The sequence below is a fragment of the Sorangium sp. So ce381 genome, from assembly GCF_051473845.1.
Lineage (GTDB): Bacteria > Myxococcota_A > Polyangia > Polyangiales > Polyangiaceae > Sorangium > Sorangium atrum.
In genome coordinates, this window is record NZ_CP150336.1 from 3,715,172 (window position 1) to 3,830,514 (window position 115,343).

At 71.1% G+C, this 115,343-nt stretch carries 74 protein-coding genes (2 of these 74 running past the window's edge); 36 read left to right on the forward strand and 38 right to left on the reverse strand.

Annotation, left to right across the window (positions count from 1 at the left end; genetic code table 11):
• Positions 1–141, reverse strand: the start of a protein-coding gene (locus WMF29_RS14150; RefSeq protein WP_437329323.1) for a sigma-70 family RNA polymerase sigma factor. It extends 420 nt beyond the left edge of the window; only the first 141 of its 561 coding nucleotides appear in the window; the start codon lies at positions 139–141; its stop codon lies off the left edge, out of view.
• 333 nt (positions 142–474) lie between these two features.
• On the opposite strand from WMF29_RS14150, the gene WMF29_RS14155 reads away from it, so the two are divergent.
• From WMF29_RS14155 to WMF29_RS14165, 3 genes are all read left to right on the forward strand, one after another.
• Positions 475–753 (forward strand): hypothetical protein, encoded by a 279-nt coding sequence (locus tag WMF29_RS14155; protein ID WP_437329324.1) that lies wholly within the window; start codon positions 475–477, stop codon positions 751–753.
• A gap of 194 nt (positions 754–947) precedes the next feature.
• Positions 948–1,424 (forward strand): single-stranded DNA-binding protein, encoded by a 477-nt coding sequence (locus WMF29_RS14160; RefSeq protein ID WP_437329325.1) that lies wholly within the window; start codon positions 948–950, stop codon positions 1,422–1,424.
• A gap of 735 nt (positions 1,425–2,159) precedes the next feature.
• The gene (locus WMF29_RS14165; RefSeq protein WP_437329326.1) at positions 2,160–2,846 is read left to right on the forward strand and encodes a hypothetical protein; all 687 of its coding nucleotides are present in this window, start codon (positions 2,160–2,162) and stop codon (positions 2,844–2,846) included.
• 111 nt (positions 2,847–2,957) lie between these two features.
• On the opposite strand, the gene WMF29_RS14170 is transcribed toward WMF29_RS14165, so the two are convergent.
• Together WMF29_RS14170 and WMF29_RS14175 are read right to left on the reverse strand one after the other, a co-directional pair.
• Positions 2,958–3,722, reverse strand: a complete 765-nt coding sequence (locus WMF29_RS14170; protein WP_437329327.1) for a hypothetical protein — start codon at positions 3,720–3,722, stop codon at positions 2,958–2,960.
• A gap of 99 nt (positions 3,723–3,821) precedes the next feature.
• Positions 3,822–4,265 (reverse strand): ferritin-like domain-containing protein, encoded by a 444-nt coding sequence (locus WMF29_RS14175; RefSeq protein WP_437329328.1) that lies wholly within the window; start codon positions 4,263–4,265, stop codon positions 3,822–3,824.
• 308 nt (positions 4,266–4,573) lie between these two features.
• Here WMF29_RS14175 and WMF29_RS14180 point away from each other — a divergent pair, with 308 nt between their 5' ends.
• The gene (locus WMF29_RS14180; protein ID WP_437329329.1) at positions 4,574–4,837 is read left to right on the forward strand and encodes a hypothetical protein; all 264 of its coding nucleotides are present in this window, start codon (positions 4,574–4,576) and stop codon (positions 4,835–4,837) included.
• Positions 4,838–5,070: 233 nt separating this feature from the next.
• On the opposite strand, the gene WMF29_RS14185 is transcribed toward WMF29_RS14180, so the two are convergent.
• The 6 genes from WMF29_RS14185 to WMF29_RS14210 all read right to left on the reverse strand — a co-directional run bounded on the left by WMF29_RS14185 (position 5,071) and on the right by WMF29_RS14210 (position 14,287).
• Positions 5,071–6,837 (reverse strand): metallophosphoesterase, encoded by a 1,767-nt coding sequence (locus WMF29_RS14185; RefSeq protein ID WP_437329330.1) that lies wholly within the window; start codon positions 6,835–6,837, stop codon positions 5,071–5,073.
• 96 nt (positions 6,838–6,933) lie between these two features.
• The gene (gene mfd / locus WMF29_RS14190; RefSeq protein ID WP_437329331.1) at positions 6,934–10,749 is read right to left on the reverse strand and encodes a transcription-repair coupling factor; all 3,816 of its coding nucleotides are present in this window, start codon (positions 10,747–10,749) and stop codon (positions 6,934–6,936) included.
• Between the two features lie 493 nt (positions 10,750–11,242).
• Positions 11,243–12,166 (reverse strand): transposase, encoded by a 924-nt coding sequence (locus WMF29_RS14195; RefSeq protein WP_437329332.1) that lies wholly within the window; start codon positions 12,164–12,166, stop codon positions 11,243–11,245.
• 185 nt (positions 12,167–12,351) lie between these two features.
• Positions 12,352–13,128, reverse strand: coding sequence for a hypothetical protein (locus WMF29_RS14200; RefSeq protein WP_437329333.1), 777 nt, complete (start codon positions 13,126–13,128; stop codon positions 12,352–12,354).
• A 92-nt stretch (positions 13,129–13,220) separates the two neighbouring features.
• On the reverse strand, positions 13,221–13,820 hold the full coding sequence (locus WMF29_RS14205; RefSeq protein ID WP_437329334.1) for a hypothetical protein: 600 nt from the start codon (positions 13,818–13,820) through the stop codon (positions 13,221–13,223).
• Positions 13,817–14,287 carry a hypothetical protein gene (locus WMF29_RS14210; RefSeq protein WP_437329335.1) on the reverse strand — a complete coding sequence of 157 codons (471 nt, stop codon included), beginning with the start codon at positions 14,285–14,287 and terminating at the stop codon, positions 13,817–13,819. The genes WMF29_RS14205 and WMF29_RS14210 overlap by 4 nt, the downstream gene beginning before the upstream one ends.
• A 68-nt stretch (positions 14,288–14,355) precedes the next feature.
• Between WMF29_RS14210 and WMF29_RS14215 the strand changes: the two genes are divergently transcribed.
• Together WMF29_RS14215 and WMF29_RS14220 are read left to right on the forward strand one after the other, a co-directional pair.
• Positions 14,356–15,168 carry a TetR/AcrR family transcriptional regulator gene (locus WMF29_RS14215; RefSeq protein ID WP_437329336.1) on the forward strand — a complete coding sequence of 271 codons (813 nt, stop codon included), beginning with the start codon at positions 14,356–14,358 and terminating at the stop codon, positions 15,166–15,168.
• A 286-nt stretch (positions 15,169–15,454) separates the two neighbouring features.
• Positions 15,455–19,630, forward strand: coding sequence for a hypothetical protein (locus tag WMF29_RS14220; RefSeq protein ID WP_437329337.1), 4,176 nt, complete (start codon positions 15,455–15,457; stop codon positions 19,628–19,630).
• A 24-nt stretch (positions 19,631–19,654) separates the two neighbouring features.
• Here WMF29_RS14220 and WMF29_RS14225 read toward each other — a convergent pair whose 3' ends face one another.
• The 6 genes from WMF29_RS14225 to WMF29_RS14250 all read right to left on the reverse strand — a co-directional run bounded on the left by WMF29_RS14225 (position 19,655) and on the right by WMF29_RS14250 (position 28,645).
• On the reverse strand, positions 19,655–21,010 hold the full coding sequence (locus WMF29_RS14225; RefSeq protein WP_437329338.1) for a hypothetical protein: 1,356 nt from the start codon (positions 21,008–21,010) through the stop codon (positions 19,655–19,657).
• Between the two features lie 233 nt (positions 21,011–21,243).
• Entirely contained in the window at positions 21,244–22,347 is a 1,104-nt protein-coding gene (locus tag WMF29_RS14230; RefSeq protein WP_437329339.1) for a hypothetical protein, read from the reverse strand.
• A 290-nt stretch (positions 22,348–22,637) separates the two neighbouring features.
• A complete protein-coding gene (locus WMF29_RS14235) occupies positions 22,638–24,236 on the reverse strand; it encodes a thrombospondin type 3 repeat-containing protein (protein WP_437329340.1) in 1,599 nt (532 codons plus the stop codon).
• A 23-nt stretch (positions 24,237–24,259) separates the two neighbouring features.
• On the reverse strand, positions 24,260–25,714 hold the full coding sequence (locus WMF29_RS14240; protein ID WP_272103595.1) for an SBBP repeat-containing protein: 1,455 nt from the start codon (positions 25,712–25,714) through the stop codon (positions 24,260–24,262).
• A complete protein-coding gene (locus WMF29_RS14245) occupies positions 25,714–26,781 on the reverse strand; it encodes a hypothetical protein (RefSeq protein ID WP_437329341.1) in 1,068 nt (355 codons plus the stop codon). Before WMF29_RS14245 ends, WMF29_RS14240 begins: the two co-directional genes overlap by 1 nt.
• Before the next feature lie 211 nt (positions 26,782–26,992).
• Complete coding sequence (locus WMF29_RS14250) at positions 26,993–28,645, reverse strand: FAD-dependent oxidoreductase (RefSeq protein ID WP_437329342.1); 1,653 nt, start codon at positions 28,643–28,645, stop codon at positions 26,993–26,995.
• An 814-nt stretch (positions 28,646–29,459) separates the two neighbouring features.
• Between WMF29_RS14250 and WMF29_RS14255 the strand changes: the two genes are divergently transcribed.
• Complete coding sequence (locus WMF29_RS14255) at positions 29,460–31,145, forward strand: PE-PGRS family protein (RefSeq protein ID WP_437329343.1); 1,686 nt, start codon at positions 29,460–29,462, stop codon at positions 31,143–31,145.
• A 66-nt stretch (positions 31,146–31,211) separates the two neighbouring features.
• Here the strand turns inward: WMF29_RS14255 and WMF29_RS14260 are convergent, their stop codons facing one another.
• On the reverse strand, positions 31,212–31,598 hold the full coding sequence (locus WMF29_RS14260) for a KGG domain-containing protein (RefSeq protein ID WP_437329344.1): 387 nt from the start codon (positions 31,596–31,598) through the stop codon (positions 31,212–31,214).
• A 577-nt stretch (positions 31,599–32,175) separates the two neighbouring features.
• Between WMF29_RS14260 and WMF29_RS14265 the strand changes: the two genes are divergently transcribed.
• Positions 32,176–32,517 carry a hypothetical protein gene (locus WMF29_RS14265; protein ID WP_437329345.1) on the forward strand — a complete coding sequence of 114 codons (342 nt, stop codon included), beginning with the start codon at positions 32,176–32,178 and terminating at the stop codon, positions 32,515–32,517.
• A gap of 60 nt (positions 32,518–32,577) precedes the next feature.
• Complete coding sequence (locus tag WMF29_RS14270; RefSeq protein ID WP_437329346.1) at positions 32,578–33,603, forward strand: phosphatase PAP2 family protein; 1,026 nt, start codon at positions 32,578–32,580, stop codon at positions 33,601–33,603.
• A gap of 86 nt (positions 33,604–33,689) precedes the next feature.
• Here WMF29_RS14270 and WMF29_RS14275 read toward each other — a convergent pair whose 3' ends face one another.
• Complete coding sequence (locus WMF29_RS14275) at positions 33,690–35,630, reverse strand: ABC transporter ATP-binding protein (protein WP_437329347.1); 1,941 nt, start codon at positions 35,628–35,630, stop codon at positions 33,690–33,692.
• A 416-nt stretch (positions 35,631–36,046) separates the two neighbouring features.
• Here WMF29_RS14275 and WMF29_RS14280 point away from each other — a divergent pair, with 416 nt between their 5' ends.
• Both WMF29_RS14280 and WMF29_RS14285 read left to right on the forward strand, forming a co-directional pair.
• Positions 36,047–39,121, forward strand: a complete 3,075-nt coding sequence (locus WMF29_RS14280) for an ATP-binding protein (protein WP_437329348.1) — start codon at positions 36,047–36,049, stop codon at positions 39,119–39,121.
• A gap of 85 nt (positions 39,122–39,206) precedes the next feature.
• Positions 39,207–39,587: a response regulator gene (locus WMF29_RS14285; protein WP_437329349.1), complete on the forward strand. Its 381-nt coding sequence runs from the start codon at positions 39,207–39,209 to the stop codon at positions 39,585–39,587.
• 135 nt (positions 39,588–39,722) lie between these two features.
• On the opposite strand, the gene WMF29_RS14290 is transcribed toward WMF29_RS14285, so the two are convergent.
• The gene (locus tag WMF29_RS14290; RefSeq protein ID WP_437331118.1) at positions 39,723–40,682 is read right to left on the reverse strand and encodes a DUF1259 domain-containing protein; all 960 of its coding nucleotides are present in this window, start codon (positions 40,680–40,682) and stop codon (positions 39,723–39,725) included.
• A 77-nt stretch (positions 40,683–40,759) separates the two neighbouring features.
• Positions 40,760–41,137: a hypothetical protein gene (locus WMF29_RS14295; protein WP_437329350.1), complete on the reverse strand. Its 378-nt coding sequence runs from the start codon at positions 41,135–41,137 to the stop codon at positions 40,760–40,762.
• Positions 41,138–41,305: 168 nt separating this feature from the next.
• Between WMF29_RS14295 and WMF29_RS14300 the strand changes: the two genes are divergently transcribed.
• Positions 41,306–42,508 (forward strand): chromate transporter, encoded by a 1,203-nt coding sequence (locus WMF29_RS14300; RefSeq protein WP_437329351.1) that lies wholly within the window; start codon positions 41,306–41,308, stop codon positions 42,506–42,508.
• A gap of 53 nt (positions 42,509–42,561) precedes the next feature.
• On the opposite strand, the gene WMF29_RS14305 is transcribed toward WMF29_RS14300, so the two are convergent.
• A complete protein-coding gene (locus WMF29_RS14305) occupies positions 42,562–43,668 on the reverse strand; it encodes a bile acid:sodium symporter family protein (protein WP_437329352.1) in 1,107 nt (368 codons plus the stop codon).
• Positions 43,669–43,867: 199 nt separating this feature from the next.
• On the opposite strand from WMF29_RS14305, the gene WMF29_RS14310 reads away from it, so the two are divergent.
• The gene (locus WMF29_RS14310) at positions 43,868–45,232 is read left to right on the forward strand and encodes an MFS transporter (protein ID WP_437329353.1); all 1,365 of its coding nucleotides are present in this window, start codon (positions 43,868–43,870) and stop codon (positions 45,230–45,232) included.
• A gap of 104 nt (positions 45,233–45,336) precedes the next feature.
• On the opposite strand, the gene WMF29_RS14315 is transcribed toward WMF29_RS14310, so the two are convergent.
• On the reverse strand, positions 45,337–46,245 hold the full coding sequence (locus WMF29_RS14315) for a chromate resistance protein ChrB domain-containing protein (protein WP_437329354.1): 909 nt from the start codon (positions 46,243–46,245) through the stop codon (positions 45,337–45,339).
• Positions 46,246–46,524: 279 nt separating this feature from the next.
• Positions 46,525–49,059, reverse strand: coding sequence for a hybrid sensor histidine kinase/response regulator (locus WMF29_RS14320; RefSeq protein WP_437329355.1), 2,535 nt, complete (start codon positions 49,057–49,059; stop codon positions 46,525–46,527).
• A 571-nt stretch (positions 49,060–49,630) separates the two neighbouring features.
• Here WMF29_RS14320 and WMF29_RS14325 point away from each other — a divergent pair.
• Genes WMF29_RS14325 through cheB form a run of 7 tightly spaced genes read left to right on the forward strand, consistent with a single transcriptional unit; the run spans position 49,631 to position 59,348 of the window.
• On the forward strand, positions 49,631–50,014 hold the full coding sequence (locus WMF29_RS14325) for a response regulator transcription factor (RefSeq protein WP_437329356.1): 384 nt from the start codon (positions 49,631–49,633) through the stop codon (positions 50,012–50,014).
• Positions 50,011–52,149 (forward strand): chemotaxis protein CheA, encoded by a 2,139-nt coding sequence (locus WMF29_RS14330; RefSeq protein WP_437329357.1) that lies wholly within the window; start codon positions 50,011–50,013, stop codon positions 52,147–52,149. Before WMF29_RS14325 ends, WMF29_RS14330 begins: the two co-directional genes overlap by 4 nt.
• A complete protein-coding gene (locus tag WMF29_RS14335) occupies positions 52,146–52,583 on the forward strand; it encodes a chemotaxis protein CheW (RefSeq protein ID WP_437329358.1) in 438 nt (145 codons plus the stop codon). Before WMF29_RS14330 ends, WMF29_RS14335 begins: the two co-directional genes overlap by 4 nt.
• Positions 52,573–55,122: a methyl-accepting chemotaxis protein gene (locus tag WMF29_RS14340; RefSeq protein ID WP_437329359.1), complete on the forward strand. Its 2,550-nt coding sequence runs from the start codon at positions 52,573–52,575 to the stop codon at positions 55,120–55,122. Before WMF29_RS14335 ends, WMF29_RS14340 begins: the two co-directional genes overlap by 11 nt.
• On the forward strand, positions 55,119–57,476 hold the full coding sequence (locus WMF29_RS14345; protein ID WP_437329360.1) for a HEAT repeat domain-containing protein: 2,358 nt from the start codon (positions 55,119–55,121) through the stop codon (positions 57,474–57,476). The genes WMF29_RS14340 and WMF29_RS14345 overlap by 4 nt, the downstream gene beginning before the upstream one ends.
• A gap of 10 nt (positions 57,477–57,486) precedes the next feature.
• Entirely contained in the window at positions 57,487–58,317 is an 831-nt protein-coding gene (locus WMF29_RS14350) for a CheR family methyltransferase (protein ID WP_437329361.1), read from the forward strand.
• Complete coding sequence (gene cheB / locus WMF29_RS14355) at positions 58,314–59,348, forward strand: chemotaxis-specific protein-glutamate methyltransferase CheB (protein ID WP_437329362.1); 1,035 nt, start codon at positions 58,314–58,316, stop codon at positions 59,346–59,348. Before WMF29_RS14350 ends, cheB begins: the two co-directional genes overlap by 4 nt.
• A gap of 54 nt (positions 59,349–59,402) precedes the next feature.
• On the opposite strand, the gene WMF29_RS14360 is transcribed toward cheB, so the two are convergent.
• Complete coding sequence (locus WMF29_RS14360; protein WP_437329363.1) at positions 59,403–60,605, reverse strand: putative sensor domain DACNV-containing protein; 1,203 nt, start codon at positions 60,603–60,605, stop codon at positions 59,403–59,405.
• A gap of 72 nt (positions 60,606–60,677) precedes the next feature.
• Positions 60,678–61,628: a Ku protein gene (locus tag WMF29_RS14365; RefSeq protein WP_437329364.1), complete on the reverse strand. Its 951-nt coding sequence runs from the start codon at positions 61,626–61,628 to the stop codon at positions 60,678–60,680.
• A 266-nt stretch (positions 61,629–61,894) separates the two neighbouring features.
• Between WMF29_RS14365 and WMF29_RS14370 the strand changes: the two genes are divergently transcribed.
• The gene (locus WMF29_RS14370) at positions 61,895–62,494 is read left to right on the forward strand and encodes a cysteine hydrolase family protein (RefSeq protein WP_437329365.1); all 600 of its coding nucleotides are present in this window, start codon (positions 61,895–61,897) and stop codon (positions 62,492–62,494) included.
• Positions 62,495–62,578: 84 nt separating this feature from the next.
• On the opposite strand, the gene WMF29_RS14375 is transcribed toward WMF29_RS14370, so the two are convergent.
• The 3 genes from WMF29_RS14375 to WMF29_RS14385 form a co-directional block, all read right to left on the reverse strand.
• On the reverse strand, positions 62,579–63,124 hold the full coding sequence (locus tag WMF29_RS14375) for a DUF3341 domain-containing protein (protein WP_272103636.1): 546 nt from the start codon (positions 63,122–63,124) through the stop codon (positions 62,579–62,581).
• Positions 63,125–63,155: 31 nt separating this feature from the next.
• Entirely contained in the window at positions 63,156–63,599 is a 444-nt protein-coding gene (locus tag WMF29_RS14380; protein ID WP_437329366.1) for a BON domain-containing protein, read from the reverse strand.
• A gap of 343 nt (positions 63,600–63,942) precedes the next feature.
• Positions 63,943–68,916: a sigma 54-interacting transcriptional regulator gene (locus WMF29_RS14385; protein WP_437329367.1), complete on the reverse strand. Its 4,974-nt coding sequence runs from the start codon at positions 68,914–68,916 to the stop codon at positions 63,943–63,945.
• A 125-nt stretch (positions 68,917–69,041) separates the two neighbouring features.
• Between WMF29_RS14385 and WMF29_RS14390 the strand changes: the two genes are divergently transcribed.
• The 11 genes from WMF29_RS14390 to WMF29_RS14440 all read left to right on the forward strand — a co-directional run bounded on the left by WMF29_RS14390 (position 69,042) and on the right by WMF29_RS14440 (position 89,390).
• The gene (locus WMF29_RS14390) at positions 69,042–69,767 is read left to right on the forward strand and encodes a hypothetical protein (protein ID WP_437329368.1); all 726 of its coding nucleotides are present in this window, start codon (positions 69,042–69,044) and stop codon (positions 69,765–69,767) included.
• Between the two features lie 142 nt (positions 69,768–69,909).
• Positions 69,910–71,028 (forward strand): Kazal-type serine protease inhibitor family protein, encoded by a 1,119-nt coding sequence (locus tag WMF29_RS14395; RefSeq protein WP_437329369.1) that lies wholly within the window; start codon positions 69,910–69,912, stop codon positions 71,026–71,028.
• A 119-nt stretch (positions 71,029–71,147) separates the two neighbouring features.
• Entirely contained in the window at positions 71,148–72,857 is a 1,710-nt protein-coding gene (locus WMF29_RS14400; protein ID WP_437329370.1) for a hypothetical protein, read from the forward strand.
• Positions 72,854–74,992 (forward strand): SWIM zinc finger family protein, encoded by a 2,139-nt coding sequence (locus WMF29_RS14405; RefSeq protein WP_437329371.1) that lies wholly within the window; start codon positions 72,854–72,856, stop codon positions 74,990–74,992. Before WMF29_RS14400 ends, WMF29_RS14405 begins: the two co-directional genes overlap by 4 nt.
• Before the next feature lie 286 nt (positions 74,993–75,278).
• Entirely contained in the window at positions 75,279–76,901 is a 1,623-nt protein-coding gene (locus tag WMF29_RS14410; protein ID WP_437329372.1) for a reverse transcriptase family protein, read from the forward strand.
• Positions 76,902–77,325: 424 nt separating this feature from the next.
• Positions 77,326–78,762 carry a hypothetical protein gene (locus tag WMF29_RS14415; RefSeq protein WP_437329373.1) on the forward strand — a complete coding sequence of 479 codons (1,437 nt, stop codon included), beginning with the start codon at positions 77,326–77,328 and terminating at the stop codon, positions 78,760–78,762.
• Positions 78,759–80,966: a hypothetical protein gene (locus WMF29_RS14420; protein WP_437329374.1), complete on the forward strand. Its 2,208-nt coding sequence runs from the start codon at positions 78,759–78,761 to the stop codon at positions 80,964–80,966. Before WMF29_RS14415 ends, WMF29_RS14420 begins: the two co-directional genes overlap by 4 nt.
• 353 nt (positions 80,967–81,319) lie before the next feature.
• Positions 81,320–82,021, forward strand: a complete 702-nt coding sequence (locus WMF29_RS14425; RefSeq protein ID WP_437329375.1) for a hypothetical protein — start codon at positions 81,320–81,322, stop codon at positions 82,019–82,021.
• Positions 82,022–82,051: 30 nt separating this feature from the next.
• Complete coding sequence (locus WMF29_RS14430; RefSeq protein ID WP_437329376.1) at positions 82,052–83,122, forward strand: hypothetical protein; 1,071 nt, start codon at positions 82,052–82,054, stop codon at positions 83,120–83,122.
• Between the two features lie 323 nt (positions 83,123–83,445).
• The gene (locus tag WMF29_RS14435; protein ID WP_437329377.1) at positions 83,446–88,878 is read left to right on the forward strand and encodes a trifunctional serine/threonine-protein kinase/ATP-binding protein/sensor histidine kinase; all 5,433 of its coding nucleotides are present in this window, start codon (positions 83,446–83,448) and stop codon (positions 88,876–88,878) included.
• 14 nt (positions 88,879–88,892) lie between these two features.
• Positions 88,893–89,390, forward strand: coding sequence for a response regulator (locus tag WMF29_RS14440; RefSeq protein WP_437329378.1), 498 nt, complete (start codon positions 88,893–88,895; stop codon positions 89,388–89,390).
• On the opposite strand, the gene WMF29_RS14445 is transcribed toward WMF29_RS14440, so the two are convergent.
• Positions 89,391–91,304, reverse strand: a complete 1,914-nt coding sequence (locus WMF29_RS14445; RefSeq protein WP_437329379.1) for a PAS domain S-box protein — start codon at positions 91,302–91,304, stop codon at positions 89,391–89,393. It abuts the gene before it with no gap.
• A 184-nt stretch (positions 91,305–91,488) separates the two neighbouring features.
• On the opposite strand from WMF29_RS14445, the gene WMF29_RS14450 reads away from it, so the two are divergent.
• Both WMF29_RS14450 and WMF29_RS14455 read left to right on the forward strand, forming a co-directional pair.
• Positions 91,489–93,591 carry a hybrid sensor histidine kinase/response regulator gene (locus WMF29_RS14450; RefSeq protein WP_437329380.1) on the forward strand — a complete coding sequence of 701 codons (2,103 nt, stop codon included), beginning with the start codon at positions 91,489–91,491 and terminating at the stop codon, positions 93,589–93,591.
• Positions 93,592–93,868: 277 nt separating this feature from the next.
• On the forward strand, positions 93,869–94,639 hold the full coding sequence (locus WMF29_RS14455; RefSeq protein WP_437329381.1) for an FG-GAP repeat domain-containing protein: 771 nt from the start codon (positions 93,869–93,871) through the stop codon (positions 94,637–94,639).
• A gap of 966 nt (positions 94,640–95,605) precedes the next feature.
• On the opposite strand, the gene WMF29_RS14460 is transcribed toward WMF29_RS14455, so the two are convergent.
• Positions 95,606–96,751, reverse strand: coding sequence for an FAD-binding oxidoreductase (locus WMF29_RS14460; protein WP_437329382.1), 1,146 nt, complete (start codon positions 96,749–96,751; stop codon positions 95,606–95,608).
• Positions 96,752–96,771: 20 nt separating this feature from the next.
• On the opposite strand from WMF29_RS14460, the gene WMF29_RS14465 reads away from it, so the two are divergent.
• On the forward strand, positions 96,772–96,903 hold the full coding sequence (locus tag WMF29_RS14465; protein ID WP_437329383.1) for a hypothetical protein: 132 nt from the start codon (positions 96,772–96,774) through the stop codon (positions 96,901–96,903).
• A gap of 318 nt (positions 96,904–97,221) precedes the next feature.
• Positions 97,222–97,887 carry a hypothetical protein gene (locus tag WMF29_RS14470; RefSeq protein ID WP_437329384.1) on the forward strand — a complete coding sequence of 222 codons (666 nt, stop codon included), beginning with the start codon at positions 97,222–97,224 and terminating at the stop codon, positions 97,885–97,887.
• A 115-nt stretch (positions 97,888–98,002) separates the two neighbouring features.
• On the opposite strand, the gene WMF29_RS14475 is transcribed toward WMF29_RS14470, so the two are convergent.
• The 9 genes from WMF29_RS14475 to WMF29_RS14515 all read right to left on the reverse strand — a co-directional run.
• Entirely contained in the window at positions 98,003–98,827 is an 825-nt protein-coding gene (locus WMF29_RS14475) for a hypothetical protein (RefSeq protein ID WP_437329385.1), read from the reverse strand.
• A gap of 191 nt (positions 98,828–99,018) precedes the next feature.
• A complete protein-coding gene (locus tag WMF29_RS14480; protein ID WP_437329386.1) occupies positions 99,019–100,386 on the reverse strand; it encodes an MFS transporter in 1,368 nt (455 codons plus the stop codon).
• 446 nt (positions 100,387–100,832) lie between these two features.
• Entirely contained in the window at positions 100,833–101,315 is a 483-nt protein-coding gene (locus WMF29_RS14485; RefSeq protein ID WP_437329387.1) for a CoA-binding protein, read from the reverse strand.
• Positions 101,316–102,178: 863 nt separating this feature from the next.
• The gene (locus tag WMF29_RS14490) at positions 102,179–102,454 is read right to left on the reverse strand and encodes a hypothetical protein (RefSeq protein ID WP_437329388.1); all 276 of its coding nucleotides are present in this window, start codon (positions 102,452–102,454) and stop codon (positions 102,179–102,181) included.
• A gap of 251 nt (positions 102,455–102,705) precedes the next feature.
• A complete protein-coding gene (locus WMF29_RS14495) occupies positions 102,706–102,993 on the reverse strand; it encodes a hypothetical protein (protein WP_437329389.1) in 288 nt (95 codons plus the stop codon).
• Between the two features lie 566 nt (positions 102,994–103,559).
• Entirely contained in the window at positions 103,560–104,093 is a 534-nt protein-coding gene (locus WMF29_RS14500; protein WP_437329390.1) for a hypothetical protein, read from the reverse strand.
• 319 nt (positions 104,094–104,412) lie between these two features.
• Positions 104,413–106,365 (reverse strand): metallophosphoesterase, encoded by a 1,953-nt coding sequence (locus tag WMF29_RS14505; protein ID WP_437329391.1) that lies wholly within the window; start codon positions 106,363–106,365, stop codon positions 104,413–104,415.
• Positions 106,362–113,306, reverse strand: coding sequence for an eIF2A-related protein (locus WMF29_RS14510; protein ID WP_437329392.1), 6,945 nt, complete (start codon positions 113,304–113,306; stop codon positions 106,362–106,364). Before WMF29_RS14510 ends, WMF29_RS14505 begins: the two co-directional genes overlap by 4 nt.
• Before the next feature lie 112 nt (positions 113,307–113,418).
• Positions 113,419–115,343, reverse strand: the 3' portion of a protein-coding gene (locus WMF29_RS14515) for a hypothetical protein (protein ID WP_437329393.1). It continues 433 nt past the right edge of the window; 1,925 of the gene's 2,358 nt are visible here — the last part of the coding sequence; the start codon falls outside the window, past its right edge; it ends in the stop codon at positions 113,419–113,421.

A 115,343-nucleotide genomic window follows, 5' to 3' on the forward strand; every position in this document is an offset into this window, starting at 1 on the left:
GTCGCGCCGGTCGCGTCGCGGGATGCCGGCCAGCGTCGCTAGGACGATTCCACGCTCGGCCATGATCGCCTCCATCGTCGGCTTCTTCCGGGGATGTCGTGCGGCGGGCGGGCGTCCGGCCCCCTTCCGCCGGGGCTTCATCCGCTCCTCCCGCAGACTGTAGCGAGGGGTGCGCGGAGGTAGCGCGCCACGGGAGCGCGCCAGGAGCGGGCGGCGGGCAGCAAGAGCGCGGGCGAGCTGCGAGCGACGCCGACCAGCGCCCGCGGCGGGTGGGTCTCGGGCTCTATAAGGAGGAGGGAGGCGGGCGAGCGGCGGCGCGCGGGCGCGCCGCTCCCTTGGCCCGCGGACGGCGGGCGAACTACGGTCAGCATGTCGGACCTCGCGAGAACGGGGTTCGGCCACGCGGCCCGGGGTGCTTCCAACACCCGCGGGCCGCACTGTTTTGGCGGTCAACAAACCGTAGGTCCGCACAAGATGGCTCCTCCGTTCCGGGAAGCTGAGTTCGACATCCGGTGGGGAGCGGGCATCGACGGCGCGGCGGATCTCATCGACTTCGCCTGCCAGATCGGGGTCGTCGAGAAGAGCGGCGCGCACCTGTCGTTCGCGGGCGAGCACATCGGGCAGGGGAGGGAGCGCGCCCGCGAGGCGCTGCTCGGCAAGCCGACGCTCGCCACGTCGCTCCGCGCCGCCGTCGATGCGGCGGCGCCGGTGCGCGCTAACGGTGGCAACGGCGGCGCGGCGATGGATGCATGAGCCCGAGCAGGCGGCGCGCCGGCGGCCCGTCGCCGCCGGGCGCCGCTCGTCCTTCTGAACCACCCTCGGGGACGACATGGCCTGTCGCGGGCGGGGATGAAACGGCCGCAGATGTCGTTGGTGACAGCGATTGACGCTCTCGAACGACAGTAGACGATGGCAGATGACAACAACGTGGTGAACTGGAGCACATCATGACTGACGGACTGAACAAGGTAATTCTCATGGGCAACCTCGGCTCGGATCCGGAGCTGCGCTACACCGGCAATGGCACGCCGGTGCTCCAGCTGCGTATGGCGACGAACGAGTCGTTCGTCGACAAGAACAAGGAGCCGAAGGAGCGCACGGAGTGGCACAACATCGTGTTCTGGGGGCAGCGCGCCGAGGCGCTCGCGAAGGTCCTGTCCAAGGGAGACGGTGTGCTCATCGAGGGCGGGCTGCGCACGTCGAGCTACGAGAAGGACGGCATCCGGCGCTACCGCACCGAGGTGATCGCGCGGGATCTCCGCTTCACGGGGCGGCGGGGCGTGGCGCAGGCGCTGCCGGGTCCGGACGACGACGGCGAGGCGACGCAGCCCGGGGTCGAGGTGCCGACCACCGCGCGGCTCGGGAAGAACGGCGCGCGGGGGCGGCCGCCGGAAGTCCCAGCGCTGGATGAGCTGCCGTACTGACGGCGGGGTAGCGACGAGCGAGGCGGCTGGGAGAAGCCGCCTTGCGGCGCCCCTCGCCCCCGCGGGCCCCCGCGCGACGCGGCCGGAGGCTGCCGATGAATGCGCGCCCGTGCGGCGCCTGGGCGTGCTCCTGGCAGCCGCGCACCCCGTCGGGTCGCCTGGCATGTGCCAGCTCGTCGCCGCGCCAGCAACGCGAACCATTCTCCCAAGGACGGCTCGATTGCTCTGCTCGTGGGCCATCGGTCGTCGACCGTCCGGCCATTTGGCGCAGCACGATTCTTCGCCAACCACCTGTCGCTCCTCGCGCGTCCTGGGCGCCACCCGTCGCAGCGCCATTGGGCCGCTGAGCTCGGCGTGTGGCGTGTTGCTGGATTCCAGTGATACGGGTCTCCGGGGGTCAATCTCTCCTCGCGGCTATTCGTCACGGAGCCGTTGGCGCGTGGCGTCAGCTGCAGATGGCTGAGTTAATCATTCGAGGAGGCCATCAAGCGGTAGACATTATCCGGCGGTGCCGGCTGAAGAGCTCTCGTGTCCTACATGGGCCCAGAAAAGTGATTCGTTGAGTCGATGGGATGTTCGAAGTGTGTTGACGGATGCATTGTATTGGGAGTAAACATTGGATGCTAGGCTCGACGCGACCAGGTGCGATTCTATCGCTGTACACGATCGGCCTCCTCTACCGAATCTGCTCGGCCTGCAGAACGGCAACGTGGTAACCGTTAACCGAGGTAATTCATGCTCAGCAATATGGCTCGTTTCCTGATGGTGTCTGCTGCTGCTTCTTTCGTCGCGCTTGGCTCTGCCCCGGCCGATGCGTGCGTCGATATTTCCGACACCGCGCTCGATCTCATCGCTGATACCACACCGGTGGCGAGCGGCGCTGTGTTCTTCACGGCGGTCCAGAAGGCGGCTTTCGGATACACGAGCACAGACATCGCCGTCCTCTGGGGCAACGTCAGCCCGAACTCGGCGCTGTACTTCGACAACTTCTTCGCGGTTGCCCCCGCAACAAGCCACTTCACAGAGATCACGAACGTCGCCAACATTGCTGCGGGCGACGTCCTCATCATCGACGCGACGGAGTCGTACTCCGGGCACACCGCGATCATCACGGGCCCAGTGACGCAGGTCTTGCCGGCGCTGTCCCCGGTCTACGGGACCACGAAGCAGTGGGCGTTGCCGATCGCCGACTCCACCTCCTCGAAGCACGGCTGCAGTGTGGCCTATCCTGACAGCCGGTGCGTTGGCGGCGTGTTCACGGCTGGGGAGGGGACGGCCTATATGCGTCTCTACGCCAATGATCTCACGGGAGTCCCGGGAGGCCACACATGGAGCGTCGCTTCGGTCGGTACAAGCAGCTATTACTCGATCTCGGACCGGCCCTTCAAGATCGGCAGGCTGACGCCGTGCCCTCCGCTCTGATCTGAGCTCCGGCTCGATGTCCTGAGAGGCCCCGCGCGCGCTCGCGGCGCCGTGGCCGCCAGGCGATCCTGAGGGCGCTTGCTCTCAGGATCGCCCTCTCCCCTTCGGCGTTTACGGCGTTCCGCCCTTCTCGGCCGCCGCGGGCACGCGGCAGAGCTGGGCGATGCCCTTCCCGCTCAGCTTCTCGCGGGTCAGCTCGAACTGCGGCACGTACATGCAGAAGCGGCCGCCCTTCTCGGTCGCGATGCTCGTTCGACGCGAGATCATCTCTTCGAGCTCCGAGCGGCTGACGGCCTTGTCCGTCTTCAGCGTGTCCGAAACCTTGAGATCGACCGCGTTCGGGCAGCTGACGCTGGCGGCTACGGTGAGGTTGGGCTTCACCTTCTCCTGACCCTCGCGATAGTCAGCACCTGGCCCCGCCTGGCCGCCCCCTTCAGCCCTGCCGGCCTGTGCGCCTGCGCTGGGCTGGCTGCCGCCTTGAGCGCCGCCGGCATGAGCCTGGGCCCGGCTGCCGTCGGTATGGCCCTGCTCTCCGGCGCCGCCCCGTCCCAGGTTGCCGCCGCCGGTCTGGCCGCCCGACGGCTGCTGCGACTTGCCTGCGGCGACGGGCTCGATCCGACCGTTCACGGAGGCCGTGTAGGTGCACCCTTCCTCGACCGGGAACGAGATCTGTTCCTGGAGCTTTATCGCCTGTTTCTTCTGACCCTGCTGCTGCTGCTGCTGCCCGCGCTGTGCGCCGCTCGGGCTGGGCTTGTCGCCCTGATGCTGCGCACCGCCCTGCGCCGCTCCCGGCGTGCCCGATTCGCGTTGCTGCGGCGTGCTCTTGCCGCCCGTCTGAGCAGCTGCGAGCGCCGGCACGACCGCGAGCGCTCCCATGGCGAGCGCAAGTTGGATGGACCGATTCGATTTCATATTACCCCCAACCGTAGAATCTGCTTCCGATCGTACTCATCACCGCCGCGGGCCGACCGCCCACTAGGCGGCTTGTTCCCAGACCTTCCTTGACAGCGCGTCCTTGATCCACGCGAGGTGCCGCTGCTCATCGGCGTAGTTGCGCTCGACGATCGCGCGCGCCTCGGTCGTGAGCGACTCGTCCAGCGCGGCCTGGTACTGCCGGTTTGTGAGCTCCTCGTTGCCGCGCATGGCGAGGAGCGCGCTCTGGTCTCCCTGGCTCGTGATCGCCGTGAATCCTTCGATGAGCTTGCCCTTGAGGTCGCGGGTCTGTGCCGCGACGCCGCCGAGCGACGTCACATGCGCGGTCAGATCCACCACGTGGCGCGCGTGATCGTCCCTGAAGCTCGCGAGCCTCTCCTTGGTATGAGCGTGCTCGCACGCCTCGATGGCGCGGTCATAAGCGGCGATCGCGTCGCGATCGAGCTGGATGAGGTCGTTGAACACCTCGAAGACGTCTCTCGCCATGATGGACACTCCTTCCGGGATCGCGCTCCGCTCGGACCCCCCCGCCCACCACCTGGGGCATTTGCGTGGGGGCGCAAGCCATGCGCACGTCGTCGCAGGAACTTGTGGTCACCGTCGGCGCGCTCGGCTCGGCCGGCGCTCGCGCGGCCGCTGGCGGCCGCGGCGGGCGGCCCGGCATCCCGATCGGCCCGGCAACCTCGACCTGGCACGGACCGTGAAAGCCGTTGGAAGGTGGGAGATGGGAAACCCTACAGCTTTCGTGGACTGGCGCCGCCAGCGCAGGCGCCGCGGGGAGATGGGATGTGCCTATGAAATGCTCTCTTGGCTGCTCGATGCGAGCCGCGCTCGCGCTGCTCCTCGTCGCCTCCGCGGCCTGCGCCGAGGGGCTCGCGAGCGCGCCCAGCATCAACCGCGAATGGACCCCGGACGACCGTGGGCAGGACGCCATCGCGAATGGCCCGCGCTCCTGCCCGAGGGAAGGCCCCGATCCGCTCTCACCCCCGGGTGAGCTGCGCGATATCTGTCCCAAGGTCGCTCCGCCGAGGCTGCCCAACGCCGCCGCGTCGCCCTGAGCGCAGCCGGTTCGCGCAAGCAAACCTCGCTGCGTCCTCTGGCCTCACGCTCGCGCGCGCAGGAGCTCGCGGCGGGCTCCGCACGCAGGAGGTCCTTCTGCGGTCGACCGCGTCTACAATTACAATCGACCACCCGGATGCGGCTGTGCCTGCCAGCGCAAAGGCAGAATGTCCCGGCTGAGGCGAACTGCCTCATGCAGGAGGGACGATCGCCCGGACTCCGGTGTGCGCCTCTACGGCTCGGGCGCGCCAGCTCCCGCCGCGGCGCCCGCTGCGGCGGGGCGACTCCGCCGCTCGCCCGCAGGGCACTCGTGGAGCCCGGCGCCCGCTGCGTCGACCGTGAGCTGGGCTGTCCGGCGCTGCCGCGCGATCGGGATGGTGACGGGCTCCTCGATGAGCTCCGGCGCCAGCGCGCCGCGGGCGGGGATGAAGCGCGGCTCGCCGGGCTTGCGATCCTCGGCCACCGTCCACGCGCGCGGCACCTTCCTCAGCCCGATGGGGTAGAGGGTGAGCCCCTCGCGGTGAACGTGAATCCGCAAGAAGTTCTTGTAGTCCTGGATCCGGAGCGCCGAGAACGCTTCGTTGCCGTGGCGCCGCGCGACGTTGAGCGAGATCAGGAGGTAGAGGCCCATGATCGTCGACCCGACCACGGCGCCGGTGGCGCCGACGAAGAGCGTCACGCCGAGGAGGCTCCACATGGACGGGAGGTCCTGGACGTCGACACCGAGCAGCGCGCCGCCGAGGTGCGCGAGCCCCAGCGCCGCCGCGAGGTGCGCGAGCGCGTGGAGCGAGCCCGCGAACCGGCGATACCATGTCTTGTAGGTGTCCGTGAAGACGATGAACACGAGCACGACGACGAGGACCCACCCCACGGCCCCCGGCCCGGGACGGGGCAGCGTCAGGGAGGAGAGCATGTAGACGAAGGCGGCGGCAGGCCAGAAGCCGAGGTTGTGCCGAGCGAACGAGAGGTTGCGCCAGGCGAGCCGGCGCGACTCCGACTCTGAAGGAAACGAGGCACGCAACATATAAGGGCGCTGGTCGGTGCCCGCGCCGGAGCGGACGACGGTGACGGGCTCGCCGTGGGTCGGGTGCAGGAACGCGCCGCCGCCGCCGGCGATGATGTTCTGCCGGCCATCCGCGGACTCGTGGCGGCGATAGTGGTGCAGATCTCCCGCGATGCGCGCGACGATCTCGACCCCGGGCCGCGCGTCGGCGAGCTGCTTCTCGAAGAAAGCGAGGTTGCTCTGGAGCTCTGGGTTGTAGATGGCGCCTTTCACCCAGTCGGGCTCGGCGGTGCAGAGGATCACGCGGTCGCCGTCGCGCATGTCGTGCGTCGCCAGCTTGCAGAAATACTCGATCTGCGGCTGATCGATGTCGGACTCGAGCTGGATGTCGACGCCGAGCAGCCAGAAGCCGTGGGGCAGCTTCAGCGCGAAGTAGCTCCGCGACTGGAACGTCTTCCAGGCGCCGAGCGTGCGCTTCTGGCCGAAGAGGCGCATGAAGCTCATCAGCCCGTCGTACCAGTCGTGGTTGCCTGGGATAGCGAACAGGTGCGGCGCCTCCGTCACATCGGCCTTCGGGAGCGCGGCCGCGTAGGGCTCGACGAGCCGCGTCCAGTACGCCTGACGCGTGGCCGAGGGGTACACCTGGTCGCCGCCCATGATGAGCACCTCTCCGCGCCTCGTCTCCCGGCCGCCGAGCGAGAGGACCGGTCGCGCGAGGAGGCTGGCGATCGCGTAGGTGGGGTTGAAGCCATCGCCCGTGTCCGCCACGTAATCGATCCAGAGCTCGTCGCGCGCGACGCCGTTTCGGACGGCATAGTCGAAGGGCGGCTGCGGCCCCGCGATCGCCTCGAGGAGGCGGAAATCGTCGCGCGCGCCCATCAGGCGGGAGACGGTCATGTCGAGCGCGGAGCGGGCCAGCTGGAAGGGGCTGTACCAGCAGGTCATGAGGCTCCGCTGGAGCGCCGCGAGCTGCTCGCGATCCGGGCGATCGATCATCCGTCCCTCCGCTCAAGGGAGGTTATCACCGCCGGAGCGCCGCGTCGCCTCGCCCGAGCGCCTCAGCGCGGCACGGCGACGTCGTGGGCACTCACGCTAGGCGAGATCACCGCCCTCCTTGAGGCAGCCGGCGAGCTCGCTGAGGAGCTTGTCGGTCGCCTCCAGACCGCTCGTGAAGGCTTCTCCCTCCTTGGCTCGGCGGGTGAGCCGCATGTCGGGCGAGAGTCGGTAAGGTGAGCTCTTCGGCTGGACCAGCTTGAGCACCTTGGCATGATCGAGCGGGGTGTCCTCGCGCAAGTGCAGCGTGACCCCCTTGGCGCTCGCCTCGCATGCGAGCGCCTTCAGGCGGCGCAGCTCGGTCTTGAGCCGCATGAGGTGCACGAACCGGCGCGCCTCGAGCGGAGGCGGGCCGAAGCGATCCTCCATCTCGACCGCGAGGTCCTGCACGTCCTCGGTCGAGGCGGCACCGGCGAGCCGCTTGTAGAGGGAGAGGCGTACGCCTACGTCGGAAATGTACTCTTCTGGCAGAAGCGCGTCGGCATCGAAGGAGAGCTCGGTGTCGACGTCGTGAACCACGGGCTCGCCGCGCAGCTCGTGGACGGCCTCGTCGAGCATCTGGCAGAAGAGCTCGAAGCCAACCTGGGCGACGGTGCCGCTCTGCTCGGCGCCGAGGAGGTCGCCGGAGCCGCGCAGCTCCAGGTCGAGCGAGGCGATCTGGAAGCCGGAGCCGAGCTCGGTGTGGCGCTCGAGGGCCTCGATGCGGGCGCGGGCCTCGTCGGTCATGGCGTTCGGGGGCGGGACGATGAGGTAGCAGTAGGCCCGCTCCTTGGAGCGGCCGACGCGGCCGCGCAGCTGGTAGAGCTGCGAGAGGCCGAACATGTCGGCGCGGTCGATGAGGATGGTGTTGGCGCGGGGGATGTCGAGGCCGCTCTCGATGATGGCGGTGGCGCAGAGGACGTCGTAGCGCCCCTCGACGAAGTCGAGCATCGCCTGCTCGAGGTTCTGCTCGCTCATCTGGCCGTGGGCGACGCAGATGCGGGCGCTCGGGACGAGCTCGGCGAGGCGGGCGGCGCGCTCGTAGAGGCCCTCGACGCGGTTGTAGACGTAGAACACCTGGCCGCCGCGGCCGAGCTCGCGGAGGACGGCCTCGCGGAGGACGGCCTCGTCGTGGCGGGTCACCACGGTGCGGATGGCGCGGCGATCGATCGGGGGGGTCGTGATGATCGACATGTCGCGGAGGCCGGAGACCGCCATCTGGAGGGTGCGGGGGATGGGGGTGGCCGAGAGCGTGAGGACGTCGACGTTGGTCTTGAGGGCCTTGATGCGCTCCTTGTGGGTGACGCCGAAGCGCTGCTCCTCGTCGACGACGAGCAGGCCGAGCCGCTTGAAGTGGACGTCCTTGGAGAGGAGGCGGTGGGTGCCGATCACGACATCGACGCTGCCGTCGCGGAGGCCGCGGGAGACGTCGTCCTGCTCCTGCTTGGTCTGGAAGCGGGACATGGCGCGGACCTCGATGGGGTAGGAAGCCATCCGCGAGCGGAAGCTGAGGTAATGCTGCTGCGCGAGCACCGTGGTTGGGCAGAGGACGGCGACCTGCCTGCCGGCGTTGGCGGCGCGGAAGGCGGCGCGGATGGCAACCTCGGTCTTTCCGAACCCAACATCGCCGCAGACGAGGCGGTCCATCGGGCGGCCGGACTCGAGGTCGGCCGCAACCTCGGTGATCGCCCGGGCCTGGTCGGGCGTCTCGTCGAAGGGGAAGGTCGCCTCGAAGGCGCGGTAATCGTCGTCTGGCGGAGGGACGGGCTCCGCCGTGGCGGCGCGGCGCTCGGCGTAGAGGCGGAGGAGCTCGTCGGCCATCTTGCGGACGCTCTTCTCGACCCGCGCCTTCGTCTTGGCGAATGTCTGCCCGCCGAGCCGGTCGAGCTTGGGGGCGCCCTCGCCGCCGCTGAATTTCTGGATCTGGTTCAGGCGGTAGACCGGGAGGTAGAGCTTGTCGCCCCCGGCGTACTCGACGGCGATGAGATCGACCGTGGTTGAGCCGACCTGCTTGTGGACGAGGCCAAGATACCGCCCGATGCCGTGCTCTACGTGGACGACGTAGTCCCCGACGCCCAGATTGCGGAGGTCCTCGAGGAAGGCCTGCGACGGCTTCGTGGAGGAGGAAGCGGCGCGTGCGGCGCGGCGGTGAGCGCGGGCACCGAAGATTTCCTCCTCCGTGACCAGCGCGAGCCCCTCGGCAGGAGCGATGACGCCGCGCGCAAGCGAGCCCGTTACGACGAGGGCCGTGTCGCGCGGAGACGCGGAGCTGCTGCCATCGAAGAACGCGGGGTCGAACGGACCGAGGTTGGCCTTCACCCGCACGTCGCGATGGCGGAGCAGGGCGACGAGGCGCTCAACCTGGGTTTGCGCGCGTGCGGCGATGAGCACTCGTAGGCCCGCTTCTTGCCATGCGACCACGCGACGAACGAGCGGGTCGAGGGCGCCGTGCTTGCCGCGTGAAGCACGGGCGATCTTGATCGCGCGCTCGAGGTCCGACTGATCGCGCGCCGCGAGCGATGGGACGTCCTCAGGGACGACCTCGAAGCGCTCCAGCGAGTTCCGATTTTCCGCAGCACCCTCAACCCCGGTGCGGTGCAGGGCAAGCACCGTACGGGCGCCGAGCCACGAGGCAATGTGCACCTCGTCCTCGTAGAAGGCGGGCAGCGGGAAGTGCGGCTCACGGTCCTTGTGGCTCTGATCGGCCGCGGCGCGACCGAGCTCGTCGCGCACGGCGGCGGTGACGGAGGAGGGGTCCTCTAGGACGATGAGCGCGTCGTCGGGCAGGTACGACGTGAAGGAGACGAGGTCGATGAAGGCAGGCAAGTAGCCTTCGGCCCCGAAGAAAGCGCGACCGCTCGCGACGTCGTCGACCAAGGCGCGCGCCTTGGTCGAGGGGAAGTCGATGACGTCACACGCGGCGCGCACCCGCTGGCGGGCTCGCTCGACATTTGCAGGCGTGAGGATCGCCTCGCGCGCCGGCGGGATCCAGACCTCCTTCACATCGGCGACCGTGCGCTGGTCGTCGGGGTTGAAGGTCTTGATCGATGCGACGATGTCTCCGTAAAAGTCGATGCGCACCGGCAGCTCGGCGGAGGGCGCCCAGACATCGAGGAGGGCGCCGCGGACGGCGAATGTCCCGGGATCTTCTACCAGGGGGCTGCGGACGTAGCCGGATGCACCGAGGCGGGCCGAGAGCGCGTCGCGATCCATCTCCTGCTCGGCGATGACGAGCTCGGCGTGTTCGGTGATCTCGTCCCTGGGTACGACCTTGCGGGCGAGCGCGGTGATGGGGCAGACGAGGACCGACCAGGGAAGGTCCATGCCGAGGTGGAAGAGCGTGGCGAGGCGTGTCTGGGCGCCCCGGCGGTCCGGGTTGACATCCGCGTAAGGGCTGGCCTCGTTCGGCAAGTAGAGAAGGACGCGGCCGAACGTGGTCGAGCCGGCGGCCTCGGCGTCATCGGCGTCCCGGTCGACCAGCAGGAACGACGCGTCGGCTGCCAGAGCGCGGGCGCTGTCGACGTCGGGGGTGAGGGCGATGATCCGGCGCCCGGCGGCGGCCGCGACGAGGCGACGGATGACGAGTGCGCCGGCCGAACCGGCCGAGCCTGTGACATGACGGGTGCCAGGTGGCGCCGCGGCGAGCTCTGCGGCGAGCTCACGGGGCGTGATGACCCGGCGGTCTGCCGGGAGGTCGAACGACGGGAGCGGCTCGAAGTCGGCCGGCGTGGAGGCGGGCGGGCCGCTGGTAGCGGTATCGTTCGAAGCACTGTCGTCGATGTGGCCTGAGAGCTCGGCGATCGTGGCGCTGAGCGGGGAGCTCGAGGTGGAGGTGAGGAAGCGCTCGGGGGGCATCGGCGCAGCGCGGTCTAGCATGGGCGGAGCGATTCGACCCGCCGTTGTTTTCGCGACCTGACCGTGGTTCGCGCCGCGCAGGTGCCACCCTGCCGTGCTGCGGCCGGGAGCGCAACCACAGCGTGCTGGGAGTGTATCGCGTGGACGTCGTAGGAGGGGGCGCTACACGACGGGTACTTCAGATCGGCCCCGGTCCTGAATGGCTTCTAGTCACGACGGTAATGTCGACTATCGACTCCACGCCGGCATTTCGACCGCTCGGACTCTGCTCACGCCGAGCCTGGTATCATCGAGCGAACCGAGCTGGCGAGCCGGCGCGCCTGCCGGCCAGCCGAATCGCCCGACGTAGTGCATGAGTCAAGCCCTGGAGGAGGACGAATGTGTGGTCCTGCCGTTGCCTGCAATAACGCCGTGTCGTATTCAGGTCTCGGTAGTAGTGTGCGGCGGACGAGCTGATATCCCATGTTTCGGCTTTTGTGAACTGCTCTGGTGTCAATGTGTGCTGGTCCTGCATCTATGTCGCCGCTGGCTCGCCCTCGTTAACGGTGACACCGTGGAACACGCGCATCCACCACGTTCCCGCAGGGAAGGTTACGCTGCGAACACCTGCGCGCCATTGATTGATCGAATGTCGGTATGCGATGCGAAAGGCGTGAACGGCAGCGATGGCGGCGTTCTGTGCGCCTGCCTGTCTGCGGCCGACCGCGAATGTTGGATTGAGATCGCGAAGAGGCTCGACGCTCGTTGCTCGCTTGTAAGGAGAAATATTCCTCGCGCGCGCAGCCCCCAGGAAGCCAAGCCTTTGTCGTTGCAGGGTAGTGCGAGCCTGTCTCTCGTGCAGATCGATCCTTTCGGTGATCTCGTGGCGAAATTTGTCAGCGTCGCAGTCGTTGATTGACGGCGGAAGTGTGATCGCAAGTGCTGCGTCGGTTGGCCATTCGTGGTTCCGTGGATTGAAGTATATTTCAGGCCTTTGGACCCGCAGCACGCCGCGGCCGATGTCGCCGACGAGCACCTTGGCTCCTGGCCACTCATGCGCATGCTGTACGAGACCAGCAGCGACCGGATTGGCGAGTGTGTAAGCGATCTTCTCCACGAGAGCGTCCCGTGTTGTTAGCCGTACCACGCTGGTTGCTCGATGGTCCCACACCGGCCCTTCCCACGCGCGCAAGATCTTGGTCCCGAGAGCGACAAGTCGATGGAATCTCTGTAGAAATCGTGGGAGCTCGCCGTGCGTGTCTGTGACAACGATATGAATGTGCGTGGACATTACGCAGAGGGCGTGTATGAGGATACCATAGCGGTGGGCCGAGACCGCCAGGGTATAGATCACGAGCCGTGTGATCGCGGAGTCGGGGCGGAAGAGAAAGTGCCTTCGCAGTACACGGCGGGTGAGAAGATACGTAGCGCCGGGGACGATCGCACGAGGCTGGCTCATGTCCGACGGGTATGTCAAGCGCCGTGCCGGACTCGAAGTCCGCCGATTTTTGAAGATTTGGGTGATTGAATGGGTGGCGGCCGCCATCCACTCCGCCACCTTCCGCCACCCAGTGGTCAGGTCGGGGGGGGGGCAGGGCAGAGTGCAACGTAGCTCGGTAGACGGAAAACAAGAGCTCAACAGCTCTACAGGTGGACCCCGCCTCCTAGCGATACCCCCCACGTTGTTGCCCCTCGCTGCCCGGTCACCCCGGACGGCGCATCCAGGTTGACGGCAACCTGGGAGCGTACGAACACCGGCTCTAATTCCACATTCGCATACAAGGTTGCTGCCCACTGTGAGAAATCTCGCCCTGCGAGCGGCGCCGACTGTGCGAGCATCTGCACCCGCACTCCGGGGGTCAGCGGGCCCATCCGCAAGCCGGCGTGAGCGGCGGCCACGACCGCCAGCCGAGACGGATTGGCGTTTACGGAAACGAGCACGGCTGGATCCAGCTCAGCGCCGACGATCACCGGCATGGACAGCTCCGCCCGGCTGCGGAGCAACAGCGCGATCGGGATCGCGTTCGGTGCCCACATCCAGTAATCCGCGAACCCGCGCGCGGCCGTAGCTACGGCGTAATTGTATTCGACCTCCGTATTTTCCGGGATGGTGCCAGGGAACGTCGTCACCGGCGGTGCAACCCCGACCCCGGCATAGATCGAGCGGTTTTGCTCCTCGAGCAGCGCCGCCTGCACGGTCACGAACGGATTCCCGAACCGGAACGCCGAGCGCCGCGCCTCGCTCTCGATCCGAAACGTAGTCCAGGCCGAGGTGACGTCCGTGGTTGCGAGCAGCCAGCTGTTCAGGCGAACGCCCGCCGCCACCTGCGCCGCGACATGAATCGTATTCAGCGCCCGGTCCTGCGGCGAGGCCGTGAAGATACCGTACAGCGCAATATGACCGCGGCCGCCAGGTCGCACCGGAATGTCCCCCGTCGTCTGTGCCCAGCTTGGCGCCGCCCCCGCCGACGCAACCACGGTGACCGTGAGCGCGAGCCCGAACGCCCGCCTCCTCACTTCGTCCTCCGGAATTTCTGCACGCCGCGACCCCTCAGGCTGGTGACGTAGACGCTGCCGTCGTGCCCCACGGCGATCCCGTGCCCCCAATCGATCTCCCCGGGACCGTCCCCCGATGTGCTCCACCGGTCCACAATCTTCCCGTCGAGGCTCATCCGCAGCACATGCCCCCGCGGCCGCTCCGGATCCTGATCGCCTCCGTCCACAACGTAGACGTGCCGATCGGGTCCGAAGGCGATCGCCCACGGTCGCCCCAGCGCGGCGCTCTTCCACTGCGCCAGATAGTCGCCGTTCGCGCTGAAGACCTGAACACGCGCGTTCTCCCGGTCCGCCACGTAGACGCGCCCCTCGTCGTCGGTGACGATGCCGTGAGGCGTGTCGAGTTGTCCCCGCCCGAAGCCCTTCTCGCCCCACTCCATGACGAACTCGCCGTCCTCGGAGAAGCGCGCGATCCGCGCATGGTTGTAGCCGTCCGCCACATAGACATCGCCGTCCAGGCCGAAGGCCACGTTGGTGGGCCGGTCGAACTGCTCCGGGCTCGCCGCGCACCCGATACCCGCGAGCAATACGAGGATCCACACACCGATGCCCTTCATGGCACCTCGCCGAGGGTCATGACCACATCCCCCTCCGCCGTCAGCTTGAACACCCGGTTCTGCTCGGAGTCCGTCACCCAGACGAAGTCGTTGCGATCCACCTCGATCCCGTGCGGATAGAAGAACAGCCCCTCTCCCCACGCGTCGAGCAGCTCGCCCGTCTCTGGATCGAAGACCAAGATCGTGGGTTCGCTGATCGGCGCGTCGTTCCCTGACGTGCGCCCGGCCGCATGGCTCACCAGCACGCGCCCCCGCGCGTCGACCGCCACGTCAAGCGCCGGGCCGAACACCATCCCGTCAGGGACACGCGGCCACCCGTCCGCCACCGCGTACGGCGCTACAGGCGCGTCGTCCGCCGCCGGAGGTCGCGACGTGCACGCCCCCGCGAGCGTCAACCCTACCAGCCAGCGGCGGCCCCCGCGCTGCGCACAGGAGACCGACGTTGCGTTGCGAAGCAGCCATCCCATGACCAAGGATAACAATGTTATCCTGATGGCGTCAACGGGCGAGGCGCGGACGTGGCAAGATGGTGGGCATGGGTGTGATGGATGCCGATGAACCGGTGGAGCGCGTGTTCATGGCGCTCTGCGAGGGACGGTTGACGCGCGACGATCTGACGGCCCGCAAGATCGCCGCGTTCCTGGGCCAGACGACGATGGTGCTGTATCACCACTTCGGCTCGCTCGATGGATTCCTCATCCGCGTCGATGGCCTCGGGTGGCGGCGGCTCGCCGAGCGCCTCGACGCGCGGGCGCGCGGCGGCGCCGACGCGCGGTCGCTCGCCGTCGGTTACGTCGAGTTCGCGCTGTGCCATCCGGACCTGTACTGGCTGATGGCCGAGCGCCGCTTCGACCGCGCCCGCCTGCGCGAGCAGGGGCGCCTGCGGCTCGCGCGCCCTCTTTGGAGCTCATTCGTCGAGCTCTTGCGCCATCATGGCAGCAGGCAGCCGGAGGAGGATACCCACGTGCTCTTCGCGGGCCTCCATGGCATCGCGATGCTCGCACTGAGCGGGCGCTCCAACCTGAGCGGGCGCTTCAACCTGGGTGAGGTTTCTTCCTGGAAAAATCCTTCCACCCTGGTTTCTTCCAGCCTGGGTGGGACCCCATTCAACCCGGGTGAGGAGCCGAACCTGGGTGAGAGGCCCGCCAGGGGTGAGGAACCGAACCTGGGTGAGGGGTCCACCGCCAACCCAGGTGAGGGCCCCGCGGGTGAGGGCCCCGCCGCAGATACGGAGGTGGCCTTCGCCGCGGCACGCCGTCTCGCGGACCTCGTCCTCCCCGTCCGTCCCCCCGAGCCGACCGCCTCCCAGGCGGGCCACGACCGCGGCGGCCCCGGGCGCAGCGCCTGAGCCGTCCGCCCAGGCGCGTTCAGGCGCCAGAGCGCTTGCAGGACGCTCCGCGCGCGACGCACCGGCTCCTGGCGCACGGCTCGCCGGCGAGGACGAAAGGGAAAGCGCGTCGGCGCGCGCCTTCGCGCCGGGCGCATACCTCGCGCGGCGCGGGGCTTGCGCTGGAATTGTGCGAGACCGAGACCGACCCCAGCACATCGCGCCCGTTCGCCGGCCAGGCCGCCCAATGTCGGGGAAATCGGCACGTCCTGCGAGCTCGCGGCATCTATCTGGGTTCGGAGGTGTTATGCGCGCGCGACGCACGGTCGCTTGGTTGCTCAGCGGGGGGCTCCTCACCGCCGGCGCCGGTTGTGGCAGCGACGAACCGGAGACGCTCGGCTCGGCGCGGCTCGCGGCCGCCGCGAGCGCCGACCGCACCGTGCACGCGCCCGATGCGCTCGGCGCCCAGCACCAGGCCGCGATCGCCGCCAACGCGGACGCGAGCATCCTCGTCGCGACCTACACCGATCCGCGCGGCGCCCTCGCAGATCCGATCAGCCTGTCCGGCGTCGCGCGCTCCGCCGACGGCGGCAGATCCTTCGCCGAGGTCCTCGGCCCGAACGGCGTGGGCGCGCTGCCCTCGGCCGCCGGCGGGCGGGTGCTCGGCGCCCCCCGCGTCGTCCACGATCCGACCCGCGACGTGTTCGTCAGCTCCTCCACCTACGTCCGGCCCACCGACGGCCTCCAGGGCCTCTGCATCCATGGCTCGAACCCCGGCAGCACGGCCGGCTCCTCGTGGTCTGCACCGGTCGAGGTGGCTCCCGCGTTCGTCGCGGGGGAGAGCGCCGAGCAGGCCTCCATCGACGTCAACGCGGCGACCGGGCGCCTCTCCGTCACCTGGGTTCAGCGCGGCGGAGCGTCTCCGAGGATCCTCTACAGCCACTCCGACGATCTCGGCCACACCTGGTCGCCCGCGGCCACGATCGCCCAGGCGCCTGCAGGCGGCGATCTCGACGGGCCGAGCGCGCGCATCCTCCCCGGAGCGACCGACCGGGACTCGGTCGTCTACGCCGTCTTTCGCGCCATCGAGCCGGGGACCTCGCTGCGCAACATCGGTTGCCGCCGGTCCATCGACGGAGGCGTCACCTGGGAGCCGCTCACCCACCTCGACGAGGCCAGCTACCCCGCGGAAGACCAGATCCTCGGCGTCGACCAAGGAAGGAGCGCCCCGTCGATCGACGTCGACCAGGCCACGCGGCAGGTCTACGTCGTCTATCAGCGGAGCGGCGCCCGCGGGACAGGGGACATCGCGCTGCGCTCCTTCACGGAGCAGTGCACCGCAGGCCCCGCTGTCCTCCTCAACAGCAATCCAGGGCGCGATCGGGCCCAGTTCTTCCCCTTCGTCGCCGTCGACCGAACGACCGGCACGGCGCACGTCGTCTACTACGACCAGGATGTCGAGAGCTCGGGCGACATGACCGAGATCGTCCACACCGCGTCGAGCGATCAAGGCGCCTCCTTCAGCCCACCTGCGGCGATCTCGGACCACCCCTTTCACGCGGGCCACGGCAACGACGCCTCCCGGCAGAACCTCGGCGACCGCATCGGCGGCGTGGCGCTCGCCGGCGAGCTCTACAGCGTCTTCAGCATGACGGCCACCCCGCCGAGGTTCGACGAGGGGCAGCCGTCGTCGACATCCCTGATCGCGCCCAACGTCCACCTGGACGTCCTCGACGAGCTCGCGCGCGTCCCGCCGCTGCGCGCGGCCGGCACCCGGATCGCGGACACCGCGTGCGGCGCCCTCGCGAACGAGCGCATCGATCCGGGGGAGCTCGTCGACGTCGGCGTCTACCTCGAGAACTACCTCGCCAACCCGATCTCCGGCAGGACGACCGTCTCGCGGATCACCGCCACGCTGTCGACGGAGACGCCCTCCGTGACCATCGTGAGGGCGAGCGCGCTCTACCCCGATATCGAGCCCCTCCGCACCGTCGCGGGCGACGCGCCGTTCGTCCTCAGGACGGCCCGGGACTTCGTTCCGGGAACGCCGATCGACCTGACGCTCACGGTGAGCTCGGCTCAGGGCACGGTCGAGCTGCCGATCCAGCTCGAGACGGGCTCGCCGGGCGCCGCGGAGGTCCTCCTCCGCGAGGATTTCAACGCCGCGAGCGCGCCCGCGCTCCCCTCCGGCTGGCAGTCGGTGCGCGCCGGCGGGTCGGCCTCCGCCTCGCCGTGGACCGTCGCGCAGACGCTGACGCCCGGAAACAACGCGGCATTTCACGACGAGGAGGCGGCGACGTCGCTCGTCGCGCTGGTGTCGCCCGCCGTGACCATCCCGGAGAGCTCCGGGAACTCCTACGTCACGCTCGACTTCGATCTCACCTACGAGCTTGAGGACGATCCGCAAAAGCTCATCCAGGCGTTCGACGGTCTGACGCTGCGCGTGGAGGATCTCACGGCTGGCGCCGCGCCCCGGACGGTCCTCGCGGAGGCGTTCGCCGAGCGGATCACCACCGGCGGGAGCCACCACTTTCCCAAGCACCTTCCGGCCCGCGACGACCCGGACTACCTCGAGGATAACGCGGTATGGTCCGGCAGCTCCAGCGGGAGCAAGCACGTGTCGATCCGCTTCCCTGGCGCGGGGTTACGCGGGCGGACCGTGAGGCTCCGATTCGACTACACGCAGGACGACAGCCGGGTCTGCACGGATATCGGGCGCCCCGGGCCGTGCGGCGTCGCTGTCGACAACATCGCGCTCGCGGCGGTGCCGGTCGTATCCGGGGCCTGCGGGGCGGACCTGGCCATCACCCAGGAGGCCGCGCCGGATCCTGTATCGCCGGGCGCGCAGTTCACCGTGACGATCGACGTCGCCAACGAAGGGCCGGGCGACGCGAGCGACATCGTCGTGACGTCCGCGCTGCCCGCCGGGGCGAGCCTCGTCAGCGCCTCGGGGACCGGCTGGACGTGCGATCCGGCCGGCGAAGAGCTCGTGTGCCGGCGCGCCTCGCTCGCCGCACGGGAGAGCTCGTCGATCGCGGTCACCCTGGTCGCGCCCACGCTCGCGCCACACACGGTCAACGAGGAGATCGAGAGCACGGCGAAGGTGAGCTCCAGCGACTACGATCCGGCGCCGGAGAACAACGAGAGCGATATGCGCATCGACGTCTCCGTGCCAGCGCGCCTGATCTGCTATCTCACCGTCCTCAGCGAGCGCGTCCCCGGCGAGGATGTCGCCTACACGGCGCTCATCAGCAACACGGGTGGGCGCGTGCAGCACGACAACGCAGGGTTCGAGTTCGTTGACGTGATCCCGCCCGAGCTCCTGCTGGAAGGCGCGTTCGCGGACAGCGGCGCGGTCTCGGCCGATCCCACCACCAACACGGTGGGCTGGGACGGCGAGGTCGAGCCGGGGGAGTGGGTGGTGCTCACGATCGAAGCGATCCTCCTTCACCTGACCGATGGACTCGTCGTCACGAACCAGGGCACGCTCTTCTTCGACGCGGACTCGGACGGCGTCAACGAGTCGAGCGCGATGACAGACGAGCCCCTGTTCGCCGGCACGGCCGATCCGACGGTGCTCACGGTGAGGCCCGCCATCTGCGGCGATGGCGAGCTCGGGCTAGGCGAGGAGTGCGACGATGGCAACCTGCACAACGGGGATTGCTGCTCGGATCTCTGCACCGCCGAGCCGCCGACCACGCTCTGCCGCATCGCGACCTCGCTGTGCGATCCCGGGGAGTATTGCGACGGCGCAGGGAGCTGTACCGCGGACGTGAGGCTGCCGGACGGCGCCAGCTGCGATGATTTCGATGTTTGCAATGGCAGCGAGGTCTGCTTCCAGGGACTCTGTCTGAGCGACATCCCGCTCGACTGCGATGACGGGGATCCGACGACCACGGACGAGTGCCATCCCTTCTTCGGCTGCCGGAACCTGCCGAGCAGCGCCACGGTGGGAGGGGTCGGAGGCGGCGGCGACCCGGGCGGCGACCCGGGGGGCGGCGACCCGGGCGGCAGCGGAGCGGGCGGCAGCGGAGCGGGCAGTAACGGCGCAAGCGGCGGTGGCGCGGGTGGTAACGGCGCAGGCGGCGGTGGCGCGGGCGGTAGCGGCGCAGGCGGCGGCGTCGCGGGCGGTAGCGGCGTAGGCGGCGGCGGCGCGGGCGCCGGCGACGCCGGAGGACCGGCCGAGGGCGCTGGAGGCAGGAGTGACGGCGCCAGCGGCGATTGCTCCACCGATGCCGGCGGGGCGGGCGGCGCTGGGGTCGGCGGTGGCCGAGATGCGGCGGGCGGGGGTGGGGAAGGGGGAGGAGGCCAATCCGACGGAGGAGCGCCTCCGGGCCACTGCTGCTGTTTGAGCGTCAGCTGCGCGTATGCGGCCATGGGCGGTGAGACCGGGCACGCGCCAGGAGCGGCCCGCGCGCTCGCGCTGTGCGGCGTCCTCGTGGCGCTCGGCAGCGCGCGCCGCGCTCGCCGCCGTCGCTGCTGACGGCGGCGCCCGCGCGCCCTGCGATCACCTGTAGACGAAGACCCCCTTCAGGTCCTCGGTCTGCGAGATGGGCGTGCCGTCCTTCTTCGAGGTGGTCCTGAACTGGTAGATCATCCCGGGGATCAGCGCGGGACCGTCGTACTCGACAGAGACGGTCTCGCTCCCCGTCACCCTGGGCACCTCCAGGTTCTCCCAGATCTTCGCGCCGAGCGCGTCGAACAACCGCACCTCGTACAGATCTTCGCTGGAGTCGTCCTCGAAGACGAACATCGGTGTCCCGCTCACCTCCTCCAGCGTGCTCGCGCCGGGCGAGACCACGCCGAGCGCGCCCGTCACCTTGAACGACTCCTGGACCATCAGGTCCTGGCCGGAGACCGTGATGCGCACGATCTCGGTCCCGCCAATCGACGTGTCAGGATCGCGCACGAGCGCATCGTCCTCGAACGCGGCGAGGACCACGTAATCGCCATCGGGCACCCCGGCGATAGAGAACTCGCCGGTGACGTCGCCTTGCCGGAGCCCTCGCGGGGTCTCGCCGCGCGCGGTCGCCTCGTCAAATGTATCGGCCACGACGAGGATGACCGAGGTCGCGCTCCCGCCTGGAGCATTCACGATCTCGACCTTGCCGCTCACCACCGCCGTGGCGTCTCCGGTCGCGTGAAGATCCACGCCCGTCGTCTCCTTGCCGGCGCTGACGGTCGCGCTCGCCGTGTCGAGCGCGAGGCCAGCGGCATAACCGTTCACCGTCACGTCGCCCGCAGCCACGTTGTAGATGGTGTAGCTGCCGTCGAGATCGGCCGCGCCGGTGGCGCCGCCCGCGACGAGCAGCGTCCCGCCGGGCTGGTCGGCGTGGACGACCCCGGAGATGGAACCGAGCCCATCGCTGTCCGAGAGCGGCAACAGCGAGATCTCTGTCGCCGCCGACTCGATCGCGAGCGGTTTGCCCGCCGCGGTGGAGAGGTCGATGGGCAGCGCGACCCGCGGCGCCTTCGGGAACGTCTCGTAAGCCTGCGCGTCGGCGCGCAGCGTGATGTTGGCCTCGACCGGAGCGCCGCTCAGATCGCGCCGCGCGGGCACGACGAGCTCATAGGTCCCGTCGGCTCCGGTGACCGCCACCCGGGAGATCACCGCGTCGCTCGGGTCCCGGGCGAGCACGCGCGCGCCAGCGACGGCCTTGTCGTCGAGCGAGTCGTAGACGCGCCCCCTCAGGGTCACCGGCTCGAAGCAAGCGGGCTGGGCGCCCTCCACCTCCTCGCACACCTGCGGCGCGGCGCACCCTGTCTGTTCGGCCACCGAGCAGCTCTGCGGCTGACCCTCGTCGTCGCCGCCGCACCCCATCCCCATCAAGGCGCACAGCAATCCAACAGATATCGAGCGCATCACCATCGACTCGTCTCCTTTCGAACCTGTCTTGTCGCCGCAGGCACAGCTCCTCGGCCCGTGAGCGGCCAGCGCCGCGGCCTGCGATCTCGTCGCCGCTTCAAGCAGGGGCAGTGAATCACGCAGGCGCAGCGCGCGCCGAGCAGGGCGAATACCAAACCCCCGGTTCTTCTATATCTTTCGTGGTTCTATCCCTGTCCTCCAATCCAGGGAGAACCCGGGCCGGCGCTGGGCTAGTTCAGGATGACCTGGCAGCAGCCGGTGATACAGTAGTAGCCTGCCGCACAAGGCTCCTGGCCGGCGAGCCCGCACGGCTGGACCCCCGTCACGCACTGGCCTTGGGGCTCGCCGGTGGGCCCGCCACCGCTGCCGGTCGCGTCTCCGCCGCCGCCTGTCGCGGCTCCGCCGCCTCCACCGCCGACGCCCGCTCCGCTGGTGCCGTTCTCGAAGCAGTCGTCTGGCAGCGTGTCCTTGCCAAGGCACAGCTCGCAGTGGCCGCACTCGTTCAGGCAAGCATCCACGGGCGTGCAGGGCTCGCAGCGGGTCGGGTCGGACTCGTGGCCGCGCGAGCAGGAGCCTTCACCGGTGCCATCGGCGTCGGAGCCGAGCCAGACGTACTTGCCGCCGCCCGCCGGCAGCTCGCAGCAGCCGAAGCAGTCGCAGCCGTTCGGCGTGAGAGGACCGCAGATCGTATGGCAGGTATCGGACTGCTCGTCGTTGAGATCGCTGCAGCTCTTGCCCGCTGCGCCCGGCGTCGAGGCCCGGCTGTCATAGGCGCACATCGTCCCGTTGATCGACTCGGGGTGAAACCCGGGTGCGACCTCGTGCTCATCGCACTTGTGGTTCCAGTGGCAATCGTCGTTGCCGGAGCCGGAGTCCTGGTCGAAATAACAGTCGACGGTGCACGCCGGCCCCGCCTGGCCGGGGATCCCGCCGTAGTAGCTGCCTTCGGTGTTGTCGCACGGGCCGAGGCAGTCCGGATCCTGCGCGTCGAGGAGCCCGTCGCCGTCGTTGTCGATGAGATCCCCGCACTCGTACGTCTTGCCCTGACACTCGACGATGCTCGTCGGGGTCGCCATGCCTCCGCCCGCAGCGCCGGTGCCGGCCCCGCCGCCGCTCGCGCTGCCGCCGCCGCTCGCGCTGCCGCCGCCGCTCGCGCTGCCGCCGCCGCTCGCGCTGCCGCCGCTCGCGCTGCCGCCGCCGCTCGCGCTGCCGCCTCCTCCCGCGCCGCCGGACGGGGCGGCGCCGTCAACGGTGCTGTCGCTGCAGCCGGCGCTGAGGGTGAGTCCAAACAGGGCGGTCGCCAACGAGAGCGAGAGAGAGAGAGCTAGGCGCATGGTGTCTCCAGAGGTGGCTCAGGCGCTCCCGTCCGCAGCGCGAGCTGCGGAGCGGGACTACCGGCGCGTTCATCCGGAGTAGTTCCGCCGCGGTCAGGTCACGGCTCAGAAAAATGACCGATCGCGAAAAAAACGCGGAGCCATCGTGAAGCCGGCGTGCGGTCGTGGGGTGATAACCCACGTTGTGCTCGCAGTTTCCGCTTCTCTTTCAGGTAGCCACCGAGCGGGCACGCTCGGCGTTCACATGGGGCCGCGTGGCCGCTGCGCCCCGGGACCGCGCGCAGCGGCGGTCACGCTGCGTGATCGCGCCGCCGGCGGGCGCCCAGGCCCAGCGCGCCGGCGAGGAGCGCCACGAGGCCGACGAGCGTACCGCCGCGCTCGCCTCGCTGCATCGCGCAGACCAGCCCGGACGAGACCTCCGGCTCCGTGGACCCGCCGCCGCTGCTACCCGCACCACCGCTGTCGTCGCAGGCGTCGCCGACCCCGTCGGCGTCGCCATCCCCCTGATCCGCGTTGGCCGTGAGCGGGCAGTTGTCGTCGCCGTCCGGGACGCCGTCGTTGTCGTCGTCCGCGTCATCGACGTCGCAGGCGTCGCCTTGATAGTCCTCGTCGTTGTCGGCCTGATCCGCGTTGGGCACGGAGGTGCAGTTGTCCTGCTCGTCCGGGACGCCGTCGTTGTCGTCGTCTTCCTCGCAGGCGTCGCCCTGACCGTCGCCGTCGCTGTCGGCCTGATCGGGGTTGTACTCCTCGTCGCAGTTGTCCGCCGCGTCGCTCAGGCCGTCTCCGTCCACGTCCTCGCAAGCGTTGCCCACGCCGTTGTCGTCGGCGTCCGTCTGATCGGGGTTCGGCACGTGCGGGCAGTTGTCCGTCTCGTCCGGTATGCCGTCCCGGTCGCCGTCGACGTCGGCCCCGAGGTCGCAGGCGTCGCCGCGGCCGTCGCCGTCGCCGTCGGTTTGATCCTGGTTGGGCACGTGCGGGCAGTTGTCCTCCGTGTCCACGACGCCGTCGTTGTCGTCGTCGTCCTCGCAGGCATCGCCGGTGCCGTCGCCGTCCGTATCCTCCTGGAACAGGTTGGACACGACAGCGCAGTTGTCCTCCACGTCGACCACGCCGTCGTCGTCGCTGTCGGGATCGCAGGCGTCGCCGAGGCTGTCCCCGTCCGCGTTCTCCTGGCCGGGGTTCTGATCCGCAGGGCAGTTGTCCTCTGCGTTGCGCAGCCCATCGCCGTCGGCGTCGATGTCGGGCTCGCAGAAGTCGCCGATGCCGTTGCCGTCGCTGTCTTCCTGGTTCGGATTGCGCGTGGCAGGGCAGTTGTCGCAGAGATCGCCGATCTTGTCGTCGTCTCTGTCCTGCTGGAGCGAGTTCGGGACGTCGCGGCAGTTGTCGACGTCGTTGTCGATGCCGTCGCCGTCGTCGTCACCGGCCTCACAGACGTCGCCGGTGCCGTCTCCATCGGAGTCCGCCTGATCGTCGTTCGCCGTGAAAGGACAGTTGTCGTCGGCATCCAGGACACCGTCGTTGTCGTCATCGTCGTCGCAGGCGTCGCCGGTGCCGTCCGCCTCCGCATCCGACTGGTCCGGGTTCATCGCGACAGGGCAGTTGTCGCAAGCGTCGCCGACGCCGTCGGAGTCCGAATCCCGTTGATTCGGATTGGCGACGGACGAGCAGTCGTCGCACGCATCGCCGACCGCATCGCCGTCGGCATCCGCCTGGTCCGGATTCTGGGTCTGCACGCAGTTGTCCTGGGAATCCACGACCCCATCCAGATCGGTATCGGGGTCCTCCGCCCACCCCGTGGCCGGCAGGATCAGCCCGAACAGGCCCGCCAAGAGCCCCACCGACAACCGTCGCCCGCGCGACCGCACGCCCCTCGTCCCCGCACGTTTCATCGCGCCTCCATCCTTCATGGCCTTCATGGCGACAGCTTGGTCACGAACACGTCCGTGCCCTCGCCTCCCTCGATCCGCTTCTCGCCGAACGTCACCTTCCCGGTGAACGCGCCGGTCACGTAGACCTGCCTGTCGCTGTCGATGGCCACGCTCGTCGCCCGGTCCGCGCCAGCGCCGCCGAAGCGGTGGCTCCACTGGTAGCCGCCGTCCGGATCGAGCTTGGCCACGAACACGTCGTCGTCTCCCGCGCTCGTCACCGAGCCGTCCGCCAGCGTCGTGTCTCCGCGGAACCCCCCCGCCACGACCACGTACCCCGCGCCGTCGACGAGGAGCTGACCCAGCGACGCGCCGTCCTCGCCGATCACCCGGCTATAGATGTGCTCGCCCTTCGAATCGAGCTTGGCCACGAACACCGCCGGGTGCTCTCCGGCCGTCCGAGGGCCCCCGCCGAGATCGATCGTCGCGCCGAACTCCCCGCCCACGATCACGTTGCCCGCCCCGTCCACCGCGACCGCCTTGGCCCGCTGCGGCCCCGCGTCGCCGAAGCGCTTGCTCCAGCGGTGCTTGCCGAGCGCGTCGAAGCTCGCCACGAACACGTCGAAATCCCCGGCGCTCTCCAGCGGATCGCCCCCGAGATCGAGCGTGCCGGCGAAATCTCCCACCACGATCGCGTTGCCGCGCTCGTCCATCGCCACGGCGCGGGCCTGCTGATCGAAGCCGTCGCCGAACCGCTCGCTCCAGAGCGGCGCGCCGTCGGCGTCGAAGCTGGCCAGGAACACGTCGCTGCCCCCGGCGCTCTCGAGCCGGTCCTCGCCGACGTGCAGCGCGCCCGAGAAGCGCCCGGCCACGACGAGGCGCCCCGTCGCCGTCGTCGCCACGCTCGTCGCCGCCTGGAAGCCGATGCCCCCGAGCGGCTGCAGCCACAGCTCCTGCCCCTCCGCGTCGAGCCTCGCGACGTAGCCGTCTCGCCCGCCGGCGCTCGTGCGCGGCTCGCCGCCGAACTCCAGCGTGCCGGAGAACTCCCCCGCGACCAGCAGGCCCTCGTTCCCGTCCGGCACGAGCGAGTTCACCGTCTGCGGATCGAACGCACCGAAGCGCTTCAGCCCGAGCCCCGACCCGTCGCTCGCCGAGAGCCGCGCCCAGAAGACGTTCTCCTCGCCGATCGGGGTCACGCTCTCGTCGTCGAGGGCCACGTCCTCCGCCTTCGTGAGCCTGCCGAGGAGCGCCGCGGTGCGGTCGTCGGCGACGGCCACGTTCGCCCCCGCACGCTCTCCGTCGCCCCCGAGCGCGCGCGCCCACTGCACCTCGCCGCCCGACTGCGGCGCGCCGCCGCCCTCGCCGCCGGCCCCCGCGGGGGTCGACAGGCTGAGCTCGGGAGCGCAGCCGAGCGCCGCAGCGCCGAGCGCCGCAGCGCCGACCATCACGACGCCGAGCGCCGCGCCGGCTGTCGTTGCCGGGTAGAACCACCGCACCCTCATCAGAACACCCCCTGCCACACCACGCCCTGCGCCGTGGGCGTCGCGATCGGAACGAGCGACGACGCCCGCTCGCCGCCCGCCCTGGGCCGCAGGAAGATGCCGCCCAGCGCCGCGCCCACGCCGGCGATGCCGACCGCGCCGAGGGTCACCGAGAGCCCCAGGCTGCGGTTCCACCGCGCTCGGAGCGCCTCCATGCTCTCGAAATCGTGGACGGTCCGGTCGCATACGGACCCGGGGCACTCCTCCTCGACCCGAGCCCGCGCGGCCATGTGGTCGACAGCGAACACCGCGCTGCCCGCGAGCGCCGCGAGCCCCACGCCGCCCGCCGTCCATGCCCACAGCGGTACCGGCGCGCGGGGCTCCGCCGGCGCATCCGCGGGCGGCAGCTGCCCGCCGCCCACGTTTGCACCCATGCTCCCACCTGCGGCCGCGCCTGCCTTCGGCTCGGTCGAGGGCCCTGGCACGAGGCGGATGCGGACCTCCACCGGCGCGCGCTCCGCCTGCTTCAGCGTGACCTCGCGCCGCCCCGTCTGGAAGCCCGGCGCCGTCACCACCACCTCGTGGCGACCGGGGTTGAGCTTGCGCGGGTAGGGGAGCGCCGCGCGGGGGATCGGCTGGCCGTCCACGCGCGCCTCGATCTGGTCCAGCGGCGCGCCCTCGACCCGCAGCTGGAGCGACGGGATGCGCGCCTCGAGCTGCTCGACCATCGTCGCGGCGGCCGCCCGCGCCTGCGTGAACACCGGCGGCTCGTCGCTCCCGAGGGGCAGGTGGACGACCTCGTACGCCGTCTCCCGGGCCTCGATCAGGCGACCGAGCGCCTCGTCGGCGCGCGCGAGATCGAGCCCCGTCGTGGGGGCGCGCACGAGCGCATGGGCCGCCTGGAAATCCTCGCGGGCGCCGGCGACGTCCCCCGCGTCGCGCTTCTTGCGCCCCTCGATGAGGAGCGTCCGCGCGGTCTGACGATCCGCCGCCGAGGGCTCGGCCCGCGCCGGAAGCGCCCCGGCGACCGAAAGGACAGCCAGGGCTATGCCTGCGGCGCGGGAGGCACGGGGGCGCAACAATTTCATCTCATCACCAAGCCGCCCGGGACTGTCCCGGACTACTCGATCATGATCGCACGCCGCTCGCGCGGGGGTCAACTACGCCAGCGCGCGCGCATCGTGCTCATGGGCCCATGGCGCGCGCATCGCGTATGGCGTCGATCACGTCCATCACGTCGATCACGTCCATCCACATCCATTGCGCTCACCGGTTGTTGGCGTTCGCGACTCGCTCCGTTCACGTGGCCGGGCGACTCTGCGGCAGCGGCACGGCGGGCGTCGGGCCGGCGACCCCCTCCCGCTCCTTCGGCGGCGAGATGGATCCTCCTGCGCTGAGCGGCGCCTCGCTCGGCGCGATCGGCGCGAGATCGGCCGTCGCCGGGCCTCGGAGGACGCGGCCCACGGCGTCGAAGCGGGCGCCGTGACAGCGGCAGTCCCAGCTGCGCTCCGCGGAGTTCCACGAGACCACGCCGCCGAGGTGCGTACACATCGCCGACATCTCGTGGAGCTGCCCTTGCGGATCCCGGTAGACGGCGAGCTTCTTCAGGCCCCTGCGCACGACAGCGCCGGCGCCGGGCGCGATCTGCGCCACGTCATCGACATCGCCCTTGCCGAACCATGAGGCGTACTGGCACGCGACATTGAGGTTCTCCTTCGCGTACTCGGAGACGGCGGCCAGGCGCAGGTTGACGCGGGTGGGATCGAAGAGCGACGCCATCCGGCTCTCGCGGCCCTGCACGAGGTCGGAGATCACGAGGCCTGCGATCGTCCCGTGCGTCATGCCGTTGCCACAGTCGCCCGTGGCGATCAGGATCCTCGATCCCTTCTTGACGCGACCGATGTACGCGAGGCCGTCGACCGTCTCCATCACCTCGCCGGACCAGCGGTGCAGCACCTCGCCGGCCTGCGTGAAGCGCTCTCTCGCCCACGCCTCGAGCCGCGCGTGGCGCTGGTCCGCGTCGCTGGCCTGTCCGGTCTTGTGGTCCTCTCCTCCCACGAGGAGCACCTCGTCCGGGCCGTCCGCGCCGTTGATGTTGGCGAGGCGGACGTAATGGAACGGTTCGGCCGTGTCCCAGTAGAGCCCCGGCGGGACGGCGCCCCGGGGGATGCGCAGGCCGACGACGTAGGTCCGGTAACCGGCTTGCTTCAGGTGCACGGCGATGCGCGGAATGAAGGGGGAGTTCGTGGCGAGCACGGCCTCGCCGGCGATCACCCGGTGCCCGCGGGCCGTCCTGACGACGACCTCGTGAGGCACGGCGCCCTCGTCGACGTCGACCACGTGCGCGAGCGTGTAGAGCTTGCCGCCGTCGCGCTCGATCGCCCGCGCGAGCCCCGCGAGGTACCTGCGGATATGAAACTGCGCTTGATCGGGGAAGCGGACCGCGGGCCCCGTATCGAAATCGAGCAGCGGCGCGCGGTCGACGTAATGAGTGGAGCCGAGCCCGGCGCGCTGCGCGGCCTCGAGCTCGTCCCGGAGGGTGGCCGGGGGTGACCCCGGGGCCGCGAAGAGATAGCCGTGGACGCGCCGGAACTCACAGTCGATCTTCTCTTCCGCGACGATCCGCTCGATCGTCTCGATGGCCGTCGTGTGGCTCCTTGCGGCGAGGCGCAGGCGGCTCCTGCTATGGAGCTTCGTGAGCGAGGCCCAGCGCCGATCGAGCGCGTGCGTGATGTGCGCGGTGGTGAGCCCCGATTCGCCCCCGCCGACGGCGCCGTTGTCGAGGACGACGACGCTCTTGCCGGCCTTCGCGAGGAGATATGCCGTCGTCAGCCCGGCGATCCCCGCGCCGACGACGCACACGTCCGCCTCGTGGTCGGTCGCGAGGGGGGTCATCGGAGGGATGACGGCGTGGGTCCAGGCGGTGTTCTTATCGTAGGCTCGCTCTGTCATAGGCGCTCCGCGTCTGGAAGCCGAGGGCTTTCACCTGGCGCTTCGTCTCGGTGATCGGTCGTGTGGTCCGCTGCCCGGGAGGCGTGATGATCTGCGGCACCGGACGCCGCGGACATGGCCTCCATGGCCGCCGCGCCGCCGGCGCGCGCGGGGGGACGCGCGCCGGCGGCGCTCTTCGTTCGCGCGCGAACGCGCGCTCGGGTGAGCTCGTCAGGCCCCTGTCACTACGCCGACCTCCCGCGCGCCGCCGACGCTTGCCCGCGCGGCGCTTGTCGCCGGTGCACGCGACGCGCGCGAGCGCAAAGAGAGTCGTGGCGCTCCGGAGCCAAGCCACCCACATCGCTCGCAGGACAATGCAGATCGCGTACCGCGCCCACCGCCGCTCGGCGCGGCACGTATGTCGGAGGTGCCGCGGGGTTCACGGTGAGGCATTCTGCCACGATGAGGCAAACGTGCGGCGCGCAGCGTGCGTCCGAGCCCATCGCGGCCAGCGTGCGAGAGAACTGTTGGTCCGCGGGGGCGCCGTCCCGGCGAGGCGCGCCGTCCAGGCGGGACGCGTCGTTCCGGCGGATCCACGGGGAGCCGATCGTTGCCACGAATCCGTCGCGACAGCTGCTTGATTCGATCCGCGCGCACGCGTACTTGACGTCCACGACACAGCAGATTGAGGACGTTCGACAGCCCACAGCGAGGGGGGGCCGGACCAGCCTTGGCTCCACCGAGCGCCCGTGGCGCGGGCTCTTCGTCGGGATATGGAGGATTGATGAAAGCGCACTTCGTGACGAAAGTGGCTCGGATTGCTCTTCTGACGAGCATGGGACTTCCCCTGGGCTGCGACGGCTGCGACTCGGAGCCCGAGGACGGCTCCACCTCGTCGGCGAGCGGCGTCGGGGGCGCCGGCGGGCAAGGCGGCGAAGGCGGCGCCGCCGGGCAGGGCGGGGCCGGAGCCGGCGGCGGGCAAGGCGGTGAAGGCGGCGCCGGCGGCAGCGGTGGAGTCGGAGGCGCCGGCGGGCAAGGTGGCGAAGCGGGCGCCGGCGCATCAGGTGGAGTGGGGGGCGCGGGAAGCGGCGGCGGCGGCGCGGGCGGCGGTGGTGGCGGCGAGCCTCCGGCGTTCCTCGGAGATGCCCTGTGGGGGCGCGGCGCCGGCGAGGCCAAGAACGAGCGAATCGAGGCCATCGCGGCGGATCCGCACGAGAACGTCGTCCTGGTCGGCGGCTTCGAGACGGCGATCAACTTCGGCGGTGAGGCGGACGCCCTCGTGAGCGAGGGTGATCTCGACCTCTTCGTCGTGAAGCTCGACGCAGCGGGGGGCCACGTCTGGAGCAGGCGCTTCGGCGACAAGTCCGAGCAGGTTGCGTTCGCGGTGGCCACGGATTCGATCGGCAACGTCGTCGTCGCCGGGGAGTTCGAGGGAACCCTCAACTTCGGCGCGGACCCGAGCACGGCGCTCGTGAGCGCCGGTGGGAAGGACCTCTTCGTCGCCAAGCTCGACGCCGACGGCAACCACGTCTTCAGCAAGCGCTTTGGCGGCGAGCTCGACCAGGGCGCCACGGCCGTGGCCGTCACCGAGGCGGGCGAGATCGTCGTCCTCGGCATGGTCGACGGCAGCATCAATTTCAGCGAGGATCCCGGGACCGCGCTCGAGGGGAGCGGCGGTCCCAACGTCGTCGTCGCGAAGCTCGACGCCAGCGGCGGCCACCTCTGGAGCCGGCGATTCGGGTCCGCGGAGAGCTGGCAGCGCTTCCGCAGCGTCGCGGTCGGCGAGTCGGCCCTTTACGCGGCCGGCGCGTTCGGCGGAAAGCTCGAGATCGACGGCCACGTCGTGGAGAGCGCCGTCGACGGCTCGCGCGACGGCGAGCCGATCTACGGCATCGATGGGCTCGTCCTGCGGTTCGATCTCGCATCGGGCGGCCTCGCCTGGGCTCGGTCGCTCGGCGCCGCCGGCGAGCAGTTCGCCAAGTTCGTCAGCCTCGGGCTCGACGGCCATCCGGTCGTCCTCGGCAACTACAGCGCTCCGTTCCGCGTCGGGTCCACGGACATCGAGCAGGCCGCGGTCGGGGAGTACGACCTCTACCTGGCCCGGCTCGACGCAGCGACGGGTGCGCCGCTCGCCGCCCGCGGGCTTCCCTCCGCGGGCGACGAGTTCGTCTGGGGCTTCTCGCAGGATCCCTGGGGCAACCACGTGCTGAGCGGTTACTTCACGGAGGCGCTCGAGCTCGGCGGGGCCCCGGTCGAGATCGAGCCGCCCGAGTCGGGCGATGCGTTCGTCGCGAAGCTCAGCCAGGACTTCTCCGAGGAGCTCTGGTCCGACGTCTACCGCGATGGGGTCTTCTGCTTCGCCACGGCCCAGGCCGTCACCGGCAGCGGGAACACCGTCGCCGCTGGCCTCTTCCACGGCGAGCGGATCGAGCTCGGCGGAGGCCTCCCCGCCATCGAGCACAGCGCGCCTGCGGGCGACCGAAGCAACGCCGACGTCTTCCTCGTCACCCTGTCGCCGTGACGGCAGATCGGGCGCGCAGGCATCCCTGCGCGCCCGATCACCGACGCCGGCGAGCCGCAGCGCCGCTCAGTTGGCTTCGTGGCGCTGCTGGTCGGCGCGCTGCGCGGTGCTGCCGCCCTGCTCGCCCTCGCGCTCGCTCTCACCCTCACCCGGCGCGCCGCCCTGTCCGTCGCCGCGCGACTCGCCGCCCTTGCGGCCGATCTGCGCCATGTGGCCGCGGTTCTGGCTCACGGCCGCGCCGCCCTTGCGGCCGATCGCGGCCATGTGCTCGCGATTCTGGCTCACACTCGCGCCGCCCTTGCGGCCGGCCGCGCGGGCCTCCTCGGAGCTGAACTCGTGGGCCGTGCCCTTCTCGTGCGCGGCCTTGCCGCCCATGCTCGCGATCGCGCGTTGCTGCTTCTGGTCCATCGCGGCGAACCCACGACTGCTGCTCTGACCGTGTTGCTGTGACATGAGTCGTCTCCTTGGTGTCTGGGCGCATCGCTTCAGCACCCGCACGGGCGACCCAGGCGTCGTGCCCTGTGGGATCGTCGCTGAACGATGTCGGCTCCTCCGGGGGATTGCAACGTGAGTGCCATGAAGAGGGATCCATGGACACTCGACGTCACCGGCGCGGATCCAAGGGGCATCCGTGGATTCTCGCGAGAGCTCGGGAGCGTCCAGGGTGCGCTCCAGCCGGGTGAGGCTACGGCGACGCTTCGCGCGCACCCGGGGGAGGACGCGGTTTCTGCGCCGACGCGCGCACCGCCGATTGCATCGCGTTGCGTCCAGCGTCGCTCAGCCCGGCCGAGACCGGCGTTCCAGCGGACGGCCCGCCGCGCGGCAGACTGCCCCACCGGTCGTGAGCGGGCGGGCCATCGCGCCTCGTCCTCGGCGCGCGGTCGAGATCCAAGCGCCCTCTCGTGTGGACGACTCGGGCGCTCGCGACGTCGCCGACGTCACGGCCGCCGGGCCGCCGCGAGGATCGAGCTCCGGTGCCCAGAGTGCTTGACGGCGCGCGTTCTCGAACACCATCGCCGACCCCGGCGTCGTGGGCGCAGCCGTCGCGCAGAGCCAGGGGCTCGCCGCCGCGCAGATTCTGCGCGGCGGCGAGCCCGGCAGCGCAACCTGGGACGCGACGGCAGCGTCGTGGCGACGCGTAGACCCTGCGCCGCTGCGTCGCCGCGTTCGCACGCGAGCGGCTCGCCGAGGCGGCGGTGGGCTGTCGCCTGGGCGCCGCGCCGGGGGCGCGGCGGCTCCTGCCGCCGTCGAGCGGCGCGAGGCGGCCCGTCAAAAACTCGACATCCGCGTGGCCCCCGAGTTGCTCAGCCTGTTGCCTCCCGGTCGCTGGAGCGTCACCGATGTCACGGTGACGCCACGCGCGAACACGTGATACAGAGCGGCCCGGCGTCAGTAGCCCATGCGCACCATGCCATCCCTGGAACGTCCCCGAATGCAAGAGAGGCTCACAACGGACTGTGACGAGGTCGCCGGCTCCGGCGGGCTGGTCGACGTCGAGCCCGAAGGCGCGCTGTTGAAGGACGCTCTGCGCGGCCTGGTCGGCGTGTTCGCTCTCCACGACGTGATCCTCATCGGCTATCTCGCCTTGACGACGGTCTTCCTGCTCGGGGCGCCGCCGACGGAGCTGCGAGCGCAGTCCATGAACCGCAATCTGGCGGGCATCGCCGCCCTGGTGTCCGTCTGTGTGCTCGTTCGTCGCGCCACGTTCCTGGCGCCCTCGCTGAGGAGCGTCCTTTACCGACTCTCGCTCGTCGGCGCCTTCCTCCTCAACTACCTGTCGCTCCGGACCCTCCTGCCGGCGGTCCGGAGCGACAGCGTCGACGCGGAGCTCCTCCACCTCGACCTCCTCGTCTTCCGCGTCGAGCCAGCGCTCTGGATGGAGCGCTTCAACACGCGCCCGATCGTGGAGTGGTTCTCCTTCTTCTATTTCAGCTACTTCTTGATCTGTTTCCTCTCGATGGTGCTGGCGGTCTGGGTCGCCCGCCCCGGCCGGGGGACGACGGAGTACGCGGTCGGCTCCACGATCGTCTACTGTGTTGGCCAGCTCGGCTACATGGCCGTCCCTGCGTACGGCCCCATCCAGGCGCTGAAGCACCTCTATCAGGGGCCGCTCGACGGCGGCTTCTTCTGGGGCTGCGTGAGCAGCGTCGTGCAGGCCGGCGGCGCGATGAAGGACGTCTTTCCCTCCTTGCACACGGCCGCGCCGCTCTGGTTCGCTCTCTACACGTTCCACCGCGCCCGCACCGACCGGCGCCTCTTCTGGCTGGCCGTGGTGGCCGCGTTCTTCTCCATGAACATCATCGTCTCCACCATGCTCCTCCGCTGGCACTATGCGGTCGACGTGGTCGCCGGCGCCGTCCTGGCGGTGGGCACGGCGTGGCTCACGCCGCGGCTCGTCCGCTGGGAGGAGGGCCTCCGCGCCCGCATGGGTCAGCCGCAGCCGTGGAGCTTCCGGTAAGCGCGCCTCTCCGGCGCCGGCGCGCTCTAGCCCCGTGACGCCCGCCGCGGGGCTGTAGTCGTCCAACGCGACCTTCTGGCGGCCGCTCAGGCGAGCGGTGCCTCCCACGCTTTCAGCGGAGTCCCCCGTGGGAGCTCGTCGGCGCGGTCAGCCGCCGGCTGGAGCCGCGGTGCTTCGTGCACGCGGACCGGCGGCGCCTCCATCGCCGCAGGCTCCTCGGCGGCGCTCACCGGCAGAAATCCGTCCGACTGTTTGCTCCAGAGCCGCTTGTAGGCACCGTTTCGCGCGAGCAGCTCGGCGTGGGTGCCGTCCTCGATGATCCGGCCGTTCTCGAACACCAGGATGCGGTCGAGGTGGACCACCGTCGAGAGGCGATGGGCGACGACGAGCACCGTCTTCTCCTTCATGACGTCGTCCAGCGTGTCCTGGATGGCCTGCTCGGTGATCGAGTCGAGGCTCGAGGTCGCCTCGTCGAGGAGGAGGATCGGCGCGTCCTTCAAGATGACCCGCGCGATGGCGATGCGCTGGCGCTGGCCGCCCGAGAGCTTGACGCCGCGCTCGCCGACCATGGAGTGATACTGCTCCTTCATCTGCATGATGAACTCGTGCGCGTGCGCCTTCCGCGCGGCCTCGACCACCTCTGCGTCGGTCGCGTTCAGCCGGCCATAGCGGATGTTCTCGAGGAGCGTCCGGTGGAAGAGGCTCGGGTCCTGCGGGATCAGGCTGAGCTGCGCGTGCAGCGCGTCCTGCGTCATGTCTCGGATGTCCACGCCGTCGATCAGGATGTGACCGGAGTCGATGTCGTAGAGACGCAGGATGAGGCTGACGAAGGTGGATTTGCCGGAGCCGGAGAAGCCGACGAGCCCGACGCGCTGGCCGCGCGGGATCGTCACGTTGAGGCCCTCGAAGATCGGCCGATCGGGCGTGTACCCGAAGGTCACGTCCCGGAGCTCGATCCGGCCGCGCTCGACCGTCGGGGCGACGGCCTCGGGGCGGTCGACGAGCTCGTGGGAGCGGACGATGGTGTTCACCCCGTTCGCGACGTTGCCGACGAACTCGAAGAACTCGAGGAAGCGGCGGCTGAGGTTGCGCGCCTCGTTGATGATGAGGAGCGACAGGCTCGTCGCCATGACGAACTCGGCGACGCCGATGTCGCCCCGCTCCCAGAGCCTGAGCGATTGGTAGAGCGTCCCCACCTTGAGCAGCGCGGCGGAGGCGAACTGGAACCAGCGCACGCGCTCGGAGTACCAGTTCGATCGGCGGACCGCGCGGAGCTCCTGCTTGAGCTGCTCGTCGAGGTACGCGCGCTCGAAGCCGAACCGGGCGAAGAGCCGCGCGCTCGTGAGGTTCGTGACCGAGTCGACGAGCTTGCCTGTGGTCTCGCTCCGCGCCGACGCGGCGCGCACCGCGTGGGGCTGGCACCGGGTCGCGAGCCAGTAGGAGATGCCGACGAACAGCACCGCCCAGGCCGAGACGACCGCGGCGAGCGCCGGGTGAGCGCGGTAGAGCAGCCCGATCGAGACCGAGAAGACGATGGCGATGGGCCAGAAGTCGAAGAGGATGGCCCACAGGGTCTGCGAGACCCCCATCGACGTCTCGCTGATCCGGTGGGCGAGCGCTCCGGCGAAGTTGTTGCTGAAGTAACGATGGGAGTGATGCTGGAGGTACGCGTACAGATTGCGGGTCACGTTCTGGCGCTGCCACGGCCCGACGAGGATCTGGCAGAGGCCGGCGATCCGGCTGAACAGGAACTCGCCGGCGATGAGCGCGACGAACAGCGTCAGCGCGTCGCGCAGCCGCCCGCTCAGCGCGGCCCGGCCAGCGCCCGACGCCTGCGTGACCCCCTGGATGACCTGCCCGATGGCGTACGGGATCATGATCCCGCACGAGGCGTGGGCCGACTCGAACACGAACATCGCCAGGTACCAGGCGCGGTAACGACCGACGAAATGAAGGATGAAGCGGAAGGGCGTGTCCGGGAGCACCGGAGCGCCGGGGGCGCGCTGCAGAGATGTCTTTGGTTCCACCGAGATGTCCTGGGCGCCCAGCGCGCCCTCATGAGCTGACGGTTATTGCGCGCTCCGCCCCCCGCCCTCCGCCCGCAAATGCACTAACCGGGCCAACTCTGCCTCGACCGTGACCGTGGAGGCACGGTGGGAGGGGGCTGCTGCCTCAGCAGCAGCCGGTGGTGATCGGCTGCTGCGGCGCACGCAGGGGGCCCTGCGCTCGAACGATCCGGATCCACGCGCGGGCCCCCGTGGAAGTTCAAGGTGGCTGTCGCTCGGCCCTTGCGTGGTCGGCGATCTCCGCTAAGCGCATCAGGATGAGCTGTTCTCTGTCTCGAGCAGCCGCGAGCGTGATGCGAGAAGGGATGAAACAGCGGTCGAGCGAGGAACGCGCAGAAGGGCGCGACTTCATCGAATGCCTGGAAGACCTCGCGATCGTGCGACCTGTGGATGACTCGGAAGAACATCTCCTCTGGGACACCGAGCTTCTGAAGCAGGAGCTCGCCCGCGCGAGCCCTGGTCGTGAGTCGGGGCTGATGCGGCTCCTCGCGGCGCGGGTCGCGATGAACAGCTCTTTCCAGTTCTTCGGCTTGCTCGACGCCCACGGTACGAGCTGGGAGTCGAACCATACATCGACCCGCGGCGCCGGCGTGGAGCGGAGGGAGGTGCATGGCGTGCCCTTCTGGGAGTGCCGCTGGTGGCAGGGCTCGCCGGAGATCCAGGAGCGCCTGAAGGACGCGGTGCGGCGCGCGGCGCGCGGCGAGTTCGTCAGGTACGACGTGGATGTCCTCGGGGGCAACGAAGGTGAGCGGCGCATCACCATCGATTTCAACCTGAACCCCGTCAAGGATCGGCAGGGCAAGGTCGTCTTCATGATCGCCGAGGGGCGGGACGTCACCGAGCAGCGGCGGCTCGAGCGCGAGGTCGCGCAGCACCGGGACGAGCTCGCGACGCTCGACCGCCTCAAGACGGAGTTCGTGGCCAACGTGAGCCACGAGTTCCGCACCCCGCTCACCCTCATCCTCGGGCGCGTCGAGGACGCGCTGTCGAGCCAGGCGAGGTCGCTCTCGGGCGACGGCCTCTCCGCGGCCCACAGGAGCACCCTCCGGCTCCTCCGGCTCGTGAACACGCTGCTCGATTTCTCCCGCATCGAGGCGGGGCGCCTCCAGACGTCGTTTGCGCCCACCGATCTCGCGCGGCTCACCGCGGAGCTCGCGAGCTCCTTCCGCTCGCTGATCGAGGGCGCGGGCCTGTCGCTCGTCGTGGACTGCCCGCCGCTGCCCGAGCCCGTCTACGTCGACGCGGCGCAATGGGAGAAGGTCGTCATGAACCTCCTCTCGAACGCCTTCAAGTTCACGTTCGAGGGGGAGATCGGGGTCTCGCTGCGCGCCCACCCGGACCACGTCGAGCTGACCGTGCGCGATACCGGCACCGGGATCCCCTCGGAGGAGCTCCCGCGCATCTTCGAGCGGTTCCACCGCGTGCAGGGCGCGCGCAGCCGGAGCATCGAGGGCACCGGGATCGGGCTCGCCCTCGTCCAGGAGCTCGTCAAGGCGCACGGGGGCTCGCTGCGCGCCTCGAGCGCGGTGGGGCAGGGGAGCGCGTTCACCGTGGCGATCCCGAGGGGCCGCGCGCACCTGGCGCCGGAGCGCGTGGTCGCCGCCGCGGAGCCGGCACCCTCGGCGGCGAGCGCGAACCTCCACGTGCTCGAGGCGTCCCAGTGGTCCTCGCGCGGGCGCGAAGGCGCGGCGCCGACGGGCCCGGGGTCGCGCGCCGACGCCGCGCCCGCGCAGGTCACCCCGGGGGGCGGAGAGGGCCGGATCCTCGTCGCCGACGACAACGCGGACATGCGCGAGTACCTCATCCACCTGCTCACGCCGAGGTGGAGCGTGGAGGCGGCCTCGGACGGGCGGGCGGCCCTCGAGGCCGCGCTCGCGCGCCCGCCCGACCTCGTGGTGAGCGACGTGATGATGCCCGAGCTCGACGGCGTGGCGCTCCTCCGGGAGCTCCGGGCGGACCCGAGGACGAGCAGCGTCCCCGTGGTGCTCGTGTCCGCTCGGGCGGGGGAGGACGCCGTCGTCGAGGGCCTCGACACGGGGGCGGACGATTACCTGGTGAAGCCGTTCTCGCCGCGCGAGCTCCTCGCCCGCGTCCGGACGCAGATCGAGATGGCGCGGATGCGGCGGCGCGCCGTCGAGGCCGCGGAGCGGGAGCGCGCGCAGGAGCTGCCTCGCTTCCTGGACGCGGCGAGCGTGGTGCTGGCCGAGTCGCTCGACTATTCCACGACGCTCGCGCGGGTGGCGCAGCTCGCGGTGCCTGTCCTCGCCGACTTCTGCCTCGTCGACGCGCTCGACGAGGAGGACGGCACCTTCCGGCGGGTGGGCGTGGCGCACGCGGACCCCTCGCTCGCCGCCGTGGCCGAGGAGGCGAAGCGCTTCGCGCCCAAGCTCGACGGCAACCCGGAGCACCCGCCGACCAAGGTGCTCCTCGAGCAGAGATCGGTGCTCATCGAGCACTTCACGGACGAGCAGATGCGCGCCATCGCGCAGAACGACGATCACCTCCGGGTGATCCGGGCCATCGGGGGGCACTCGTTCATGTGCGTCCCGCTGGCGCGGCGGGGGCGGCTCTTCGGGACGCTGACCTTCATCGTCGTGCGATCCGAGCGCCGGTACAGCCGGGCGGACCTCGCGGCGGCGGAGGAGCTCGGGCGCCGCTGCGCGCTCGCGGTGGACAACGCGCGCCTGTACAGGGACGCGCAGAGCGCGATCGCGCTGCGGGACGAGTTCCTCTCGATCGCCTCCCACGAGCTGAAGACGCCGCTCACCCCGCTCGCGCTGCAGATCCAGACCCTGATGCGCCGCGCGCCCGAGCTGTGCCCTGACAGCGAGCGCCTCCCGTGGCTCATGGACCGGCTCGGGCTCGTTCGCCGGCAGAGCGAGCGGCTGAGGCGGCTCGTCGATAACCTCCTCGACATCTCCCGCATTTCCGCGGGGCGCCTCGCCCTGGAGCTGGAGCCGGTCCGGCTGTCGGACATCGTCCGGCAGGTGGTGTCTCGCTTCCAGGAGGGCGGCGAGATCGCGGAGGCGGGCTCGCGGGTCACCGTGAGCGCGGCGGACGACGCCGCAGGGAGCTGGGATCGGGTGCGGCTCGAGCAGGTCGTCGAAAACCTCGTCTCGAACGCGCTCAAATATGGTCAGGGAAACCCGATCGAGATCACCGTCGCCCCGATGGGCCAGATGGCCACGTTGACGATCGCGGACCACGGCATCGGGATCGCGCAGGAGCACATCGGGCGGATCTTCGGGCGGTTCGAGCGCGCCGTGTCGGCGCGGCACTATGGCGGTCTGGGCATGGGGCTCTACATCACGATGCAGGTGGTCGAAGCGCTGGATGGTTCGATCGAGGTGAGCTCTGCCCTGGGAGAGGGCTCGACCTTCAAGGTGACCCTGCCGCTCGCCGGCCCTCGGGACTCGGGCCGGCGGGGTCTGCCGGGATTCGAGGGCGCCTGAGGGGCCCGGCGCGAGGGGGGCCCGCGGGCCGGCCCGAGGTCGTGGCGCCGTGGTCGCCGTCACCCTGCGAAGGGAGCGAGTGCGCATGACGATGAGCCGTCCCAGCAAGCGCATCCTGATCGTCGATGACGACGCCGCGATTCGCCGGACCTTGAGCGAGCTCCTGGAAGAGGAGGGGTATGCGGTCGCCTGCGCCGCGAACGGGCGCGAGGCCCTGGCAACCCTGCGGGACGATCCCTCGTCCATCGCGCTCGTCCTGCTCGACCTGATGATGCCAGTCATGGATGGGTTCCAGTTTCGCGCCGAGCAGAAGCGCGATCCGACGCTCGCCGCCACGCCCATCGTGGTGATGACCGCGCGCGGCGCGACGGAGCGCGCCGGCATCGACGCGGACGCGATCCTCAGCAAGCCGTTCGATGTGCTGAAGCTGATGGACACCATCGAGCGGAGCTGCCGGAGGGAGTGAGCCGGCGGCGCGCGTGCGACGAGGGGTGGAAGGGCTGCCGCTGCGCGAGGCGGTGATCCAGGGCAGCGTCGATCGACTCGTACCGATCTTGATGATGGGGGCTTCAGACCGCCGCCGCAGGGAGCCGGTCCGCAGTCATGGCTGGCTCTTGGTCAGGCCGATGGCGCCCTTCACCACCTTGCCGAGCTCGGCGACGGGGCCGCGCCCCCAGTAGTGAAAGAAGAGGATGCGCGGCTCCTCGCCGACCATATGATTGTGGATCGCCACGATATTGATCTTGCCCGCGCGGAGCGCCTTCAGGACGGGCTGGAGCTCGTCCTCGGTGACCGCGAAGTCGCCGTCGACGACGGCATTGTCATCCGTGCCTGCGAACGCGGCCCACGTGTTCACGCCCATCGCCTTGCCGATCTTACAGCCGCAGTCGGCGACCGCGGCCGGTCGGCCGATCACCGCCTTGGCCATGCCGTCCTTGGCGGTGACCTTGACCCCGAGCGCCGCCTCCACCTTGGCCGGATCGATGGTGCTCTTCGCCGGAATGGCCGGCCCCTCGAAGCGCTCGCGCGGCTTCGGCGCCTTCTGCCGGATGGACCGCGCCGCGTCCAGGGCAGCGCGTACGCCCTTGCCGAGAGCGTCCAGCTTGCCCTCGCCGCCGATGTGCATGAAGTAGACCTTGGGCCGGTCAAAGAAGAAGTGGTTGTGGAGCGCGGTGACCTCGATCCCGGCATCGAAGGCGGCGCTCATGGCGTCGTTCACCTCGTCCTCGAACAGGACGAGATCGCCCATCACCATGGCCTCGACGCCCGGCTTGTGGCCCGGGGTGAACCCGGCCCACGAGGTGAGGCCCATGAACGGCGGCATGGCCCAGCCATCCACCTCGACCTTGACGTCGTTCCGGGGGAACGAGACCTTCACGACACCTTCGGCGACCTCCGCCTTGCCCCCCGTGGACGCCTCGACGACCGCGGGATCCACGGTGGCCGGGGCGGCCGGCGCCGCCTGAGCGGCGGAATCGGCTGCAGGCGGAGCGGTGGGACGCGCGACCGCCGGCGGCTCCGCCGAGGGCGCCGGGGATGCGTTGCTACAGCCGAGCGCCATCAGCGCGGCGAGAGCGAGCCAATCAACGATGTTCCTCATCGCTTCTTCTCCTCTTGTCCAAGCGGCATCTTCTCAGATCAGAGCGGCATGATGGCGAGGTCGTCAAAGTACGTGACCGAGTCCGCCTTGGTCCAAACACCGACCTTCCCCGGCGCAGTGAACGTCCGGTCCGTCGCATCGATGACCTGGGTCCCATCCCACTGGACCTGGATCCGGTCCTCGCGGGCGTCTACCCGCAGCTCGTGCCAGTTGCCAGTCACCGCGCCGCTCCAGCTCGCGATCTGCGTCCGGCGTCCGTCCTTGACACGAGTCGCCGTCGCGGGCTCGGTCGTCGGTTTCGCGGATGCGCCGGGCGTCAGGAGGGACGGCGCCGCGGGACTGGGCGGGGCTGCCTGCTCGCCACGACATGCGCCGAGCGCGACAAGGGAGAGGAGCGCTGCAACAGGTCTCGTCATCGTTCACCTCGCTGGAGCCATGGCGCTGTATGATACATCTGCTCTATGTGTGTAACAACTGTTGCATACGACCATGCCCGCGCGTAGGGGATGGGAAAATTCGATCCACGTGAAGCATCCGCTCGGGCTCACGAAGGCGTGCGGCTGAGGGCGGCAGGAGAAGGCGCGATGCCAACCCTGGGCGACGACTCAGCGGCCAGCGAACCTCCGACCCGGGTCTCGTTCACCTTGCGGGAGCTGCTCCGTTACTTCCTCTACCTCGGCGCGCTCGGGTTCGGCGGACCGATCGCCCTGGTTGGCTACATGCAACGTGACCTGGTGGAGCGGCGCCGGTGGTTCACAGAGGCCGAATACAAGGAAGGGCTCGCGCTCGCCCAGCTCGCGCCCGGTCCGTTGGCGGCGCAGCTCGCCATCTATCTCGGCTGGCTCCGCAGCGGCGTCGCGGGGGCCACGCTCATCGGTGCCGGCTTCATCCTGCCGTCGTTTCTGATGGTCCTCGGGCTCTCGGCGCTCTACCTCCGCTTCGGGGGGCTGCCGTGGATGCAGGGCGTCTTCTACGGCATCGGCGCGAGCGTCATCGCCATCATCGGGCGGAGCGCGGTGAAGCTCGTGAAGACGACGGTGAAGCAGGACCGGCTGCTCTGGGCCATCTTCGGCGTCAGCGCGGCAGTGACGGCGTACACGGAGTCCGAGATCGTCTGGGTGTTCCTGCTCTCCGGCGTCGCCGCCGTGCTCGTCCGGCGGTGGAAGGCGCCCTCCTCCAGGCCAGCCGCGCTCGCCCTGAGCCCAGCCGCTGCCTGGCTGCTCACCGGTCTGCACGGCCCGGCCGAGGGGCGCACGCTCCTTCACATCGGCTCGTTCTTCGCGGAGGCCGGCGCCTTCGTGTTCGGCAGCGGGCTCGCGATCGTGCCGTTCCTCTATGGCGGGGTCGTGGATCGGTTCCACTGGCTGAACGAGCGCCAGTTCCTCGACGCCGTGGCGGTCGCGATGATCACGCCGGGGCCGGTCGTGATCACGGTCGCGTTCATCGGCTACCTCGTCGCTGGCCCTGCAGGGGCGGTGGTTGCTGCGCTCGGCGTGTTTCTGCCCTGCTATCTCTTCGTCGTCCTCCCCGCACGCCACTTCCGCCGCTTCGCCGCAAAACCGGGTATCCACGCTTTCGTGGACGGGGTGACCGCCGCGGCCACCGGTGCGATCGCGGGCGCGGGCTTCGTGCTCGGCAGGAGGGCGATCACGGACATCCCAACCGCGCAGATTGCGCTCGTCACGCTTGGCGTCCTGGTACAGAAAAAGCTAAAAATACCTGAGCCGCTCGTGATCGTCGCGGCGGGTGTCGTGGGCCTCCTGCTGAAGGGAGCGCACGGGACATGAAGCAACGTCGTCTCGAGTTTTTCGAGATCGAGGTGATACGTGCCGTCGGATCGTCACGCTCCTCGTCTCCATCGTGAAAAGAGCTTCGGACCTGACAAAGGGGGCCGAGCGATCTTCCGCGCAGCAGCGCTTCGGCTGCGTGCGTCGACAACGCCCGCCGCGATCTGCTGAACCAGGTTGTAAAAGATGATCGGCAGCATCACCTCCGGGTGATCCGGAAGTGCGACGGAGGCCAGCACCAGCCCTGTCCCGTTGTTGGTCATGCCCAGGCCGAACATCAGCGCGAGTCTATCGGCCGCGTCCGCCCGCGTGCAGCGCGCGAGGAATCCACCGAGACCGAAGCTGAGGACGCACAACGTCGTGGTGATCAAGGCGATGATGAGCAGCAGATCCCAGTCGGGGTGGTTGAACGCTTGAGGCAAGGCGCTCGATGCATTGGAGTAGTTGAGCACCAGCAGGTCCACCAAATTGAGCAGCCTCAAGGCCGGCGATACCACCTCCCGAGCTCTTGAGCCCAGCATGCGCTGCAGAAGCATGCCCACCAGGGATGGAACGACGACCGCGACGATGAGAAATCCGCTGCTCCCTTGGAACGCCAGCTCGTGCAGATCCTCGGCATAATCCCCACGTGCCATGTAGCCGACGAGGTGCAGCCCCACCGGGGTGATGAGCGGGCTACAGAGCGTCGATAGCAGTACCAGGCCCAAGCTCAAAACGGGATTGCCCCCGGCGTTTTGCGACCACGCCGTAGAAGATCCGGAAACAGGCATGGATCCTATGAGCGCCAACCCGACCAGGAGGTTCTGTAACTCGTTATCATGCCTTGGCACGGCCAGAAGCGAGACGGCGAGCGCGAAGACGATTGGTAGAACGGTGCTGGCCGCGAGTCCGATGCCGACGAGCCCGAGGTACCTGGTCAGATGCCGGAGCTGCTGCACGCGAACGCCGAAACCCGCGTTTGCCAAGAGGAACGCCAGCAGGAGCAACGGCAGAGAAAGCTCGACGCGGCCGCCGCGCACCCAGGGGAGCGACCCGGCAGACAGGTCGCGCAAACGCAGACCTGGCCCGGACACCAACCACGCCAGCGCGTAGGCGCAGAGGAGCAGCCACAGCAGGCGCCGCTGCATCCAATCTAGAGCTCTCTGGACGATCTGGTTCATAAGGTCCTCGTACCGGCGCCTGGGCACCGGCGCCTGCCAGGTCACCTTCGATCCTGGAAACTCGCCGTCCTCGCCAAGCCAGCTCTCTGCGCCGGCGCCGTGCCGAGGATGCTGCAAGCCAGCTCACGCGCGCTGCTGGCATCGACGCCAGGGGAACGCCGCGGCGCACGCTCGCCTCGATGGTACAATTGTTCTACCCATGGATCAGTTGATCCACAACGATGACCGTCCATCGACCGTAGCCCCTGCGGCGGACCCCGACGCGGCCGCCCGGCAGGGCTCTGGCTCGAAGCAGCGCACCGCCCTCGCCCTGATGCCTTCGAGCGCAACGGCCGACGCGCAGAGGCTCCTCGTCACCCGGGCGCTGCGTGGCTTCGCCGACGGCTTCGTCAGCGTGCTCCTCGCGGACTACCTTTCATCGCTCGGCCTCAGCCCGCTCCAGATCGGGACCATCATCACCGGCACGCTGCTGGGCTCGGCGGTTCTTACGCTGGCTGTCGGGCTCCTGGGGCACGGGCTCGGCTCTCGGCAGCTCCTCCTCGGCGCCTCGGCGCTGATGTTCGCGACGGGGCTCGGTTTCCTGGGGGTCACGGCGTTCTGGCCGCTGCTCGTGGTCGCCGTCGCGGGAACGCTCAATCCCTCGGCAGGCGACGTCAGCGTCTTCCTGCCTGCCGAACAGGCCGCGCTCAGCGCGACGGTCGAAGGCCGCGACCGCACAGGGATGTTCGCCCGCTACAATCTCTCGGGCAACCTCGCCGGTGCGCTCGGCGCGCTGGCGAGCGGGCTGCCCGTGGCGGGTGCGCGCTGGTTCGGCTGGGATCGGGCGGCGGCAGAGCGCTCGGGGTTCGCGCTGTATGCGGCTGTCGCGGTCGCAGTCGGCATTCTCTACTGCAAGCTCTCGCCCGCGCTCGAGCGGCACACGCAGACCGCGAAGGCCGCGCCTCTCCTGCGGTCGCGTAGGATCGTCGTCCGGCTCGCGGCGCTGTTCAGCCTCGACTCGTTCGGCGGCGGGTTCATCGTCCAGTCGCTCCTCGCGCTGTGGCTCTTCCGTCGCTTCGCCCTCTCCGTGGAGACGGCGGGCGCGATCTTCTTCGCCGCAGGCATCGCGGCGGGCTTCTCGCAGCTCGTCTCTGCACGGCTCGCAGCCAAGATCGGGCTCATCAACACCATGGTCTATACCCACCTGCCATCGAATGGGCTCCTGATCCTGGCCGCGCTCATGCCCACCGCGCCGCTCGCTGTCGGGTTCCTCCTTCTGCGCATGTGCCTCTCGCAGATGGACGTGCCCGCGCGGCAGTCGTACGTGATGGCGGTGGTCCCGCCGGAGGAGCGCCCGGCCGCCGCGAGCGTCACGAACGTGCCGCGCAGCCTCGCCGCAGCCCTCGCGCCGCTCCTCGCGGGCGCGATGCTCAGCCGATCGAGCTTCGGCTGGCCGCTCCTGTGCGGCGGCATCGCCAAGACCATTTACGACGTACTCCTCCTGGTCCAGTTCGGCGCCGTCAAGCCGCCGGAGGAGACAGCAGACGGGGGCACGGCAGCGACCCGACCCCGGCGCTCACCATGAACCAGACCGTCGCGCGCTCGAGGTGACCCCTCTGGCGATCGTCGCCTTCAGCAGGGGCGAGCTCGGTCGGAAGTCCGCACAGCGCGAGGCGCTCATGTCGCTCTTCATTCTCTCTTGCGCGCGAGCGACTCGTACAGATCGCCGAAGAGCGCAGCTCCCCGGGCGAGCCGCGCCTCGTCGTCTCGCTCGACCATGGCCAGCCCGTTCACGAGACACTCCACGCCCGGCCGCTCGGGCCGGTTGAACTTGGCATCCTTGAGATCGATGTCGTGGATGATCTCGGCGATGCGGCGCAGCGCTGGATCCGCGAGCCCGAACCGGTCGAGGAGCACCTCGAACGTGCAGCGGTCGCCTTCGTGGGTGAACTCGGCCTCGAACATGTCGAAGCGCAGCTCGCCCGGCTCCGGCGTGTAACCCTTGCCGCTCACGAACTTGAAGCGCGCCTCCGGATCGAGGAAGCGCCGGATGAGCCACGCGCTCGCGATGCGGTCGACGTGGATGTTCTTGCGGGTGACCCAGGTACGGCCGCGTACGTCGGCGGCCAGCACGGCCGGCCGACGCTTCGTGGACGATCCGCTGGCGCTGCCTTCGAGGCGCGCTTCGAGCTCACGCACGAGGCCCTCGACCGCGACGCGTCCGGTGGACGCGAAGAAGTCAACCGCCGCGATCGCGCCGAGCTGCTTCTTGAGGCGCACGACCTCGCCCGCGAGCTCCGTGCGGCGCTCTTCGGGGACGCCTCCGCGCCGAGGAAGGACCTTCTGGACGGCGCGCACCTCCTCGGCCAGAGCTTCGTAGTCGGCGTTCCGGGCTTCGTGGAAGAGCGCCTCGATCTGCTCATCCGAGAGCCCCGCGGAGAACCGCGCCTCGCACACCGACGCGTCACCGCCGCCGTCGATGATCTCGCGGTATACCCAGGCGAAGTCCTCGCGCGCGGAGTCGGTCGCCGGCAGCGTGTAGACGGAGTTCTTGATTGCGACGGCGCCCAGACGTTGCAGATGACGCCCGATCTTCACACGGAGGTATGCGGGCTTGGGCGGGAGCTGATGGATGAGGAGCAGCCATCGCCCGGTAGGCGCGTCCTCCGGGGGCGCTGCCGCCGGAAGAGGGCGCACGTGCTCGCCCGGCGAGCTGTTGGCGTCATCGCGCCGCGAGACAGATGAGCGGCGTGTTGCGCGGGAAGGCGGCATTCAGCACGGCATGTTTTCCGATGCGATGGTCACGTGTCAATGTCGAGAGCCACCGCGGCTGGCGTGCTCCCCGGGGCTGCCGGTCTGCTGCGTACCGTCAGTGAATCAGCTGGGAGCGCCCGCCCTCGAGCCGCACATGGTCGTGAGCACCGCGAGCAGCTCCGCCGGTTCGATGGGCTTCGGGACATGGGTGTTGAACCCTGCCCGCAATGCGCGCATGCGATCCTCCGTGCGCGCATAGGCGGTGAGCGCGATCGCCGGGGTCCGCCCCCCGCTCGCCGCCGGGAGCGCGCGGATCTTGCGGATCAGCACGTAGCCGTCCTCGCCGGGCATCGCGACGTCGGACACGAGCACGTCGGGCTGCAGCGCCTTCACCGCGAGCAGCGCCTCGGCCGCGGACGAGACGGCCGTCACGCGCGCGCCGCACTGCTCGAGCATCGTGACGAGGAGCTCGCGCGTGTCGTCCTCGTCCTCGACCACGAGCACGTTCAGCGCCGCGAGCTCCGGCGGGCGGTCGCTCCCGGCAGAGACGCTCGGCAGCTGCGCCAGCCGGCGCCCCCGGCCGTGGCTCGGCGGCGCCGCGAGCGGCAGCTGGACGACGAACGTGGCGCCCTGACCCTCCCCGTCGCTCAGCGCGTGGGCCGTGCCGCCGTGCATCTCCACGAGGCTCTTCACGATCGTGAGCCCGAGGCCCAGGCCGCCGTGCCTGCGGGTCGTGCCGCTCTCGGCCTGCCGGAACTGCTCGAACACGTACGGCAAGAACGCGGGCTCGATGCCCTGGCCGGTGTCGGACACGGTGATCTCGGCGGACCCGTCGGCGCGATCGAGCCGGATGCGCACCACCCCGCCGCGCGGCGTGAACTTCACCGCGTTGTTGAGCAGGTTCCAGACGACCTGCTGCAGCCGGCCCGCGTCGCCCGCGACGGCGCCCACGCCGGGCTCGATCAGCGGCAGGAGCCGCACCCCCTTGGCGTCGGCCGCCGGCCGCACGACCTCGAGGGCGGCGTCGATCACGGGCACGAGCTCGATCGGATGGACGTCCAGCCGGAGCTTGCCGGCCATGATGCGCGAGATGTCGAGCAGGTCGTCGATGAGCTGCGCCTGCGCCTGGGCGTTGCGCTCCACCGTCTCCAGCGCCTTGTCGCGGCGCTCCTCGGCGAGCTTGCCGGTGCGCAGCATCCGGACCCAGCCGAGGACCGCCGTGAGCGGCGTGCGGAGCTCGTGGCTCATCGTCGCCAGGAACTCGTCCTTCAGGTGGCTGGCGGCCTCGGCCTCCTGACGGGCGGACTGCGCCGCGGCGAGCAGGTCTTGCCGCTCCTCCTCCGCGCGCTTCCGCGCCGTGATGTCGAAGAACGAGGAGACGACGCCGGCCACGGAGCCGTTCGCGCCGCGGAGCGGCTGCGCGTTCACCGAGAGCCACACGACCGAGCCGCCCGGCCGCTCCAGCCCGAGCACGACGCCCGACTGGGGCGCGCCCGTCCGGAGCGCGATCTGCGAGGGGACCATCTCGAAAGGGAAGGGCGAGCCGTCCTCGCGGACGAGCCTGCACGGCGGGCCCAGCATCGTGGACCCGACGAGCTGGGCCATGGGCAGGGCGAGGATCCGCTCGGCGCTCGCGTTCGCGGTGCGGATGACGCCGCGCTCGTCCTCGAGCGTGATGCCCTCCTCGAGCGCGCTGATGATCACGCGATAGCGCTCCTCGCTGTCCCGGAGCGCCCGCTCCGCCTCGATCGCGTCGGTCTCGTCGCGCGTGATCAGCACGGCGCCCGCGGGCGAGCCGTCGGCGTGCCGGAGCGGCGACGCCGTCCCGGCGAGGGCGCGGATCGAGCCGTCCGGGCGCGTCACGAGCCAGCGCGCGTTCTCGACCTTCTCGCCCAGGAGCGCGCGGTGGAGCGGGTCCTCGTCGGGGCGCAGCGGCCGGCCGTCCAGCGCGAGCAGCCCGCGGGGCCGGAGCGACTCGATCGCGTCGCTCACGTCGCGCTCGTACACCCCGTGCTGCCGCTGGGCCTCGCCGTTGCAGATCCGGAGCGTCCCGCGCGCGTCCGCGGCCATGATGCCGTCGCCGCTCTGCTCGATGAGCGCGCGCAGCAGATCGCGCTCCACGGCCGCGATCCGCTCGGCCCGCTCGGCCCGCTCGCGGAGCCGCTTCGAGCGGAGGAGCGCGCCGACGCGCGCCGACAGCGCGGCCGCCGGGCAGGGCTTGACCACGTAGTCGTCGGCGCCCGCGGTGAGCCCCTCGACGAGGTCCTCCTCCTGCCCGGCCACGGTCAGGATGAGGATCGGGAGCCCGACCGTGGCGGCGCGCGACCGCAAGAGGCCACAGATCTCGGTGCCGGACATGGCCGGCATCACCTGGTCGAGCACGAGGACGTCCGGCAGATCGCCGCCCGCCACGCGCTCGAGCATCGCGGCGGCGTCCGTGAAGACCTGGACCTCGTACCCTGGCGCGAGGGCGCGCGCGGCCATCTCGGCCTCCAGCAACGAATCGTCGAGGATCCACACCACCCCGCGCTGCGCGTGCTCGCTCGGCGGAGGCTCCATGCCCACGTCCCGGACGCCTCGCCCCGCGGCCGGCGCCGGGCGCCGGGGCGGGCCGTTCGCATCGCGCGCGGCGTCGGCGAGCACGAAGTCCATCGTCATTGGCCGATTCATGGTTCTCCAGGAGCAGCAGGGGCCGCGAGGCGTATCGCTAGAGGGCGGCGCCTCTCGGGGCGGGACGGGGCGCGGAGACGCGTTGGTTCCGCAAGCGTCTTTACCGCCCAGTCTCATCTGAGTGAGAGCCTGCGGCGATGCAAGCGTAATACGATGAAAGACGCCCTGTCGCTCTCTTCTGGGTTGCGTTTGGTCGCGTTTGGCGTTTGTTTGCGTTCGGTCACGTCCGGTTGCGTCAGGTTGCTTCTGGTCATTGCCCCCGCACCACGCGGCCGTCGCCGGTTTCCAGCGACCGCTGTCATGGCGTTCGCGCGCCTGCCGACGTTCGCTGGCGCACTGGCGCTCCCCAGGGGGAGCCCGGGCTCGTCAGCGAGCACAGCAGACATCGCCGGCGCCGGCTCGACGCGCGGGCCAGCGCACGGCCGGCGCGCTGCTCGCCCGAGCCGGGGAACCGGAGCTCGGGGCGGGGCTGACGGGAGTTCCCTGATTCTCCCACGGACGCACAGGCGCGATTGACACCTCGTGTTCGGAAAGGCTATTCCCTCGACCGAGCACCGCTGTGGCAGAGATCCTCGTCGTCGATGACAGCAGGGTGATGCGCGAGATGGTGGTGGCCTGCCTGCGGGCAGAGCAGCACGGGTTCGCGCACGCGGCGAGCGGGCTCGAGGCGATTGAGACGCTCTCGCTCAGGCCGTTCGATCTCGTGGTGCTCGACCTGAATATGCCCGATATCGGGGGACTCGAGGTGATCGAGTTCATCCGGGGTCAAGACAGGCTGCGGAGCCTGCCGATCCTGGTGGTGACGACCCGGGGTGATGAGGAGTCCCGCGCCCGCACGCTCGCCGCGGGGGCGTCCGAGTTCATGACGAAGCCCTTCACTCCTGACGCCATCCTGGCCAGCGTGCGCGCGCTCCTGCAGGACGACGTCGCCGGCGCCGGATGACCGGCGCGCTCGACGTGAACGAGTTCGTGGCCGGCTACCTCGTCGAGGTGGAAGAGCACCTCTCCGCGTCGACGGCCAACCTCCTCGCCGTCGAGGCGGCCCTCCGCGCCGGCGAGTCGAGCCCCAGGCCGATCCGGGAGCTCTTCCGCGCCCTTCACACCATCAAGGGCCTCTCCGCCATGGTCGGCGTGGAGCCGATCGTGGATCTCGCCCACGCGATGGAGACCGTGCTCCGGGCGGCGGACCGGGCGGCCGGGAGCCTCTCCGCCTCGTCGATCGAGGTGCTGCTCCGCGGGCTCCGGGCCATCGAGGAGCGGGCCCGGGCGCTCGCCGAGGGCAAGCCGGTGCTGCCGGCGGCGCCGGAGCTCCTCGCCGCGCTCACCGCGCTCGATCTCGCCGCAGCGCCGTCGCCGCCCGTGCCGACGATCGGCGCCGATCCCGAGATCCTCGCGAAGCTCGGGCCCGGCGAGCGGGTGCAGCTCGCGCAGGGCGTGGCCGGCGGGCGGCGCGCGCTGCGGGTCGACTTCACCCCCTCGCCGGCGCGCACCGCCGAGGGGGTGAACATCACGACCGTCCGCGAGCGCGTCGGCAAGCTCGCCGAGATCGTCAAGGTCGTCCCGCTCTCGGTGCCGGCCGGCGATGGGGCGCCGGGCGGCATCGTCTTCGCGCTCCTCGTCCTCACGAGCGCGCCCGACGAGGAGGTCGCGCGCGCGGCGGCGGCGGATGGCGTCCGCGCGCTCACGGTGGAGCCCCCCGTCCCGCCGGCCGTCGCGGCCCTGGCGGAGCGCGAGCCGGACGAGCCGGTGGACCAGGAGCCCCAGCTCCGAGGCGTCGTCCGCGTCGAGGTGGCGCGCCTCGACGACGCGCTCGACAAGCTGTCGGCGCTCGTCGTCACGCGGTTCCGGCTCGCGCGGGCGGCCGCCGAGCTGCGCGCCCGGGGGGTCGACACCCGCGATCTGTCGGAGATCCTGCGCGAGCACGACCGGACGCTGCGCGACCTTCGCGGCGCCATCATGCGCGCGCGCATGATCTCCGTGAAGGAGCTCCTCGAGCGCGTGCCGCTGGTCGTCCGCGGCCTCGGCCGCGCGACCGGCAAGCAGGTCCGGCTCGAGATCGACGCCGGCAAGGCCGAGCTCGACAAGGCGGTCGCGGAGCGCGTCTTCCCTGCGATCGTGCACCTGCTCCGGAACGCCGTCGATCACGCGATCGAGCCGCCCGCCGAGCGGCGGCGCCTCGGCAAGCCGGAGGAGGGCGTCGTCCGGGTCTCCTGCTTCGAGCGTTCCAGCAATCAGCTCGAGCTCAGCGTCGCCGACGACGGCCGCGGCATCGATCGCGCGCTGGTGGCGAGGCGGGCCGGCCGCCCCGCGCCCGAGAGCGACGCGGCGCTGCTCGACCTCATCACGCTCCCTGGGCTGTCGACGCTCGACCAGGCGACGAAGACCAGCGGCCGCGGGCTCGGGATGGACATCGTGCGCCGCATCGCGGTGGAGCAGCTCAGCGGCGAGCTCTCGGTGAGCACGTCGCCCGGCGCCGGCACCACCTTCACCCTCCGGATCCCGCTCACGTTGACCATCGTGGACGCCTTCTCCTTCCTGTGCGGTGACCAGCTGTTCGTGACGCCGGTCGCGGGCGTCGAGGAGGTCGTGGAGATCGATGCCGCCCGCATCATCCGCGGCCCGGCCCCGGGCGAAGCGCGGGGCGGGACGATGCTGCCAGCCGCGGGCGAAGCGCGCGGAGGGACCATGTTGCCAGCCGCGGGCGAAGCGCGCGGAGGGAGCATGTTGCCAGCCGCGGGCGAAGCGCGCGGAGGGACCAGGTTGATCGAGCGCCGTGGCGAGGTCGTGCCCCTCGTCGACCTCGGCGCCCTCTTCGAGACCGGGGCCTCGCCCGCGCGCAGGGCGCTCGTCGTCCGTCGCCACGGCGCGCCCTTCGCGTTCGGCGTGACCCGCGTGATCGGCCAGCAAGAGGTGGTCGTGCGGCCGCTCGAGGACCCGCTCGTCAGGGTGCCGGGCGTGTCTGGCTCGACGGATCTCGGCGATGGGCGCCCCACGCTCGTCCTCGACCTCGTGACCCTCAGCGGCAGGCTCTCCGCTGGCCGCGGCGGCCGCGGCGCGCTCGTCCGGGTGGCCTCGTGAGCGAGCTGCACGTGGTCCTGAAGGTGGCGGACACCGAGTACGTCATCTCGGCGGCGGACGTGCTCCACATGGAGTCGTTCGCCGGGGCGACCCGGGTGCCGGGGACGCGATCGTACGTCGGCGGCCTGGTGCAGATCCGGGGCCGCGTGGTCCCGGTCGTGGATCTGCGCGTCCGCTTCGGGCTCCCGAGCGCGGAGCCGACGCTCGACTCGCGTGTCATCGTCGTCCAGCACGGCGGCCGCACCGTGGGCCTCCTGGTGGACAGCGCGCGCGAGGTCGTCAACATCGCCGAGGGCGAGCTGCGGTCGCCCCCCGAGGTCATGGCGGAGGAGAGCGCCGGGTTCGTCAGGGCCGTCGCGAAGATCGGGGAGCGCCTCGTCATGCTCGTCGACGTCGGCAGGATCATCGGTGAGGAGCAGGATCATGGCAGCTGATGCAATCGCGGACATCGATGGCGCGCTCGCGCTGGCGGAGCAGACCGAGCGCGCGCTCCGCCAGGCGGTCGCGACCGTCGCCGGCGTCGAGCAGGCAGCCGCGCGGCTCGCCGCCCTCGGCGCCGAGCAGGCCACCGCCGGCAGGGAGCAGGGGGCCATGGCGGGGGCGCTCGCGGGCGAGCTCGAGGAGGCCGGGGCGGCCGCGCAGGCGCTCGCTCGTACGGGGCAGCGGGTGGGCGACGCCGTCGTCGAGGTCGTGAGGGGGACCGAGGGCATGGCGGGCGGCGTCGGCGCGCTCGCCCCCGCGCTCGCCAGCGTGAAGGGCGACGCCGACTCGCTCGCCGCCTCGTCGGACACGACCGCGGTCGCGCTCGAGGAGATCGCCCGCTCGGTGAAGGCGGTGAGCGCCAGCGCCGAGGAGCTCGCGTCCTCCAGCGAGGAGCTCCTCAGCGCGGTCTCCGTGACGAGCGGATCGGCCGACGAGGCGGCGGCCCGCGGCGAGAGCAACGCCGCGGCCATCGAGGAGATCGGGGCCACCATCGAGGAGATGTCGAAGGGCGTCGCGCGCCTCTCGGCCGACGCCAAGGGGGTCGGGGCGCAGATCTCGAGCATGGCCGCGGCCGTCGTGGGCGTGAGCGGCTCCCTCGATCGCGTCGCGAAGGACGCGACCGAGATGGCGAGCGCGGTCGAGGAGACCGCGGCGACCGCCGAGCAGATGGCGCGGTCGATCCGCGGGGTGGCCGAGAGCGCGAAGGCGCTCGACGGGAGCGCGTCGACGACCGCGAGCACGATCACGGAGATCGCGAGCTCGGTCGAGGAGGTCGCGGCCACCGCCGAGAAGAACGCGGCGACCATCGAGGCGAACGCGGTCGCCGCCGAGGAGCTCGCGAGGACCGCGCAGCAGGTCGCGCAGAGCGCCGAGCAGATCAGCGGGCTCGCGGCCGGCAACGCCGCCACGTCGTCGCAGGTCGAGGCCTCGACGCGGCGGATCGTCGCCATCGTCGAGACCGCGCGCGCGACCGCCGAGCAGGGGGTCGCGACCGCGCGCCAGGGCGCCGCGACGGTCGGCCGGTCCATCGCCGGGCTCGGGAGCATCCGGCAAGCGATGGCCGACTCCGCTTCGGTCATGAAGGAGATGGGCAAGCGGGCGGAGGAGATCGGCGACATCGTCCAGACGATCAACCTGATCGCCGATCGCACGAACCTCCTCTCGCTCAACGCCAGCATCGAGGCCGCGCGCGCGGGGGAGCACGGCCGCGGCTTCGCCGTCGTCGCCGAGGAGATCCGCAACCTCGCCGATCGGGCCGCCGTCTCGAGCGCCGAGATCGCCAAGATCGTCCGCGCGCTCCAGGCGAGCGCCCGGGAGGCGGTGGCCGCCTCGAGCGAGGGCGTCAAGGTCGCGGACGAGGGGACCCGGCTCGCGAGCGACGCCGATCGGGCGCTCACGTCCATCCTGCAGGGGGTCGAGGAGCTCGGCCGCTCGATCCGCGACATCGACCGGGCGAACGCGGAGCAGGTGCAGGCGGTGGCCTCCCTGACCCAGGCCGCGTCGCGCATGAGCGACGAGGGCAAGGCGGTCGCGCGCTCCGCGGCCGAGCAGACCAGGGCGATCCAGGCGCTCGCGCAGGGCAGCGCCGAGATGCGGCGCATGGCCCGGCAGACGAAGGACGCGACCGCCGAGCAGGCGCGCGCGCTGCGGGACGCCGTGAAGGCCAACGCGCAGCTCACGTCCACCGCCGAGCGGGTGTCGCGGGCGATGGACGAGCAGGCGACAGGGGCGTCGCAGCTCGCCAAGGTCGCCGCGCAGATGCGCGCGCTGACCCAGCAGACCAACGCCGCCATGGTCGAGCAGACACGCACCCTGGCCGGGATCACGGCGCTCACGCAGGACGTCACGGGCGCGTCGCAGCGCATGGTCGCCGGCCTCGCGGAGCAGGCGGGCGGCGCGACCGAGATCGCGCGCGCGATGGACGACATCCGGCGGCTGTCGGTCCAGTCGGCGCGGGGCACCGGCGAGCAGGCGCGGGCCGCGAAGCAGCTGGAGGCGTCCGCCCGCCAGGTCGCGCGGCTCGCGGCGGCGGTGACCGCCGCGACGGCGGACCAGGGCAAGGCGACGGCGGCCCTGGCGAAGGAGGGGGAGTCCGTGCGCCGGATCGCCAGGCAGACGGCGCGGGCCGTGGCCGATCAGGCGGAGGTCGTCATGGCCCTCGCGTCGGGCGCGAACCGGCACACGGCGTCGCTCCAGGCCGCCGAGAAGGGGGCCTCCGAGCTCTCGACCCGGAGCGAGCAGCACGCCGCCTCGCTCTCGCGGCTGCGCGATCCGGTCCGGGAGCTGCTCGCCGCCACGGCCAGGCACGCGAGGGACACCGGCGCGATCGCGAGCGACGCAGGCCAGGTGCTCGAGCAGCTCGGCAGGATCAGGCAGGCGAGCGCGGAGCACGCGGACGCGGTCGCGGGCGTCGTCGCCACGGTCGCCCACGCCGTCGCCCACATCAAGGCGAACGGGACGCAGCACCCCGCGCCGCCGGAGACAGCGTGATCGCCCGGCGCCCCGCGCTCGCCATCTCGGACGCGGAGCGGCAGCGCGTCGAGCAGGTCGAGCGGCTCGCCGCCTCGGGGCCTCCGGGGGCGCCTGCGCTCATCGAGATGCTCGCGGATCCGAGCTGGACCGTGCGGCGGGCCGTGGTCGCGTCGCTCGCCGCGCTCGGCGACGCGGCGGTCCACCCCCTGTGCGCGTGCCTCTCCGCCCGGCGCGACAGCGAGGCGCGCATCGCCGCCACGGTCGACGCGCTCGTCGCGTCGCTGGGCGACGTCGACGCCGCGGTGCTCGCGCTGAGCCTGGATCCCCGCCCCGCGCTCGTCGCCGACGCGGCGCAGATCCTCGGCCGCCGCGGCAGCGCGAAGGCCGTCTCCCGGCTCGCGGAGCTCACGTCGCACCCCGACGACAACGTCGCGGTCGCCGCGATCGAGGCGCTCGGCCGGGTCGGCGGCAGGTCCGCGGTCGACTCGCTCGTGGAGGCCGTTTCCAGCGGGAATTTCTTCCGTGTCTTCCCGGCGATCGACGTGCTGGGCCGGAGCGGCGACCCGCGCGCGACCGGGCCGCTGGCGGTCCTCCTCGATGATCCTCGCTACGTGCTCGAGGCGGCGCGGGCGCTCGGCCGCACCGGCAGCCGCGGCGCCGTGGCGCCGCTGGTGCGCCTCCTCGGGCGGCCGAGCGACGGCGTCGTGCGCGTCGCCGCGGCGGCGCTCGCCGAGCTGCGCGAGCGGTACCGCGAGCGCTACGGGACGGCCGCGCCGATCGACGAGGCGCTCCGGAGCGAGGCGCCGGCGCCCGGCGTGGCGCGCCGGCTCTCCCAGAGCCTCGCGGGCGCGGATCCGGCCGAGCAGGCCGCCCTATGCAGCGTGCTCGGCGCGATCGGGGGCGACGACGCCCTGCTCGAGCTGACGCGCCTGCTCGACGCCGGTCATCCCGTCGCGGGCGCCGCCGCGGAGGCGCTCGGCCAGCTCTCGCGGAGCGCGGATCCCCGGGTGCTCGCGGCGCTGCGCGACGGCGACAGCCGGCGCAGGCTCCTGCTCCTGCCGCTCGTCCGGGGCGTCGCGGCGGCGGGCGACGTGGAGCGCTGCCTCGCCGATCCGGACGCGGAGGTCCGCGCGGCGGCGTGCGACGCGCTCGCGCGCATCGCGGAGCCCGGCTCGGCGCGCGCGCTGTTCCAGGTCCTCGACGACCCGAGCCCCCGCGTGGTCCACGCCGCGACGACCGCGATCCAGGGCCTCGGCGGCCCGGACGTCGAGGGGCTCGCGCTCGCCGCGGCCCACGAAGGGACCCCGGCCGCGCGGCGGACGGCCCTCCGGATCCTCGGGCACCTCGCCCCTGCGTCGGCGCTGCCGGTCTTCCTCGACGGCCTCTGCGACCCCGACGTTCGGGCGCGCGAGCAGGCGATCCATGGCCTCGCGTCCCTCGCGGCGCCGGCGGCGCTCGACGCGCTCGTCGCGGTCGCGGCCGATCCCACGGCGCGGATCCGGGCCGTGGCGATGCGGGCGCTCGGGCAGTCGCGCCGGGATCCTCGCGTGATCGACGCGCTCCTCGCGGGGCTCCGCGACGGCGACGCATGGGTCCGGTACTACGCCTGCCAGTCGCTGGGGAAGCTCGGGTGGGAGGCGGCGGCAGGGGTCATCGCCGAGCGGCTCCGGGACGAGAGCGGCCAGGTGCGCGTGGCGGCGATCGAGGCGCTGTCGGGGATCAAGGGCGATCTCGCGCTCGTGGCGCTGGAGCAGGCGGCCCGGGACGGCGACACGGACATGCGGCGGTCGGCGCTGATCGGGCTCGGCATCGCCGGGCGGGAGGCGTCGCTGCCGACGTTGCTCGACGCGCTCTCGTCCTCGGACGTGGCGACCCGGCTGGTCGCGGTCTCGGCGATCTCCGGCTTCTCGTCGCCCGAGGTCCTGCCGGCGCTCGTGCGCGCGGCGGGCGATCCCGACGAGAGCGTGCGTGCGGCCGCGACCAGCTTCATCGCGGGGCGGCCAGGCGCCGAGGCGACGAGGACGCTCGTCGCGCTGCTCGTCACGTCGCGGGCGCAGGGCCCGCTCCTCGCCGCGCTGTCGACGCCCGTGCCGGGCCGCATCGAGGGCATCCTCGACGCGCTGGGCACGGCGGACGACGAGCTCTCGCCGCTCCTGACCGCGGCGCTCGCGCGGATGCGGCTCCCCGGGGCGCACGCCGCGCTCCTCGAGGCGCTCCGGCTGCCGCGCGCGCCGGCGCGGAAGGCGGCCGCCACGACGCTCGCCGCGGTGGCCACCCGCGAGGGCTTCGCGGCGGTCGAGCGCGCCGCGCGGACCGATCCAGATCCCGAGGTGCGGCGCGTCTCCGCGTCCGTCCTCGCACAGTGGGCCTGATCCCGTGGGCATGACGAGCCGCCTCCCCATCTCTCCGCAGGTCTTCGCGATCTTCAGCGCGCTCGTGGCCGAGAAGATCGGCCTCCACTACGACGCGGCCGATCGCGAGCTGCTCGGCGACAAGCTGTCGGCGCGCGCCATCGACGCCGGCTTCGATTCGCTGCTCGATTATTACTACTTCCTCCGCTACGACCCGGCGGGCGCGGCCGAGATGGACGCGCTGATCGACGGGCTGGTCGTGGGCGAGACGTACTTCTTCCGCGAGTTCGCGCAGATCGAGCTCGCTGTCTCGGAGTTCATCGCGCCGCGCGTGGCGGCGGGCGGCCGGCCGCGGATCTGGTCGGCGGCCTGCTCGAGCGGCGAGGAGCCGTTCACGCTCGCGATGCTCCTGGCCGAGCGGGGCCTGCTCGACAGGGTCGATCTCATCGCGAGCGACATCAGCGCGCGGGCGCTCTCGCGGGCCCAGGCCGGCGTGCTCGGGCCCCGCTCGCTCCGGAGCAACGCCCCGCCGCCTCCGTTCGCCGAGCGGTGGTTGCAGGTGACGCCCGATCGCGTCGTCGTGAGCGCCGACCTGAGGCGGGCGATCGACTGGCGGCGGATCAACCTGCTCGACGCGTCCCAGGTCGCGTCGCTCGGGCGGCTCGACGTCGTGATCTGCCGCAACGTGCTCATCTACTTCCACGACAACACGGCGCGGTGGGTGGTCAAGAACCTCGCGGGGGCGCTCTCCGCGGGCGGGATCCTCCTGGTCGGGGTCTCCGAGTCGCTCTTCAGGCTCGGCACCGCGCTCTCCTGCGAGGAGCGGGGCGGCGTGTTCCTCTACCGGAACGCGGCGTCATGAGCCGCCCTGCGGTCCGCGTGCTCGTGGTCGACGACTCGGCCTTCGTGCGCAAGGTGCTGCGGCAGGTCCTCGGCGCGAGCTCCTCGATCGAGGTCGTCGACACGGCCATGGACGGCCTGGACGCGCTGGAGAAGATCGCGCGCTACAAGCCGGATGTCGTCACGCTGGATCTCGTGATGCCGAACCTCGACGGCCTCGGCGTGCTCGCGTCATTGCCGCGCGAGGGCGCGCCGCGGGTGATCGTCGTCAGCAGCGCCGACGCGGACAGCGATCTCGGCGTCAGGGCGCTCCAGGAAGGCGCGACCGATCTCGTCGAGAAGCCGACGGCGCTCGCGACCGATCGCCTCTTCGGCCTCGCGGACGAGCTGGTCCGCAAGGTGCTCGCCGCCGCCGAGGCGAAGGTCCACCGCGCAGAGCCGCCGCCCGCGCCGCCGCCCGCGCCTGGCGCGATCCCGGCGCTCTCGCGCACGCGGGTCGTCGTGATCGGCGCGTCGACCGGCGGCCCTCTGGCGCTGACGCGGCTCTTCGCGGCGATGCCCGCAGGGTTCCCGGCCCCGATCGTCGTCGCGCTGCACATCCCGCCTGGCTACACGGAGTCGCTGGCGCGCCGCCTGGACGACGCGAGCGCGCTCTCGATCGTCGAGGCGTCGGACGATCTCCCGCTCCGGCCCGGGCTCGTGGTCCTCGCGCGCGGGGGGACGCACATCGAGGTCCGGCGCGACCTAACGCGCGCTATCGTCCGCTTCGTGGCGACGGCCAGCTCGTCCCTCTATTGCCCGTCGGTGGATCTACTCTTCGCGAGCGCAGCGGCCGAGTTCGGGCCGGGCGTCCTCGGGGTCGTGCTGACGGGCATGGGGGACGACGGCCTGGAGGGCTCCCGGGCGATCCGCGCGGCGGGCGGGAGGATCCTCGCCGAGGCCGAGTCGTCCTGCGTCGTTTACGGCATGCCCCGCCGCGTGCTGGAGGCCGGGCTCGCCGCGGCCGCGGCGCCGATCGATCAGATGCCTGCGGCCATCCTGCGGCATCTTTGACGTCGCACGTCGCACGTCGCACGTCGCACGTCGCACATCGCGCGGCGCGCCTCGTCACAGCGGCCAGTAGACGACCTTCCCCTCGATCTCCTGGAACGTCGCCGCGTTGCCGTCCTGGGAGACGATGAAGGCGATCCGCTCCGGGTACCCCGCGACGAACGCCGCGGCCGCGCGGTGGCGGGTGCCTCGCGCGTCGAGGCTCAAGCTCGCGTCCATCCGCTGGTCGGGCGTAGCGGCGAAGACCTCGGAGATGATCGCCCGCGGAGGCGGCAGCTTCGCGCCGAACGCGAGCACGTCGAGGGCGTGGCTCATCACGACCGCGCCGTCGACGGTCGTCAGCCGGACGATGAGCTCGAGCAGCCGGCTGACGCGCTCGGACCGCTGGAGCGCGTGCTCCGATTCGCTCGCCGCTGGCCTCCCCCCGGACGGCTGGCATTGCCCGTCCGTCAGGTGGGGCTCGTGCGCGCCGGCGAGGTCGAGGATGGCCGAGCCGAGGCACAGGGCAGGGGTCAGCCGCTTGACCTCGGTGTCGAGCTGATTGCCCTCTTCACCGAAGAGCTGCGGCAGGCCCTCGCCCGGCCCCAGTACGACCAGGAGCCCGCCGCGGCCGAGCTCGACCATCCCCTCGACGATGCGCAGCAGATAGCCGCGCACGTCGCGGGCGAGCGCGCTCGCCTGGTCCCGCGCGACGGTCCGCTCGATGGAGTCGAGCAGCGGCCGGTTCTTGGGCATCCACGTCCGCACGGCGCCGCGCTCGTATCGGACGACCTCCCATTCGCCGCGGTACACGGCCACGACGCCGGGCTTCGGGGCGACGACGCGCACGAGCTGATCGAGCGCGAACGACGGCCGGCCGTGCGGCACCGCGATGCCGGCGACGGCGAGCGACCCCTCGATCGGCACCACGGCCAGGAAGGAGCGCGGCCACGCGCTCGCCGGAGCCAGGTTGGCCAGGTGCTCCGCGTCGAACGCCACCGGGGACCCGAACCGCACGAGATCCCACGCGGGCTCTCCGGACTCGAACTCGGCGAGGCGCTCGGCGAACACGACGCCGATCGGGTTGAGCCGCCCCTCCTCCGTCGCCATGGACGCGAAGAACAGCGTCTCGATCAGATGCGTCAGGATCGCGGCGAAGGAGGGCGGCGCCTCGTCGGGGGCGACGCGGGCGCCCGGAGCCAGCTTCTGCGCCGCGAGCGGGGCCTGCCCTTGCAGCTCGAGGAAAGCCGCCGTGACGTCCGCCGGATACTTGGGGCGCATGAGCTCGCTCTACCCTCCTCCGCGCCCCCGGTCAGCCCGGCGGGCGGCTAGCGGACCGCTTCGCCGTGCTCGCTACGCGGCCCGACGCGAGCTGCCGCCCTTCCGCTTCGGGGTCTCCGCCTTCCGCGCCCTGGATTTGCCGCCCTCTTCCGGCGCTGGTCTGTCGGCTTTCGCGCCGTTCTTCGCCTCGTCGTTCGCGGCCTTCCCGCCCTTCTGTCCGAGGCTCTTCTTGAGCAGCGCGATGAGGTCCACCGTGCCAGTGGCGCGGCGCTCGCGCTCTTCCTCCACGGGCTCCGCTGGGGCGGTCGTGCGGCCGGATTTCACCTTCTTCTCGATGAGCTTCATCACGTCGTCGCGGTACTCATCCTTGTATTTCTCCGGCTCCCACGCGGTGGCCATCTCGGCCACCAGCCGCTCCGCCATCTCCAGCTCCCGCTTGCCGAGCCCCTTTCCCTTGGCGTCCATCTCGGGCAGGTCGAGCTCCTCGTCGGAGCGGAGCTCGTGCGCGAACCGGAGCAGGTTCAGCACGAGCCCTCTGCCGTGCGGCCTCACCGCGGCGATGTGCTCGCGCGTCCGGATCACGACCTTCGCGATACCGACCTTGCCTGTCTTCCGCAGCGCCTCGCGCAGGAGGACATACGCCGTCACCGGCGATCGCTTCTTGCCGTTCTGGGACGCGGGAGCGAGGAAATACGGTTTATCGTAGTACATCGGGTCGATCTCCGAGGCGTCGACGAAGTCGAGGATGTCCACGGTCTGCGTCGCCTCCACGTTCGCGCGGCGCAGGTCCTCGTCGGACAGGACGACATACTCGTCTTTCTCGTAGGGATAGCCGCGGACGATATCGTCCCAGCTCACCGGCTCGCCCGTCTCCCGGTTCACGCGCTCATAGCGGATCGGCGCCATGGTGCGCCTGTCGAGCTGCGTGAAGTGGAGCTCGTCGGGCTCCTCGGCGGGGTAGAGGGCCACCGGGATCTGCACGAGCCCGAAGCTGATACTCCCTTTCCAGATGCTGCGAGGCATGTGCGCTCCTTCGACCCGGGCGGCGACCCGAGGGGCCCGCGCCAGGTCCGTCATGGCGAGCAATGCAAGCCGGCGGCCGACGACGCGTCCTCGCGGAGCCTGGGCCGCGCGCCCGTCCTGGCCGCCCGCGGGCATCGCGGAGCCTGCGCCTCCCGCCGCGCGCTGCCACAGCCGAGGTCGCGTTTCGCCACGGCGGACCGGGCGCGGCGCCGATCGGTGGTGATCGCTGCCCCACGCGCCTTGGCCCGCTGTATAACCCGCGTGACATGCCTCGGCGTTCCCACGACCTTCACGGCGCCGCGCCGGACGAGAGCCGGACAGCGCTGCTCCTCATCGACGTGATCAACGATCTGGACTTCCCGGGAGGCGACCGGCTGCTCGCCCACGCGCTCCCGATGGCGCACCGCGTCCGGGCGCTGAAGCAGCGGTGTCGCGACGTCGGCATTCCGGCGGTCTACGTGAACGACAACTTCGGCCGCTGGCAATCCAACTTCCACCGTCAGATCGAGCACTGCCTGGAAGAGGGCGTCCGCGGCCGCGAGATCGCGGCGCTATTGCGGCCTGGAGAGGACGATTATTTCGTGCTCAAGCCCAAGCACTCCGGCTTCTACGGCACCACGCTGGAGATCTTGCTCGAGTCGCTCGGCGCGCAGACGCTCCTCCTCACCGGCATGGCGGGGAACATCTGCGTCCTGTTCACGGCGAACGACGCCTACATGCGCGATTACCGGCTGTTCGTCCCGTCGGACTGCACCGCCTCCGAGACGGAGGAGGACAACGGCCACGCGCTCCGGCAGATGCAGCGCTTCCTCAAGGCCGACATCACGCCGTCGGACGAGCTCGACCTCGAGCGGCTGCCCGCCTGAGGCCGCCGGCGCGCGGCGTCAGGCGGGCAGTTGCCCGAGGTCACGTGGGAAGCGTGGGAAGCGTGGGAAGAAAGAGCGTCGCGCTCAGGCGACGGCCTTCTGCTTCGACGAGATCCCCTCTTCGGTGAGGACCGCGATGTCGGTCGCGCCGCTGCGCTCCAGGATCTGCTTGGCGAGCGCGCGCTCGTTGCTGTCGTTGACGTGGACGGAGATGAGGATGTTGCCGCCCTTGATCTTCCCCTCGTACTGCTTGGCCTCGACCTCGGGGATGCCGAGCCCGATCAGGGCGCCGGTCACGCCGCCGAGCGCGGCGCCGGCCGCGGCGCCGCTCAGCGCGGCCATGATGGGGCCGGCGGCGATGAAGGGCCCGAGCCCCGGGATGGCGAGGGCGCCGATGCCCGCGAGCAGCCCGATGGTCCCGCCGACCGCGCCGCCCGCGCTGGCGCCCGCCGTCGCGCCCTCGGGCGCCTTCGTGTGCTTCTCGTGCGCGAAGTCCCGCGTCCCGTGCTTGTCGGGGAACAGCGCCGAGATGTCGCCTGTCATGAAGCCGGCGCGCTGCAGATCGCCGACGATGATGTCTGCCTGAGCGAGCGTGCTCACGAGGCCAAGGACCGCTTTCTTCGTTGCCATGGTGTCTTCCTTTCGGACCGTTCGATTCGGTTCAGTCAACGTCGACTTCGAGCTGGTTATCGACCTTCTGCACACCCGGGATCCCGAGGGCGATCGCGCCGATATCGGCCTTCTCCTTGTCGCTCTTCACCGGGCCGCGCAGCGTCACCACCTGCCCCGTCGTGATGATCTTGACGTTCTTCGCGCTCATCGAGAGCGTGTCGTTCGCGACCACCGCCTGCCGGATCTTCTGGGTGATCGTGCGATCGGCCTCGTTCTCGCCCTGGTCCCCGGGGGTCAGCGCGGCGGGATCGCGATCGCGATCGTTCTTGCCCGTGTTGTCGGCGGCCGTCGGCGTGGGGTTGTTCGCCCGCTGGGCGATCTCGCCCGGCACCGCGGGATTGCCGTCCGAGCGAGTCGTGCCTTCCGCTCGATCGCAGCCGGCCGCAGCGGCGAGCGAGAGAGGCATCAGCAGGAGGTATTTTGCTGTGTTCATGCCCGCCGCCCTCGCAAGGCCCGGGCCATCCCTGGTGGAGAGCGCCTGTCGGTGCGCGGCCGTGGCCACGGCGGCGCATGATCCCCGTCACGCCGGAGGAGGAGATGCCTTTTTTCACGCCGTACCGTGGGTGGCTCTTCCAGGCGTCGGCGCGCGGCTGGCAAGCTCATGAATAGAAAGAGGCCGGACTGCCCCAAGTGGGGCGAACTGCCCCGTGCCGGCGATGTCAGAAGGGGAGAAATCGCGCTAGCGGGCGGAGGACGGCGCGTGTGTACGCCTGTGACGGACGTCGTCGAGAGGGCCAGTCGCCAGCACCGGATCGGGCCCGCGCTGGAGGAAGGGCTCAATCGTCGCGGGCGCCTTTCGGTCGTTCGGTCGTGCGCGCGTTTGGCGGTTCGATCGGTCGTTCGATCGGTCGTTCGATCGGCCGTTCGATCGGTCGTTCGATTCCGAGCCTCCGCAGCTTCCGGTAGAACGTCGCTCTCGACATGCCCGCCTCGCGCGCGGCCTGCAGCGCGTTCCAGCCGGTCCGCTCGAGCGCGGCGAGCAGCGCGGCGCGCTCGTCGCGCGGCGGTCGCAGCGCGCCGCGGCCGCCGCCTTCCTGCGCGCGGGGCAGGTCCACGTCGTCGGGGCCGATCCTGCGGCCGTCGCAGAGCACGACCGCCTTCGTGATCACGTTCTCCAGCTCGCGCACGTTGCCGGGCCAGCCGTGCTGGCCGAGCCGCCGCAGCGCCTCGTGGGACAGGTGCGGCGCCGGGCGGCCCAGCTGCTCGGCGGCGCGGCGCACGAAGTGGAGCGCGAGCTCCGGCAGGTCCTCCAGGCGATCGCGCAGCGCCGGGAGCCGGATCTGCACCACGGCGACGCGGTAGTAGAGGTCCTCGCGGAAGCGCCCGCGCGCGGCCTCGGCCAGGAGATCGCGGTTCGTCGCGCAGACGAGGCGGAAGTCCACGCGCACGGCCTCGGCGCTGCCCACCGGGCGCACCTCCCGCTCCTGGAGCACCCGGAGCAGCTTCGCCTGCACCTCGAGCGGCATCTCGCCCAGCTCGTCGAGGAAGAGCGTGCCGCCGCGCGCCGCGACCACGAGGCCGGTCCGGTCCCGATCGGCCCCCGTGAACGCGCCGCGGACGTGCCCGAAGAGCTCCGACTCGAGCAGCGCGGCGGGGAGCGCGGCGCAGTTGATCCCCATGAACGGGCCGCTCTTCCGCGGGCCGGCGAAGTGGATGGCGCGCGCGACGAGCTCCTTGCCGGTGCCGCTCTCGCCCGTCACGAGCACGTTGACCGGCGCCTCGACCACGCGGTCGAGCGTCGCGAACACAGCGCGGAGCGCGGGGCCGCGCCCCACGATGGCGCCGTAATCGTAGCGGTGCTCCAGCGCCTGCTGGCGGACGAGCACCTGCTCCTGCAGACGGTCGATCTCCGCGGCCTGGCCGCGCAGGAGCTCCTCGACGCGGCGCCGCTCGGCCTCGAGCTCCACGGTGCGGCGGCGCAGATCGTCGACGAGCCGCGCGTTGCGCAGCGCGAGCGCGACCTGGTCGGCGAAGGCGAGGAGCAGGTCGACGTCCTCCGGCGCGAAGCGCGCGCGCCGGAAGCGGTTGTCGAGGTAGAGCGCGCCGAGCACGCCGTCCGGCGAGCGGATCGGCACGGCGATCACGGACCTGAGCCGCATCGCGTGCACCGACGCGTGCTCGTGGAAGCGCGGGTCCTCCTGGGCGTCCACGGTGACCACGGGCTCCTGCGTCGCGATCGCGCGCTCGGCGATGCCGTAGCTGAACTTGAGGTGGCTCCTGCCGACCTTCTCCCGGTCGACGTTGCGCGCGACCGCCACGCGCAGCTCGCCGCCCGGCTGCTCGATCAGCAGGAACCCGCGCTCCGCGGCCGTGAGGTCGATCGCGGCGTCCATCGCCATCGCGAGGATGTCGGCGATCTCGACGGAGGAGTTGAGCCTGCGGAACACCGCGAGGAGCCGCTCGAGCTTGGCCGTGCGCTCCGCCGCCGGCTGCGCCGCGGGCTCGGCCGCCGCGGGCGCGCGCGCCGGCTGGGCCGCGCGGCGCCGGGGGTGTGTCCAGAAGGCGTGCTGCAGCGCCTCCGGCAGCGAGCGCGCCATGGCGGTCCAGGCGGCGGTCGCGCGCTCCCGCTGCGCCGCGGCGGCCTCGGGCTCGCCTGCGAGCTCGTGGGCCTCGGCCAGGGCCAGGCGGACGTCCGCGGCGAGGTCGGGCTGCGCCGCGCGCTCGGCGAGCCCGAGGGCGCGCTCGAGGCGCTCCCGGGCAGCGGCGAGGTCCTGACCGAGGTTGCCGTCGCCCTCGCCGTCGAGCAGCGCGAGCCGCCCCTCCAGCAGCGCCGCGCGCGCCCCGAGGTCGGGCGCCTCCCGGGCGGCTCCGTGCTCGCGCGCCCGGCCCAGCGCGGCGCGCGCGTCGCCCGCGGCGCCCCGCGCGAGGTGGGCCCGGCAGAGCTCCAGCTCCTCCTCCACCACCTCCCGCTGCGCCCCCTGCGCCTCGAAGCCGCTCCGCGACCGCTCGAAGCAGCGCGCCGCCTCCTCGGCGTCGCCGGCCGCGAGCGCGCAGTCCCCGAGGACCGAGGCCGCCGCCGCCGCGAAGAACGGCGCGCCCCGCCGCGCGGCCTCCGCCTCCACCCGCGAGGCGACGCGGGCGGCCCGCTCGAACGCCCCCACGTCCGCCCAGAGCTTCGCCAGATCGAAATCGAGGACGAGGACCAGGTCCGCCTGGCCCAGGGCGGAAGCGAGCCGCGCCCCGCGCTCGTAGGCGGCGAGCGCTCCCCCGAGGTCGCCCGACTGGTGGCACGCGGTCCCCACGTTGAGGCTGCAGCGCGCCACCAGGTCGCCGAGCCCGTGCTCCTCCGCGGTCGCCAGCGCCTGCCGGTACCCCACGAGCGACGCCTCGACCTCCCCGGCCCGGAAGGCGTCGATCGCCTGGTACGACAGCGCCCGCACCAGCGCCCTCGGCGCGCGCCGATCGCGGTGCAGCCCGGCGGCGAGCCCGAGGTGCAGCCCCGCGAGCCGGCGCTCGCCGAGGTAGCTCGCCGCGACGCCGACGTCCTCGTGGAGGCTCGCCAGCACCTCCGGCTCGTCGCACAACGCGAGCGCCGGCTCGGCGCGGGCCCGCGCCTCCGCGTGGGATCCGAGCCGCAAGAGCGCCCGGCTCGCGAGATCGGCGAGGGCCGCGCGCTCGCGCGGCGTGGACGATGACGCCGAGCCCTCCCCGCCGGCCTGCTCGACCCGCTCGGCCTCGTCGAGCCGCGCGAGCGCCGCCGTGGGGTCGCCCAGCTCCAGCAGGCACGCGCCGAGCCGGACGAGCGCCTGCGCGCGCCGCGCGCCGAGCGCTCCGGCCTCGTCGCTCGCGAGCAGGTGCTCCAGCACCTCGCGCGCCCGCGCCGCGCGGCCGGCGCGCTGGAGGGAGGACGCGATCTCGAGCCGCGCCTCCGCCGACGTCGCCGCCTCGAGCAGCGCCTCCGCGGTCGCGGCCCACGGCGTTGGATCCGCCTCGCGCTCCGCGCGCCGCTCGAGGAACAGGCGCTCGGCGGCCGCCGCGTCGCCCGACAGCGCGAGGTGCAGCGCCCGCTGCTCGGCGTGCGCCGGGAGGGCGGCGGCCGCCCGCGCGTGCGCCGCGCGGACCACCTCGCCGCCGAGGGCGCAGAGGAGGGCGGCGATCGGCCCGGCGCGCGTCAGCGTCCACCCCCCTGCGGTGCGGGCGGCGACGCCGCGGGCGGCGAGCTCGGCCAGGTGCGCGACCGGGAGCCCGAGCGGCGGCAGCTCCTCGTCGGCGACCGCGCCGCCCCGCACGGCCAGCGTCGCCACCGCGTCCCGCAGCGGCCGCCCGAGGCCCCGCAGCCGCAGCGCGTAGCGCGCGCTCGCCCCGGGCGTCGTCGCGTCGAGCCCCGCCACGTCCCCGCTCTCGGCGAGCCGCCCCGCGATCACCACGAGATCGGCGGGCCACCCCGCGCTCGCGCGCAGCACGACCTCCGTCGCGTCGCCCAGGCCGATGTCGTCCATCCACCGCTGCACCGCCTCGCGCCCGAGCGGCGGCAGCGCGACCTCGCGCGCGCTCCGCCCCGCCTCGGCGGCCACCGCGGCGAGCGGCGCGCGGCCCCCGCCGTGCGGGACGCGCTCGGCGGCGAGGAGCAGGACCGGATCCTCGGGGCCGAGCAGGCGGGCGAGCGCCTCGAGCATCTCCCGGTCCGCCCCGCTCACCTCGTCGGCGTCGTCGAGCACGAGCACCAGAGGCCCGGGGCCCGCGTCGCCTCCTCCTCCCCGCGCACGCGTCAGGCGCTCGTGCGCGCGCAGGGCGCCCAGCGCGCCGGAGGGGAGCGCCTCCTCGCCGGTCGCCCGGCGCAGCATCGAGGCCACCGGCGCGCTGGTCCTGGCGAAGCCCTCCACGGCCTCCATCCGGAGCTCGGCGCTCCACGTCGCCTCGCGGAGGAGGCGGCTCTTCCCGCAGCCTGGCTCCCCGGAGATCACGCAGACGCGCGGGCCGCGCTCGCCTCGCTCGAGCGCGGCGAGCGCCTCGGCGACCGCGCGCAGCTCACCCTCGCGCCCGACGAGGTGGGGCGGCTCCGGCGGCGGCGGGGCCATGGCGCGCGGCGCGGCGCCCACCCAGTCGAGCACCTCGCCCGCGTCGGCCGGGCGGTCGCGCGGCTCGGACCGCACGAGGCGCTCGACGAGCGCGCCGATCGCCTCCGGCAGCGGCTCCGCGAGCAGCGGCGCGATCGCCTCGATCGTGCGGCCGAGCGAGAAGAGGTCCGCGCGCCCGTCGGCCGGCTCGCCGCGGATCACCTCGGGCGCGAGGTAGCCCCGGGTGCCGGAGACGCCGTCGTCGGGCCTCCCCCCGAGCCGCGCCGCGCAGGACAGGTCGATCAGGACCGCGCGCCCCGAGGCCCCGACGAGGATGTTGGCCGGCTTCACGTCGCCGTGGCGGATGCGCGCGCGGTGGAGGAACCGGAGCGCGTCGAGCACGTCCACGATCGCGGCCCGCGCCTCCTCGAAGCGGCGGCCTGTCACGTACTCGTCGAGCGGCGCGCCCAGCACCGCCTCCGACGTGAAGTAGAAGCGCGGCTCGCCGGTCTCCCGGAGCATGCCGAAGTCGAGCACCCGGACGAGGTGCGGATGGAAGAGCCCCGCCAGCATCCTGAACTCGCCGCGGAACGCCGCCCGCTCCGCCGTGCGCGCGTGGCCGAGCAGCTTGAGGCACAGGTCCCGCCCGAGCGCCTCGTCGCGCGCGAGCCACGCCGTGGCCAGGCCCCCCCGCCCCAGGGGACGGATCAGGCGGTAGCGGCGGGCGAGCAGGGTCCCTTCGGCTTGGCTCACCCGCGCAGTGTCTCACGGATGTGCCATCTGAGACAGTGAGACACTCTATGAGACACTTGTGCCTTGGATTTCGCGTCGATTTCCGTCCTTTTTCATTCGGCACCAGGTTTGCTCTAATGACCGGCATGGCGATGCAGACGACATACGGACACCGAGGACGGCGGGGCGCGCGCGTCGCGACGCTCCTCGGGGTGCTGCTTGGCGGCTGTGTCGTGAGCCCGCAGCCGAGCCCGCCGGTCCACGAGCCGATCCTGGATACGGGGCTCGTCGGCGTCTCGGGCGACCCCACGGTCTTGCGGCAACAGGTCTTCCTCAAGGGGGAGCCTGGCGCGGTCGAGCCGGCGGAGGGCGTGGTCCTGGTGACGAACCTCGACAGCGCCGACGCGCCCGTCGTCGCGGAGATCAAGGCCGACGGCAGCTTCGTGGCCGCGGTGGACGCGTCGACGGAGCAGGTCCTGCGGATCCAGGTGAAGCAGGGCGAGCGCCGGTCGGAGCCGGTGGATCTGCAGCTCACGGGGGAGCCCATCGACGCGACGCGGACGATGCTGGCGCACCTGCCTTGCCTCACGATCGAGCCCGCCGCGTGGGTCTCGCTCGAGGCCGGCGAAGGCGACGTGGTCGTCCGCAATTCGTGCGCCGAGGATGTGGCCATCGGCGCGCCGCGCTTGCGCCGGGGCGCGGGGCCGTTCGGGTTCAGCCCGGCGGAGGCGTTCGTGGTGCCGGCGGGCGAGTCCGCCGTCGTCACGGTGCGCGCGGACGGTGAAGGGGTGGAGCGCGAGGACGTGCTCTTCCTCGAGGTCACGGCGCCGGAGCCTGGGCGCCGCGCCGTGACATTGACGCTCCCCGACTGAGCGGTCGGGGAGACGAACAACGAACTCGCGCGCCGCGCTCGACGTACTGCGCGCGGCGCGAGGCGCCCCTTCCTCTGGAGGGGAGGGGCTCGTGGATGTCTATCGCCTTGCCGGGGACGGCGGGGCTCTTTTGGAGGAACACATGAACGTCCAGAATCGTATCAAGAGCAGCCGTATCGGATCCTTCCTCTGGCTCGCACTTTCGATGCTCCCGCTCGCCGCGGGCTGTCACGTGGAGATCGCCGACGACAGCACCGCCTCCGACTCGGCGGAGGTGAAGGGCGGCGGCGGGCAGGGCAAGGCCTGCGGCGGCCTCCTCGGCCTCTCCTGCAAGAAGGGCCTTTTCTGCGACTACGAGCTCGACGCCATGTGCGGCGCGGCCGATCAGACGGGCACCTGCCAGCCCACGCCGGGCGCGTGCACGAAGGAGTACAGGCCGGTCTGCGGCTGTGACGGCAACACGTACGGCAACGAGTGCATGGCGAACGCGGCGGGCACGTCGGTGTCGTCGGTCGGCGAGTGCGCGCCTCCTCCGGGGGATACCTGCGGCGGCCTCCTCGGCCTCTCCTGCAAGGACGGGTACTTCTGTGACTTCGCGCCCGACGCGCAGTGCGGCGCGGGCGACATGACGGGCACCTGCCTGCCCACGCCGGGCGCGTGCACCAGGGAGTACAACCCGGTCTGCGGCTGTGACGGGAACACGTACGGCAACGCGTGCACCGCGAACGCGGCGGGCGTCTCGGTCGCGTCGAGCGGCGAGTGCGCGCCGCCTCCGGAAGAGGGCAAGGCGTGCGGCACCCGCGGCGGCTGGACGTGCGAGAAGGGCGAGTTCTGCAACTTCGCGCCCGAGGTCGAGTGCGGCGCGTGGGACGGGCCGGGGACCTGCACGCCCATCCCGGAGGCGTGCACGCTCGAGTACAACCCGGTCTGCGGCTGCGACGGCCAGACGTACAGCAACGCCTGCGCCGCCGCCTCGGCGAGCGTGTCGGTCGCGTCGAAGGGCGAGTGCGCGCCTGCGGGGAAGATCTGCGGCGGCCTGGCGGGCTTCGCGTGCGACAAGGGCGAGTTCTGCAACTACAGCATCGAGGCCATGTGCGGCGCGGCTGATCAGACGGGCACCTGCCAGACCATCCCGGAGGCGTGCACCGAGCAGTACGACCCGGTCTGCGGCTGCGACGACAACACGTACGGCAACGAGTGCTTCGCGCACGCGGCGGGCGTGTCGGTCGTGTCGCGCGGCGAGTGCGCCGAGCGCCGGTAAGGCGGTATCGTAGGCGCCGACCGCGCCGCGCGTCGCGCGACACCCCCCTCGCGCGACGCGCGGCGCGGCGGCGCCGCCCTTGACCGGCTCCGGGCCGGTTCCCTAGCATCCTGCGGCGCATGAGCGCCGCTCGATCCCAGACAGCGTCGACGCTCCTCCTCGACGAGCACTTCGAGGCCGGCGACGACCGGTTCGTGGACGAGGTGCTCGCGTCGGAGGCGGGCCGGAAGCTGAAGGCGCTCGCCCCGCGCTGGTACGCGGACCGGCGCCCGTTCGCGCGCCGCGCGCTGCTCCGCTACATCGACGACGGCTGCGACAGGCCGCACCACCGCGGCCTCGTCAAGGTCCTTTACAAGCTCGCCGAGCAGGCGGGGGACGACGAGATCGTCGGCCGCTTCATGGTCGCCTTCGATCGCCTCGTCCGCCGCAAGCTCGTCAAGGTGACCCGCTACGACTGGGTGACCAGGACCTCCAGCGACGAGCCCTGCCTCGTCAGCGACACCGGCGTGCCGGTCAGCCTCCCGAAGGGCGACGTCGAGTCGCCGCGCTTCTCGATGCGGACGCGCCACTACCTGCGGCGCCGCGCGTTCCGCTACTTCCGGCGGCTCGGCCGGCGCGACGCCGCCCGCTACGGCCGCGCGATCCGCGCCGCGCTCGCGCTCTACCGCGACGAGCACCTCGACAGGCCCGAGCGCCTGCTCGACGCCTGGGGGCTGCTCCACGCGCTCTACTGGGGCTCGCCCGCCCTCGATCGCCTCCCGCGCGGCGTCCGCCTCGCGGAGGGCGCCTCCCTCGCCGAGCTCGAGCCCGCGCCGATCTACCCGGAGGCGTGGCAGGGCGCCTTCGACGAGCTGCTCGGCCTGGTCACGGCCGCGAGGAGCCGCACCGTCCGGGCCTTCGCCGTCGGGCTCCTCGAGCGCGCGTACGCCGCCGAGCTCCGCGGCCTGCCGCTCGCCCGCGTGCGCGCGCTCCTCGAGAGCCCGCACGACGAGGTGCAGACGTTCGCCGCCGGCCTGCTCCGCCAGATCCCGGGCCTCGGGAGCCTGCCGATCGCGGACTGGCTCTCGCTGCTCCAGACCGAGAACGCCGCGGCGCTCGCCTTCCTCTGCGAGGCGGTTGTCGAGCACGTCTCGCCGGCGCGGCTCTCGCTCGCCGAGTGCGTGGGCCTCGCTTGCGCGCGCGCCGCGCCGGTCGCGGAGCTCGGCCTCCGCTGGGCGAGGACGAAGCCCGTCGAGACTGCAGCGGATCTCGACACGATCGCGCGCCTCGCGACCGCGGTCGCCCCTCGCGTGCGGGAGGAGGCGGTCGCGTGGCTCATCGAGGTGCTCGGTCGCTCGCCCCACGGCCGGGCCGAGCACGTGCGCGATCTCCTGGACTCCCGCCACGAGGACGTCCGCGCCCGCGCGCTCGAGCTGTTCGAGGCCGACGCCCGCTTCCGCGACGACACCGGCCTGTGGGCCGCGCTGGCCGAGACGCCCCACGCCGACGCCCGCGCGTTCCTGATCCGGCACCTCGCCGCCCGCAAGGCGGCCTTCTCGCCCGAGGCGCTGCGGCACGTCTGGGCGGCGGCGCTGCTAGCCGTCCACGGCGGCGCGCGCGACAAGCGCGCGGTCGTCCGGCAGATCGCGGACCGCGTGGTCGCCCGGCCCGGCGAGGCGGACGCGCTCCTGCCGCTGCTCGGCGTCGCGCTCCGCAGCGTGCGCGCGCCCGAGCGTCGCGCCGCCCTCGGCGCGCTCGCCCGCGCCGCGTTCCGCGCCCCCGCGCTGCGCGACGCCATCGCGCGCAGGCTCCCGGAGCTCCGGCTGTTCGAGGGGGAGGACGCGGCGTGAGCTTCGATCTCCGCTACCTCGGCAAGAGCGGCATGAAGGAGCTCGGCGGCGGCGCCGCCCTCAGCTTCGCGCCCAACCTCGCGCGCCCCAGGGTCTTCTTCGACGGCGAGCTCGCGCGGCCGGTGCGCTTCCGCGAGGCGATCAGCGCCCTCCACGACGTCGTCGTGGGCGACCTGCGGCGCCTGCCGAAGGATCGCTCCGCCCACGAGGCGTGGAAGCAGCAGGAGGCCGAGCGCGAGGCCCGGCTCCGCCGGGAGATCCACGGCGAGGCCATGAAGGCCGAGCTCGCGCGCCTCGGGAACGCGCCGCTGCCGCGGAACCTCGAGGCCGACTTCCGGAAGATGCACAAGCTCTACTGGGGCGCGCGTGTCCGCTGGGCGAACGAGCTCGCGAAGAGCGATCCGCAGCTCTTCCGCCACCTCGTCCCCTGCGATCCGGTCGTGACGGTCGCGCCCGATGTCGTCTTCTTCGAGTGCTTCTCCAAGGACGAGTCGAGCTACGGCTGCCTCTCGGTCGATCGCGACGCCTTCCGTGGCGCGCAGGACGCCGGCCTCGGCACGACGAACGTCGACTACTCGCTCGCGCTCTACGAGCACTTCCAGACGCTCCGCAGCTACCGGCCGACGCGGCTCCTCGTCGATCCGACCGGCTTCGAGGTCGCCGTGGAGGGCCGCGACGACTACCGCGAGGAGAAGATCGATCTCCCGCCCTCGTGGCTGCGCGGCTTCGGCCAGCTCCAGGCGGCGATGTGCCTCCCGTGCCGGAGGGTCGAGGTCCCCGTGGAGGCGGTCTACTCGCTGCTCGCGCACCTCGACCGGCACCGCGAGCGCACGGGCCCGCGCAGCCTGCGCTTCCAGCTCACGCCGGGCAAGGCGCCGATCCTCGTGCTCGACCCCTGGGGCGTCTCCATCCCGTGCCGCGGCGTCACCTGCGACGACGTCCCCGTGGCCGTGGGGCCCGCGGCGGGCGGGGGAGGGCTCGGCCCGTACCGCTCCGGGGCGCCGAGGGGCGCGCCGGCGGCGGAGGCGACCGAGGAGATCAAGGTGTGGGGGAGGCGCCGCCTCTCGGTGCTCGCGCGGCTCTTGCCGCTGGCCGATCGGATCGAGGTGCGGCTGCTCGGTTCCGGGCTGCCGAGCCTGTGGATCGTCTTCATGGGCGAGATGCGCTTCACCCTCGCGCTCTCGGGCTGGACGGCGAACGACTGGACCTCGGGCTCTCACCTCGACGTCATGGCGGACGCCTTCACCCCGGACGCGCAGCTGGCGGACCGGGTCGTCCGCCACCTCGAGATGGTCCGGCGCGCGTCCTACGGCGAGCTCGCCGTGTCGATGGGCGCGCCGGACGGCGCGCTTCGCAGCGCGCTGCACCTCGCCGCGAAGCAGGGGCAGGTGGTTTACGACCACGCCGCGGAGTGTTATCGATGCCGCCCGGTGATGCCGGTCGCCCTCTCCGACGCGCTCCTCGGCCCCGAGCCCCCGGAGCTCGCGGAGGGCCGGCGCATCGCCCGGGGCGGCGTGGAGATCGCGCGGGAAGAGACGCTCTCCGGCGGCCGCCGCGTCGTCATGGCCAGGGCCAAGGCCACGAGCTGCGAGCTGCTCCTCGACACCGACGGCGCGATCAAGAAGGCGAAGTGCAGCTGCTCGTACTTCTACAAGAACCGGCTGCGCGCGGGCCCGTGCCGGCACCTGCTCGCGGTCAAGCTCCACCTGTCCGGCCGCGGCGACGCGGCGCCCTCGCAGCAGCCTCCGGAGGCGGAGGCCGCCCCGCGCGGCACGAGGGCGGCGACGGCCGCCCCGCGAGGCGAGGCCGTGCCGTTCCCCGCGGAGCTCCTCGTCGAGATCGAGCGCGCCGCGGCCGCCCAGCGGGTGGGGCTCGCGGAGGTCGTCGAGGCGTCGTGGGATCTCGCGTTCGAGCGCATCCAGGGCTGCCGCTCCTGGGTCGAGGCGCTCGCGCTGGGCGGTCCGGAGGCGGAGCGGGCGCTCCGCGCGCGCGAGCTCCGCGCGCCGGTCATCAGGACGCTCCCGGTCCACGCGGACGTGCTCGTCGAGATCCGGCGCGTCGCTGACCAGTTCAAGGCGAGCCCCGCCGCGGTGGTGGGCCTCGCGTGGCTCGTCGCCAGGCGATCGACGAAGTGAGGTTCACCCAGGATCCGAGAGTCCAGCCCTGCAAGGAGATCCGTCCGCTCGAGCCCAACATGCTGCGGCGCTCCGCCGCGGTGGAGATTGCTCTTCCATGCATCCCCACACCCGATGTTCTTTGGGCGCCTTTAGCAGCTGTGCGGTTCCACTCAGAGGGACCTGACGGTCCTGGAACCGCACAGCTGCCAGGCGCCTGGGTGATCGGGCGTGGTCACGAGAAGGTAGTCGGGCGGGCGGGCCTCCTTGGAGGGCTGGACCGGGTGCTGTCCACAGGAACGGTCGAATGGGCTTCTGGGACAAGCTGAAGTCGATGCTCGGCCTGGGCGGGGCCGAGCAGGGCGAGCGAGCGCCGGGTGGGGCCGAGCAGGCCCAGGCGGCACAGGCCAGGCCGGCTCAGGCCGGGCCCGCGGCCGCCGCGCAGACGGCCGCCCGCGCCGCGGCGGCGGGCGCGAAGCCGCGCCCCGCGGACCCCTACGCCGCCGGCGGGATCCTCGGCCTCTCCGCGGACGAGCTGCGCAAGCGCGCGCTCAAGATCAACCCGCGCATGACGGCCTGGATCGGCCGCGTGGACACGATCCCGCCGCAGAGCGACGAGCGCACCGCCCTGATCGATCGGGGCCTCATCCTGCGCGGCCTGCTCACCGAGGCGCAGATCGCCGAGATCCACCGCATCGGTGATCTCTGGCTCAGGCACAAGGACGCCGCGTCGCTCGCCGGCGCGGCCGCGGCGCGCTCGGCCGACGAGGCGATCGAGCGGCTCAAGCGCGAGAGGCTCGCCCGCAAGGAGGAGAAGCGGCGCCAGAGCGCCGAGCGCAAGCGGCAGCGCGCCGAGGCGGTGGCCCGCCGCCGGGCCGAGGACATCATTTTCCTCGGCACCGATGTCTCGGCGGGCCTCGCGGACCGGCGCTCGCACGTCGAGTCGCTCGTCGAGCGCGGGCTGCCCGTGCTGTCCACCCCGGCCGATCTGGCCGCTGCCCTCGGCGTCCCCGTCCCGCGGCTGCGCTGGCTCTGCTTTCATGGCGAGGCCGTCGAGCGCCCTCACTATGTGTACTTCGACGTCCCGAAGCGCTCGGGCGGGACGAGGCAGCTCGCGGCGCCCCACGCCTCGCTGGCCGCGGCGCAGGCGTGGGTCCTGCGCGAGATCCTGGAGAAGCTGCCCGTCGAGGCGCCCGCGCACGGCTTCGTGAAGGGCCGCTCCACGGTTACCAACGCGCGCCCGCACACGCGCCGCGACGTGGTCGTGAACCTCGACCTGTCCGATTTCTTCCCGACCATCACGTTCCCGCGGGTGCGCGGCGTCTTCCATCGGCTCGGCTACTCCCCGGCGGTGGCCACGCTCCTCGCCCTGCTCTGCACCGAGCCGCCGCGGCGGCCGGTCGAGTACGACGGGCAGCGCTACTGGGTCGCGGTCGGCGATCGCGCCCTGCCGCAGGGCGCCTGCACGAGCCCGGCGATCTCGAACCAGGTCGCGCGGAAGCTCGATCGCCGCCTCGCCGGCATGTGCGCCCGCGCGGGCTTCACGTACACGCGGTATGCGGACGACCTCACCTTCTCGGCGCCGCCGGGCAAGCGCGGCGATATTGCCATGCTGCTCGCCCGAGTCCGCCACATCGTCGAGGAGGAGGGCTTCGCCATCAATCCCGACAAGGGGCGTGTCCAGCGCGCCGGCGGTCGGCAGGTGGTGACGGGCGTCGTGGTCAACGACAAGCCCTCGGCGCCGCGCGAGGAGGTGCGCCGCCTGCGCGCGATCCTCCACGCGGCGAAGAAGACCGGCCTCGCCGCCCAGAACCGCCAGGGTGTGCCGGACTTCGAGGCGCACCTCCGCGGCAGGATCGCCTATGTGCAGATGATCGACCGCGAGCGGGCGGCGCCGCTCCTGTCGGCCCTCGACGCGCTCACGGGGTGATAGCTGGGCGCATCTTCGTGCGCTACGGGCTCAGTTGCATCGTTCGGCTCGCTGCGGCGTACTTTCGTAGGCCGGCGGCGCGCCGCCGGACGAAGAGGATCTGGTCGAAGGCGACGACGCGCCGGTCTGAGCCCAGAGCGCCCTATCGGATCCGAGCATCGACCGAGGGCTCAGGCTGCAACCTGGGCCCTCTTCCCTTTTGTCACCCCCTTGCCGGTGACTTTACGGGCGGCCCCTCGCCGGCGGCCAGCTCGCATCCATTTCCCGTGGATTCCCCTGGATCTGCGTCGCCAGCCCACGTGCTCCTCGGCCGAGCAATGTCCTACCGCTTTCGTGAGGATGCTTGCAGCTAGAGAACGTGCGGGCGAGCGTGCGCGGGCGAGAAAAATCTCGGGGTGGAGGCAATGAGATGAGGACGCTGCGATTGGCGACGATCGTTGGGGCTGCCCTTGCCGCCCTGTTGCTTGGTGCGACGGCGCCCGGGTGCCTGTGGGATCGCGAGGAGCCCCTGAGCGGGAGGATCTGCGCGATACCGAATACCGGTGTTGTCGAGCACTGCGTCGACGCGAGCGAGGGCCCGGCCAGCGCGTGGAGCAAGGCCGAAGCGGACGGCGAGCTGCCGATATTCATGTGGGCATGGTGGTCGGGTCGGGTGACGCCCGAGGAGCTCACCGCGAACGAGGCGGAGCTCGGGGCCTGGTTCGACACCATCGATCGGGTCGTGTCCTATGTGCGCGACGAGAGGAAGCACGCCGAGTCGCTCCGGGCGACGCTCCATGGCGAGCTCGGTAAGCTGCTCCGGCTGATCAGGGATAGCCAGGAGGAGGCCCTCCAGGCAGAGCCGATCCATGCGGCCGACAACTTCAACGAGGCGATGACCGGTAAGGCGAGCGCCGAGCGGGAGCCGCTCATCGCCACGATCGCGGCGGACAAGCTGGCGATGGCCGCCGTGCAGGCCGTCCTCGATCGAGCCAGGGACGAGGGCGCGCCGCTGCAATCCAGGTACGCGGGCGCGGCGGCGCGCTTCGCCGCCTACCGCGCGACCGAGGCGGCGGAGACGGCGGCGTACGCGGCGCTCTCGGCGCAGGCGTCGCGATCGGCGATCGACGAGCTCGACGGCGTGGAGCAGGCGGTGCTCGCGGCGGCGCGCGAGGCGAGCCGCGCGCCCAGCGAGCTCGCCACGGAGGCGATGAGGCTGTCGGCGGAGCTCCAGGCGCTTGCGGTCTCGTTCGACGAGGCAATCGCGCCGCACAAGGAAGTCCTTGCGACACACGGCTCGGTGGTGCCGGACATGACATCGGGGGCGCTGCGGTCGCTGAGCGCGATGCTGGGGTATGTGCAGCGGCGGGTCGCCCGGAGCGACGCGACCGCGACGGCGCTGCTCGGCGGCATCGCGCTGCGCCGGCCGGCGCTCCGCGCGCTGCAGATGGATGAGGGGGCGCGCGAGGCGAGCGCGCGGTCGCGGATCCGCCGGGCCTCGGAGGTGTTCAGCGAGGGGGCGCGCGCGCGGGCGGCGGCGCTGTCGGCGGCGCCGCCGATGAGCGAGAAGGTCGGGCTGCCGCTCTTGGCCGAGCGGTGCGGGGCGCTTGTGGCGCTGGTGCAGATGCGGCCGCTCTGCGAGGCGGCGCCGTCCTCGTGGCGAGAGGCGGGGTGCGCGGCGCTCCGAGGGCGGTTCGACGCCGCGGAGGCCGAGCTCAGGACGGGCTTGCCGCAGAAGATCGCGGCGGGCCTCGCGGCGCTGCGGGAGAGGGGGATGGGCGCGGCGGAGCTCGATGCGGCTCAGGCGAGGCTCGACGCGGGCGACGTGAAGGGCGCCGCGATCGCGTATGACGCCGCCGTGCGCGGCGCGGAGGGGACATGAGAAGCTCGAAGGACGTCGCGCTGCGCGGCCGGAGCTCCATGGTGGCTCAGAAGCTCGTCGCGATTGTCACGGCGCTGGCGGTGCTGGTGCCGTCGTTCGCGTGGGCCGGCACGCCGTACACCATCCTCTGGAGCAACCGCCAGGACGTCGACTCGTGCGCGAGCGGCGAGCTGGAGACGGAGGGTGACGCCCTCTTCGAGGTGAACCAGACGCCCCTGCCCACCTACGGGATCCCGGGCGCGCTGCAGGTCGAAGGCGACGGCTCTCGGAGCAACACGCTCGAGGCGGGGTTCGACTCGGTGCTGCTCCTCACGGGGGCCAACCAGTTCGACTTCGGGGTCCACACCGTCAACGGGGGCAACTGGTGTACCCACGCGCACGACGTGGTGCACCTCGTCTCGGAGCCGCTCGGGCTGAACAAGCCGCTCTTCGACATCCGCCGCGATGGGACCGGCTTCAATGGCAGCACCGTCGCCAACCTCAGCCTCGCGGAGATCAACCCCGCGCTCGCGCGCGACATCGCGGACCTGGAGGTCGCGATCGGCAAGTTGATGGAGGCGATCCTCCGGAATGCCGCCAGGGTCGCGGACCTCCGGGCGCGGATGGATCTGCTGCGGCAGCTCGATACCGAGCTGCACGACCTGGTGAGCCGGCCGCTGGACGAGATCTCGCGGACCGATCTCGACGCGATCCTCGACCGCTACGAGGACGTGGTCGACCCGGCGACGCGGGCGGCGATGGAGCAGCTCGTCGACGACCTGAAGAAGAGCGTCAGCGACCTGGAGGACGAGCTCGGGCGGCTCATCGACGAGTTCGGTGCGCAGGCCGACGAGGTGGCGGACCTCGCGACGCAGGACGCGCGCGCCGAAGGGTGGAATCCCGATGATCCGCAGGCGTACGCGCTCGGGGAGAGCGAGGTGCCGGGGGTCGAAGTGCCGGACATTTCGGAGGTAGAGGGAGCGTTCGAGGAGGGGAGAGACCCGTACGCTGCGTATGCGGGCGGCGTGATCGCGGCGCTGGAGGCCGACGTGAGCGGCGACGTAGTGGTCGCGCGGGCGGACTTCGTGGCGAACGTGAGGGCGTGGCGAGCGAACAGCGCGGCGCTGGAGATCGCGCTGCGCGACCGGATGGGGGTGTCGCTGGCGGAGACAAACGCGTTCCTGAAGGCGCAGAATCGGATCACGGCGGTCGTGCGGCGGTACATGGATGCGTCGGACTGGTTCATCGACACGCCCATCCCGGCCGACCTGCGGGCGCAGGTGGACACGGTGCTCAAGCCGCGGTTCGATGCGCTGGCGGACCAGATGAAGGACAGCCTGAACCAGTGGACGGGGGACGGGCTCGATCTCGAGCAGACGCAGCTCTACCAGACGATCAGCGCCTTCGCGGGGGCGATGTCGACGGTGGGCGAGGGCTTCGAGGCGTACGCAGAGGTGATGCAGACCCTCGTCCACGCGACGACGCGCATCGGGGTCGGGTTCGTGCCGGTGGTGGGGCCGGCGCTCGACCTGTGCGAGGCCGTCACAGGCAAGGCGTGGTGCTTGCCGTCGGGGGAGGAGCTCAGCGACGAGGAGCGGATCTTCTCGGGGCTGGGCTTCGGGCTCGGGGCGGTCGGGCCGATGTGGCGCGCGGTCAAGACCAGCAGCGGACTGCGGCCGGCCGCGATCCGGGTGGCGGGGGAGATCGCCGAGATCGAGGAGGCGTTCGCCAAGATCGTGAAGACGAACCGCGTCAGAGGGTACAAGGGGCTCACTGGGGCGATCACCAAGTTCGAGGTGGACATCTTCGAGAAAAAGGCGGCCAAGTTCCTGGTGGACGACGGAAGATCGCTCATCGGGGTCGGCGACGACGGCGTGCGCGACGTGCTCAAGATTCCGAGGGAATCGAGCCATGGGGGTAGCGAGGGGGCAGCGCCCGACTTCTTGTCGATATCCAGAGGGCACGAGCTGATCGTGAGCGAGGCAAAGGGCGGAGAAAAAATCCCCTTCTTCAAGGTGCGCGATCAGCTTTTGAACGCGATGGAGGCGTTGAAGAAGAGGAGGCTCAACGGAGACGTGGCGCGGGTCGAGATCATCATCGAGCAGGGGGCGAAGTTCGATCCGACGAAGTTTATCGTGAAGGACGGCTACCTGTTCGATTGGGATGCTGGCCAGACCGTTACCCTCGAGGGCTTCAACAAACCCATCATGGTGATCCGGCTATGAGCTATTCAGGACCTCAATTCGTCGCCTGGTGCGACGAGCCAGAACGGATCGGTGCGTTCGCGGCGGCGCTGTCCGCGCTGGTCATCCCAGGGTATATGATCAGCTTGGGGATGAGCGCGAGCCTGACGTGCAGGACGTGCTCCATCGACGATGTGCTCGCCATGGTGCGCGCTCACTTCGGAGGTTTGAAGAGCGCTCATGTGGGCTCCAGCGTGAGGCCGAACGGTTCCAAGCGCGTCATGAGGTTCGACCTCGCGTGCTACCCCGAAGAAAGTGAGCGTGGCCATCCTTACGGCCCCCTCAGGGTGGATGCGGGCGAACGCAAGCGGGATTTTTACCCCTACGAGATTCCCGTGGGCAAGGGTCCCCGCTCCTTGGAGGCCGAGGCCGCGGTCGCCTACCATCTGGTTCAGGGCGACATTGAGGACCTCCTGCTCCGCCTTTGCGCGCCGGACGCAAGCGAGCGCGTGCCGACCGGCGCCTGCACGGGCGAGGAGGACTGGAGCGCCCCGGTCGAGATGTGCGCGACCTACAACGCGAACGCCGCGGAGCTCGCGCGCGACCTCGCCCTGTCGTGGGTGAGCCTTCACGGCAAGGAGAGCGTCTCGCTCATCGCGGGCACGCCGCTGGAGGCGCTCCGCGCGCGGGTAGAAGCCGCGCCGCGCGGCGCGCGCGTGCCCATGAAAGGCACGAGCGAGCTCACGGGCTCGCTCTCGCGCGAGACCGTGCTCAAGGCGCTCGCGACGCCGTCGGCCGCGCTGCTCGAAGCGCTCGAGGCCGCGGCGGTGCCCGACGACGCATGGTGCGTGGCCGAGCCAAAGGCGCGCGAGCTCATCGAGCTACGCCGTCAGCTCGAGGACGAAGCCGCGGGGGAGGTCCCGCCCGCGTTCTGGGTGAAGATCGCGACGCGCGAGCACACCCGCTTTCTGGAAGAGCACGCCCCCTTCCACGTTCGCCGCCTCCCGAGCGGCGGCGTGGTGCTGGCCACCCACCCCTCCCGCACGCTCTGGCCGCTCTGGGCCGACGCGCTCTTCGTGCTCGGCCTCATGTCCTGACGCAGGCTACCCCATGAGGATGATCAAGCGATGAGAGAAGGGCCGTTTTTCTTCGCCTGGTGCGACGAGGCACAGAGGGTCGATGCGTTCGGCGCGGCGCTGTCGGCCCTCGTCAAGGAGCCACAGTACTTTATCCGCGCGATCATGGATCGCGACACGGAATGCAATACGATCTCCGTGGACGAGGTTGTCGCGATGCTCCGCTCCCACTTCGGGCGCACCGACGCCGAAGCCTACTTCGTCGCGTCATTGAGCCAGGAACACCTCGTCCATTGCATCCTTCGCTGCTTCACCGACAGGAGCGAACGTCTCAAGCCGATGGGTCCCCTCCACATGCACGCCCGCCAGATCGAGGACTTTTTCCCCATGCACATGGACCTCGCCCTGGGGAGGGGCCCGCGCTCCGTGCAGGCCGAGGCCGTGCTCGCGTGGCACATGGCGCTGGAAGACATCGACGACGTCCTGCTCCGCCTCTGCGCGCCGGACGCGAGCGGGCGCGTCCCGACCGGCGGCTGCACGACGGCGCGGACCTGGCTCGCCCCGGTCGCCATGTGCGCGACGTACAACGCGGACACCCGCGACATCGGGCGCGATCTCGCCCTCTCGTGGATCTGCCTCCACGACAAGGACAGGGTGTCGCGCACGGCGGGCCTATCGCTGGAAGCGCTCCGCGCCCGAGTGGAAGCCGCGCCGCCTGGCGCGTGTGTCACGTTGAGGCATGTCAGCGCGCATTCGAGCTCGCTCTCCCGTGAAGCCGTCCTCAAGGCGCTGGAAACGCCGCCCTCCGCCCTGCTCGATGCGCTTGAAGCGGCGGCAGAGGCGCCCGACGGCGCGTGGCGCGCCGCAGAGCCGCGCGCGCGCGAGATCTACGAGCGGACGCTCCCATTCAGGGGGCGCGACGGACAGGGCACGGAGACAGGCAACGGCTCGCCGCTCTCGCAGGTCGAGATCACCCTCGACCACTTCGAGTTCCTGGTCGATCACGCCCGGTTCCACGTCCGTCGCTTGCCGAGCGGCGGCGTGGTGCTGGCGACCCACCCCTACCGCACGCTCTGGCCGCTCTGGGCCGATGCGCTCTTCAGGCTCGGCCTGATGTCCTGATGCAGATCGTGCCCCCTTTCGCTTCTCCGGACTTCACACCCGGGCGAGCGAGCGGTTGGGCAGAGTCTCGGCTCCATGTGGGCTATCGCCCTCTGTTCCCTGCTGCCTGTCTGGAGACCTCGTAGGCCTGGTCCCAAAGTGGCACCTTGAACCAGAACAGGCATCAACGACAGACATCCACCCACGCCGTCCCGCGAGATTCGTCCAGCCGCGAAGCGTCTTCGTGGTACCATCCAGGACACATCCGTGGCGGGGGCATGCCACGCCGTGGGCTGTCGACCGGGCCTGACCGCGCCAGAGCACGTCTGACGTCAAGGGGAGTGATGCTGACGATCTCGGGTTATCAAGCGACCGACAAGATCTACGAGAGCGGCAGCTCCCGCGTCTACCGGGGCCAGCGCGCCGGAGACGGGCGCGCCGTGATCCTCAAGCTGCTGCGCTCGGACTATCCCAGCCAGACGGAGCTCACGCGCTACCGGCATGAATATGCGGTGCTCCGCGACCTGGATGTGCCGGGCGTCGTCCGGGCGCTCGACCTGTGCAGATACGAGAACGGGCTCCTCCTCGTCCTCGAGGATTTCGGCGGCCGCTCGCTGGCGCACCACCTCCACCACATCCACCACCTTGAGCGCCGCCCGTTCGACGCCGCGGACTTCGTCCGGCTTGCGATCCAGATCACGCGCGCCCTTCACGAAGTGCACAGAAGCGGAATCATACACAAGGATATCAATCCGTCCAATATCGTATTCAACCGCGAGACGGGCGCCGCCAAGATCATCGACTTCGGCATCTCGACGCGGCTTTCACGGGAAGAGCTCTCGATCAAGAGCCCCGCGGTGCTCGAGGGGACCCTCGCTTACATCTCTCCCGAGCAGACCGGTCGCATGAACCGGTCGCTCGACCATCGCTCCGATTTCTACTCGCTCGGAGCCACCTTCTACGAGCTCCTCACGGGCGCGCCGCCCTTCAGCGCGACGGACGCCATGGAGCTCGTCCACTGCCACGTCGCGCGCGAGCCCGCCCCGCCGCGCGCGCGCTGTCCGAGCGTGCCGGAGGTCCTGTCGGACCTCGTGATGAAGCTCATGGCGAAGGCGGCCGAGGGCCGTTACCAGAGCGCGGCGGGCCTCCTCCACGACCTGGAGGAGTGCGAGCGGCGCCTCGCGGCCACGGGCGAGATCGCCCCGTTCCCGCTGGGCCGCGCCGACGCCTCCGGCGAGCTTCGCATCCCGCAGCAGCTCTACGGGCGCGAGCGCGAGGTGCAGGCGCTGCTCGAGGCGTTCGATCGCGCAGCGCGGGGCGGCGTCGAGCTGATGCTCATCGCAGGATACTCGGGGATCGGCAAGTCCGCGCTGGCGCACGAGCTGTACAAGCCCATCACCGAGGCGCGCGGGTACTTCGTCGCGGGCAAGTACGACCAGCTCCAGCGAAGCACCCCGTACACAGCGATCACCAGCGCGTTCCGCGACCTGGTGCGGCAGATCGTCGCCGAGCCCGAGGCGCAGTTCGCGCTGTGGCGCTCGAAGATCAAGGCCGCGCTCGGGGCGAACGGGCAGGTCCTCGTCGACGTGATCCCCGAGATCGAGCGCATCGTGGGCGACCAGCCGGCCGTCCCGGCGCTGGGGCCCGCCGAGTCCCAGAACCGCTTCGTGCGCGTCCTCCAGAACTTCGTCCGCGTGTTCTGCGACGCCGAGCGCCCGCTGGCCATCTTCCTCGACGACCTGCAGTGGGCCGACGCGGCGTCCCTCAGGGTCATCGAGCTCCTGATGACGGACGCGAAGCTGCGCGGCCTGCTCGTGATCGGCGCCTACCGCGACAACGAGGTCGGGGCCGCGCACCCGCTCTCGGCGGCGATCGCCGCGCTTCGACGGGAAGGGGCGGTCGGTCGGGTGCGCGAGATCTCTCCGGGGCCGCTCGGCACCGAGATGGTCTGCCGGATGCTCGCGGACGCGCTGCGCGCGGACGCCGCGGCCGTGATGCCGCTCGCCGCGCTGGTCGCGCGGAAGACGGGCGGCAACCCGTTCTTCGTCAACGAGTTCCTCCGCACGCTGCACCACACCGGGTGCCTGCGGTACGACGCCGGGCTCGCGGCGTGGACGTGGGACGTCGAGCACATCGAGTCCAGGAACATCACGGACAACGTCGTCGACCTGATGATCGGCAAGCTCCGGGAGCTCCCCGAGGACACGCAGCGAGCGCTCATGTCGGCGTCCTGCCTCGGCAACCGCTTCGACCTGGGCAGGCTCGCCGTCATCCGGGAGGAGACGCGCGGCGATGCCTACCGGCACCTCGTGCCCGCGCTGCAGGAGGGCCTCATCGTCCCGCTCTCCCCGATGGAGTCCGCGGCTCCCGACGATCTCGCCGCGCCGCTCGTCTTCCCGGACTACAGGTTCCTCCACGATCGCGTCCAGCAGGCCGCGTACGCCATGATCGAGGACGGCGAGCGCAGCGGCCTCCACGCCGACATCGGCCGGCTCCTCCTGCGGAGCCTGGGCGGGCGCGCCCCCGAGGAGAAGGTCTTCGACGTCGTCTACCACCTGAACCGCGGCGCCGACCTGCTGAGCGACGCCGCGGAGCAGCGGCGCCTCGCGGAGCTGAACCTCCTCGCGGGCCGGCGCGCGCTGCTCTCCGCCGCCTTCGACGCGGCGCGCGGCTACTTCGCCCGAGGCCTCTCGCTCCTGCCCGCGAGCGCCTGGCAGGGCGATCCTGCGCTGATGAGCGCGCTCCACGTCGGCGCGGCCGAGGCGGCGTGCATGAACGCCGACTGGGGCGCGATGAAGGAGTTCGTCGACGCCGCCCTGTGCGAGATCCACGACGTCATCCACAGGAGCAAGCTCTACGAGCTCCTGATCCTCTATCACCACACCCAGGCGGAGTTCCGGAAGGCCGTGGACATCGCCGTGGAGGCGCTCGCGCAGCTCGGAGAGACGTTCCCGGCGAGCCCCGGCATGCAGGACTTCCTCGACGCCTACACGAAGACGACGAAGCAGGTCGCCGAGATCGGCCTAGAGCGCCTCGGCCGGCTCGCCCCGATGACGGAGGCCCCGAAGCAAGCCGCGCTCGTGATCCTCCGGCGCGCGATCCATGCGTCTTATTTCGCCGCGCCGGAGATGCTCGGGCTCTTCATCTGCCGCGCGCTCGACCTGACGATGGATCACGGCGAGTCGCCGCTCTCGTCCTATGCGTTCGCGGCGTTCAGCGTGCTCGTCAACGCCGGCGTTGGCGACATCGCGACGGGATCCCAGTTCGGCGAGCTGGCGATCGCGGTGCACCGGCGCCGGGATGAGCCGTTCTACAAGGCGAGCGTCTACAACTTCTATTACGGGCTCTCGCGGCACTTCTACCGTCCGGCCCGCGAGAGCCAGGCGCCGCTCGTCGAAGGATACCTGAGCTACGCGGAGAACGGCGACGCCGAGAGCGCCGCGTACTGCCTGATCAACGCCTTCGTCTGCGGCGCCGTCTCCGGGCAGAACCTCCTCGATCTCGAGTCGATGTTCGACAGGTACATCGAGGAGGTGTTCAGGTTCAAGCAGGAGCAGGTCATCAACCAGCTCAGCGTGTGGCGGCAGGTCATCCGGAACCTCACCGGCAGGTCCGAGCACGCGGCGAAGATCGAGGGAGAGTTCTTCGACGCCGAGCAGGCGCTCCCGGGCCTCTACGCGACAAAGAACTTCAATACCGTCAATTACATTCATACGGCGCAGGCCATGCTCTATTTCGTGTTTGGCGAATACGAGCTCGCCTACAAGCACGCTGCCGAGACGGAGCCGACCCTCGGCGCGAGCACGGGCAAGGTGTTCACGCCGCTGCACACCTTCTATTACTCGCTTGCCATGACCGCGCTCTACCCGGCGGCCTCACCGGAGGACAAGGCGCGCTACCGCGCGAAGCTGTCGGAGAACCAGGCGAAGCTCAAGGCGCTGTCCGCGACGTGCGCAAGCAACTTCCTGCACCGGTACCTGCTCGTGGAGGCCGAGCTCGCGCGGCTCGACGGCCGCGCGGCCGAGGCCCTCGACCTGTACGACCGCGCCATCGCGTCCGCCTCGGAGCACGACTACGTGAACGAGGCCGCGGTGGCCTGCGAGCTGGCGGGGCGGTTCTGGCTCGCGCAGGGGAAAGAGAAGCTCGCGCGCGTGTACCTCGCGGACGCGAGTTACCACTACAGACTCTGGGGCGCCGTCCGCAAGGCGCAGGACCTGGAGGAGCGGTATCCGCAGCTCGTCGCGCGCGAGGCGCACCCTCCGCGATCCTCGGAGATCGCGCCCTCGCGGACGTTCGTCACGACGACCTCGCTCGGCGCATCGCGCCTCGACCTAAGGACGGTCCTGAAGGCGGCGCAGGCGATCTCCGGGGAGATCGTGCTCGACAGGCTCCTCGCCAAGCTCCTGTCGGTCGCCATGGAGAACGCCGGCGCCCAGCGCGGCTGCCTCGTCCTCCGGGACAGCGACGGCCTGCGGATCGAGGCCGAGGTCGACTGGACGGACGGCCGCGACGACACGCGCTTCCCGGGGCTGCCCCTCGACAAGGCCGCGTCGCACGATCGCCCGCTCGTCTGGGCCGCGGTCGTGCAGTACGTCGCGCGGACGGGCCAGTGCGTCGTCCTCTCCGACGCCTCGACGGACCGGCAGTTCCAGCGCGACGACTACGTCGCGCAGCGCTGTCCGAGGTCGGTCCTGTGCACGCCCATCGTCCACCATAACGACCTTTACGGCGCCATCTACCTCGAGAACAACACGGCGACCGGGACGTTCACCCAGGATCGGCTGGAGCTCCTCTCGATGCTGTCCTCGCAGATGGCGATCTCCATCGAGAACGCGAAGCTCTACACGGGCGTGGAGCAGAAGGTCCGCGAGCGCACGGCGGAGCTCCAGCAGGCCCACGCGACGATCGTCCGCCTGGAGCGGGAGGCGGTCGAGAACCAGATGGCGGGCGGCTTCGCGCACGAGATGCGCAACGCCCTCTCGGGGGCCGCCATGGTGCTCGAGTCCGTGACCCAGGGCGGCGAGACGCTGTGCGCGAAGAACGCAGCCCGGCTCGGCGAGCTCTTCGACTTGCTCAAGGGCGACATCCCGGAGGCAAAGATCAAGGCGGCCATCGCCTATCTGGGCGAGCTCGAAGAGGCCGAGGAGACGCTCGACAGCGTGCTCCGCATGGTGGGCGACTGCACGGAGCGCGCGCTGAGCGTCACGAACAGGATCCTGGAGTACTCGAAGCTCGGCGTCGCGCTCGCCGGCGACGAGGTCGTGAGCCTCCGCCGCGTCATCGAGTCCGTGGCGGCGCGGCACCGCGACGAGTTCGCGCGCCAGGGTGTATCGGTCGAGCTCGATCTCCGGGGCGGCTCGGCGGTCGTCGGGTACGAGTCGCACTTCGACTCCATCGTGAGCAACATCGTCCTGAACGCGCGCGACGCGCTGCTCCTCGTCGGCGACGGCCGCGGCCGGCGGATGCGGGTCGAGACGGTCGACGAGGGGGAGCTCCAGGTCATCACCATCAGCGATAACGCGGACGGGATCTCGTCCGAGGACCTCTCGAAGATCTTCCAGCCGTTCTTCTCGACGAAGCCGACGACCGGCGTGGGCCTGGGGCTCAGCTTCGTCGCCCGGCTCGTCGCGATGTACCGCGGGACGATCGACGTCGAGAGCGCCGCCGAGCGCGGGACGACGTTCGTCGTCCGGCTTCCGCGGGCGGCGCCCCACGAGCGACCGCAGCCGGCCGGCGGGCCCGTCGGCTGGAACGATCTCAACCTCTCCGGGAATTGAAAGGAGGCGCCAAGATGGCATCGGCGAAATTCACCAGGCGCTTCCGCGAAGCTTCGGACGAGGCGCCGGAGGAGCCTCACAAAGAACGGCCGATCGTGGTCGTGATCGACGACGACCCGCGGATGCGGTCCGCGCTCGCGTTCACGATGCGGCATGATTACGACGTGCGCCTGTACGCGAGCGCGCAGGAGGGCATCGCCGCGATGACGGAGATGGTCAGCCTGGTCATCCTGGATATCCGCATGCCGGGCATCGACGGGCTCACTGCCTACCTGAAGATCAAGGCGCTGTTCCCGAAGGTGCCGATCATCTTCTACACCGCGTTCCAGGACATCCTCGAGAAGCAAGACCTGCTCTCGACCCACAAGGCGTTCGGCTATTTCGACAAGAATGGCGACGTGTCGGGGCTCATGGCGGCGGTCGAGAAGGCCGTCCAGCATTACAGCCTGGTCTCCAGCATGGCGAGCGCGCAGAAGCTCGTGCGCGGGATCATGCCCCCTGACGCGAGCTGATCAGCTGCCGGCGTGCCGCCGCGCGCGCGGCAGCTCGACCGTGAACATCGCACCCTCGCCCAGGCGGCTCTCCACGCGGACCGCGCCGCCCATCGCCTCCGCCGCCTCGCGCACGATCCAGAGCCCCAGCCCGAACCCGCTGTAATGGCGCGACGTCGTCGCCCGCTGAAAGCAGCGGAAGATCCGCTCGTGATCGGCCGCCGCGACGCCGATCCCGCGGTCGCGGACGGTGAGGCGCGCCATGTCGCCGGACGCCTCGAGCGCCACATCGACGGGCTTGCCGCCGCCGTACTTGGACGCGTTGGAGAGCAGGTTGGTGATGATCTGCTCGAGCCGCACCGGGTCCCAGTGCCCGCTGAGCGCGCTCGGGGCGTCGACGGTGACCGGACAGGCCGCGCGCCGGAGCAGCGCCGCCTGCCCGCTCAGCGTGTCCCGGAGGAGCGCGCTGAGGTCGACCTCCCGCGGCGCCACCGTCATCGGCGCCGCCGTGATCTGCGAGATGTCGAGCAGCTCCTCGACGAGGCGGTGCAGCCTGTCGAGCAGCGCCTCCACGGCCTCGAGCTTCGGGATCACCTCCTCGGCGGACGGCGGCGGCCCGCCGGCCCTCCGGTACATGCGAAGGAGCGCCTGCACCCGGAGCATCACCGGGGTGAGGGGCGTCTTGAGCTCGTGCGACGCGATGGTCAAGAACTCCCGGCGCGTCTCCTCGACGTGCTTCCGGTCGGTGATGTCCTCCGCGATGACGACGAAGTAGGCAGGCGCCCCCGTGGCGTGACGGACCAGCGAGACCGTGACCTTCGCCCAGACCGGCTCGCCGCCCTTGCGGACATAACGCTTCTCCCGCGAGACCGTCTCGACCTCCCCCGACACGATGCGGCGCAGGTTCTCGAGATCGGTGGGTAGATCCGGTGGATACGTGATCTGCTGGAACGTGAGGTTGGTCATCTCTGCGTGGGAGTAACCCACGAGATCGCAGAATTTCTCGTTCAGCCGGATCCACCGGCCCTCGATCGACGCCTGGCCGATGCCGACCGCGGCCTGGTTGAAGGTGGCGCGGAAGCGCTCCTCGCTCCTCCTCAGCTCCTCCTCGGAGCGTTTGCGCTCCGTGATGTCGTGGAACGACGTGACCACCGCGTACGGGATGGACTCGCTCGCGCGGAGCAACGGCTGCGAGTTGATGGAGATCCACACCATCTCGCCCTCCGGTCGGTGGACCCCCATGATCACGTTCTTCTGCGGCGCCCCCGTGCGGAGCGTCACGATGGCCGGGTGCAGGTCGCCGTTGAACGCAGAGCCGTCCTCGTGGACGGCCCTCCAGCGGGGATCGCGGCTCTCCCGGCCCGCCATCTCCGCGGACGTGAGCCCGAGGATGCGCTCGGCGCTCGCGTTGCAGGCCTGGATCGCGCCGCTCGCGTCCTGGAGGACGATCCCCTCGTCGAGGGCGGCGATCACCGAACGATAGCGCTCCTCGCTCCTCCGGAGCGCCGCTTCCGTCGCCCTCCGCTCCGTGACGTCGGCGCAGATCATGAGCAGGGTGGTGACGCGGCCGCCGCGCAGGATGGGGCTGACCCTCGCCTCATAACGCGCCGCCTGGCCGTGCTCGCCGGGGATCGTGCACTCGAAGCTGTCGGGCGCCCCCGACCGCACGACGCGCTCGACGCAGGAGCGGGCCGCCTCGCGCGTCTCCGGCGCGATGTGCTCGTAGATGCTCGTCCGCAGGAGGCTCGTCGAGGTCGCCTTCGGCGGCGCGCGGCCGGAGAGCAGGATGGTGCCCTCCGGGGAGATCACCAGGATGCACTCGGATGCGCTGTCCAGGACCGCCTGCAGCAGCGCCTCGGCGCCGCCGAGCTCGGCCAGCTGTCGCTTGAGCGCGTCGGCGGCGCCTTCCTCCGCGGATTTCCCCAGCGCAGCCACGCTCTATGCATTGTTACCACAGGTCGCGCGCGCAACCGCACGGACGAGTTCGCGTCGGCTGGCGGGGCCCGCGCGGGGCCCGCATCGCCGCGCTCTCCGGCGTCGATTCTCGGCGCGAGGAGCGCGCCGGCGGGTGGCGAAACGCCGCGCGCGCCACTACGCAAACCTCCGGGCGAGGACGACGATGCGGAGCACACGGGTGGACGGGACCGGCGACCAGCGCACCGAGGGCGCCACCGCGGCCGGGCAGGCCGAGGTGGCGCTGCGGGAGAGCGAGGCCCGCGATCGGGCGGCCAGCGCAGAAGCCGCCCGGCTGGAGGCCGAGGCGGCCGTCCGGCGGAGCGAGGAGCAGTATCGCCTCCTGAACCGCGCCACGAACGACGTGATCTGGGACTGGGATCTGGAGACGAACCGGGTCTACTGGAACGGAGCGGTCGTCCAGCATTTCGGCTGCACGCCGGAGGAGCTCGGCGACGGCCCCGAGGGCTGGTACGACCGCATCCACCCCGAGGACAGGGCGCGGGTATCCGAGGGGATCCGCGCGGCGATCGAAGGCAACGGGGAGAGCTGGACCGACGAGTACCGCTTTCGCAAGAGCGACGGCTCGTACGCGCCCTTCCTCGACCGCGGCTACATCGGCCGGAGCGCGAGCGGCGCGCCCACCCGCATGATCGGCTCGATGCTGGATCTGACCGAGCGCCACCGGGCCGAGGCCGCCCTGCGCGAGAGCGAGCTCTTTCACCGTCAGACCCTCGAATCGATCCCGGGCATGGTGTGGGCGACCCGGCCCGACGGCTATTGCGAGTTCTTCAGCGAGCAATGGGTCGAGTTCACCGGCGTGCCCGCCGAGCGGCAGTTCGGCGACCGGTGGCTCGAGGTCCTGCACCCGGACGATCGGGAGCGGGTCTTCGCCTCCTGGCGCGCCGCGGTCGGGGGGCTCGCTCCGTATGATCTGGAGTACCGTGTCCGGTGGCGTGACGGCGGATACCAGTGGTTCAAGGTGCGCGGGCGGCCCATCCGCGACGCCTCGGGCCGGATCGTCCGCTGGTTCGGGATCGCGATCAACATCCACGAACTCAAGCTGGCAGAGCAGGCGCTGCGGGACGCGGACCGGCGGAAGGACGAGTTCCTGGCCATGCTCGCCCACGAGCTGCGCAACCCCCTCGCGCCCGTCCGCACGGCCGTCGCGATGCTCCGGAGGGTCGGCACGGCGGATCCCGTGCAGCGGCGAGCGCGGGACGTGATCGACCGCCAGGTCACGCACATGGTCCGGCTGATCGACGACCTGCTCGACATCTCTCGCATCGCCCGCGGCCGGATCCAGCTCCGCAAGGCGCGCTGCGATCTCGTCGGCATCGTCCGCCAGACCGCCGAGGATTACCGGGCGAACCTCGAGGCCGACGGCGTGGCGCTGAGCGTGAGCGCGCCGGACGAGCCGCTCTGGGTGGAGGGCGACGACACCCGGCTGGCGCAGATGCTGGGCAATCTGCTGCAGAACGCCGGCAAGTTCACCGACGCGGGCGCGAGCGGGGGCGGGCGCGTGTGGGTGTGCGTCGAGGCGGGCCCTCCGGAACCCGGGCGCGACGGGGGTGTGTTTGGACAGGCCGTCATCGCGGTCGAGGACAACGGCGTCGGGATGGATTCGGGGCTGCTGTCGCGCATCTTCGACCCGTTCAGCCAGGCGGATCAGGGGCTGGCCCGGAGCAAGGGCGGGCTCGGGCTCGGCCTTGCGCTGGTGAAGGGGCTCGTCGAGCTCCACGGCGGGACGGTGGCGGCTCACAGCGAGGGGCCCGGCCGCGGCTCGATGTTCACGCTGCGGCTGCCGCTCGCGGCGCCGGCCGCCCGGGACCTGTCGGCCGCCTCGGACGCGGAGGAGGCCAGCCGCCAGGGGGTTCGCGTCCTCGTGATCGAGGACAACCACGACGCGGCCGAGAGCCTGGAGATGCTCTTGACCCTGAGCGGCTACGACGTGGAGACGGCGTTCGACGGCCCGACCGGCCTGACGGCGGCCCGGACGCGCCCTCCGGATGTGGTCCTGTGCGACCTCGGTTTGCCGGGCGGAATGGACGGCTACGACGTGGCCCGCGCCATCCGCGCCGAGCCGTCCCTCGCCGCGACGCGCCTCGTCGCCCTGAGCGGCTACGGTCAGGACGAGGACCGGCGTAGATCGCGAGAGGCGGGCTTCGACAAGCACCTCGTCAAGCCAGCCGAGGACACCGCGCTGATGGAGGCCCTGTCGGCGGGGCGCCGTGAGCTGCGCAGCGCGGCGAGCCCGCTCTCGCGCTGAGCTGATCTATCCTCCGGTCCGTGGCGCGGAAGAGCCCGAGCGTTGCGACCTCGACCGCGGCCCTGTGGCTCGCGCTCTTCTCGTCGTCGGGCTGCGCCACGGGGGCAGGCCGCGCGACGCCGCCCGAGCCGACGCAATCGCAGGCGCAGGCGGCGACGGCCGTCGCCGCGAGGCGCTTGCCGTACCTGACGGAGCCGGACTGGCGGTCCGCGGACGAGGGCGCGGACTCGATGGGGATGGGGCTGGCCGACATCGACGGCGACGCGCGCTCGGCGACATGGACGGCGACGGGGATCTGGATCTCGCAGCCTCCGTCGCGTTCGAGGAGGGCGTCGCGCCGGGCCCTGCGCGGATCTACGAGAGCGTCGATGGCGTGCTGTCCTCGCTGCCGGTCTGGAAGAGCGCCAGGGTCGAACACAGCTTCGGCATGGAGTTCGCCGACATCGATCAGGACGGCCTCCTGGATCTCGCCGTCGCGATGCCGGGCGTCCCGATCTTCCGCGCCGTGCTGCGCGATCGTGGCGTCATCTCGCTCCCGCGGGAGCCGGGCTGGACGGCGAGCCAGGCGATCCGATACCCGATGTTCCTGGACGCGGGGCGACTCGGGGCCTCCACCGGGCTCGTCGTCTCGTACAGCGACTATGGCGCGAGCATCGGCCAGTCGGGCGGCGCGCGCGCGCCGAGCGTGTCCGCCGCGCCGGCGGCGGGCGCGGGCGCGGGCGCGGCGGGTACGGGCGGAGATGCGGCCGGTGCTGGCGTGGGCGCGGCGAGCGCCAGCTCGACCCGCTTCGAGGCCTATGCGCCGCAGCTCGATCCGGGTCCGACTTGGCGGTCGGCGAGCCTCGGCTGGGGGGCAGGCGTCGCGCTGGCCGACGTGAGCGGCGATGGTTGGCGCCGGACGCTGCGCTGCTCCCGCCGGCGCTGGTCTCTCCGGCGGCGTGCGCGCGCCTCGCGGCGGTCGCGGGCGGCCTGCCCGCGGCGGCGTCCAGCGTCGCTGTCGAGTGCCGCCTCGGGGCGTCCGAGCGCGTCGATCTGCTGGTGTGTTTGATCGCGGCGGAGGGCGGCCACCGCGAGCTCGTGCGGCGGCGCGCCGAGCTCGACCTGCTCGCGACGCCGGCGTGGGCGAGGGTCGTCGAGTTCTGCGCCGAGTGGGCTGACGCCGGCTCGCCGTTGCACCGGGGTGTCCCGCTGCTCTGGCTCGAGCTCGACCTTCCTGACGCCGGCGCGCTGCCTGGACCCGTGCCGGCGCCGTACCCGTTCCCCTGCGTCGAGCCCGGGCTCGTGGGCGGCCTCGTGCCGGCGAGCCCCGGCGCGGCGGCTGGCGCCGCGCTCCCGGAGCGGGCGAGCGGCGGCGCCGCGCTCCCGGAGCGAGCGAGCGTGATCCGGCGGGCGCTCACGCTCCTGCTCGGCGAGCCTGTGCCGCCGGCGGTCGATGGTGCGTTGTTCCGGTGCATCGCGCGGCTGCCTCCGGGCGGGCGGGCGATGCACGTCGCGCCGCTCGCCGCGCGGGGAAGCGCCGCGGTCCGGCTGGTGGTGGCGATGGCGAAGGCGGATGTCCGTGCGTACCTGGCCCGGGTCGGCTGGCCCGGGGCGATCGCGGAGATCGATGCGCTGCTCGAGGGCGTGGTCCCGTTCACGAGCCATGTCAGCTTCCACCTCGACGTCGACGCGGAGGTGCAGCCCATGCTGGGCCTGGAGATCTCGTATCCGGTCGTGGATGTCCGCTGGGCGACGGTGCTCGATCGGCTGGTGGCGCTGGGCGCGTGTTCGCCGGAGAAGCGCGATGCGGTCCTTGGCTGGCCGGCGGAGGCGCGGAGCTGGCCGGGCCGCGGGTGGCCGGCGCGCCTCCGTCAGGGGGTCATGCTCAAGCTGGTCTACCGGCCCGGCGTGCCGCTGGAGGCGAAGGCTTATCTCGGGATCACGCCCTACGTGGCGCTGTTCGGGTGATCGGGTGAGACGGGCAGCGGCGCTCCCGCGATGTCGTGGCGTGAGGGCGGCGCCGTGATTCCCCGTCTCATGGAGCGAAGACCGCGCCGCGGTTCAGGAGGAGCGCTGGATCGTGCTGCGCCTTGAGCTTGCGTAGCGCCTCGTAGGTCTCGTCGCCGAAGCAGGCGCGGTAGGCGTCGACGTCCCAGGTCGCCTCGGACTGGATGTACCGGCGGCAGCCGAGCTCGACCGCGTGCCTCGTGAGCTCCTCGGCGTAGGCGCGCAGCGGGCCCGCCGCGTCCCCGGGAGGCAGGCGCAGGGCGCCCCAGGAGCCGACAGCGAAGAACGGCTCGTCGCGCGGATACACCAGCGGAGGCACGGGGCGCCGCTGGCGGATCGGGTACGCGTAGCGCCGGCGGTAGTCGAGGAGGCCCGCGTGCGCCGCCTCGAGGGCCGCGATCCTCGCCTGGGCCACGGCGAGCCGCTTTCCCGGGGTGAACAGCGTGAACCACACGAGCTGCTCGTCGCGCTCATACTCGTCCGGCCCGGGCCCTTTCAGCTCTCGCGAGGCGGCGACGACCTCCCGGGCGGCGCCAGAGCCGGTCGGATAGGGCGGGGGATCCGCCCTGTCGCGCGGGACGAGCTCGAGCGTTGCCTCGGCGACGACGCCGAGCTGGCCCATGGCGCCGAACAGCCATGGGAAGAGCGCGTCGCCCCTGCCGACGCGGCGGAGCCGGCCTGTGCCGTCGACGAGCGTCACGGCCGCGACGTTCTCCCAGAAGCCCCCGTGCAGGCTGGAGCCCGGCCCGAAGCCGCCCGCGGCGATGAAGCCGGCGACGGAGGGCCCTGCGTGGCCGTCGTTCACGACGGGCACGGTGAAGCCGTGGCGCTCCACGACGTCGCGCACGTCCCAGAGGACGGCGCCGCCGCCCGCGGTCACGGTGCCTTCCGCCTCGAAGCGGACGTCGCCGAGCCGCTCCGTGCGGAGGAGGAGCTCGCCCGCGCCGGGCAGCGAGGCGCCGTTCAGGCCGTGCCCCTGGCCGCGGATCCGCACGGGGACGCCGTGCCGGTAAGCCGTCCCGAGGGCGTCGGCGATCTCGGCAGAGGAGGCGGGGGCGATCTCGCAGAAGGTCTCCGCGCTCTGCCGCAGGCCGCCATAATGGGATATCGGGCCGGAGATCACGCGCGGATCGAACGCCGAGAAGAGCTCACGGAGCTGCTGTGGGCGCTGCACGGCGCGAGGCTATCACGTCGATGGAATCCACTGCAAAGACGCGAGAGCGCGGAGACAGGGCTCTTTATTGCGTCCGCGAGACTGCGCGGACCCACGTGGGCCCCGATGGGCTCCTGTACAAGAAGGGCAGCATCCGGGAGATCGTGCCCTGATCGCCGCCCGCGCTGGCCGGGGCCCGCGGTCCGAGGCCAGCGCGGCGGGTGCGCGCGACGCCGGGATACCTCGATCGGGCGCCCGCGGTGGGGCTTTACGCGCGCCGCGACGTCGCCGATCCTCGTGCAATGCACCTACGTCTCGCTCCTGCTCTGGCTCTCGCTGTTGCGCTCCATGGTTCCGGGTGTTCGGATGCTGGCACGGGCGGCCCCGGCGGGCCCCAGGCCGGCTCCGGCGGCGGGGGCGCGGGGGGCGACGGGGGGAACGAGCCCGGCGAGATCGCCGGCGTCGGTGGGGGGAGCGGGTCCTCGATTGACGTGAGCGTCATCATCACGGCCGACAACGCGTACGGCTTCGGCTACGGGACCGGCGACAAGCTCCTGAATTACTTCGGCGGCATCGAGAACATTTTCGCCGACGAGATCTTCTCGTGTCCCGTCGGTCATGGGCCCGAGTCGTACACGGTGCCGGCGCAGTCCGCGGACTCCGGGCACTATCTTTACATCGTCACCTACGCCGACAAGTCCACGACGCAGGGCGTGCTTGGCCAGTTCTTCCGCGAGGGCGCGGAGCCCGTCTTCACGGGCAACGGCGCGTGGGAGGTCTGCGCGACCGGCGAGGACTACGACCTCGGCTCGCACGGGCCGACGCTGGAGACGATCAACCAGCACATCGAGCGCTGCAACGGCGGAGGCCTGGATCCGCAGACGACCAGCGGCGGCTGGGTGACGACGGAGGTGTCCGAGCGCGGATATGTCGTGTTCGGCGAGGCGAATGACACCGCCACCGACGTCCCGGTGCCTGGCAACGAGTTCCCGCTCGTCTGCGGCATCGACGAGGGGGCCCGGTGGATGTGGTACGAGTGGAGCCCGAGCCGCAGCGCCGGCAGCCCGTTCATCTGGCCCAGCGCCAGCAGCAACGTCATCAAGGATTTCCTGATCTTCCGGCTAGGCGCCGAGTTCGTGCCCGAGCCGCCGCACTAGCAACCAGAGACGCTGCGACCAGAGGTCGCCGTTGGAGATTTGCTGGATCATTGGCCAGTCGGAGGAGCTCTTCGCGGCGCTCGCGCGTTCGGGCAAGGCGGCGCGTGAGCTCGCTCTACCCCCGCGGGTGCTGTCGCTGCAGCGGCGCGCCGCCGAGCTCGCCTGGGCTCGCGCCCGAGAAGGCCTGGAGCGCGCCTGTGAGATCGGGGAAGACGACCACGTCGCGCGCGGGCTCGCCGGGGCCGTAGCGCAGCCAGAGCAGCGGCCACGCGTAGGCGCGCACCGCCTGCGCCACGATCCGGCCGCCGGTGGCGAACGCGCCGAGGGTGGCCACCGCGCTCTCGATCGTGCCGGCAAAATGGTGGCCTTGAAAATCCGGCTCGACCACCCGGTCGCCGCCGCCTCGGTAGGCGGTGCGCACCGCCCGGGGACGGAGGTCGAGGCAGCGCAGGGGCTCGGGGGGATCCGCGGCGCCCAGCGCGCGCTTCAGGGTGCTCTCGAACGAGAACAGCGCCGGCACGAAGGACATCTCGCGCGGCGCGTAGAGCTCGCGCACCTCGATCGGGCGGTCCTGCACGTGGCGGATGCGCACCCGACGCATGTGGCCGTCGCCCATGCAGGACGCGCAGACGACGGGGCTCGCGCCGGCGCCGGCGCACGCGGTGCAGGGCCGGAGGCCGAGATGCTCGACGAGGCGCCGGTGGGCGCGGGCCTCGAAGGCGTCGGGGAGCGGCGGCTCTCCCGGCGCGAGCTGCAGCGCGTCTTCCTGGCTGAGGTCGACGACCTCGGTCCAGCCTTCGCGGCGCACGATCGACGCGAGCACCACCAGCGCTGCCACGCGGCGCTCCTCGGCCGGCGCGCCGGGCGGCAGCGCGAGGCCCTCGGCGCGGGCGCGCCCGAGCGTCGGGAGGTACGGGGCCACGGGGTCGGACGGATCCACCGTGGCAAGGCTAGTACGTCGTCGCCCGAGGGCGAAATACCGAGCCGGCGAGGTCGATGGCGAGGGATCTGTAGCGCGGCCTCTCGAGGACGCCGTTCTCGTCGCGCGCGTGGGACGCCGTTCTCGTCGCGCGCGTGGGAGGTGACGACGTACACGCGGTCGCCGGCGCGGGCGGCGCCCTCGAGGCGTGTTCAGCTCGCGCGCGCGAGGCCGACCGTGGCCGGGGCGCCGCTCTGGGCGAGGCGCTCGGCGAGGGCCTTGTCGTAGAGGGCCTGTTCGCTGGCCTTGTGGGCGGCCGTGAAGCGCACCAGGATCGCGCACACCGACGAGACGAGCGCGGCGAAGCCCAGCACCGCAAAGCAGTCCTGGGTGTCGCCGACCGCCTTGAGCAGGAAGCCCGCCGCGACCGCGCCGACATTGCCGCCCGCGCCCACGATGCCCGCGACGCCGCCGAGCGCCTTGCGATCGATGAAGGGCACGAGCGCGTAGGTGGCGCCGCACGCCATGTGCGTGAAGAGCCCGAAGCAGATCATCGCGACCACCGCCATCCCCGCCGTCTGCGTCCGGGAGAACCAGAGCAGGCCGAGCCCCTCGCCGACCATCAGCGCGAACAGGAGGGTCGTGCGGGCGTCCAGGCCCTTCCGATGGGCCAGCCGATCGGAGAGGATGCCGCCCACGGCGCGCGCGAAGAGCGCCAGGAGCCCGAAGCTGCCCGCGGCCATGCCCGCGGTCTGGAGATCCAGCTTGAAGCGGTCCACGAAGTAGCTGGCGGCCACGTTGTGCACGAAGAGCTCGATCCCGAAGCAGGCTCCGTACGTGACGAACAACATCCAGGACCGGTAGTTGCCCATCGCCGCCTTGAAGACCGCCCATCCGCCCTTCTTCCCGCCCTCGATCTCGACGCCCGCCGCGCGAAGGTCCTTGTAGTTCCCTTGCGGGCAGTCCTGGGTGAACTTCCAGTAGAGGACCGCCACGACGAGCATGAGCGCGCCCGGCACCACCATCGCGAGGCGCCAGCCCATCGAGGAGCTGACACCCAGGCTCAGCACCGCCGCGAGCACCCAGGGCATGGTCGACTGCGTGACCCCCCCTCCGGCGTTGCCCCAGCCCGCGCTCGTGGCGTTCGCGGTGCCGACCACGTTGGGAGCGAACATGACGGACGTGTGGTACTGCGTGATGACGAAGCTCGCGCCGATCATGCCGATCAGCAGCCTGAAGAACAGGAAGACCTCATAGCTCCGCGCCAGCGCGATCCCGAGCACGGGGATGGCGCCGAGCGCCAGCAAGCACGTGTAGGTCGCCCTCGGACCGTACTTGTCGCAGAGCGGCCCGATCAGCAGGCGACCCGCGACCGTGATTCCCACGGCGGCGATGTTGATGTTGGCGATCTGCTCCTTGGTCAGCCCGAATTCGCCCTTGATGACCGGCATCAGCGGCGCAACCGCGAACCACGCAAAGAAGCAGGCGAAGAACGCCAGCCAGGTCAAGTGGAATGCGCGCATCGCTGGAGTCGACAGCGAAAATAGCTCGATCTTGGTCGCCTTGGTAGCCTGGGTCATGGGTCCTCGTAAGGTGCGGTTCTGAAGGACCTCGCGGTGCGCAGCTCGAGGCCTCAGGACGGATCCATAAAACAAGGACCGTAAATGGGTCGTAAATCGTATGTTTCCAGTCGGTGTCGGAGCACGAATGGGTTGCAGATCGTATGTTTCCGGTCGATGTCGGACCCTGGATGGGCTGTCGATCGTATGTTTCCGGCTTGTGTCGGACGGCAAATGGGTTGTCGAGCGTGTGTTTCCGGCTGATGTCGGACGGCAGATGGGCTGTCGAACGTGTGTTTCCGGCTGATGTCCGCGCCGCGGTCATCACGGCACGCGGTGCGCGGTCAGGGCGCAGGCGGAGGCACCACTGGGGCTGGAAGCGCACGGAACGCGGCCGAGTCGCGCTCGTTCGATGGTGCCGCCAGGGATCCACACGAGGCCGGAAGGCGTCGAGCATGGGGCTGTTTTCATGGCGTCCGCGAGCTCGCCGCCGAGCGTTGTGCTTCGAATGGCTCGATGGAAGGCCACATCGACGCGCGCCGGCAGCCGATACAATCCTCCGCGACCGGAATCCCGGCGTCGAGCAGCCTGCGCGCCGCCGAGAGCTCGAGCAGCCCGGATTGGAACCACACCACCGACGGACGCAACACGAGCGCATCCTCGACGTGGGGCACGAAATCCTCGGGCTTGCAGAAGACGTTCAGCACGTCGATCGGCGCAGGAAGCTCGAGCAGGCGGCGGCGGACCGGCACGCCGAGGATCTGGGTGGCCTCGGGATAACGGGTCGGGACGGGGAGGATGTGGTAGCCGACCTTCTGGAGGTAAAGCGGGATCTGGTGCGCATCGAGGTCCCGGCGGCTCTCCGGCTTGATCCCCAGCACCGCGATCGAGCGCGCATTCCTGAGCGTCCATTCCATGTCCGCCGTGCCGAGTAGAGGGACGTCGAGCATGCTGTGCGCCGCAGAGGAGATCTAGCATGCGCGACGTCGTCCTGGACCTGGGTGATCTGCGCGATGAAGATTCTCACCATCGCCGTCGCGATCTCCGCGCTGAATGCAGCCTGATGCTACTGGCAGCTGGAGCAGCCGAGGGGCGGTCGTTCGATGAGGCTATGGGTGACGCGGAGGCTTTGGTCAGAGGAGAGCAGGAAGACCACGTCACGAGGGAACAGCGGAGCCGAGCAAGCGGACACCGGAGCTGCGCAGCGGAGGCGACGACCAGGCGCAGGCGTCGAGCCATGGTGATGCAGGATACCAAGATGGGCGCACAGGAGGGTCCGGGGTTGTGCAGGAGGGGTCTGGGGTTGCGCAGGAGCCGCACAATAGTGCGATAGATCACCAAAGCGGGTGCGCAGGAGGGCGGCTGGGACCGCGTAGGAGCCGCGCAATCGTGCGATAGGACACCAAATCGGGTGCGCAGGAGGGCAGCTGGGGCCGCGCAGGAGGCCCGCCTGAGCCGCGCAGGAGGGCGCCGAGGCCGCGCAGAAGGTCCGCCTGAGCCGCGCAGTGTATGAGCGGAGTCCTGGTAACACTTCTGACCGGGAGCCGCGGGGGAGCGAACGGACCTCCAACCATCGGCGTCCTCGCGCTTCACTCCCCGGTGACCGTGCGCGACAGCGTGCTCACGATGGTCTCCGGCGACCCCGGCGGTGACGGAGGGCCACGCCAGGAAGGCAGCGAGGCGGCCGAGGTACACCGGCCGCCGCCGATGTGGACGTCTTCAGGGCTGCATGGGCGGCCGGGGTGGCCAAGGCGGGGCCGGCGGCTACGGCGGCCAGGGCGCGGCGCGAGCTCGGACTCTTACGGTCCAGACGTCAAGGCGGAAGAAGGAGCGGGGTGATAGTACCACCGCAATCCCTGACCTTACCTCCCGCCAGCCTTCGAATAAAGCCGGCCGCACTCTCGATGGTATTGAGCCAGTCAGCGCCCTTGAGGCGCACGTGATCATCGGTCTTGAATCCGAGCACGTCCACGGCCACAGACCACAACCCGTCGGGTTCCTCGCGGAGGTCGCTAATACGGATCGTTATAGTCCGTGGCGCGCTTCCGTCCGATGGCGTGAAGGTGGAGACGATCTCTAAGATGTTCATTGTTCACAATCCTTGACGCTGCCAATGACTCGGGCGCCATATAGCGCGACAACGGCGCGCTCCGAGTTCGCCTGCATCCCGCTCGAGCCAGCGGCCGCCACTCCCCCAGCACGTTCGACCAGGCGGACGGTGACCTGGCCCCGGTCTCGTGATCGCGGAACTCACCCCGGGGACGCTGACGACCTCGCACGCGATATGGCCGAGCTTGAGCACCGCGCCGAGCACAGGCGTCAACCATTGCGTCCACTCCCTCAAGTTCCCCACGTCGTGTTCCAAATGGGTGGGTCGAGCGTTCCGCCACCCGCATTCTCGACCTTGTCGTTGACCCTCCGAGCGATGAATTGGGCACCATCTACGATCGCCTGTGTCCAGTCTACCTGTTTTAACCGAACCCTGTCATCATCCTTGAACCCGAGGATCTCCACGGCAACAGACCATGAAGTGCCATCGGAATCGAGCCGCACGTCACTCATGCGAAGCGTGATGGTTCGCTGCGGACTGCCGTCCGCTGGGGTAAATGTCGTGGTTAACTCAAACATTGGAACTTACCTGCATCCATCCTCGCAGTCGCGAAGGCACCTGGCATAACGAGTGTTGCACTTCTCGCGACACGTTGCCGTGGGATCGCGCTTCGTGCAGTCCTCATGACAGCCATCGTGAATTTCGTCGCACTTCTGCTTGCAGCGCTCCTTGCAATCCCCATTTGCACCATTTACCCACCGGCACGGGCCGCACGACTGCACGCCCGAGCCGAGGTGCACCCCGTTGGCATATTCACATCGTTCCTTGGCTTCGTCCAGGCTCCCATGATGGCCCTGGTAGAGCGTGGTGCAGGTACCTGCCTCACCCCGGTTCTTGCACTGAACCGAATCCGCCTTCCATGTGACCGTACACTCGGCGACCTGTGAGCCGCCGCTGCACGGATCCTCGTCGTAGCCGGTGTGATTCTGCGGCTGGAGAGGTACATACCCGAAGCCTCCGACCCCGCCCGTGGGGGTGATGATGCTCCCGCCGGCCCCCTCCTTTCCATCACCCCGGACGTAACATTCTCCCAGGTCGAAGTTACACCCGGTGAGACCGAGAAACAGAAGCACAATCCCCCTCTTCATCTTGACTCTCCCCCGAACCTCCAGATAGGCCCAGCCGTGACCATCAGCACCATGCTGCCAGGAAGCACACGGCTACTACCACCCGCCCAGTCCACATTGACGCTCGTGGACGCCCCGAGGCGCCCGGCGAAGTACCAGTCGGACTGGGCGCGGCCGCCCGGAGCGACCCCCATCACGCGGTCGCATATCAAGGGGCCGCACACCCGCATCAGGTAGATCGAGAGCGACGGCCCGAGGCTGACGTTGCCGCTCTTCGTGGTGTACCCGAAGGTGACCGCCGTCCGGCCGTAAACCCCGACGCCTGCTCCTGGAACAATGCTGAGCACGTTGTGGACTTCGATCCGGAAGTCGCTCGTTCTGCGCCAGAGCCACCCGACGAAAGGGCTGACGGCGAGCTCGGGCTCGGTCCCGAGCTGGATCCCGCCGACGCTCACGCCGCCACTGAACTCGAGCGCCAGCGCCGGCTCGGGGGCGACGACGAGCATACAAGCGCAGCACAGGCCGACCGTGCCATGGAAGCGCATCGACATGGTAGAGGCTCCTGGCGAGCCGCGACACGCGGTGTTGGTACAGACGCTATTCTTCTGAGTGTGATCTGGGCGTCAAATAGAAATTCGTCGAGTAGACCGAATGAACATGAGTCGATCCGTTCCGGGCGTGCGCTGGTGGCGCCGCTCTACCTCAGGGAAGTTGTGGCCTCTTTAGCCCGACGTCGGGCCAGGGACAGCCACAAGCCAGAGGTCTCGGCGCAGGCTCCGAAAAAGGGCCGACAGGTCCGAGCTCGGCCCGCGTACTCTCCAGGCGTGGCCCTGCGCTCCCCGCTGCGGGCGCGCGCCCCCGGCCGCGGCGCTACTTCCCCGGCGCGAACGGCCCCATCGACGCTCGCCGCGTCCAGGTCGCGCCCTCTCTCACCATGCGCCTCACGTGGATCTGATAGCCGACCTCGCCGCCCACGCCGTCGCGCGCTATCTCGATCTCGTTGTAGCCGTTGTGCTCCTGCACCTCCCGGCTGGAGAGCGACGGCGCCGCGGCGATACGGATCGTCCAGTCCTCGTGCCGCTCCGGCCATTGCTCCTTGCCGAACCATCCCGTGTGGCTGTGGCCGTGGAGCACCAGGCAGAACTCCTTGTGGGCCAGCACGTCCTTCACCTCACCGGCGTTGATCAGGCCGCCGAAGCGGGCGAGCTCGGTGGACGGCAGCGGGGACACCGGGTGATGCAGGACCGCGATCCGGATCGGCGCGTGCCACTGCGCCCTGCGCAGGCGCTGGAGATCCGCGTCGTGGACGAGGCCGGGATCGATGCGCGCCACGTGGTCGCGCAGCGCCGCGGCGCGCTCTGCGTCGGGCTCCTCCATGGCGCCTTGCCGCAGGCGGCCGATGAGCGAGAGGAGCTCGTCCCGGACCGGATCCTTCTCCTCCTGGCCGCCGAACTCCGCCGATCCGAGCAGCGCGAACTCCACCCCGAGATCCGCATACCGTGCCACGGCGAGCGCCCGTGTCGCCGGCGGCTCCTCGAGCGGCGGCCGCGCGCAGCGCGGGTGAGCGGCGAACGCCCTCGCGAAAGGCTCGTGGCGCGCCTGCGTCCCGGCCTGCGGGGGCCCCGCCGCCTGCCGCCAGTCGACGTCGTGATTGCCGCCCACGAGCAGCACGTTGGGCTCGTCGGGCGGCAACCGAGGGTGGGCCGCGAGGAGGCTCGATACCTGTTCGAGCCAGACCCGGGCTTCGACATACTGGGCGTCGTCCGCCCACTCGGCGACGTCGCCGGACACGACGAGCAGGTGCGGCGCGCGGCCGGCCGCGGCGAGCTCGGCGACGTGCTCGGTGTAGTGATCGCAGACGCGCGGCGGGCCCAGCCCGCTCTTCATGGTGTCGCCGTGCTGGTTCCTCTCCTTCACGTCGACGCGCTCGGCGGATTTCGGGCCGAAATGGATGTCGGAGACATGGTGGATCCGCAGCGGGCACAGGTTCGCTTCGAGGATCGGATCGGCGAGCACGGGGCGCCCGTTCCGCTGCTGGACGAGGCCGCAGCGCTCGAGCAGATCGACATTCTCGTCGCGAGGCGCCGCGCCGCGCGCGATCTCGCGGAGCACGCCCCGCTGCGACTCGGTGAGCCCGTCGTCGAACACGGCGCGGTGATACGCGAACTCCAGGAGCTCGCTGCGCACGCGCGCCGCCCGCAGGAGCGTCCATGGGGTGTTCGCCAGAACGGGAGATTGCTCGGCGAGCTCGAAGACGAGCTCGAGCAGGAAGGGATTCCGGCGCCAGGTGGCGGGCAGCTCGGGGAGGAGCGCCTTCGACACCGCTGTGCGGGCGAGCTTGAGCGCCTCGCTGTGCGTGAGGGGATCGAGGAAGCGCATGTCCCGCGAGCAGACGAGCCCGGCGTCGCCGTCGGCCGTGCGTTCGAGCGCGATCCACTCGGCGGGGCTCATCGCCAGGAAGATCCTTGTGTTGGTCGTGTAGAGGTCGACGCACCAGCGCAGGAAGACGCTCGCGTCGCGCGGGCTGCCGCCTTGGCCGGCGAGCTGCGGCTCATCCAGGAGGAGCGTTGTCCCCGGCGGTACGCTGGGGAGCGCTCGGCCGAACTTGCGGAGGTCGAGGTAACGCACGCTCGTCTCGTCGGCGAGGCCGAGGTGGTGCTCGAGCGCCTTGAGCGTCCACGTCTTCCCGGCCCTGCGCGCGCCGACGAGCGGCCATATCACGCCGTTCGTGGGCAGGGACGTCAAGAGATCCAGGAGGTGGCCGTGATCGCGGACGTCGCGCTCCGGCGAGTACGGTCTCCTCACGTCGAACGGGCGCGTCATGACTCCCTCCCTGTCTGCCTGGCGATCCGTCGAATCCAGTCGAAGAACGGCGGATCCGCGAGCCATGCGCCGAGCGCGTCGCAGAGGCCCGCGTCGCAGAGGACGGCGACGTCCTCGGAAGGCAGCCTGCGCACCTCGGGCAGCGCCGCGTCGGGGGCGCCGCGGAGGGCGCCGAGGACGGCGCGCGCGCGCTCGGGCAGCTCGGTCCAGCGGGCACGGAAGAAGGCCGCGTCGCGATCGAGGAGCAGGCGCTGCTCGTAGAGCTCCCGCACGCCGGCGCGCTCCACCAAGGCGCGGCGGTGGCCGGCGCGGACGGCCTGGACAAGGGCGTAGCCCATGACCTGGAGATAGAACGGCCATGGGCCGCAGAGCTCGACGATCCAGCGGGCGGTCCGCTCGGCCTCCATGGGGACGTCGGGAGGGGTGGTGTCGACGAGGAATCGGATCGCGTCCTCCTCGGGGAGAGGGCCGAGGTTGACCGGGGTGACGTCGTTGCCGAACGAGGAGCCCGGGGCCGCGGCGAAGGCGTGCTCGACGACGGTGACCCAGTCCCAGTGCGAGCCGACGAGGACGACGCTGGTCTGCTCCTGGCCCACGGCGCGCAGCCAGGCGAAGAGGGTGGCGTCGGCCTGGTGGAGGTTGGCGACCTCGTCGAGGAGCAGGACGGCATCGCCGGCGCTGGAGAGGCGGTTGCGCAAGGTGAGCGCGGGGGTGGTGTCGGCCTGGAGAGAGGGGTCGAGGAAGAGGGCGAGATCGTCGGCGGTGCGGAGGGGCGAGGCGCGGCCCTCGAGAGAGCGGTGGTGGACGGCGCGGGCAGGGGAGAGGCGCGCGGCGAGGTGGTGGAGGATGGATGTCTTGCCCGAGCGGCGCGGGCCGCGGAGGACCGCGGGGCTGCGGCTCTCGACGAGGGCGAGGAGCTCGGCGAGGACGGGGGCGCGGCCGGGGAGGGCGGAAGCGTCGGTGAGGGCGGGGCCGGGGCGGAACGGGTTGGGGAGGGTATCGGCGGAGAAGGAGAGCGATTCGAAGGCAAGTGCGCGGTTAGCGGGCGCGTGCAGGGGCGCCGGGGCGGCGATTGCGAGAGCCGGGGCGGCGAGCGCAGGAGGGGTGAGCGCCGGCGCAGCGTCGGCCGTTGCGGGGGCAGCGGCAGCGGCCGCGCGGGCCCCGGGACCGGCCGCGACGAAGTGCTCTTCGCCATCCCAGGGGACGCCGCCCGCATAGCCGTGCCTGGCGAGCTCCTCTTCGAGGTTGTCGCCGCTGAGATCCCCGGCGAGCGCTGCTTTCACCTTGTCGGGGCGGTGGAGGACGGTGCGGAAGCCGGCGAGGGGAAGATATAGGGTGGTCGTCGAGTCGGGGCGGCGAAGGGCGAGGTGGGCGCGGTCGGGCTGGGCGTTATCGAACAAGCAGAAGCCCCCGGCGGTGCGGGTGAGGGTGGCTGGGCCCGCGGCCTCCAGCGAAGCGAGAAGCGTGCGCTGCACGACGGTCCAGATCTTCACCGAGCCGTCCTCTCCCGCGCTCGCCAGGCGCTTGCCGCCTGGGTGCCAGGCCAGGGCATTGATCCAAGCTGAGTGGCCCTTCAACCGATCAATCTCTTGGCCCGTATCTGTGTCCCACAGGTGCACTACCCTGCCGTCTCCGGCGCTGGCCAGGAGATTGCTTTCTGGGTGCCAGGCCAGCGTTCTGACCCAGCTCGAATGGCGGGCAAACTGAGCGCATTTCTTGAGGGTGCTCGCATCCCATAGACATACTGTTCCGTCGTCTCCGGCGCTGGCCAGGAGCCCGCTCTTAGGGTGCCAACATACGGCTTTGACTGGCTTTGAGTGGCCCAGGAGGCGAGCGAGTTCGTTGCCTGTGTCCGAGTCCCACAGGCGTACCGTCATGTCAGACCCCACGCTCACCAAACGTTTGCCCGCAGGTTCCCATGCTATGGCGGTGATTGTGCCATCATGGCCTTCGAGCCGAGTGAGTTCTCTGCCAGTGCTGGTGTCCCACAGGCGCACAGTTTTGTCGAAGCCTGCGCTCGCCAGGCACTTGCCCTCCGGATGCCACGCTATTGCGCCAGTCAAATTTGCATTCCGTCTCGCCAGAATGAGCTCTTTGCCTGTGCTTGTGTCCCAGAGGCGCACCGTCATGTCAGCTCCGGCGCTCGCCAGCAGTTTGCCCTCTGCGTGCCAAGTCAGGGACCGGACTACGTTGATGTGGCCCTCGAGTCGCGTGAGTTCTTGTCCGGTGGCTGCGTTCCACAGACGCACTATCTTGTCAGAACCCGCACTTGCCAGGAGCTCGCCGCCGGGGTGCCAGGCAACCGCCCTTATCCCGTTCGAGTAGCCAGTGAACTGAGCGAGCTCTTTTTTACTGCCCGTATCCCACAGGTGCACCGCCCTGTCAGAGCCCGCGCTTGCCACGCGCCTGCCGTCCGGATGCCATGCAACGGACCGGATCCCGTTCGAGTGGCCCACGACTTGATCGATCTGTTTGCCGGCATCTGCATCCCAAAGGCGCACGGTTTGGCCGTCTCCCACGCTCGCCAAGATCTTTGCCTCCGGGTGCCAGGCCAAAGAGCGAATCACGTTCGAATGACCCTCGAGTCGAACGAGCTCCTTGCCAGTGTCCACATCCCACAGGCACACGGTTTGGTCGTCTCCCGCGCTCGCCAGGATCTTTGCCTCCGGGTGCCAGGCCAAAGAGCGAATCACGTTCGAATGACCCTCGAGTCGAACGAGGTCCTTGCCAGTGCCCACGTCCCAAAGGAGAACCGAATTGTCATCTCCTGCGCTTGCCAGGAGCTTGCCGTCCGGGCGCCAAGCCATTGCTCTGCCAAGGCTTCTGTTGTTTTCTAGTCGAGCGAACTCCTTGAAGGTGTCTGTGATCCAAAGGCGTACAGTCTGATCTCCCGCTGTGCTCGCCAGCAGTGTGCCGTCCGGATGCCAGGCCACTACCTTGACCCAGTTAGCATGGCCTTCGAGTCGAGCAATTTGCTTGCCGGTGCTCGTGTCCCAGAGGCGCACTGTTTGGTCGCTTCCACCGCTCGCCAGGAGTCTACTGTCCGGGTGCCAAGCGACTGTTCTGACGAAATTTATGTGTCCTTCGAGGCGAGCGATCTCCTTCCCGGTATCTGCATTCCATAGCCGTATAGTCTGATCGTCCCCCGCGCTTGCCAGGAGCTTGCCATTCGGCGACCATGCGATATTGTTGATTCCTTTGCGGTGTCCGCAGACTAGCTCCGCTTGAATCTGTGATAATGATCCGGGCAGCGTTTTAGAGAACCGCGTCCCATGTCCCGCGGCCAGTAAGGCGGTCGCGTTGGCGCCAACAATCGTCGCACCGCTCCATAGGCAATCGGTCCAGGTCGATTGTCGAAGGTTTGCCTTGCTGAGGTCCGCCTCCTTCATGACGGCGTCTCTCGCTTCGGTCTGTGTGAAGTCCGACCCGTGCGCCGTCGCCTGTAGGACGTTTGTCGCATGGAGGAGCGCGCCCGATAGGGTTGCTTCGCGCAGCACGGAGCCGGATAGATCCGCTAGGGAAAGGTCGGCGCCAGCGAGGTTCGCATTGTCCAGCCTCGCACGAACAAGCGACGCGCCTCGCAAGTCCTCGCCAGCGAGCTGGACGCTCTGGAGGTTTGCCCCCTCCGGGATCAATCCGACCGTCTCGTTCGCCCATCGAGACAGGCCGAGCAGCAGCCGCAGGGCATTTTCGGGCACATCCCCCGCCCGCTCGATAAGCGTGCGATCCCTCGCCAGAAGCGACTGGACTGCACGGACCGCTCTCGAATGTCTCGGCTCGCCCGCGCTCCGCAGGATCTCTCCCATGAAGGCCGCGACCTCCTGTGTAATCCGCTTCGTCCGGAGCGCCTCCTCCGGCCGTTCAGGCAGCGTCGCGACCAGCGCGCGGGCGAGGAAGTACTCGAGGAACGACTTGTGCGCGAAGCGATACCCGTCCTCGCCCTCGTGGACGAAGAACGCTCCGCCCTGGATCTCCAGGAACGCCGCCCCCGGCGGCATGCCCTCGGGCAGGAGCGGGAAGAGGCGAGCGCGGACGGAGCGCTGGAGCTCCTGCCACGTGCAGGTCGCCTTTCCAGACCGCCAGAGCTGCTCGGCCAGCGCCTCTGCGAACTCCTTCTTCTGCTCGTCAGTAAAGCACTCCGGGTCGTCCTTCCGCGTGTTGTCGAGCCATCGCTTCAGGTACGCCTCGTAGAGGTCCGCCCGGCCGACCTGCGCGCCGGGAGAGAGGTCGTCCAGCGTGGCCAGCACCATCCCGAGAAGCAGCGGCCGGTGCACCAGGTCCTTGAGGTCGTAGATGCCGGCGATGCGCGAGAGCGCCGCCGCGGCGCCGCCCTCGCCGCGGATCTGCCGCACGAGATCGCGCACGTGATCGTCGGTGAACGGCTGGACCACGACGCGCCGGATCCCCGCCGGCGCGCCGAGCGCCTGCGAGAGCGCGCTCTCGGTCGTCGTCGCGAGGTGCGCCTGGCTGGGGAAGTAGTTGTCCCGCGAGGAGACGAGCACCTTTCCTCCGCCCGCCGCGATCTCGAGCAGCCCGGAGAGCCGGCCCGCGAGCTCCGCGGCCTCGAGGCGCGTCGCCATCTCGTCGAAGCCGTCGAAGCAGGGCACGAGCAGGCGATGCCGAGTCAGGAGGCGCACGGCTGCGCGGTTCTCGGGAGCATCCGCGAGCCCGGCGGCCTGGAGCAGGAGCTGCTCCGCGCTCGCCGACGGGGACGCGCCGGCGAGGTTCACGAGGAGCGGCAGCGGCGTCGCCGCGGATTCCCAGCGCCTGTCGGCCCACACGGCGAGCGCGGTCGATTTCCCGAGGCCGAACTCGCCGAGGACGAGGGCCGTCGGCTCGCCCGACGAGAGCCATGCGTCGAGGGCGCCGAGCATCGGTGTCGGCTCTCCGCCGTCGACGCGGGCGTCGGGCTCCACGAACCTGCCGTCGACCTCGCGCAGCCGCTGGTCGCGAAGCGCCGCGATCACGGCGCGCGCGCCGCCGAAGCGGGGCAAGAGTCTCGCGATCCGGTCCCGCCGCGCATCGGATGGGACCTCGTCGCAGGCGGCGCCCGCAAGCCCGGTCTCGGCGAGCGCGGCGAGCAGTCCCTCCGAGTGACCACCGAGGGATCCCTCGCCACCGTCGGTCCACAGGACCCACCCGTCGTCTCGGGAAGATGCGATAAGGATCGCGGGCGGAACACTCTGGCTCTCCGACGAGACGCCGACGGTCGCGATACGCTGTCTCCCCTCCGCCATCGCGAGCAGGCGAAGGTCCTCTGCCGCATTGATCTGATGCTCGGAGAACCGCGTGACGTGCCCGTGCTCGTCCAGCTCCTCGACGGGCCGCCCTGCTTCAGCGTCAGCCGCCGCCGCGCGCCGGAGGCGATCCTTGACGACCTCGATCAGGTCAGCGGGCCGCCTCTGAAACGCGAGCATCCACCCCCCGACCCGCTTCGTCCCGAGCGCCGCCGGGTCGAGCCCTCCCGGCAGCACCACCCGCACCTCCGGCGCCGGCCTCCCGTCCTGCCTCCCCTCGTCGACCTCGCGCGGGCCGCGCACCGCCTGCGCCACGGCCCCGAGCGCCGCCACGCCGTCGCTCGTCCACTCGCCGGCCCCCCGCGTCGCGTCCACCGCCTTCCGGAGCCGCGCCTCGACCTCGGCGAACCCGGCCTCCCGCGCCTCCCGCTGCGCCATCCACCCGAACACCACGTCGGCGGCCGCGCCGGCCATCGCCGCCCGGAGCGCATCGAGCGGCAGCACCCCCGCCGGGAGCACCACCTCCCGCGTGAACTGCCGTAGCTGCTCGACGCTCGTCACCCTGTCGAGCTCGCCGTATAGCCGCCTGAGCCGCCTTCCCCGCGCCGCGGCCCCGGAGAGCGCGCCGGCGTTCAGCAGCACGTCGCGCGCTTGCTCCAGCCGCGCGACGACCGCCTCCAGCGCGTCGTCGTCATCCTGCGCCAGCAGCTCCCGCGCCTCGTCGAGCCACCGCGCGTACGCCTCCCCGGCCGGGTGCCCGCGGTACACGAGCGTCGCCTCGGCGACCGGCACCACCGGCCTCGGCGCCTCGTATCGCGTCGACCTCCCGGCCCGCTCGTATCCGAGGTCGACGTCGGCGACGATCACCCCTTCGTCGCCCGGATCGAGGTACCCGGCGCGATCCGGAAACCGCTTCAGATCATGCGCCTGCCCCTCGTCGACGTACACCGACGTGCCGCCGCCCTCCGCGCCGTCGCAATAGAGCACCGGCCGTCCGTACCGGCGCGCCTCCTCCCACGCCTTGCCAGCGAACTCCGGCAGCGTGTGGTGCGGCGTCAGGCTCGGCACGGCGAGGAACCGGCACGCCCCGAGGCGCTCCGCCACGAGCTTCCGGTGCGGTTCGCCCTCCCGAAACAGGAAGTCGAGACAGACAAGCACGCCCATGGGCCCCGCGATGCCGTCTGGCATCTCGACGGGCGCCCAGGTCGCGCCAGGCCGCATCGAGCTCCGCTCCGGGATCGCCGGGCTCAGCTTCGCCTGCAGGCCGAGCAGCCTGCCGCCGTGGAGCACCGGACACACCGACTGTCCGACCGTGGGCAGCGGGGCCGCACCGAGCCGCTCGTACACCCCGGATCGCCGCGCTGCCCGGTCGACCGTGTGCGTCCCGGCCACGACGACCATGTCACCCGCGGCCTCGGCGAGGCCCTCGAGGATCTCCCACGGAACGCTGTACTCGGGGAGCACCGCGATCCTCGCGCCGTACTCCCGGCAAGCCGACAACACCGCCCGGATCCGCGCGAGGAGCTGCGCATCGTACACCTCCCGGATGCGCCGGCGGAGCGCGTCCAGCTTCGGCTTGATCGCCTCCGGCACCTCGCCCCGCGAGGGAAGCAACGAGTCCGACGCTCCCTTCGGATCGAAGAGCGGATCCTCGAGCGGCGATCGCCGATCCAGTACGATCGCCGGATGATAGGCGAGCTGCACGACGGCAACCCGCGTATACGTCGACCCCTCTGCCGCCTTCTGCACTCGTTCGCTCCCCGCTGCCCGGCGCGTCCGCTTTTACCATTGCTCCGGCGCCGGCGGAGCCATCCAGTCACCGGCGCTCGGTGACTGGGAGCCGGCCACGGCGAAAGATCGGTCGCCGGAGCCACGCCGCCCCCAGCGCGATCGCAGCCCCGCACGCGAGCGCGAGCCCCTGCAGGTAGAACCGCGGCAGCGCCACCACCGCCTCCAGGTGGTGCTGGCCAGGGCCGACCCGCACCGCGAAGAAGCCCGGCGCGACGCGCCTCGATGCCAGCTCGACGCCGCCGTCCCGCACGCGCCAGCCGCTGTACGCCGTCGCGCGGAAGACCACGTCGACAGGCGCCTCCGCGTCGACGGTCGCCTCGTACGCGCCCGGCTCGCGCGGCACCTCGCGCACGCTGGCGCGGGCCGCGTCGCAGCCGTCGTCGGCCACGGCCACGCGCTCGAGCGGGCCGCGGGTGGCCTCCAGCGCCACGAGCTCGCCGGGCGTATCGAGCACGGTGCGCGGCTGCTCCAGGTGCTCGAAGAGCGCCGCGAGCAGATCCGCCTCCCGCCCGCGCCAGACCTCGCGCACGCACCCGAGACCCACGTAGTCCGTGCCGCCCACCCGCCGCGACAGCTCGACCTCGCCGCGCCTGTCCATGAGCGCCCACGCCTCGGGCGGCCCCGGCCGCTGCGCGGTCAGGTGGATGAGCGTGCGGATGCCGAGCGCCTCCGCGCGCGCGGCGCTCCCGGGTCGCTCGGGCGCCACCTTGAGGAAGGCCGCGGCGTGAACGCCCACATGCGCGCCCGCGCCGGTCGAGACGGCCATCGGGACCGCGCGGCGGAGATCGGCGGCGTGCATCATGGAGCAGGTCGCGAACTCGTCCTCGACGGCGTAGCTCGCGCGGCCAGGCGGCGCCTCGGCGAGCCAGCGGGCGATGAGATCGGGATCGAAGCCCTCGGCGGGCGGCGGGCAGCCGCGCGACGCGACGAGCGCGGCCTGCTTCTCTGCCATGACGTGGAGATCGGCAGCGCGGGCGGGGATCTCGACGGCCGCGACGAGCGCGAGCGCGCCCGGCAGGAGCCCGGCGAGCGCGGCTGGCAGGAGCCCGGCGACCGCGGGGCGCGAGCGGCGCGCGCCCCGCGCTGCCAGCGCGGCGCCGATGCGCGCGAGCGCCGCGGCTGCGAGGTCGAGCGCGCTGACGATGGCCGCGGCCGCGACGAGCGGCAGGAGGGCGAGGGCGCGCATCGGCTGGAACAGCGAGAGCAGCGCGCGGCCGAGCGGGCCTGCGCCGACGATCCATCCGCCGCTCATCGACAGGAGCAGCGCGACCGCCGACGCCGCGAGGACGGCCCGCGACGCCGGGGCGCGGAGGCGCGTCGCGTGCAGGAAGCAGGCGGCGATCCACGCGGAGCCGATCACCGGGGCGTGCTCGTAGTCCAGCAGGTCGCCATCGAGCATCCACGGCAGCACGCGCTCGGGCCCGAAGCCGATGTGCCGCCAGCCGAGGCCGGCAGGCCAGCCGAAGGGCGCGGCCATCGACGCGATGCCGGGGCCGTAGAGCGCGACCGCGACCAGGCCGCCGCCGGCGAGCGAGCGGAGCACGCGCGCGCACAGCCGCCGATCCCACGCGGCGATCGCGGCCGCGCCCAGGACGGCGGCGCTCACCGTGAAGACCTGCGGGTGCGTCGCCGCGCAGGCGGCGGCGAGCGCCGGCCCGAGCTCGAAGCGGGCGGGGCGGATCACCGCGGCGGCCCAGGCGATGACGAGGGGGATGACCAGGATCTGCGAGAGCAGCCCGAGGAGGAAGAACGACGGCCACCCGCCGGCGAACTGCACGTACGGCGCGACCCACGCGAGCGCCACCGCGCCGGCGGCGGCCGCCGCGGGCCGCGCGCCGACCGCGCGGCCCGCGGCGAGGACGACCAGCGGGGCCCCGACGAAGGCCGCGAAGCCGAGCCCCTTCACCGCGACCACGGGCGCGACGCCGAGGCGGATCAGCGCCGCCACGA

Excerpts from the sequence above, each read along its gene's own strand:
- WMF29_RS14340 (WP_437329359.1), top strand. The coding sequence starts at position 52,573 with ATGGCAGCTGATGCAATCGCGGACATCGATGGCGCGCTCGCGCTGGCG.
- WMF29_RS14155 (WP_437329324.1), top strand. The coding sequence starts at position 475 with ATGGCTCCTCCGTTCCGGGAAGCTGAGTTCGACATCCGGTGGGGAGCG.
- WMF29_RS14220 (WP_437329337.1), top strand. The coding sequence starts at position 15,455 with ATGCGCGCGCGACGCACGGTCGCTTGGTTGCTCAGCGGGGGGCTCCTC.
- WMF29_RS14490 (WP_437329388.1), bottom strand. The coding sequence starts at position 102,454 with ATGAACATCTTAGAGATCGTCTCCACCTTCACGCCATCGGACGGAAGC.
- WMF29_RS14185 (WP_437329330.1), bottom strand. The coding sequence starts at position 6,837 with ATGATCGATCGCCCGGATCGCGAGCAGCTCGCGGCGCTCCAGCGGAGC.
- WMF29_RS14320 (WP_437329355.1), bottom strand. The coding sequence starts at position 49,059 with ATGACGATGGACTTCGTGCTCGCCGACGCCGCGCGCGATGCGAACGGC.
- WMF29_RS14485 (WP_437329387.1), bottom strand. The coding sequence starts at position 101,315 with ATGCTCGACGTCCCTCTACTCGGCACGGCGGACATGGAATGGACGCTC.
- WMF29_RS14350 (WP_437329361.1), top strand. The coding sequence starts at position 57,487 with ATGACGAGCCGCCTCCCCATCTCTCCGCAGGTCTTCGCGATCTTCAGC.
- WMF29_RS14420 (WP_437329374.1), top strand. The coding sequence starts at position 78,759 with ATGAGAAGCTCGAAGGACGTCGCGCTGCGCGGCCGGAGCTCCATGGTG.
- WMF29_RS14370 (WP_437329365.1), top strand. The coding sequence starts at position 61,895 with ATGCCTCGGCGTTCCCACGACCTTCACGGCGCCGCGCCGGACGAGAGC.
- WMF29_RS14225 (WP_437329338.1), bottom strand. The coding sequence starts at position 21,010 with ATGCGCTCGATATCTGTTGGATTGCTGTGCGCCTTGATGGGGATGGGG.
- WMF29_RS14290 (WP_437331118.1), bottom strand. The coding sequence starts at position 40,682 with ATGGCGCTCGGCTGTAGCAACGCATCCCCGGCGCCCTCGGCGGAGCCG.
- WMF29_RS14400 (WP_437329370.1), top strand. The coding sequence starts at position 71,148 with ATGAGCGCCGCTCGATCCCAGACAGCGTCGACGCTCCTCCTCGACGAG.
- mfd (WP_437329331.1), bottom strand. The coding sequence starts at position 10,749 with ATGCTAGACCGCGCTGCGCCGATGCCCCCCGAGCGCTTCCTCACCTCC.
- WMF29_RS14440 (WP_437329378.1), top strand. The coding sequence starts at position 88,893 with ATGGCATCGGCGAAATTCACCAGGCGCTTCCGCGAAGCTTCGGACGAG.
- WMF29_RS14465 (WP_437329383.1), top strand. The coding sequence starts at position 96,772 with ATGGAATCCACTGCAAAGACGCGAGAGCGCGGAGACAGGGCTCTTTAT.
- WMF29_RS14450 (WP_437329380.1), top strand. The coding sequence starts at position 91,489 with ATGCGGAGCACACGGGTGGACGGGACCGGCGACCAGCGCACCGAGGGC.
- WMF29_RS14365 (WP_437329364.1), bottom strand. The coding sequence starts at position 61,628 with ATGCCTCGCAGCATCTGGAAAGGGAGTATCAGCTTCGGGCTCGTGCAG.
- WMF29_RS14495 (WP_437329389.1), bottom strand. The coding sequence starts at position 102,993 with ATGTTTGAGTTAACCACGACATTTACCCCAGCGGACGGCAGTCCGCAG.
- WMF29_RS14435 (WP_437329377.1), top strand. The coding sequence starts at position 83,446 with ATGCTGACGATCTCGGGTTATCAAGCGACCGACAAGATCTACGAGAGC.
- WMF29_RS14215 (WP_437329336.1), top strand. The coding sequence starts at position 14,356 with ATGGGTGTGATGGATGCCGATGAACCGGTGGAGCGCGTGTTCATGGCG.
- WMF29_RS14300 (WP_437329351.1), top strand. The coding sequence starts at position 41,306 with ATGCCAACCCTGGGCGACGACTCAGCGGCCAGCGAACCTCCGACCCGG.
- WMF29_RS14165 (WP_437329326.1), top strand. The coding sequence starts at position 2,160 with ATGCTCAGCAATATGGCTCGTTTCCTGATGGTGTCTGCTGCTGCTTCT.
- WMF29_RS14330 (WP_437329357.1), top strand. The coding sequence starts at position 50,011 with ATGACCGGCGCGCTCGACGTGAACGAGTTCGTGGCCGGCTACCTCGTC.
- WMF29_RS14310 (WP_437329353.1), top strand. The coding sequence starts at position 43,868 with ATGGATCAGTTGATCCACAACGATGACCGTCCATCGACCGTAGCCCCT.
- WMF29_RS14255 (WP_437329343.1), top strand. The coding sequence starts at position 29,460 with ATGGGACTTCCCCTGGGCTGCGACGGCTGCGACTCGGAGCCCGAGGAC.
- WMF29_RS14455 (WP_437329381.1), top strand. The coding sequence starts at position 93,869 with ATGGACGGCGACGGGGATCTGGATCTCGCAGCCTCCGTCGCGTTCGAG.
- WMF29_RS14285 (WP_437329349.1), top strand. The coding sequence starts at position 39,207 with ATGACGATGAGCCGTCCCAGCAAGCGCATCCTGATCGTCGATGACGAC.
- WMF29_RS14205 (WP_437329334.1), bottom strand. The coding sequence starts at position 13,820 with ATGAAGGGCATCGGTGTGTGGATCCTCGTATTGCTCGCGGGTATCGGG.
- WMF29_RS14380 (WP_437329366.1), bottom strand. The coding sequence starts at position 63,599 with ATGAACACAGCAAAATACCTCCTGCTGATGCCTCTCTCGCTCGCCGCT.
- WMF29_RS14180 (WP_437329329.1), top strand. The coding sequence starts at position 4,574 with ATGAAATGCTCTCTTGGCTGCTCGATGCGAGCCGCGCTCGCGCTGCTC.
- WMF29_RS14230 (WP_437329339.1), bottom strand. The coding sequence starts at position 22,347 with ATGCGCCTAGCTCTCTCTCTCTCGCTCTCGTTGGCGACCGCCCTGTTT.
- WMF29_RS14240 (WP_272103595.1), bottom strand. The coding sequence starts at position 25,714 with ATGAGGGTGCGGTGGTTCTACCCGGCAACGACAGCCGGCGCGGCGCTC.
- WMF29_RS14480 (WP_437329386.1), bottom strand. The coding sequence starts at position 100,386 with ATGACCCAGGCTACCAAGGCGACCAAGATCGAGCTATTTTCGCTGTCG.
- WMF29_RS14260 (WP_437329344.1), bottom strand. The coding sequence starts at position 31,598 with ATGTCACAGCAACACGGTCAGAGCAGCAGTCGTGGGTTCGCCGCGATG.
- WMF29_RS14395 (WP_437329369.1), top strand. The coding sequence starts at position 69,910 with ATGAACGTCCAGAATCGTATCAAGAGCAGCCGTATCGGATCCTTCCTC.
- WMF29_RS14210 (WP_437329335.1), bottom strand. The coding sequence starts at position 14,287 with ATGGGATGGCTGCTTCGCAACGCAACGTCGGTCTCCTGTGCGCAGCGC.
- WMF29_RS14410 (WP_437329372.1), top strand. The coding sequence starts at position 75,279 with ATGGGCTTCTGGGACAAGCTGAAGTCGATGCTCGGCCTGGGCGGGGCC.
- WMF29_RS14305 (WP_437329352.1), bottom strand. The coding sequence starts at position 43,668 with ATGAACCAGATCGTCCAGAGAGCTCTAGATTGGATGCAGCGGCGCCTG.
- WMF29_RS14250 (WP_437329342.1), bottom strand. The coding sequence starts at position 28,645 with ATGACAGAGCGAGCCTACGATAAGAACACCGCCTGGACCCACGCCGTC.
- WMF29_RS14375 (WP_272103636.1), bottom strand. The coding sequence starts at position 63,124 with ATGGCAACGAAGAAAGCGGTCCTTGGCCTCGTGAGCACGCTCGCTCAG.
- WMF29_RS14175 (WP_437329328.1), bottom strand. The coding sequence starts at position 4,265 with ATGGCGAGAGACGTCTTCGAGGTGTTCAACGACCTCATCCAGCTCGAT.
- cheB (WP_437329362.1), top strand. The coding sequence starts at position 58,314 with ATGAGCCGCCCTGCGGTCCGCGTGCTCGTGGTCGACGACTCGGCCTTC.
- WMF29_RS14170 (WP_437329327.1), bottom strand. The coding sequence starts at position 3,722 with ATGGGAGCGCTCGCGGTCGTGCCGGCGCTCGCAGCTGCTCAGACGGGC.
- WMF29_RS14505 (WP_437329391.1), bottom strand. The coding sequence starts at position 106,365 with ATGACGCGCCCGTTCGACGTGAGGAGACCGTACTCGCCGGAGCGCGAC.
- WMF29_RS14500 (WP_437329390.1), bottom strand. The coding sequence starts at position 104,093 with ATGTCGATGCGCTTCCATGGCACGGTCGGCCTGTGCTGCGCTTGTATG.
- WMF29_RS14270 (WP_437329346.1), top strand. The coding sequence starts at position 32,578 with ATGCAAGAGAGGCTCACAACGGACTGTGACGAGGTCGCCGGCTCCGGC.
- WMF29_RS14235 (WP_437329340.1), bottom strand. The coding sequence starts at position 24,236 with ATGAAACGTGCGGGGACGAGGGGCGTGCGGTCGCGCGGGCGACGGTTG.
- WMF29_RS14295 (WP_437329350.1), bottom strand. The coding sequence starts at position 41,137 with ATGACGAGACCTGTTGCAGCGCTCCTCTCCCTTGTCGCGCTCGGCGCA.
- WMF29_RS14360 (WP_437329363.1), bottom strand. The coding sequence starts at position 60,605 with ATGCGCCCCAAGTATCCGGCGGACGTCACGGCGGCTTTCCTCGAGCTG.
- WMF29_RS14390 (WP_437329368.1), top strand. The coding sequence starts at position 69,042 with ATGGCGATGCAGACGACATACGGACACCGAGGACGGCGGGGCGCGCGC.
- WMF29_RS14430 (WP_437329376.1), top strand. The coding sequence starts at position 82,052 with ATGAGAGAAGGGCCGTTTTTCTTCGCCTGGTGCGACGAGGCACAGAGG.
- WMF29_RS14160 (WP_437329325.1), top strand. The coding sequence starts at position 948 with ATGACTGACGGACTGAACAAGGTAATTCTCATGGGCAACCTCGGCTCG.
- WMF29_RS14245 (WP_437329341.1), bottom strand. The coding sequence starts at position 26,781 with ATGAAATTGTTGCGCCCCCGTGCCTCCCGCGCCGCAGGCATAGCCCTG.
- WMF29_RS14195 (WP_437329332.1), bottom strand. The coding sequence starts at position 12,166 with ATGAGCCAGCCTCGTGCGATCGTCCCCGGCGCTACGTATCTTCTCACC.